The 112,446-nt window shown below is 68.1% G+C and carries 121 protein-coding genes and 1 pseudogene (2 of these 122 cut by a window edge); 23 read left to right on the forward strand and 99 right to left on the reverse strand.

Annotated elements, in window-relative coordinates:
- A protein-coding gene (locus BJ980_RS04975; RefSeq protein ID WP_179501270.1) for a hypothetical protein crosses the window boundary here: on the forward strand, positions 1–158 show its 3' end. It extends 676 nt beyond the left edge of the window; only the last 158 of its 834 coding nucleotides appear in the window; its start codon lies beyond the left edge, outside the window; its stop codon occupies positions 156–158.
- On the opposite strand, the gene paaE is transcribed toward BJ980_RS04975, so the two are convergent.
- From paaE to paaA, 5 genes are read right to left on the reverse strand one after another with little or no spacing between them, the layout of a single operon-like run.
- Complete coding sequence (gene paaE / locus BJ980_RS04980; RefSeq protein WP_179501271.1) at positions 155–1,213, reverse strand: 1,2-phenylacetyl-CoA epoxidase subunit PaaE; 1,059 nt, start codon at positions 1,211–1,213, stop codon at positions 155–157. The two genes, BJ980_RS04975 and paaE, sit on opposite strands and share 4 nt — an antisense overlap.
- 13 nt (positions 1,214–1,226) lie before the next feature.
- Complete coding sequence (gene paaD, locus BJ980_RS04985) at positions 1,227–1,748, reverse strand: 1,2-phenylacetyl-CoA epoxidase subunit PaaD (RefSeq protein ID WP_343047698.1); 522 nt, start codon at positions 1,746–1,748, stop codon at positions 1,227–1,229.
- Positions 1,745–2,503: a 1,2-phenylacetyl-CoA epoxidase subunit PaaC gene (paaC, locus tag BJ980_RS04990; protein ID WP_179501272.1), complete on the reverse strand. Its 759-nt coding sequence runs from the start codon at positions 2,501–2,503 to the stop codon at positions 1,745–1,747. The genes paaD and paaC overlap by 4 nt, the downstream gene beginning before the upstream one ends.
- Positions 2,500–2,781, reverse strand: coding sequence for a 1,2-phenylacetyl-CoA epoxidase subunit PaaB (gene paaB, locus BJ980_RS04995; protein WP_179501273.1), 282 nt, complete (start codon positions 2,779–2,781; stop codon positions 2,500–2,502). Before paaB ends, paaC begins: the two co-directional genes overlap by 4 nt.
- Complete coding sequence (gene paaA / locus BJ980_RS05000; protein ID WP_179501274.1) at positions 2,778–3,788, reverse strand: 1,2-phenylacetyl-CoA epoxidase subunit PaaA; 1,011 nt, start codon at positions 3,786–3,788, stop codon at positions 2,778–2,780. Before paaA ends, paaB begins: the two co-directional genes overlap by 4 nt.
- A gap of 84 nt (positions 3,789–3,872) precedes the next feature.
- Between paaA and BJ980_RS05005 the strand changes: the two genes are divergently transcribed.
- Positions 3,873–4,418, forward strand: a complete 546-nt coding sequence (locus BJ980_RS05005; RefSeq protein WP_179501275.1) for a GNAT family N-acetyltransferase — start codon at positions 3,873–3,875, stop codon at positions 4,416–4,418.
- A gap of 123 nt (positions 4,419–4,541) precedes the next feature.
- Here BJ980_RS05005 and BJ980_RS05010 read toward each other — a convergent pair whose 3' ends face one another.
- Together BJ980_RS05010 and dapB are read right to left on the reverse strand one after the other, a co-directional pair.
- Complete coding sequence (locus tag BJ980_RS05010; protein WP_179501276.1) at positions 4,542–6,131, reverse strand: M4 family metallopeptidase; 1,590 nt, start codon at positions 6,129–6,131, stop codon at positions 4,542–4,544.
- Between the two features lie 148 nt (positions 6,132–6,279).
- A complete protein-coding gene (dapB, locus tag BJ980_RS05015) occupies positions 6,280–7,026 on the reverse strand; it encodes a 4-hydroxy-tetrahydrodipicolinate reductase (protein WP_343047898.1) in 747 nt (248 codons plus the stop codon).
- A 92-nt stretch (positions 7,027–7,118) separates the two neighbouring features.
- Here dapB and BJ980_RS05020 point away from each other — a divergent pair, with 92 nt between their 5' ends.
- From BJ980_RS05020 to BJ980_RS05030, 3 genes are all read left to right on the forward strand, one after another.
- Positions 7,119–7,634, forward strand: a complete 516-nt coding sequence (locus BJ980_RS05020) for a class I SAM-dependent methyltransferase (protein ID WP_179501278.1) — start codon at positions 7,119–7,121, stop codon at positions 7,632–7,634.
- A 61-nt stretch (positions 7,635–7,695) separates the two neighbouring features.
- Positions 7,696–8,280 (forward strand): sigma factor-like helix-turn-helix DNA-binding protein, encoded by a 585-nt coding sequence (locus BJ980_RS05025; protein ID WP_179501279.1) that lies wholly within the window; start codon positions 7,696–7,698, stop codon positions 8,278–8,280.
- 18 nt (positions 8,281–8,298) lie between these two features.
- Positions 8,299–8,832, forward strand: coding sequence for a hypothetical protein (locus BJ980_RS05030; RefSeq protein ID WP_179501280.1), 534 nt, complete (start codon positions 8,299–8,301; stop codon positions 8,830–8,832).
- Between the two features lie 25 nt (positions 8,833–8,857).
- Here BJ980_RS05030 and BJ980_RS05035 read toward each other — a convergent pair whose 3' ends face one another.
- The 5 genes from BJ980_RS05035 to BJ980_RS05055 form a co-directional block, all read right to left on the reverse strand.
- Entirely contained in the window at positions 8,858–10,219 is a 1,362-nt protein-coding gene (locus BJ980_RS05035) for an insulinase family protein (protein ID WP_179501281.1), read from the reverse strand.
- 2 nt (positions 10,220–10,221) lie between these two features.
- On the reverse strand, positions 10,222–12,498 hold the full coding sequence (locus tag BJ980_RS05040) for a polyribonucleotide nucleotidyltransferase (protein ID WP_179501282.1): 2,277 nt from the start codon (positions 12,496–12,498) through the stop codon (positions 10,222–10,224).
- Between the two features lie 321 nt (positions 12,499–12,819).
- Complete coding sequence (gene rpsO / locus BJ980_RS05045; protein ID WP_056676478.1) at positions 12,820–13,095, reverse strand: 30S ribosomal protein S15; 276 nt, start codon at positions 13,093–13,095, stop codon at positions 12,820–12,822.
- 126 nt (positions 13,096–13,221) lie between these two features.
- Entirely contained in the window at positions 13,222–14,352 is a 1,131-nt protein-coding gene (locus BJ980_RS05050; RefSeq protein ID WP_179501283.1) for a hypothetical protein, read from the reverse strand.
- Positions 14,353–14,490: 138 nt separating this feature from the next.
- The gene (locus BJ980_RS05055) at positions 14,491–16,656 is read right to left on the reverse strand and encodes an MMPL family transporter (protein WP_179501284.1); all 2,166 of its coding nucleotides are present in this window, start codon (positions 16,654–16,656) and stop codon (positions 14,491–14,493) included.
- A gap of 141 nt (positions 16,657–16,797) precedes the next feature.
- Between BJ980_RS05055 and BJ980_RS05060 the strand changes: the two genes are divergently transcribed.
- Together BJ980_RS05060 and BJ980_RS05065 are read left to right on the forward strand one after the other, a co-directional pair.
- A complete protein-coding gene (locus tag BJ980_RS05060) occupies positions 16,798–17,961 on the forward strand; it encodes a sensor histidine kinase (RefSeq protein ID WP_218855413.1) in 1,164 nt (387 codons plus the stop codon).
- The gene (locus BJ980_RS05065) at positions 17,913–18,554 is read left to right on the forward strand and encodes a LuxR C-terminal-related transcriptional regulator (protein WP_179501285.1); all 642 of its coding nucleotides are present in this window, start codon (positions 17,913–17,915) and stop codon (positions 18,552–18,554) included. The genes BJ980_RS05060 and BJ980_RS05065 overlap by 49 nt, the downstream gene beginning before the upstream one ends.
- A 26-nt stretch (positions 18,555–18,580) precedes the next feature.
- Here BJ980_RS05065 and BJ980_RS05070 read toward each other — a convergent pair whose 3' ends face one another.
- From BJ980_RS05070 to rimP, 7 genes are all read right to left on the reverse strand, one after another.
- Positions 18,581–19,519 (reverse strand): bifunctional riboflavin kinase/FAD synthetase, encoded by a 939-nt coding sequence (locus tag BJ980_RS05070; protein ID WP_179501286.1) that lies wholly within the window; start codon positions 19,517–19,519, stop codon positions 18,581–18,583.
- Between the two features lie 19 nt (positions 19,520–19,538).
- Positions 19,539–20,405 (reverse strand): tRNA pseudouridine(55) synthase TruB, encoded by an 867-nt coding sequence (gene truB / locus BJ980_RS05075; protein ID WP_179501287.1) that lies wholly within the window; start codon positions 20,403–20,405, stop codon positions 19,539–19,541.
- Positions 20,402–20,860: a 30S ribosome-binding factor RbfA gene (rbfA, locus tag BJ980_RS05080; protein WP_179501288.1), complete on the reverse strand. Its 459-nt coding sequence runs from the start codon at positions 20,858–20,860 to the stop codon at positions 20,402–20,404. Before rbfA ends, truB begins: the two co-directional genes overlap by 4 nt.
- A 109-nt stretch (positions 20,861–20,969) precedes the next feature.
- Positions 20,970–23,924 carry a translation initiation factor IF-2 gene (infB, locus tag BJ980_RS05085; protein ID WP_179501289.1) on the reverse strand — a complete coding sequence of 985 codons (2,955 nt, stop codon included), beginning with the start codon at positions 23,922–23,924 and terminating at the stop codon, positions 20,970–20,972.
- A gap of 130 nt (positions 23,925–24,054) precedes the next feature.
- Positions 24,055–24,384, reverse strand: coding sequence for a YlxR family protein (locus BJ980_RS05090; RefSeq protein WP_179501290.1), 330 nt, complete (start codon positions 24,382–24,384; stop codon positions 24,055–24,057).
- A 60-nt stretch (positions 24,385–24,444) separates the two neighbouring features.
- Complete coding sequence (nusA, locus tag BJ980_RS05095) at positions 24,445–25,419, reverse strand: transcription termination factor NusA (RefSeq protein WP_179501291.1); 975 nt, start codon at positions 25,417–25,419, stop codon at positions 24,445–24,447.
- Positions 25,419–25,904, reverse strand: a complete 486-nt coding sequence (gene rimP, locus BJ980_RS05100) for a ribosome maturation factor RimP (protein ID WP_179501292.1) — start codon at positions 25,902–25,904, stop codon at positions 25,419–25,421. The genes nusA and rimP overlap by 1 nt, the downstream gene beginning before the upstream one ends.
- Positions 25,905–25,986: 82 nt before the next feature.
- On the opposite strand from rimP, the gene BJ980_RS05105 reads away from it, so the two are divergent.
- Together BJ980_RS05105 and BJ980_RS05110 are read left to right on the forward strand one after the other, a co-directional pair.
- Entirely contained in the window at positions 25,987–26,490 is a 504-nt protein-coding gene (locus tag BJ980_RS05105; protein WP_179501293.1) for a hypothetical protein, read from the forward strand.
- Entirely contained in the window at positions 26,487–26,912 is a 426-nt protein-coding gene (locus tag BJ980_RS05110) for a ferritin-like domain-containing protein (RefSeq protein WP_179501294.1), read from the forward strand. Before BJ980_RS05105 ends, BJ980_RS05110 begins: the two co-directional genes overlap by 4 nt.
- Positions 26,913–27,155: 243 nt before the next feature.
- Here BJ980_RS05110 and BJ980_RS05115 read toward each other — a convergent pair whose 3' ends face one another.
- From BJ980_RS05115 to BJ980_RS05125, 3 genes are read right to left on the reverse strand one after another with little or no spacing between them, the layout of a single operon-like run.
- Positions 27,156–27,875, reverse strand: coding sequence for an HAD-IA family hydrolase (locus BJ980_RS05115; RefSeq protein WP_179501295.1), 720 nt, complete (start codon positions 27,873–27,875; stop codon positions 27,156–27,158).
- A gap of 4 nt (positions 27,876–27,879) precedes the next feature.
- Complete coding sequence (locus BJ980_RS05120) at positions 27,880–28,536, reverse strand: hypothetical protein (protein ID WP_179501296.1); 657 nt, start codon at positions 28,534–28,536, stop codon at positions 27,880–27,882.
- A gap of 3 nt (positions 28,537–28,539) precedes the next feature.
- Positions 28,540–30,366 (reverse strand): proline--tRNA ligase, encoded by a 1,827-nt coding sequence (locus BJ980_RS05125; protein ID WP_246279925.1) that lies wholly within the window; start codon positions 30,364–30,366, stop codon positions 28,540–28,542.
- Positions 30,367–30,471: 105 nt separating this feature from the next.
- Here BJ980_RS05125 and BJ980_RS05130 point away from each other — a divergent pair, with 105 nt between their 5' ends.
- Positions 30,472–30,957, forward strand: coding sequence for an ASCH domain-containing protein (locus BJ980_RS05130; protein WP_179501297.1), 486 nt, complete (start codon positions 30,472–30,474; stop codon positions 30,955–30,957).
- Between the two features lies 1 nt (position 30,958).
- Here BJ980_RS05130 and BJ980_RS05135 read toward each other — a convergent pair whose 3' ends face one another.
- The 7 genes from BJ980_RS05135 to BJ980_RS05165 are packed head-to-tail and all read right to left on the reverse strand — an operon-like array spanning position 30,959 to position 38,805.
- Entirely contained in the window at positions 30,959–31,804 is an 846-nt protein-coding gene (locus BJ980_RS05135) for a GNAT family N-acetyltransferase (RefSeq protein ID WP_179501298.1), read from the reverse strand.
- A 28-nt stretch (positions 31,805–31,832) separates the two neighbouring features.
- Entirely contained in the window at positions 31,833–32,984 is a 1,152-nt protein-coding gene (ispG, locus tag BJ980_RS05140; RefSeq protein ID WP_179501299.1) for a flavodoxin-dependent (E)-4-hydroxy-3-methylbut-2-enyl-diphosphate synthase, read from the reverse strand.
- Positions 32,985–32,994: 10 nt separating this feature from the next.
- Complete coding sequence (locus BJ980_RS05145; RefSeq protein ID WP_179501300.1) at positions 32,995–34,209, reverse strand: MFS transporter; 1,215 nt, start codon at positions 34,207–34,209, stop codon at positions 32,995–32,997.
- 7 nt (positions 34,210–34,216) lie between these two features.
- On the reverse strand, positions 34,217–35,563 hold the full coding sequence (locus tag BJ980_RS05150; protein WP_179501301.1) for a M50 family metallopeptidase: 1,347 nt from the start codon (positions 35,561–35,563) through the stop codon (positions 34,217–34,219).
- The gene (locus BJ980_RS05155) at positions 35,560–36,699 is read right to left on the reverse strand and encodes a 1-deoxy-D-xylulose-5-phosphate reductoisomerase (protein ID WP_179501302.1); all 1,140 of its coding nucleotides are present in this window, start codon (positions 36,697–36,699) and stop codon (positions 35,560–35,562) included. The genes BJ980_RS05150 and BJ980_RS05155 overlap by 4 nt, the downstream gene beginning before the upstream one ends.
- A 34-nt stretch (positions 36,700–36,733) precedes the next feature.
- Positions 36,734–38,134 carry a M1 family metallopeptidase gene (locus BJ980_RS05160; protein ID WP_179501303.1) on the reverse strand — a complete coding sequence of 467 codons (1,401 nt, stop codon included), beginning with the start codon at positions 38,132–38,134 and terminating at the stop codon, positions 36,734–36,736.
- Complete coding sequence (locus tag BJ980_RS05165) at positions 38,131–38,805, reverse strand: acyl-CoA synthetase family protein (RefSeq protein WP_179501304.1); 675 nt, start codon at positions 38,803–38,805, stop codon at positions 38,131–38,133. Before BJ980_RS05165 ends, BJ980_RS05160 begins: the two co-directional genes overlap by 4 nt.
- 145 nt (positions 38,806–38,950) lie before the next feature.
- Between BJ980_RS05165 and BJ980_RS05170 the strand changes: the two genes are divergently transcribed.
- The 3 genes from BJ980_RS05170 to BJ980_RS05180 are packed head-to-tail and all read left to right on the forward strand — an operon-like array spanning position 38,951 to position 41,607.
- Entirely contained in the window at positions 38,951–39,799 is an 849-nt protein-coding gene (locus BJ980_RS05170) for a serine protein kinase RIO (protein ID WP_179501305.1), read from the forward strand.
- Positions 39,800–39,858: 59 nt separating this feature from the next.
- Positions 39,859–40,500: a 5,6-dimethylbenzimidazole synthase gene (bluB, locus tag BJ980_RS05175; protein WP_179501306.1), complete on the forward strand. Its 642-nt coding sequence runs from the start codon at positions 39,859–39,861 to the stop codon at positions 40,498–40,500.
- A 21-nt stretch (positions 40,501–40,521) separates the two neighbouring features.
- Entirely contained in the window at positions 40,522–41,607 is a 1,086-nt protein-coding gene (locus BJ980_RS05180; RefSeq protein WP_179501307.1) for an LOG family protein, read from the forward strand.
- On the opposite strand, the gene BJ980_RS05185 is transcribed toward BJ980_RS05180, so the two are convergent.
- The 8 genes from BJ980_RS05185 to rlmN all read right to left on the reverse strand — a co-directional run bounded on the left by BJ980_RS05185 (position 41,598) and on the right by rlmN (position 49,113).
- Positions 41,598–42,284 carry a tetratricopeptide repeat protein gene (locus tag BJ980_RS05185; protein WP_179501308.1) on the reverse strand — a complete coding sequence of 229 codons (687 nt, stop codon included), beginning with the start codon at positions 42,282–42,284 and terminating at the stop codon, positions 41,598–41,600. The two genes, BJ980_RS05180 and BJ980_RS05185, sit on opposite strands and share 10 nt — an antisense overlap.
- On the reverse strand, positions 42,281–43,282 hold the full coding sequence (locus tag BJ980_RS05190; protein ID WP_179501309.1) for a vWA domain-containing protein: 1,002 nt from the start codon (positions 43,280–43,282) through the stop codon (positions 42,281–42,283). The genes BJ980_RS05185 and BJ980_RS05190 overlap by 4 nt, the downstream gene beginning before the upstream one ends.
- Positions 43,279–44,256 (reverse strand): VWA domain-containing protein, encoded by a 978-nt coding sequence (locus BJ980_RS05195; protein ID WP_179501310.1) that lies wholly within the window; start codon positions 44,254–44,256, stop codon positions 43,279–43,281. Before BJ980_RS05195 ends, BJ980_RS05190 begins: the two co-directional genes overlap by 4 nt.
- On the reverse strand, positions 44,247–44,711 hold the full coding sequence (locus BJ980_RS05200) for a hypothetical protein (RefSeq protein ID WP_179501311.1): 465 nt from the start codon (positions 44,709–44,711) through the stop codon (positions 44,247–44,249). The genes BJ980_RS05195 and BJ980_RS05200 overlap by 10 nt, the downstream gene beginning before the upstream one ends.
- Positions 44,695–45,582, reverse strand: coding sequence for a DUF58 domain-containing protein (locus tag BJ980_RS05205; protein WP_179501312.1), 888 nt, complete (start codon positions 45,580–45,582; stop codon positions 44,695–44,697). The genes BJ980_RS05200 and BJ980_RS05205 overlap by 17 nt, the downstream gene beginning before the upstream one ends.
- A gap of 12 nt (positions 45,583–45,594) precedes the next feature.
- Positions 45,595–46,596 (reverse strand): AAA family ATPase, encoded by a 1,002-nt coding sequence (locus tag BJ980_RS05210; protein WP_179501313.1) that lies wholly within the window; start codon positions 46,594–46,596, stop codon positions 45,595–45,597.
- Between the two features lie 69 nt (positions 46,597–46,665).
- Complete coding sequence (locus BJ980_RS05215; RefSeq protein ID WP_179501314.1) at positions 46,666–47,829, reverse strand: glycosyltransferase family 4 protein; 1,164 nt, start codon at positions 47,827–47,829, stop codon at positions 46,666–46,668.
- A gap of 129 nt (positions 47,830–47,958) precedes the next feature.
- On the reverse strand, positions 47,959–49,113 hold the full coding sequence (rlmN, locus tag BJ980_RS05220) for a dual-specificity RNA methyltransferase RlmN (RefSeq protein WP_179501315.1): 1,155 nt from the start codon (positions 49,111–49,113) through the stop codon (positions 47,959–47,961).
- A gap of 103 nt (positions 49,114–49,216) precedes the next feature.
- On the opposite strand from rlmN, the gene BJ980_RS05225 reads away from it, so the two are divergent.
- The gene (locus BJ980_RS05225; RefSeq protein ID WP_179501316.1) at positions 49,217–49,870 is read left to right on the forward strand and encodes a hypothetical protein; all 654 of its coding nucleotides are present in this window, start codon (positions 49,217–49,219) and stop codon (positions 49,868–49,870) included.
- 3 nt (positions 49,871–49,873) lie between these two features.
- Here BJ980_RS05225 and BJ980_RS05230 read toward each other — a convergent pair whose 3' ends face one another.
- From BJ980_RS05230 to rpsB, 10 genes are all read right to left on the reverse strand, one after another.
- Positions 49,874–50,383, reverse strand: coding sequence for a histidine phosphatase family protein (locus tag BJ980_RS05230; protein ID WP_179501317.1), 510 nt, complete (start codon positions 50,381–50,383; stop codon positions 49,874–49,876).
- Positions 50,380–50,745: a hypothetical protein gene (locus BJ980_RS05235; RefSeq protein WP_179501318.1), complete on the reverse strand. Its 366-nt coding sequence runs from the start codon at positions 50,743–50,745 to the stop codon at positions 50,380–50,382. The genes BJ980_RS05230 and BJ980_RS05235 overlap by 4 nt, the downstream gene beginning before the upstream one ends.
- Positions 50,742–51,044 carry a hypothetical protein gene (locus BJ980_RS05240; RefSeq protein ID WP_218855414.1) on the reverse strand — a complete coding sequence of 101 codons (303 nt, stop codon included), beginning with the start codon at positions 51,042–51,044 and terminating at the stop codon, positions 50,742–50,744. Before BJ980_RS05240 ends, BJ980_RS05235 begins: the two co-directional genes overlap by 4 nt.
- On the reverse strand, positions 51,034–52,644 hold the full coding sequence (locus tag BJ980_RS05245) for a radical SAM protein (protein ID WP_218855415.1): 1,611 nt from the start codon (positions 52,642–52,644) through the stop codon (positions 51,034–51,036). The genes BJ980_RS05240 and BJ980_RS05245 overlap by 11 nt, the downstream gene beginning before the upstream one ends.
- Positions 52,641–53,414: a prolipoprotein diacylglyceryl transferase gene (locus BJ980_RS05250; RefSeq protein WP_179501319.1), complete on the reverse strand. Its 774-nt coding sequence runs from the start codon at positions 53,412–53,414 to the stop codon at positions 52,641–52,643. Before BJ980_RS05250 ends, BJ980_RS05245 begins: the two co-directional genes overlap by 4 nt.
- 7 nt (positions 53,415–53,421) lie before the next feature.
- Positions 53,422–54,309, reverse strand: a complete 888-nt coding sequence (locus tag BJ980_RS05255) for a phosphatidate cytidylyltransferase (RefSeq protein ID WP_179501320.1) — start codon at positions 54,307–54,309, stop codon at positions 53,422–53,424.
- Between the two features lie 21 nt (positions 54,310–54,330).
- Positions 54,331–54,885, reverse strand: a complete 555-nt coding sequence (gene frr, locus BJ980_RS05260; protein ID WP_343047899.1) for a ribosome recycling factor — start codon at positions 54,883–54,885, stop codon at positions 54,331–54,333.
- Positions 54,886–54,969: 84 nt separating this feature from the next.
- Positions 54,970–55,683: a UMP kinase gene (gene pyrH, locus BJ980_RS05265; RefSeq protein ID WP_179501322.1), complete on the reverse strand. Its 714-nt coding sequence runs from the start codon at positions 55,681–55,683 to the stop codon at positions 54,970–54,972.
- A gap of 130 nt (positions 55,684–55,813) precedes the next feature.
- On the reverse strand, positions 55,814–56,626 hold the full coding sequence (gene tsf, locus BJ980_RS05270; RefSeq protein WP_179501323.1) for a translation elongation factor Ts: 813 nt from the start codon (positions 56,624–56,626) through the stop codon (positions 55,814–55,816).
- A 168-nt stretch (positions 56,627–56,794) separates the two neighbouring features.
- Positions 56,795–57,934 carry a 30S ribosomal protein S2, sunset domain variant gene (gene rpsB / locus BJ980_RS05275; protein WP_218855416.1) on the reverse strand — a complete coding sequence of 380 codons (1,140 nt, stop codon included), beginning with the start codon at positions 57,932–57,934 and terminating at the stop codon, positions 56,795–56,797.
- 455 nt (positions 57,935–58,389) lie between these two features.
- On the opposite strand from rpsB, the gene BJ980_RS05280 reads away from it, so the two are divergent.
- A complete protein-coding gene (locus BJ980_RS05280) occupies positions 58,390–59,010 on the forward strand; it encodes a M23 family metallopeptidase (protein WP_179501324.1) in 621 nt (206 codons plus the stop codon).
- 50 nt (positions 59,011–59,060) lie between these two features.
- Here the strand turns inward: BJ980_RS05280 and BJ980_RS05285 are convergent, their stop codons facing one another.
- The 21 genes and pseudogenes from BJ980_RS05285 to rpsP all read right to left on the reverse strand — a co-directional run bounded on the left by BJ980_RS05285 (position 59,061) and on the right by rpsP (position 76,055).
- Positions 59,061–59,960 carry a tyrosine recombinase XerC gene (locus BJ980_RS05285; RefSeq protein ID WP_179501325.1) on the reverse strand — a complete coding sequence of 300 codons (900 nt, stop codon included), beginning with the start codon at positions 59,958–59,960 and terminating at the stop codon, positions 59,061–59,063.
- Between the two features lie 94 nt (positions 59,961–60,054).
- Complete coding sequence (locus BJ980_RS05290) at positions 60,055–61,695, reverse strand: HNH endonuclease signature motif containing protein (protein WP_179501326.1); 1,641 nt, start codon at positions 61,693–61,695, stop codon at positions 60,055–60,057.
- A gap of 128 nt (positions 61,696–61,823) precedes the next feature.
- Complete coding sequence (locus tag BJ980_RS05295; RefSeq protein ID WP_179501327.1) at positions 61,824–62,423, reverse strand: DUF6318 family protein; 600 nt, start codon at positions 62,421–62,423, stop codon at positions 61,824–61,826.
- A gap of 275 nt (positions 62,424–62,698) precedes the next feature.
- Entirely contained in the window at positions 62,699–63,244 is a 546-nt protein-coding gene (locus tag BJ980_RS05300; RefSeq protein WP_179501328.1) for a DUF6318 family protein, read from the reverse strand.
- Between the two features lie 173 nt (positions 63,245–63,417).
- Entirely contained in the window at positions 63,418–63,780 is a 363-nt protein-coding gene (locus BJ980_RS05305; RefSeq protein ID WP_179501329.1) for a hypothetical protein, read from the reverse strand.
- Positions 63,781–64,196: 416 nt separating this feature from the next.
- Positions 64,197–64,583 carry a DUF6318 family protein gene (locus BJ980_RS05310; RefSeq protein ID WP_179501330.1) on the reverse strand — a complete coding sequence of 129 codons (387 nt, stop codon included), beginning with the start codon at positions 64,581–64,583 and terminating at the stop codon, positions 64,197–64,199.
- 285 nt (positions 64,584–64,868) lie between these two features.
- Positions 64,869–66,005 carry a DNA-processing protein DprA gene (gene dprA, locus BJ980_RS05315; protein WP_179501331.1) on the reverse strand — a complete coding sequence of 379 codons (1,137 nt, stop codon included), beginning with the start codon at positions 66,003–66,005 and terminating at the stop codon, positions 64,869–64,871.
- Positions 66,002–67,600, reverse strand: a complete 1,599-nt coding sequence (locus tag BJ980_RS05320; protein WP_179501332.1) for a YifB family Mg chelatase-like AAA ATPase — start codon at positions 67,598–67,600, stop codon at positions 66,002–66,004. The genes dprA and BJ980_RS05320 overlap by 4 nt, the downstream gene beginning before the upstream one ends.
- Positions 67,600–67,968: a YraN family protein gene (locus BJ980_RS05325; RefSeq protein WP_179501333.1), complete on the reverse strand. Its 369-nt coding sequence runs from the start codon at positions 67,966–67,968 to the stop codon at positions 67,600–67,602. The genes BJ980_RS05320 and BJ980_RS05325 overlap by 1 nt, the downstream gene beginning before the upstream one ends.
- 113 nt (positions 67,969–68,081) lie before the next feature.
- Positions 68,082–69,902 (reverse strand): Tad domain-containing protein, encoded by a 1,821-nt coding sequence (locus BJ980_RS05330; protein ID WP_179501334.1) that lies wholly within the window; start codon positions 69,900–69,902, stop codon positions 68,082–68,084.
- Positions 69,903–69,919: 17 nt separating this feature from the next.
- Positions 69,920–70,366 carry a TadE/TadG family type IV pilus assembly protein gene (locus tag BJ980_RS05335; RefSeq protein WP_179501335.1) on the reverse strand — a complete coding sequence of 149 codons (447 nt, stop codon included), beginning with the start codon at positions 70,364–70,366 and terminating at the stop codon, positions 69,920–69,922.
- A 139-nt stretch (positions 70,367–70,505) separates the two neighbouring features.
- Positions 70,506–70,814, reverse strand: a complete 309-nt coding sequence (locus BJ980_RS05340; protein ID WP_179501336.1) for a DUF2469 domain-containing protein — start codon at positions 70,812–70,814, stop codon at positions 70,506–70,508.
- Positions 70,811–71,539: a ribonuclease HII gene (locus tag BJ980_RS05345; protein ID WP_343047699.1), complete on the reverse strand. Its 729-nt coding sequence runs from the start codon at positions 71,537–71,539 to the stop codon at positions 70,811–70,813. Before BJ980_RS05345 ends, BJ980_RS05340 begins: the two co-directional genes overlap by 4 nt.
- Positions 71,536–72,390 (reverse strand): signal peptidase I, encoded by an 855-nt coding sequence (gene lepB / locus BJ980_RS05350; protein WP_343047700.1) that lies wholly within the window; start codon positions 72,388–72,390, stop codon positions 71,536–71,538. Before lepB ends, BJ980_RS05345 begins: the two co-directional genes overlap by 4 nt.
- Positions 72,391–72,439: 49 nt before the next feature.
- A complete protein-coding gene (rplS, locus tag BJ980_RS05355; RefSeq protein WP_179501337.1) occupies positions 72,440–72,790 on the reverse strand; it encodes a 50S ribosomal protein L19 in 351 nt (116 codons plus the stop codon).
- Between the two features lie 209 nt (positions 72,791–72,999).
- A complete protein-coding gene (locus tag BJ980_RS05360; RefSeq protein WP_179501338.1) occupies positions 73,000–73,452 on the reverse strand; it encodes a GNAT family N-acetyltransferase in 453 nt (150 codons plus the stop codon).
- A gap of 2 nt (positions 73,453–73,454) precedes the next feature.
- Entirely contained in the window at positions 73,455–73,934 is a 480-nt protein-coding gene (locus BJ980_RS18840) for a GNAT family N-acetyltransferase (RefSeq protein ID WP_343047900.1), read from the reverse strand.
- A gap of 15 nt (positions 73,935–73,949) precedes the next feature.
- Positions 73,950–74,618, reverse strand: a pseudogene (trmD, locus tag BJ980_RS18845) (tRNA (guanosine(37)-N1)-methyltransferase TrmD); the annotation flags it as partial.
- Positions 74,619–75,161 (reverse strand): ribosome maturation factor RimM, encoded by a 543-nt coding sequence (gene rimM / locus BJ980_RS05370; RefSeq protein ID WP_343047702.1) that lies wholly within the window; start codon positions 75,159–75,161, stop codon positions 74,619–74,621.
- 116 nt (positions 75,162–75,277) lie between these two features.
- On the reverse strand, positions 75,278–75,520 hold the full coding sequence (locus BJ980_RS05375; RefSeq protein ID WP_179501340.1) for an RNA-binding protein: 243 nt from the start codon (positions 75,518–75,520) through the stop codon (positions 75,278–75,280).
- Between the two features lie 4 nt (positions 75,521–75,524).
- Positions 75,525–76,055 (reverse strand): 30S ribosomal protein S16, encoded by a 531-nt coding sequence (rpsP, locus tag BJ980_RS05380; RefSeq protein ID WP_179501341.1) that lies wholly within the window; start codon positions 76,053–76,055, stop codon positions 75,525–75,527.
- Positions 76,056–76,263: 208 nt separating this feature from the next.
- On the opposite strand from rpsP, the gene BJ980_RS05385 reads away from it, so the two are divergent.
- Positions 76,264–76,764 (forward strand): hypothetical protein, encoded by a 501-nt coding sequence (locus BJ980_RS05385; protein WP_179501342.1) that lies wholly within the window; start codon positions 76,264–76,266, stop codon positions 76,762–76,764.
- 13 nt (positions 76,765–76,777) lie between these two features.
- Here the strand turns inward: BJ980_RS05385 and BJ980_RS05390 are convergent, their stop codons facing one another.
- On the reverse strand, positions 76,778–77,263 hold the full coding sequence (locus tag BJ980_RS05390) for a glutathione peroxidase (RefSeq protein ID WP_179501343.1): 486 nt from the start codon (positions 77,261–77,263) through the stop codon (positions 76,778–76,780).
- Positions 77,264–77,367: 104 nt separating this feature from the next.
- Between BJ980_RS05390 and BJ980_RS05395 the strand changes: the two genes are divergently transcribed.
- Together BJ980_RS05395 and BJ980_RS05400 are read left to right on the forward strand one after the other, a co-directional pair.
- Complete coding sequence (locus BJ980_RS05395) at positions 77,368–77,964, forward strand: hypothetical protein (RefSeq protein WP_179501344.1); 597 nt, start codon at positions 77,368–77,370, stop codon at positions 77,962–77,964.
- A gap of 28 nt (positions 77,965–77,992) precedes the next feature.
- Positions 77,993–78,538, forward strand: coding sequence for a hypothetical protein (locus tag BJ980_RS05400; protein WP_179501345.1), 546 nt, complete (start codon positions 77,993–77,995; stop codon positions 78,536–78,538).
- Between the two features lie 4 nt (positions 78,539–78,542).
- Here BJ980_RS05400 and BJ980_RS05405 read toward each other — a convergent pair whose 3' ends face one another.
- From BJ980_RS05405 to BJ980_RS05510, 22 genes are all read right to left on the reverse strand, one after another.
- The gene (locus BJ980_RS05405) at positions 78,543–79,619 is read right to left on the reverse strand and encodes an amidohydrolase family protein (protein WP_179501346.1); all 1,077 of its coding nucleotides are present in this window, start codon (positions 79,617–79,619) and stop codon (positions 78,543–78,545) included.
- Positions 79,620–79,657: 38 nt separating this feature from the next.
- On the reverse strand, positions 79,658–80,026 hold the full coding sequence (locus BJ980_RS05410; RefSeq protein WP_179501347.1) for an NYN domain-containing protein: 369 nt from the start codon (positions 80,024–80,026) through the stop codon (positions 79,658–79,660).
- A 26-nt stretch (positions 80,027–80,052) separates the two neighbouring features.
- Complete coding sequence (ffh, locus tag BJ980_RS05415) at positions 80,053–81,609, reverse strand: signal recognition particle protein (RefSeq protein WP_179501348.1); 1,557 nt, start codon at positions 81,607–81,609, stop codon at positions 80,053–80,055.
- Between the two features lie 128 nt (positions 81,610–81,737).
- Positions 81,738–83,966: a [protein-PII] uridylyltransferase gene (locus tag BJ980_RS05420; RefSeq protein ID WP_179501349.1), complete on the reverse strand. Its 2,229-nt coding sequence runs from the start codon at positions 83,964–83,966 to the stop codon at positions 81,738–81,740.
- Positions 83,967–84,058: 92 nt separating this feature from the next.
- A complete protein-coding gene (locus BJ980_RS05425) occupies positions 84,059–84,397 on the reverse strand; it encodes a P-II family nitrogen regulator (protein WP_179501350.1) in 339 nt (112 codons plus the stop codon).
- On the reverse strand, positions 84,394–85,818 hold the full coding sequence (locus BJ980_RS05430; protein ID WP_179501351.1) for an ammonium transporter: 1,425 nt from the start codon (positions 85,816–85,818) through the stop codon (positions 84,394–84,396). Before BJ980_RS05430 ends, BJ980_RS05425 begins: the two co-directional genes overlap by 4 nt.
- 223 nt (positions 85,819–86,041) lie before the next feature.
- Positions 86,042–87,202, reverse strand: a complete 1,161-nt coding sequence (gene ftsY / locus BJ980_RS05435; RefSeq protein WP_179501352.1) for a signal recognition particle-docking protein FtsY — start codon at positions 87,200–87,202, stop codon at positions 86,042–86,044.
- 22 nt (positions 87,203–87,224) lie between these two features.
- Positions 87,225–87,368 carry a hypothetical protein gene (locus BJ980_RS05440; RefSeq protein ID WP_179501353.1) on the reverse strand — a complete coding sequence of 48 codons (144 nt, stop codon included), beginning with the start codon at positions 87,366–87,368 and terminating at the stop codon, positions 87,225–87,227.
- Between the two features lie 126 nt (positions 87,369–87,494).
- Positions 87,495–87,947, reverse strand: coding sequence for a thioesterase family protein (locus BJ980_RS05445; RefSeq protein ID WP_179501354.1), 453 nt, complete (start codon positions 87,945–87,947; stop codon positions 87,495–87,497).
- 67 nt (positions 87,948–88,014) lie between these two features.
- Complete coding sequence (gene smc, locus BJ980_RS05450; RefSeq protein WP_179501355.1) at positions 88,015–91,572, reverse strand: chromosome segregation protein SMC; 3,558 nt, start codon at positions 91,570–91,572, stop codon at positions 88,015–88,017.
- 110 nt (positions 91,573–91,682) lie between these two features.
- Positions 91,683–92,219, reverse strand: coding sequence for a hypothetical protein (locus BJ980_RS05455; protein WP_179501356.1), 537 nt, complete (start codon positions 92,217–92,219; stop codon positions 91,683–91,685).
- Positions 92,216–93,469 (reverse strand): MFS transporter, encoded by a 1,254-nt coding sequence (locus BJ980_RS05460; RefSeq protein ID WP_343047703.1) that lies wholly within the window; start codon positions 93,467–93,469, stop codon positions 92,216–92,218. Before BJ980_RS05460 ends, BJ980_RS05455 begins: the two co-directional genes overlap by 4 nt.
- A 77-nt stretch (positions 93,470–93,546) precedes the next feature.
- Positions 93,547–93,759, reverse strand: coding sequence for a hypothetical protein (locus tag BJ980_RS05465; RefSeq protein ID WP_179501357.1), 213 nt, complete (start codon positions 93,757–93,759; stop codon positions 93,547–93,549).
- 114 nt (positions 93,760–93,873) lie between these two features.
- On the reverse strand, positions 93,874–94,737 hold the full coding sequence (mutM, locus tag BJ980_RS05470) for a bifunctional DNA-formamidopyrimidine glycosylase/DNA-(apurinic or apyrimidinic site) lyase (protein ID WP_179501358.1): 864 nt from the start codon (positions 94,735–94,737) through the stop codon (positions 93,874–93,876).
- 15 nt (positions 94,738–94,752) lie between these two features.
- The gene (gene rnc / locus BJ980_RS05475; protein ID WP_179501359.1) at positions 94,753–95,523 is read right to left on the reverse strand and encodes a ribonuclease III; all 771 of its coding nucleotides are present in this window, start codon (positions 95,521–95,523) and stop codon (positions 94,753–94,755) included.
- Positions 95,524–95,548: 25 nt separating this feature from the next.
- Positions 95,549–95,734, reverse strand: a complete 186-nt coding sequence (rpmF, locus tag BJ980_RS05480; RefSeq protein WP_179501360.1) for a 50S ribosomal protein L32 — start codon at positions 95,732–95,734, stop codon at positions 95,549–95,551.
- A gap of 43 nt (positions 95,735–95,777) precedes the next feature.
- The gene (locus tag BJ980_RS05485; RefSeq protein WP_425490354.1) at positions 95,778–96,344 is read right to left on the reverse strand and encodes a YceD family protein; all 567 of its coding nucleotides are present in this window, start codon (positions 96,342–96,344) and stop codon (positions 95,778–95,780) included.
- A gap of 36 nt (positions 96,345–96,380) precedes the next feature.
- Entirely contained in the window at positions 96,381–96,914 is a 534-nt protein-coding gene (locus BJ980_RS05490) for a hypothetical protein (RefSeq protein ID WP_179501361.1), read from the reverse strand.
- On the reverse strand, positions 96,911–97,420 hold the full coding sequence (gene coaD / locus BJ980_RS05495) for a pantetheine-phosphate adenylyltransferase (RefSeq protein WP_425490286.1): 510 nt from the start codon (positions 97,418–97,420) through the stop codon (positions 96,911–96,913). The genes BJ980_RS05490 and coaD overlap by 4 nt, the downstream gene beginning before the upstream one ends.
- The gene (rsmD, locus tag BJ980_RS05500; RefSeq protein ID WP_179501363.1) at positions 97,417–97,998 is read right to left on the reverse strand and encodes a 16S rRNA (guanine(966)-N(2))-methyltransferase RsmD; all 582 of its coding nucleotides are present in this window, start codon (positions 97,996–97,998) and stop codon (positions 97,417–97,419) included. The genes coaD and rsmD overlap by 4 nt, the downstream gene beginning before the upstream one ends.
- Entirely contained in the window at positions 97,995–100,253 is a 2,259-nt protein-coding gene (locus BJ980_RS05505) for an ATP-dependent DNA helicase RecG (protein WP_179501364.1), read from the reverse strand. The genes rsmD and BJ980_RS05505 overlap by 4 nt, the downstream gene beginning before the upstream one ends.
- A 65-nt stretch (positions 100,254–100,318) precedes the next feature.
- Positions 100,319–101,938, reverse strand: coding sequence for a DAK2 domain-containing protein (locus tag BJ980_RS05510; RefSeq protein WP_179501365.1), 1,620 nt, complete (start codon positions 101,936–101,938; stop codon positions 100,319–100,321).
- A 147-nt stretch (positions 101,939–102,085) separates the two neighbouring features.
- Here BJ980_RS05510 and rpmB point away from each other — a divergent pair, with 147 nt between their 5' ends.
- Positions 102,086–102,271, forward strand: a complete 186-nt coding sequence (gene rpmB / locus BJ980_RS05515) for a 50S ribosomal protein L28 (RefSeq protein WP_110205992.1) — start codon at positions 102,086–102,088, stop codon at positions 102,269–102,271.
- Positions 102,272–102,349: 78 nt separating this feature from the next.
- On the opposite strand, the gene BJ980_RS05520 is transcribed toward rpmB, so the two are convergent.
- On the reverse strand, positions 102,350–103,315 hold the full coding sequence (locus BJ980_RS05520; RefSeq protein ID WP_179501366.1) for a thiamine-phosphate kinase: 966 nt from the start codon (positions 103,313–103,315) through the stop codon (positions 102,350–102,352).
- 112 nt (positions 103,316–103,427) lie between these two features.
- On the opposite strand from BJ980_RS05520, the gene BJ980_RS05525 reads away from it, so the two are divergent.
- Together BJ980_RS05525 and BJ980_RS05530 are read left to right on the forward strand one after the other, a co-directional pair.
- Entirely contained in the window at positions 103,428–103,664 is a 237-nt protein-coding gene (locus BJ980_RS05525; protein ID WP_179501367.1) for an Lrp/AsnC family transcriptional regulator, read from the forward strand.
- Between the two features lie 2 nt (positions 103,665–103,666).
- The gene (locus BJ980_RS05530; RefSeq protein WP_179501368.1) at positions 103,667–104,206 is read left to right on the forward strand and encodes a DUF3515 family protein; all 540 of its coding nucleotides are present in this window, start codon (positions 103,667–103,669) and stop codon (positions 104,204–104,206) included.
- A gap of 1 nt (position 104,207) precedes the next feature.
- On the opposite strand, the gene BJ980_RS05535 is transcribed toward BJ980_RS05530, so the two are convergent.
- Both BJ980_RS05535 and pyrE read right to left on the reverse strand, forming a co-directional pair.
- Positions 104,208–105,326, reverse strand: coding sequence for a D-alanine--D-alanine ligase family protein (locus BJ980_RS05535; RefSeq protein ID WP_179501369.1), 1,119 nt, complete (start codon positions 105,324–105,326; stop codon positions 104,208–104,210).
- A 46-nt stretch (positions 105,327–105,372) separates the two neighbouring features.
- Positions 105,373–105,924, reverse strand: coding sequence for an orotate phosphoribosyltransferase (gene pyrE / locus BJ980_RS05540; protein WP_343047704.1), 552 nt, complete (start codon positions 105,922–105,924; stop codon positions 105,373–105,375).
- Between the two features lie 44 nt (positions 105,925–105,968).
- Between pyrE and BJ980_RS05545 the strand changes: the two genes are divergently transcribed.
- Positions 105,969–107,039, forward strand: a complete 1,071-nt coding sequence (locus tag BJ980_RS05545; protein ID WP_179501371.1) for a trans-sulfuration enzyme family protein — start codon at positions 105,969–105,971, stop codon at positions 107,037–107,039.
- A gap of 3 nt (positions 107,040–107,042) precedes the next feature.
- Here the strand turns inward: BJ980_RS05545 and BJ980_RS05550 are convergent, their stop codons facing one another.
- Both BJ980_RS05550 and BJ980_RS05555 read right to left on the reverse strand, forming a co-directional pair.
- On the reverse strand, positions 107,043–108,044 hold the full coding sequence (locus BJ980_RS05550; RefSeq protein ID WP_179501372.1) for an NAD(P)H-dependent glycerol-3-phosphate dehydrogenase: 1,002 nt from the start codon (positions 108,042–108,044) through the stop codon (positions 107,043–107,045).
- A complete protein-coding gene (locus BJ980_RS05555) occupies positions 108,041–108,760 on the reverse strand; it encodes a lysophospholipid acyltransferase family protein (RefSeq protein ID WP_343047705.1) in 720 nt (239 codons plus the stop codon). Before BJ980_RS05555 ends, BJ980_RS05550 begins: the two co-directional genes overlap by 4 nt.
- 178 nt (positions 108,761–108,938) lie before the next feature.
- Between BJ980_RS05555 and cofC the strand changes: the two genes are divergently transcribed.
- Positions 108,939–109,559 (forward strand): 2-phospho-L-lactate guanylyltransferase, encoded by a 621-nt coding sequence (gene cofC / locus BJ980_RS05560; protein WP_179501374.1) that lies wholly within the window; start codon positions 108,939–108,941, stop codon positions 109,557–109,559.
- A 108-nt stretch (positions 109,560–109,667) separates the two neighbouring features.
- On the opposite strand, the gene BJ980_RS05565 is transcribed toward cofC, so the two are convergent.
- From BJ980_RS05565 to leuC, 3 genes are all read right to left on the reverse strand, one after another.
- Complete coding sequence (locus tag BJ980_RS05565; protein ID WP_179501375.1) at positions 109,668–110,471, reverse strand: HU family DNA-binding protein; 804 nt, start codon at positions 110,469–110,471, stop codon at positions 109,668–109,670.
- Between the two features lie 242 nt (positions 110,472–110,713).
- Positions 110,714–111,313: a 3-isopropylmalate dehydratase small subunit gene (gene leuD / locus BJ980_RS05570; protein WP_179501376.1), complete on the reverse strand. Its 600-nt coding sequence runs from the start codon at positions 111,311–111,313 to the stop codon at positions 110,714–110,716.
- Positions 111,314–111,335: 22 nt separating this feature from the next.
- A protein-coding gene (leuC, locus tag BJ980_RS05575) for a 3-isopropylmalate dehydratase large subunit (protein WP_179501377.1) crosses the window boundary here: on the reverse strand, positions 111,336–112,446 show its 3' portion. 311 nt of this gene lie beyond the right edge of the window; the window shows 1,111 of its 1,422 coding nt (coding positions 312–1,422); the start codon falls outside the window, past its right edge; the stop codon is at positions 111,336–111,338.

The raw sequence follows: 112,446 nt of genomic DNA on the forward strand, positions 1-112,446 counted from the left end.
TCGCGCCGGCACTGTTCGGGATCCTCGTCCTGGGCGACGAGGTGCGCGACGGCTTCGGGTGGCTGGTCGTCGTCGGTCTGGGCGTCACGTTGCTGGGCGCCGTCTCCCTATCCAGCAGGGCCACCCCGGTCGCGGATGCCCGCATGGGCACCGCCTAGCCGTCGTAGTCGAGCACGACCCGTTTCGAGGTCGGATGGCTCTGGCAGGTGAGCACATAGCCCGCCTCGACCTCATCGGCCTCCAGCGCCCAGTTGGTGTCCATCGCGACGCTGCCCTCGACCACGCGCGCCCTGCAGGTGCCGCAGACGCCGCCGCGACAGGCGAACGGCAGTTCGGGGCGCAGCTGCAGCGCCGCTTCGAGGACCGGGACCTCACCGGTGCCCAAGCGAAGGTCGGTGCTCCGCCCGTCGAGCAGGACAGTGACCTCACAGCGTTCCGAGTCGTCCTGGGTCACCGCCGGGACGGAACGGACCACCGGATCGGCGTGGAACAGCTCGCTGTGCACCTGGCGCGCTCCACGCTCGGCAAGCACCTGGCTCAGGTCGGCCACCATCTCCTGCGGCCCGCACAGGAACCAGTCATCGACCGTCCTGACGTCGATCAGTGAGTCGAGGATGGCGCCGAAGCGATCCGCGTCGAGGCGTCCGCTGAGCAGCTCCGACTCCTGCTGCTCACGCGAGAGCACGTGAAGGATGCGGAACCGCTCGAGATGACGGTCCTTGAGGTCGTGCAGCTCGTCGAGGAACATCACCGAGCGCTGTGTCCGGTTGGCGTAGACCAGGGTGAATCGCGACCTCGGCTCCCGGTCCAGGACGGAGCCGATGATCGAGAGCAGCGGGGTGATGCCCGAGCCGGCCGCGACCGCGACGTACTGCTTGGCCCTCTCGGGCGAGGGGTCGACGGTGAACCGCCCCTCCGGGGTCATCACGTCGAGGGTGTCGCCCGGCTCGAGGGTGGGCAGGACGCCCCGGGAGAACCAGCCGTCGGGCAGCTGACGGATGCCGATCCGCAGCTCACCCGACCCCGGGGTGCTGCAGATCGAATAGCTGCGCCGTACGCCGTCCGCGCAGCGCAGGGTCAGGTGCTGGCCCGGGGTGAACCGATAGGCGTCGCGCAGGTCGTCGGGGACCTCGAAGGACAACGCGAGCGAGTCGTCGGTCAATCGATCGACCCGGCCCACCCGCAGCGGGTGGAAGGTCGCGCGTCGAGCCATCAACTGGGCGCCATCAGATGGCCTTGAACTGCTCGAACGGCTCCAGGCAGTCGTTGCACACCCACAACGACTTGCACGAGGTGGATCCGAACCTGCTGCTCTCCCGGGTGCGCAGGCTGCTGCAGCGGGGGCAGCGGGTGGCCAACGGGACAACCACCGGTGCGTCGTGGGCGCGGCGCGGACCCGGCGGGGCGACGCCGTACGCCGTCAGCTTGGCGTGTCCCTCGGGGGTCACCCAGTCGCTGGTCCAGGCGGGCGCGAGCACGAACTCGACCGCGACGTGCAGGAAGCCGGCCTCGGTGAGCACCCGCTCGATGTCCTCGCGGATCGTCTCCATGGCCGGGCACCCGGAGTAGGTCGGGGTGATGGTCACGTGGACGGAGCCCTGGTCATATTCGACGACGTCGCGCAGGATGCCCAGGTCCTGGATGGTCAGCGCGGGGAGCTCCGGGTCGGGGACATCGCGAACCACCCGCCACGCCCGGCTCGGGGCCGTCGTGGGGTGCAGGGTCGGCGCCATGCTGGGGGCGCTCACCAGGCGGCTCCCTGGTGCGAGCGGGTCAGGTGCTGCATCTCGGCGAGCAGGTAGCCCATTGCCTCGGTGTGCAGTCCTTGTCGGCCCCGAGATGTTGCTGGCGGTGTGTCGGGGGTCTCGAGCGTTGCTTGGTTCACGACCTGGTTCACGCATTCCTCCACGGACGTCCGCAGGGTGGCCGGGTCAACGGCCACGCCTGACTCGATCAGGGCCGGGGCGATCGATGAGCTGTCGTAGAGCTCTTCGCGCCACGGCCATTCCTGGTTGAGCGCGAGCTGCATGCGCTCGTGGGACTCGGGGGTCCCGTCCCCCAGACGCAGCACCCAGGTGCGGGCGTGGTCCAGGTGGTAGGTGGTTTCCTTGACCGCCTTTGCGGCGACGGCGGCCAGGGTCGGGTCGGTGCTGTTCGTCAGGGCTGCATAGAGGTGGTTCTGCCAGGCGGCGAAGACCAGCAGGCGGGCCATCGTCACACCGAAGTCGTGCTGCTCGCGCTCGACGAGGCACACGTTGCGGAAGTCGCGCTCATCGCGGAAGTAGGCCAGGTCGTCCTCGGTGCGCCCGGTCAGCTCGCCCACGTGGCTGAGCAGTGCGCGGGCCTGGCCCAGCTGGTCGAGGCCGATGTTGGCCAGGGCCACGTCCTCCTCGAGCTGGGGTGCCCTGCTGATCCACCAGCCCATCCGCTGGGCGGAGATGAGGGCGTCGTCGGCGAGGCCGAGGAGGTAGTCGACGTGGGCGTCGTCGGCGTGCGCGGTCACAGGTGCTCGACCCCCTCAGGGACGTCATAGAACGTCGGGTGGCGATAGACCTTGTCCGCGGCGGGTTCGAAGAAGGAGCCCTTCTCGTCGGGACTGCTCGCGGTGATCCGGTTCGCCGGGACCACCCAGATCGAGACGCCTTCCTGGCGCCGGGTGTAGACGTCGCGGGCGTTGCGCAGGGCCAGCTCCGCGTCGGCGGCGTGCAGCGAACCCGCGTGCACATGGGCCATTCCCCGGCGGGAACGGATGAAGACCTCCCACAGCGGTTCGCTGCTCACGCGGCGCCCTCCCCTGCGGTTGCCCGGGGTGCGTGCTTGGCGGCGTACGCCTCAGCGGCATCGCGGACCCAGGCACCGTCACGGTGTGCGCCGACCCGGTGTGCCATCCGCTGCTCGTTGCAAGGGCCGCGGCCGGCGATCACCTCGAAGAGCTCGGTGAAGTCGACCGGGGTGTGGTCGAAGTGTCCGCGTTCCTCGTTCCAGGTGAGAGCGGGATCGGGGAGGGTGAGTCCGAGCGCGTCGGCCTGCGGGACGGTCATGTCGATGAACTTCTGTCGCAGCTCGTCGTTGGAGAACCGCTTGATCCCCCATGCCATCGACTGCGCGGTGTGCCCGCCCGAGTCTGCTCCGCTGTCGGCGGGCCCGAACATCATCAGGCTCGGCCACCAGTAACGGTCCACCGCATCCTGTGCCATCGCCTTCTGCGCGGGAGTGCCTTGGGCCAGTGTGTGCAGGATGTCGAAGCCCTGGCGCTGGTGGAACGACTCCTCCTTGCAGACCCGGACCATGGCGCGCGCATAGGGACCGTAGGAGCAGCGGCACAACGGGACCTGGTTGACGATCGCGGCACCGTCGACCAGCCAGCCGATCGCGCCGACGTCGGCCCAGGTGAGCGTCGGGTAGTTGAAGATGGACGAGTACTTCTGACGGCCGTCATGGAGCTGGTCGAGCAGGTCGGCCCGGTCGACACCCAAGGTCTCGGCCGCGGCATAGAGGTAGAGCCCGTGTCCTGCCTCGTCCTGCACCTTGGCCATCAGGATGGCCTTGCGGCGCAGGCTCGGCGCCCGGCTGATCCAGTTGCCCTCCGGCTGCATGCCGATGATCTCGGAGTGCGCGTGCTGGGCCATCTGGCGGATGAGAGTACGGCGGTAGCCTTCGGGCATCTCGTCGCGTGGCTCGATCCGACCGCCACTGTCGAGCACGTCTCGGAACGAGGCCGACTCCTCGGCCACGACTGCCGCGGTCCGCTCGCCCGCGGCGGGGGGCGCGAAGTCATTGCCGTACATGTGACGAGGGTAACAGCGAGTGTTACGCAAATGTCCAGTCGACGCGTTGAGGTGTAACAGACGGCTCACTGGCAGGATGCGCACATGAGCCGTCCCACAGCAGATGTGTCCGTTCGAGTCGCATGGGCAGACGACGCCCGAGGGATCGCCGAGGTCCAGGTCCGCGCCTGGCGCACCACCCACGCGGGCCTCCTCCCCGACGATGTCCTCGCCGAGCTGGACGCCGATGCACTTGCCGCCTCGTGGGCTCAGGCTCTGACCAAGCCCAAGGACGCCCGCAACCGGGTGCTGGTGGCCCTGGAACGGAACCGGATCGTCGGCTTCGCGGTCACCTCCCCCGCCGGCGACCCCGATGCCGATCCGGTCGCCGACGGCGAGGTCGGTGAGTTCTGCGTCGACCCCGGCGAGCACCGGCTCGGCCACGGATCGCGGCTGGTGCAGGCCTGCGCGGACACCCTGTCGGCCGACAGGTTCACCCGCGCCGTGACCTGGGTGAACAGCACCGATGACGTGCTGCGTGGATTCTTCGAGAGCTCCGGCTGGGCCCCCGACACCGCCCACCGCGAGCTCGACCTGCGCGGGGACGGCGCGGTAAGGGTCAAGCAGGTGCGGTTGCACACCGCGCTCTGAGCGCTTGGCACTTCGGTGGCGAAGTCACCGGGTACCGGGTGACTCCGATGCTTCCCGGGCAAGATCTTGCCCGGGAAGCACCAGACTTGCCCGGGAAGTAAGCCCTACCCGGGCGATGTCGGATCAGTTGACGCTGACCGCACTCCAGGCTGCGGCGACGGCGGCGTACTCGGTGCTGCCGGTGCCGTAGAGGTCCTTTGCGGCGCTGAGCGTGCCGACTCGGGCCTGGGCATAGGTGGTGCCCGAGGTGAAGTAGGTCGTCAGTGCCCGGAACCAGATCTTGGCGGCCTTGTCCCGGCCGATGCCGGCGATCGTGGAGTTGTTGCAGGTCGGCGAACTGTGCGACTTGCCGCCGATCGTCTTCGCGCCCGAGCCCTCGGCGAGCAGGTAGAAGAAGTGGTTGCCCACACCCGAGGAGTAGTGCACGTCGAGGTTCTTGGTGCCGCTCGTCCAGCAGTCCTGCGAGGCACCGTCTGCGCTGGGCTTGTCCATCCGCCGGAAGCCCTCGTGGTTCTTGAGGTCGAACTGCTCTCCGATGTAGTAGTCGCCCTGGTCCACGGAGTTGCCCGCGTGGAACTCGACCATGGTGCCGAAGATGTCCGAGGTCGCCTCGTTGAGGCCGCCCGACTCCCCGGAGTAGGTGAGTCCGGCGGTGTTCTCGGTGACACCGTGCGACATCTCGTGGCCCGAAACGTCGAGCGAGACCAGCGGCCCGAAATCGACACCGTCGCCGTCGCCGTAGGTCATCTTCTCGCCGTCCCAGAAGGCGTTGACGTACTTGTTGCCGTAGTGCACCCGACTCGGAGCAGCGGTGCCGTTGCCGAAGATGCCGTTGCGGCCGTGGACGTTCTTGAAGTAGTCGAAGGTCTCGGCGTGGCCGTAGAGCGCGTCAGCAGCAGCGGTCTGGCGGTCCGAGTTCGAACCGTTGCCGAAGACGGTGTCCGCGCTGGTGATCGTGGATCCGTTGGAGCAGCCGATGCTGAGCAGCGTGCAGAGGAACGAGTCCTCCTTGTTGCCCATGTCGGTCACCTTGGCATTGCCGTGGACCGGGTCGGTCAGCGTGTAGGAACCGTTGGAGCCACTCACGTTGATCGGGACCGAACCGCTGTAGAGCGTCTTCCCGGTGCCCTCGACGTTGACGATCTGCTGCTCCTGGCGGATCACCGAGCCGGTCTTCGCATCGACGTACGTCGCCAGGCGACTCGGGGTGCCGTTGGCCTGGAGACCGCCGGCCAAGGTGCGCCACGCGAGCCTGGGGGTGGCCCCGGCGGCGTCGATCACCAGTTCGGCGGCATCGAGGAGCTTGAGGTCGGTGATCGCCTTGCTGGCCTGGGCACTCAGCGACTTGCGCTCGGCCGAGCTGCTGCTGACCCCCGGCTTCACGCCGAGGTTGAGCTTGGTGAGCAGCGACTGGCTCACGCCCTCGAGGGTTCCCGAGGCGTCCTGGTGGACCACGAGGTCACCACCGACGACCTCGAGGCCGCGGTAGGTCCGGTCGATGCGGGCGTGCGTGGTGCCGTCGGCGTCCTTGGTGGTCGAACGGACCGTGAAGGCCTGTCCGTCGCTCGCGCGTGCTGCCGAGGGGTTGTCGGCCAGCGCTTCGAGGGCATCGGCGCGATCGGCGCCGGGGTCAGCCGTGGCAGGTGAGCCGACCATCAGGCCGGTCGCCAGCGTCGCCAGGCCGAGAGCCGCCCAAGTGGGGGTGATTCGCATTGGTGTGAGCCTCCGTTGACTGCTGCAGGGTCTCCCTCCCCACTCGCGAGACTTTCACTACCCAGCGGTAACGGGAAGACCTGCGGCGTTGCAGGTTCTTGCAATGCGACAACATGCAAGTCCGAACGCTCGACGCCACCCGAAGCGATCAGTCCAGGTCGAGGAAGTTCTCCAGGCCCACGGTGAGCCCCGGGTGGTCGGCGATGTTGCGCAGCCCGGTGAGCACCCCGGGGGCGAACGAGGCCCGGTCCATGGAGTCGTGTCGGATGGTCAGGGTCTCCCCCGGGCCGCCCAGGATGACCTCCTGGTGGGCGACCATGCCGCGGATTCGCAACCCGTGCACGCGTACGCCGTCCACGTCGGCGCCCCGGGCGCCGTCCAGGCTCGTGGAGGTGGCGTCGGGCATCGGGGCCGACCCGGCCTCACGGCGTGCCGCCGCGATCAGCTCGGCCGTACGCCGGGCCGTTCCGGACGGGGCATCGGCCTTGTCCGGGTGGTGCAGCTCGATCACCTCGACCGAGTCGTAGAAGGGTGCGGCGATCGCCGAGAAGCGCATCATCAGGATCGCGCCGATGGAGAAGTTGGGTGCGATCAGTACGCCGGTCCCCGGCGAGGCCTCGAGCTGCCGACGCAGCTGGTCGAGCCGGGCCTCGTCGAAGCCCGTGGTGCCCACGACCGCGTGGATCCCGTTCTCGATGCAGAAAGCCAGGTTCGCCATCACCACGTCGGGGTGGGTGAAGTCCACGACGGCCTGCGCACCGGAGTCCACCAGGGCGCTGATGTCGTCACCTGCATCGAGCGCGGCCACGAGGGTGAACTCATCGGCCGCGTCGACCGCCTTGCACATTTCTGCGCCGACCTTGCCCTGCGCGCCGAGCACGCCGATCTTCGAAATCTCACCAGTCACGTGGCCAAACCTACGTGACACGCGGCGCCTTACGGGGAGGGCGCCTGACGGATGAACAGGGATAGTGGCAGTCTTGTGCCATGGCATTGCAGACGATTCCGGCGCGCATACGTTGGGCCGTGGAGGTCCTTGACGTCCAGCCGGCCGATCAAGTGCTTGAGATCGGGTGCGGTCAGGGGCAGGCAGCAGAGCTGATCTGCAGCCGACTCAAGACCGGCAAGCTTCTGGCCATCGACCGTTCCGAGTCCGGTGTGGACCGCACCAAGCGGCGTTGCGCGGAGTTCATCAGCGCGGGGCGACTGGCCGTGCGACACATCGATCTCGCCACGCTGCGGATCCCGGTCAAGCGCCTGGACAAGGTCTTCGCCTTCAACGTCAACCTGTTCTGGGTGCGCGACTGCCAGGACGAGCTGGCCCTGTTGCACGAACGCCTCTCCCCCGGTGGCGCGATCTTCCTGTTCTACGACGCATCCCGACCTGACCAGTTGCCGACCGCACTGGAGAAGGCCTCGGCCGCACTCGTCCAGGCCGGCTTCCGGGTCTCGGTCGTGGAGAGCAAGAGCCCCGCAGCGATCGGCCTCATTGGTCGTCGCTGACCTTGCTGAAGGTTATTTCCTGAAGTAGTCTCTTATCAGGTTATTTCCTGATGGAGGAAGAATGAAGGCCTGCGTCCTCACAGTCGACCAGCGGTCCAGTCGCACCACCAGCGACCTGGTCCCCGCTGCGGTCGACGAGTACGCCGCCGGCGCGCTGCTCCCCTTCGAGCGCACCGCGGGTGACGAGATCCAGGCCGTCTACACCGACCCCGGTGCCGCGGCAGCGGTGATCGAGAGGCTCCTGCGCAGCGATGCCTGGAACATCGGAATCGGCATCGGGGACGTCGAGGAGCCACTGCCGGCCACTGCCCGCGCCGGACGAGGCACGGCATACCTCCATGCCCGCGACGCCGTCACGCGGGCCAAGAACTCACCGGGCAAGATCGCCGTTGTCGGTCCCGACGACTACGTTTCGGGACAGCTGGAGACCGTGGCCTGGCTGTGGGCCGGACTGCTCAGCCGCCGTACGACGCGCGGGTGGGAGGTGGTCGACCTGGTCGCCGAGGGGTTGACCCACGTCGAGATCGCCGACCGACTCGGCATCAGCCAGTCCGCAGTCAGCCAGCGCGGTCGGGCCGCCGGCTTGATCGAGGGTGAGCGTGCCCACGAGCTGGTCGCCCAGATGCTGACAGACGACCTCGCCTGAGGTCCGCAGAGGAGAGCCATGGAAATCGTCGTCGTCGCCATCCTGGTGCTCACCGCTGCCGTCTCCATGGCTGGCTGGCGAACTCCCGGGCGCGGCCAGGTGGTGCTCGCCGTCGCACTCTTCGCGGGGCTCGGCGCCGCTGCCGCCCTGCTGGGCTTCGATGACCGCACGATCCCCGCTGGATCCGCCACGGTGGTCGACGTGGCGCTCCTGGGAATCCTGGCCGTCGGCGGCGGTGGAGTGATCACCACGAGCATCTTCCGACTCATCGACGGCACCCGTGACGCCGAGGAAGGCTCCATGCGCCAAGCCGGCGAGGTGCTGCGCGGCGGCGCCTGGATCGGTGGCCTCGAGCGGACGGCGGTCTTCGCCTCCGTCGTCGCCGCCTGGCCGAGCGGCCTGGCGATCATCCTGGCCCTCAAGGGGCTGGGCCGCTATGCCGAGCTGCGCAGCTCCACGCCGGGTGCCGCGGAACGATTCATCATCGGCACCTTCGCCAGCGTGCTCTGGGCGATCGCCTGCGCCGGCACGGCACTGCTCGCGATCGCCTGACGGCGAGCCCGCACGCGGGCCCCGGTCAGGGACCGACGACCGCGAGCACCTGCGGCTGGGCGAACAGCTCCGCGGCCAGCGTCTGGACGTCCTCGAGGGTCACGGCGTTGATCCGCGAGAGCACCTCGTCGATGCTGAGCAGCTCGTCGTGCACGAGCTCGGCCCTGCCGATCCGCGACATCCTGGATCCGGAGTCCTCGAGCCCGAGCACCAGCCCGCCGCACAGCTGCCCCTTGCCCCGCTGCAGCTCCTCGGCAGTGATGCCCTCGGCAGCCACCGAGGCGAGCTCGGCGCGGACCACCTCGAGCACCTCGTCGAGCTTCTCCGGCAGGCACCCCACGGAGACTCCGACCATCCCGGCGTCGCTGTAGTGACTGGCGAACGAGAAGACGGAGTAGGCCAGGCCGCGCCGTTCGCGGATCTCCTGGAAGAGCCGTGAGGATGTGCCACCACCGAGCGCGGTGTTGAGCACGCCGAGTGCGAACCGCCGCGTGTCGCTGCGGGTCATCCCGTTGACGCCGAGGACGACGTTGGCCTGCTCGAAGGGTCGCGAGATCGCGATCGATCCGGCGGACACCTTGCGGGACCTGTCGGTGATCTTGGGTGAGCGCGGCAGATCGTCGCCGGCGAGGAACTTGTTGCGCCCGAAGGCGGTCCGCACCTCACGGACCACGGAGGCGTGGTCCACGTTGCCGGCAACCGCGACGACCATGTTCGCTGCGCGGTAGTGGTGGCGGTAGAACCGGACGACCTGGGCCCGGGTGATCGAGCGGATCGACTCCTCGGTGCCCGCGATCGGCCGGCCCAGACGCGTGTCGCCGTAGGCCTGGGCGGCCCACAGGTTGTGGACCACGTCGTCGGGGTCGTCGTCGTGCATGGCGATCTCGTCGAGGATCACCTCGCGCTCGGCCTCCACGTCACCGTCGATGATCAGCGAGTTGGTGATCATGTCGCCGATGACGTCAACGGCGAGCGGCAGGTCGTGATCGAGAACCCGTGCGTGGAAGCAGGTGTACTCCTTGGCGGTGAAGGCGTTGAACTCACCGCCCACCTCGTCCAGGGCCACCGAGATGTCCATCGCGGACCGCTCCCGGGTGCCCTTGAAGAGCAGGTGCTCGAGGAAGTGCGAGGCGCCGTGCAGGGCAGGGGTCTCGTCGCGCGAACCGACGCCGACCCATACACCGATCGATGCGGAGCGCACTCCCGCCATCTGCTCGGTCACGACGCGCAGCCCGCCGGGCAGGACGGTACGGCGTACCCGTGAGGTCACCTGGCCGTCGTCGTCCTTGACGGTCAGCAGGGTCCGGGTGGAGCCGATCTTCTGGGGAACCGAAGACCGGCCAGCAGTTGCCTGCTGGCCGGTCCCGGTGTTGTTCGGTCGAGTCACACTCAGCCTTCGTCGACGCCCTCGGCCGGAGCCTCGGTCGCGTCCTCGGCGGAGTCCGCGGACTCGTCGACGACGGGGATCAGCGAGAGCTTGCCGCGGTCGTCGATCTCGGCGATCTGGACCTGGACCTTCTGGCCCACCGACAGGACGTCCTCGACGGCGTCGACGCGCTTGCCGCCGGCCAGCGAACGGAGCTTGCTGATGTGCAGCAGTCCGTCCTTGCCCGGGAGCAGCGAGACGAAGGCACCGAAGTTGGTCGTCTTCACGACCGTGCCGAGGTAGCGCTCGCCGACCTCGGGCATGGTCGGGTTGGCGATCGCGTTGACCATCGCACGAGCGGCCTCGGCCGCCTCGCCGTTGGTGGCACCGATGTAGACGGTGCCGTCGTCCTCGATCGACAGCGACGCGCCGGTGTCGTCCTGGATCTGGTTGATCACCTTGCCCTTCGGCCCGATGACCTCGCCGATCTTGTCGACCGGCACGCGCACGCTGATGATCCGCGGTGCGTGGATGGACATCTCCTCGGGGGTGTCGATGGCCTCGGCCATCACCTCGAGGATGGCCAGGCGAGCCTCACGGGCCTGGGTCAGCGCACCGGCCAGGACCTCGGCCGGGATGCCGTCGAGCTTGGTGTCGAGCTGGAGCGCGGTGACGAACTCCTTCGTTCCGGCGACCTTGAAGTCCATGTCACCGAAGGCGTCCTCGGCACCGAGGATGTCGGTCAGCGCGACATAGCGGGTCTCGCCGTCGACCTCGTCGGAGATGAGGCCCATGGCGATGCCGGCGACGGCAGCGCGCAGCGGGACACCGGCCTGGAGCAGCGACAGGGTCGAGGCGCAGACCGAGCCCATCGAGGTGGAGCCGTTGGAGCCCATGGCCTCGGAGAGCTGACGAATCGCGTAGGGGAACTCCTCGCGGCTCGGGAGGACGGGCAGCAGCGCACGACGTGCGAGTGCACCGTGGCCGACCTCGCGGCGCTTCGGGGAGCCGACGCGACCGGTCTCACCGGTGGAGAACGGCGGGAAGACGTACTTGTGCATGTAGCGGCGCGACTTCTCCGGGGAGAGCGTGTCGAGCTTCTGCTCAAGGGTCAGCATGTTCAGCGTGGTGACACCCAGGATCTGGGTCTCGCCGCGCTCGAAGAGCGCCGAGCCGTGGACCCGCGGGATGACGCCGGTCTCGGCGTGCAGCGGGCGGATGTCGGCCAGGCCGCGACCGTCGATGCGGATCTTGTCGCGCAGGACCTGCTGACGGATCAGCGACTTGGTCAGCGAGCGGAACGCCGCGCCGATCTCCTTCTCGCGACCCTCGAACTGGCCGCCGATCTTCTCGACCAGGTCAGCCTTGAGCAGGTCGAGCTGCTCGTCGCGCTCCTGCTTGCCGAGCACGCGCTCGCGCTTGCCGGAGATGCCGAACAGCTCGGCAGCGGCCTCGCCGACCTCAGCCTCGACGGCTGCGTAGACGTCGTCCTCGTAGTCGAGGAAGATCGGGAACTCCTGGACCGGCTTGGCGGCTTCCTTGGCAAGCTCGGCCTGTGCTGCGCAGAGCTGCTTGATGAACGGCTTCGACGCGTCGAGGCCCTGGGCCACGATCTCTTCGGTCGGTGCCTGTACGCCGTCCTGGATCAGGGTCCAGGCGCCCTCGGGCGCCTCGGCCTCGACCATCATGATGGCGACGTCACCGGAGTCGGTGACACGACCGGCGACAACCATGTCGAAGACCGCGGTCTCGAGCTGGCTGTGCGACGGGAAGGCAACCCACTGGCCCTCGATCAGGGCCACACGGACACCACCGACGGGGCCGGAGAACGGCAGGCCCGACAGCTGGGTGGAGAGCGACGCGGCGTTGATCGCGAGCACGTCGTAGGGCGCGTCCGGGTTGAGCGCCATCACGGTGATGACGACCTGGACCTCGTTGCGCAGACCCTTCTTGAAGGTCGGGCGCAGCGGGCGGTCGATCAGACGGCAGGTCAGGATCGCGTCCTCGCCGGGACGGCCTTCGCTGCGGAAGAACGAGCCGGGGATCTGGCCCGCGGCGTACATCCGCTCCTCGACGTCGATCGTCAGGGGGAAGAAGTCGAAGTGGTCCTTGGGGTGCTTGCCGGCCGTGGTGGCCGAGAGCAGCATCGTGTCGTCGTCGAGGTAGGCGGTCACCGATCCGGCGGCCTGCCGGGCGAGGAGCCCGGTCTCGAACTTGACGGTGCGGGTGCCGAACTTTCCGTTGTCGAGAACGGTTTCGACTGCGGAGATGACGGGTCCGTCCGCGTTGTTTTCGGTCAAGGGTTCAATCCCTGTTCTGTTCGCGGAGCGATCCGCGCACCAGCCTCGACTGAGCCCAAGGCCCACCGAGTGCGGTGCATCGAAGTGCTTCCCGCCTGTCTCGGTGTGATGTCACGGTGAGACTGGGGCCGGTCTTCGATCGAGGCCCGCAGAACAGATGTTCTGAAGGCCACTACCGAGGACCGGGCCGGACGTGGTGCGGGTCGCTCCTGGTGATGTTTCTTCGTATTCAGTTTGTGCTTGCGTGACCGACTCTAACGCCCGGGCACGACAAATGCGAAGGAGCGGCCACCCGTGGCGGGTGACCGCTCCTTCAACGGTTCAGCGACGCAGGCCGAGGCGCTCGACGATCGACCGGTAACGGTCGATCTCGGTCTTCTGCAGGTAGTTCAGCAGACGACGGCGCTGGCCGACGAGCAGCAGCAGACCACGACGACTGTGGTGGTCGTGCTTGTGCGTCTTGAGGTGCTCGGTCAGGTGCGAGATGCGGTGCGACAGAAGCGCGATCTGGACCTCGGGCGAACCGGTGTCGCCCTCCGACTTGCCGTATTCAGCGATGATCTTCTTCTTGGTCTCCGCGTCGGTACCGATAGACATCAGCGGGCTCCTTCCGTGTTCTCCGTTGCGCGGCGCTCCGGGGCGGTTCCCCGGGGCTCTCTCGATCCGCGGCCGTTGGACGGCATTCAGAGTCGTGCCCCTTTTCGGGGCAACCGAAGGAGATTATCAGCGGGGCTCGCGGTTCTCCCAATCCTGTGTTCCCGGCGGCCCGGACGCGGAGCCCGATGGCGACCGGGACCGGGACCGGGCGGCGACCAGGATCATGGACAGCAGCCCGAGACCGAGTCCGAGATAGACCCCCCAGTAGTAGCCGCCATCCAGGCTGGCTCGAAGGCTGTAGGCCCACCCGAAGACGGGACGATCGTCGACGAACTTTGCCTGGAGCGTCGCAGCGGAAGCCGTGACCACGGCGCCGACCCCCGTCCCCACGGCGATCGCCAGCCAGACCTGGAGCAGGACTCCCACGCCGGTGATGCCATGGCGCAAGCCGCGCCAGGTCAGCGCGAAGACGACCAGGGCGACGGCGACGAGGCCGAGCAGGAAGCCCGGGAGCCATCCCCAACTGCTCCGCACGTTGTCATTGATCAGTCCGGTCTGCCCCAGCGGCACGAGTCCTTGGAACACGAAGACGAACAGCGGGTTCTCGTGCTCGGAACCGAAGCGGGTTGATTCGCTGTCGAGGAACTCGCCCACGAGTGTGGACAGCACCAGCACCAAGACGCAGGCCATGGCAACCCCGCCCGCCAGCATCAGGGCGCCGGGTGCCTGCCGGGACCCCGCGCCCGGCCTCGAACCTGGGTGCGGCCTCCACAACGCCATCACGGCGAGCCCCACGAGCAACCCCACGAGGAAGCCCCAGTAGTAACCCTCGGCGAGCCCCCGGCGCATCCACAGCGCCAGGGTCTCGGAGCCCGAGCTCGGCACACCCGGCGCCGAGACCGCGAACGAGACCATCCCGGCAAGGCCTGCGCCGACACCGATCGCCAGCCAGGTCGAGACCAGCACGGCGAAGCGCGATCTGGCGGCAGCGATGCCCAGCGTTGCCACCCCGAGTGCCACCACCGCGAAGACCACCAGCCCGGCCAGGAACCCCAACATGGGACGCGCTCCCCCGAAGCTGTTGCCGAGGATCAGCCCGGTGTAGCCGAACGGGCCTGGGCCATGGAGGAACCAGGCGTAGAGGGGGTTCTCGAACTCCATGCTCACAAGCTCCCCATTCTTGCTGAGCAGCTCGATGGCCAAGGCCCGAACGACCAGGAGCACCATCGCCGCCCCCACGCCGATCGCCGCGAGCACGACGGCGGGCCTCGGGCCCGACTGCGCGCCACCAGGTTGACCAGCAGGTTGACCAGCGGGTGGGCCAGACGGTGGGAACGGCTGACTGGACATGGCTCCTCGATTCGCGCGATGGGGCCCGGTGGAGCATGGGCAGGCTCACCCTACGGCCACGACTGCTCTCTCCTCGATGACCTCGCCGACGGGGCGGTCAGGCCGGTTCGGCCACCAGGCGCGCTCACCGAGCAGGATCAGGATGGCCGGCAAGGCCACCAGCCGGATCAGCGTCGCGTCGACCAGGATCGCCACGGCCAGCCCGACACCCATCGTCTTCATCTCGATGAGCGACAGGACCGCGAAGATCGAGAACACCGAGACCATCACGGCGGCGGCACTCGTGACCACGCCCGCGGTGTCCGAGATCCCGCGGGCCACGGCAAGCCTGGTGGGCAGGCCCGAGGCGACCAGCTCGCGGACCCGACCGAGCACGAACACGTGATAGTCCATCGAGAGCCCGACCAGGATCACCATCACCAGCATCGGCAACCACTCCACGACATAGCCCGAGCTCTCGAAGCCGAGCAGCGACTCCCCCACTCCGCGTTGGAAGACCAGTGCCATCACCCCGAAGGCCACCCCGACCGAGGCCAAGTTGAGTGCGGTCGAGACCAGCGCGATCGGCACGCTGCGGAACGAGATCCCCATCATCACCGTGGTGAGCAGCAGGACTGCGCCCACCACGATCGGCAGGTAGGTCTCCATCCGGTTCAGCGTGTCCTCGTCGCTGGCGGCCAAGCCACCGACGGCGTGCTCGTCGACACCGTCGAGGTGGGCGGGGACCAGGTCCTCACGCAGCGTGTGCACGGCGTCGCGCACCTCGTCGGCGGTCTCCTCGAACGGGATGGCAAGGGTCAGGATCGCGGTGCGCCCGTCCGGCGAGGTGCGGATCGAGTCACCGTCCACCACGGCGAAGTCCGGACGACCCGCGGCTGCCCGCTCAAGTGCGGCGAGCCCGGCCCGGACCTCCTCGGGATCGCCGGTGGCGACCACCTCGGCAACCGGCCCCTCTCCGGGGAACTCGTCCTGCACGGCGAGCATGGTCCTCACTGCCGGGATCGAGTCAGGCAGGGTGTCGAGACCCGAGACGTGCATCTTCAGGCCGAAGGCGGGTGCGGCCAGCGCACACACGACCAGGCCGGAGGCCACCAGGGCCGCCACGGGGCGGCGTACGACGGGTGCCAGCACGCGGCGACTGATCCCGCCCTGGCCGAGGCGGGCGTTGAGCCGCCACAGCAGCGGGACCCGCGGACGGTCCACCCAGCGTCCGAGCGTGACCAGGAGTGCCGGAAGAACAGTGATCGAGCCGAGCACGGCGATCGCCACGACCAGGATCGAGCTCGCGGCGAGCGAGTTGAAGGTGGCACCGCCGATGATGAACAGCCCCGCCATCGATGCGATCACCGCTCCCCCGGACACGATGATCGAGTGCCCGGAGGTCTGCGCGGCGATCTGCACGGCGTCGCGGGTGCTGTGCCCCTTGGCCCGTTCCTCGCGCTCACGCTTGAGGTAGAACAGCGAGTAGTCGACGCCGACTGCCATGCCGATCAGCACGATCATGCTGCTCACGGTGTCCTCGGCGTGGATCAGGTGCGAGAGCGGTGCAGTGATCCCGATCGTCGCGGCGACGCTGCACAGGGCGAGCAGGACAGGGATCCCGGCCGCGATCAGGGCACCGAAGGCGACCAGCATCAGGACCAGGGTGACGGGGATCGAGATGCCCTCGGCCGTACGCAGGTCGTCACTGATGACCTCGCCGATGCCCTCCTGGAGGCTGGCATCACCGGTCTGCGCGATGTCCAGGCCCGGGTGGTCCTCGGCCACTCCCCGGGTGACGGCCCGCAGCGGCCCCACGTCGGCACTCTCACCGTCCTGGTCACGGGCCAGCTGGACCGCGACGAGAAGTGTCGTGCGGTCCTCGTTCCACTGCGGCTCGGCGACCGCCTCCACCTCGTTCAATCCCGCCATCGCCATGCGTACGTCGTCTGCCGCGGCGAGTCCGGCCTGGGCGTCCAGGTCGTCGGCGGTGATCAGCACGACCTCGGTTGCCGGCTCGTCGAGCCCGGCGTCCTCGACCATCTCCGCTGCGCGGCCGGACTCGCCGACCCGGTAGTCGGCATCCTGGGTGGTCTGCGTGGGGACCGCGAAGGCCAGGCCGACGGCGAAGGCGACCATCGCCAGCCAGCTGGCGATCGCCTTTGCGGGATGGGTGGCACTCCATCGGGCGGCGCGGATGGCGACGCCCGGGATCGGGTTGCGAGCTGGCATTGTCCTGGCTCCTCGTGGGTCGTGTGGTTGACGACCACGAGCCTTGTCCCTCGACACCGCCGGCGTCAGGGTGGGCAGACCCCTGGTGATGGTGGGCCCAGCACCACTGCCAGCGGCTGCGGAATCGGCAAGGATGGGGGCATGAGCGACTCCACCGGCCTGCCCACCGCGCCCGGTCCGTTGCGCCTGACCGGGTATGCCGCCCTGCAGGTGCTCCTCTTCCTGCCCGGGGTCCTGCTGCTGGTGCTCACCCTGGTCGGCGGTCTGCTCACCGTGGCCACCATCGGCATACCCCTGCTGTTGGCCGCGATGACGGGGGTCCGCTGGATCGCTGACCGGCACCGGACTCTGGCGGCGGCCACGCTGGGCCACCCGGTGCCGTCCGACCGCCTGCCCACCGAGGGGATGAAGCTGTTCCGGCGACTCGAGACCTGGGCCCGCGACCCGATGACCTGGCGAGAGCTGGGGTGGCTGCTGGTCTCCCCCATCCTCTTCCTCTTCTCGCTGCTCACCTGCCTGCTCCTCGTGCTGCTGGTGACGGGTGCGTTCTGGTGGTACGGCACCCCGCACATCATGAAGCTGCGGGCCAGCCTCGACCGGGCCTTCCTGAGCACCGGGCACACCGAGCGTCTCGAGCACCGGGTCGAGGTGCTGACCGAGTCGCGGGCGGCGAGCGTCGACCACTCCGCGACCGAGCTGCGCCGGATCGAGCGCGACCTGCACGATGGCGCCCAGGCCCGGCTGGTGGCGCTGGGGATGACCCTGGGCATGGCCGAGGAGCTCTTCACCACGGATCCGGACACGGCGTTGCGGATGATCGCGGAGGCCCGTGACACCACCGGGGCGGTGCTGGGTGACATCCGCGACGTGGTCCGGGGAATCCATCCGCCGGTACTCGCCGATCGTGGCCTGACCGGTGCCGTCGAGGCGCTGGCACTCGACATGGCCGTCCCGGTCCAGGTCACCACCACCCTCGCGGCACGGCCGCCGGCACCGGTCGAGTCCGCGGCCTACTTCGCCATCGCCGAGTGCTTGGCCAACATCGGCAAGCACGCGGACGCCGACCACGGGTGGGTCACCCTGACCTGGCGCGAGGGCACACTCGTCGCGGAGATCGGTGACGACGGCCGCGGCGGCGCAGATCCCGATTCCGGAACCGGCATCCGGGGCGTCATGCGGCGTCTGGCCGCGTTTGACGGCACGATGAGGGTGTCCAGTCCCCTGAGGGGCCCCACGATCATCACCCTGGAGATCCCGTGCGCCTTGTCGTCGCCGAGGACAACGCCCTCCTCCGAGACGGCCTGATCAGACTGCTCGAGGCCCACGACTTCACCGTCGTCGCCGCAGTCGACAATGCGGTCGCCCTGGGCACTGCGCTGGCCGAGCAGGACGCCGACGGTGCCGTGCTCGACGTACGCATGCCACCGACGTTCACCGACGAGGGCCTGAAGGCCGCGATCGACGCACGTGCCCAGCGACCCGGATTCCCGGTGATGGTGCTGTCGCAGTACGTCGAACAGCTCTATGCCCGCGAGCTGCTGGCCAGCGGGGAGGGTGCGGTCGGCTATCTGCTCAAGGACCGGGTCGCGCGGGTCTCGGAGTTCGTCGAGGGAGTACGCCGGGTGCTCGCCGGCGGCACCGTCATCGACCCGGAGGTGATCGCGACGATCATGGCCGGACGCAACCAGGAGCCGGTCGACCGACTCACCCCTCGAGAGCGGGACGTGCTCGCCCTGATGGCCGAGGGCCGTTCCAACACCGCGATCGCAGCCGCGCTGTTCGTCACCGAGAAGGCCGTCGCCAAGCACACCAACAGCATCTTCACCAAGCTCGACCTGCCCGTCGCACCCGACGACAACCGCCGAGTGCGCGCAGTGCTCGCCTGGTTGCGGATCTGACCCACGAGGTCAGTCCTCGCTGGCGCTCAGATCTCGAGGACCTCGCGCGTCCGTACGACGTCCTGGGTCATCGTCTCGATCAGCTTCTCGATGCCCTCGAAGCGAACCATGCCACGAAGCCGCTCGATGAAGGTCACCTCGACCTCGACTCCATAGAGCTCGAGGTCGGTGCGGTCCAGGACGTAGGACTCGACACGACGCTCGCGCTCACCGTCGAAGGTGGGGTTGGTGCCGACCGAGATCGCTGCGGGGAACACCTCGTCGCTGTCCAGGCGCCGGAGCCAGCCGGCATAGACGCCGTCGGCCGGAACCGAGCCACCCTCCAGCGTGGGCAGGTTGGCAGTCGGGAAGCCCAGCTCGCGGCCACGCTGGTCGCCGGTGACGACCGGTCCCCTGGCCGTGACCGGACGGCCCAGGGCCTCGGCGGCGCCGGTCACGTCGCCGGCGGCCAGGCAGGTGCGCACATAGGTGGAGGACCAGACCTGCGGTCCCCCGTCGAGCTCGATGCCCTCGGCGGTGAAGCCGCGCGAGGCACCCTCGGCCGACAGGGTGGCGACGTCACCGCGGGCGCGGTTGCCGAAGCGGAAGTTGGCACCGACCACGACGGCCTGGGCGTGCAGGGCGTCGACGAGGATCCGGTCGATGAACTCCAGCGGAGTCCACTCGGCGATCTCCCGGTCGAACGGGACCACCAGGACGTGGTCGACACCGTGCTCGGCCAGCAGCTCTGCGCGCTGCTCGACCGTGGTCAACATGCTCGGTGCGTGGTCGGGCCGCAGCACGGCCATCGGGTGCGGGTCGAAGGTGACCGCCACGACGGTGCTGCAGGAGACCTCGTCGGCGACCTCACGGGCACGACGTACGACGTGCTGGTGGCCCAGGTGGACCCCGTCGAAGTTGCCGATGGTCACCACGGTGCGACCGAGGTCGTCGGGCACCTCGGTCAGTGAACGCCAGATCTGCACGTCGGAAACTCTCCCACACTCAACCCACGAAGACCGCGACAGGCTTGGCCACCTGGCCGTCGACGGGTTCGTAGAGCGCCAGGAACTCGCCGTCGGGAGCGAACACCGCCGTGGTGTCGCTGATCGAGAGGGCCAGCTTGCGTCCCACCCGGACGTCGAGGGCCTGCTCCTCGTCGAGGTCCACCGAGGCAAAGCTGCGTCGGGCGGCCTCGGCGATCGGGAGCAGCGCGACATGCTCGAGATCGGTGGTGGCGCCGAGCAGGCCGAAGTCGCCGACCGAGTGCCGGCGCAACGCCGTCAGGTGACCACCGACGCCGAGGTCGGCACCGATGTCACGGGCCAGGGCACGGATGTAGGTGCCGCTGGAGCACCTCACCCGCAGCTCGAAGTCCAGGAAGTCACCCTCGCGACGGAACTCGCCCGCAGCGATCTCGTGGACGGTGACCGGGCGGGCCTTGAGCTCGACCTGCTCACCGTCACGCACGCGTTGGTAGGCACGCTTCCCGTCGACCTTGATCGCTGAGACGGCGGTGGGCACCTGCTCGATGGCCCCGGAGTAGTTCTCGACGACCGCCAGCACCATCTCCTCGGTGATGGCTGTGGTCGAGGCCGTGCTCGTCGTCTCACCCTCGGCGTCATCGGTGCTGGTGGCCTGGCCCAGACGGACCGTGGCAGCGTAGGTCTTCTCGGTCAGCATCAGGTGTCCGAGCAGGCGAGTGGCCCGGTTGACGCCCAGGACGAGCACGCCGGTCGCCATCGGGTCCAGCGTGCCGGCGTGCCCGACCTTGCGGGTGCCGACGGCACGCCGGACTCGCGAGACCACGTCGTGCGAGGTCATCCCTCCGGGCTTGTCGACGACGACGAGCCCGGACTGCTGCGAGCTCATTCCTCGTCGGGCTCGGCCTCGTCGAGAGCCTCGGCGGCCTCACGCGGCTTCTTGTACGGGTCCTCACCGGCGGCGTAGCGGGCGTTGGCACGGGTGGCCGCAACCTGCTCGTCGATCTGCCGGGCACGAGCGAGTACGTCGTCGAGCTGACGCGCGTTCTCCGGCAGTGCGTCGTGGAAGAACTCCAGCGTCGGGACGTGGCGGATGCCGAGCTGCTTGCCGACCTCGGAGCGGATGATCCCCTTGGCCGACTCCAGCGCGGCGGCGGTGTCGGCGAGCGAGTCCTCCTCACCGAGCACCGTGTAGAAGATGCTGGCGTGCTGGCTGTCGCCGGTGACGCGGACGTCGGTGACGGTCACGAATCCCAGGCGCGGATCCTTGATCCGGCGCTCGAGCATCTCCGCGACGATGATCTTGATGCGGTCCGCGATCTTGCGGACTCGTGGGCTGGCCATGTTCCTACTCTCTCAAAACTGCGCCGAGTCGGCAGTTGTTGACGCTTCTGCTTGTCAACAACTGCCGACTCGGCGACCTGTGCGGTCTAGAACTGCCGACTCGGTGGAGTCAGCCCCGCGGAATCTCACGCATCTCGAAGGACTCCACGACATCGCCGATCTTGATGTCCTGGAAGTTCTTGAGCACCAGACCACACTCGAAGCCCTCGCGGACCTCGGAGGCGTCGTCCTTCTCCCGCTTGAGCGAGGCCAGGTCGAGGTTGTCCGCGACAACGTTGCCGTCGCGCAGCACGCGCGCCTTGGCGTTGCGGCGAACGGTGCCGTCGATGACCATGCAGCCTGCGATGTTGCCGGCCTTGGACGAGCGGAAGATCTCGCGGATCTCCGCCTTGCCCAGGACAGCCTCTTCGTACTCCGGCTTGAGCATGCCCTTGAGCGCTGCCTCGATCTCCTCGATCGCCTGGTAGATGACCGAGTAGTAACGAATCTCGACACCTTCCTTGTCGGCCATCTGGCCCGCCTTGCCCTGGGGCCTGACGTTGAAGCCGATGATGATGGCGTCGGAGGCGGCGGCCAGGTCGACGTTGGTCTCGGTGATCGCACCGACACCGCGGTCGATAACGCGCAGCGAGACTTCCTCGCCGACGTCGATCTGGGCCAGCGAGTCCTCGAGCGCCTCGACCGAACCGGACACATCGCCCTTGAGGATGAGGTTGAGCTCCTGGGTCTCGCCCTTCTCCATCGAGGCCATGAAGTCCTCGAGGGTACGACGCACGCGTCGCTTGGCCTGCATGGCCGCACGCTCGCGCGCCTCACGCTTCTCCGCGATCTGGCGTGCCATCCGGTCGTCGTCGACGACGATGAACGTCTGACCGGCACCGGGGGCGGCGTTCAGGCCGAGCACCATCGCGGGACGGCCCGGGTCGGCCTCCTCGATGTTGTTGCCGTGCTCGTCGAGCATCGCGCGGACACGACCGTGGCCGGCTCCGGCAACGATCGAGTCGCCCACGCGCAGGGTTCCGCGCTGGACCAGGATCGTGGCCACCGGACCGCGACCGCGGTCGAGGTGGGCCTCGATGACCAGGCCCTGTGCGTCCTGGTCCGGGTTGGCCCGGAGGTCGAGGGACGCGTCAGCGGTCAGGACGACGGCTTCGAGCAGCTTGTCCAGGTTGAGCTCGGACTTCGCCGAGACGTCGACGAACATGGTGTCGCCGCCGTACTCCTCGGGCACGAGGCCATATTCGGTGAGCTGGCCACGGACCTTGGTCGGGTCGGCCTCGGGCTTGTCGATCTTGTTGACCGCAACCACGATCGGCACTCCGGCCGCCTTGGCGTGGTTGAGCGCCTCGATCGTCTGCGGCATCACACCGTCGTCAGCAGCCACCACGAGGATCGCGATGTCCGTTGCCTGAGCTCCACGTGCACGCATGGCGGTGAACGCCTCGTGACCGGGGGTGTCGATGAAGGTGATCCGACGCTCGTCGCCGTCGACCTCGGTCGCGACCTGGTAGGCACCGATGTGCTGGGTGATGCCACCGGCCTCCTTGTCGACCACATTCGCACTGCGAAGGGCGTCGAGGAGCTTGGTCTTTCCGTGGTCGACGTGACCCATGACGGTGACGATCGGCGGGCGGAAGGCGAGATCGTCCTCGTCACCCTCGTCGGCACCGAACTCGAGGTCGAAGCCCTCGAGCAGCTCGCGGTCCTCGTCCTCGGGGGACACGATCTGGACGGTGTAGTTCAGCTCTTCACCGAGCAGCTCGAACGTGGCTTCGTCGACCGACTCGGTCGCCGTGACCATCTCGCCGAGCGAGAAGAGCATCTGGACCAGTGCGGCAGCATCGACGTTGATCTTCTCGGCGAAGTCGGTCAGCGAGGCACCACGGGCCAGGCGAACGGTCTCGCCGTCGCCCTTGCGGACGCGCACGCCACCGATCGTCGGGGCCTGCATGGCCTCGAATTCCTGACGACGTGCCCGCTTCGACTTGCGACCACGACGCGACGGACCGCCCGGGCGACCGAAGGCACCCTGGGTCTGGCCACGCTGACCGGGACGGCCACCGCCACCGGGGCGACCGGCGAAACCGCCGGGACGGCCCGGAGCACCGGCGCCAGCACCGGGAGCGCCACCGCGACCCGGAGCACCGCCACGACCGGGCGCGCCACCACGACCGCCGGGACCACCAGGTCCACGACCGCCGCCACGGGGAGCGCCGGGCCCGGAGCCGAAGGCTGCCGGGGACTTCGGCATCATCGCCGGGTTCGGGCGAGGCATGCCCGGACGACCCTGGCCGCCACCCTCGCGGGAAGCGGGGGGACGCGGAGGACGGTTCGGGTCGCCACCACGGTCTGCACCGCGATCTGCCGGACCACGGTCGGCCGGGGCGCCTGCGGGGCCACGGTCGGCCGGAGCCGGACGACGGCCCATGCCCTGGGAAGACGAGAACGGGTTGTTGCCCGGGCGGGGCGTGCCACCGGGCTTGCCAACCGGACGGGGGGCCGGAGCCTTGGGTGCCGGAGCCTTCGGCCCGGGGGCCTTGGGCGTGGGTGCGGAAGCCTTGGCCGCGGGGGCCTCGGCAGCAGGTGCCTCGGCCGGCGTCTCGGCAGCAGGCGCCTCAGCGGCCGGTGCCTCGACCGGCTTCTCAGCCGACTTCTGGGCCGGCTTCTTGGCGGCAGGCGCCTCGGCGACCGGTGCCGGAGCGGCAGGCTCCTCGGCGGCCTTGCGGGGACCCGGACGCGGGCCACCCGGCTTGGGGGCGGCCTTGGCCGGTGCTTCGGCAGCGGGTGCCTCGGCGGGGGCTGCAGCCGGCTTGGCGGCAGCCTTCTTGGCAGCCGGCTTGGGAGCTGCCGACTTGGCGGGTGCGGGTGCGTCGGCTGCGGGAGCGTCTGAGGCGGATGCCTTGAGCTGCTCGCCGTACTCCTTCTTCAGCCGGTTCGCGACCGGGGGTTCCACGGTCGACGATGCGGACTTGACGAACTCGCCCATCTCCTTCAGCTTCTCGAGAACAATCTTGCTCTCGACGCCGAATTCCTTGGCGAGTTCGTGTACTCGGGGCTTGGCCACGTTTCTCCTTCTGGCCACGCCCCGTCCTGCAGGTAGCAGGGAAGGTGATGCGCGGCCGTTAGTGGTTGTGCAAACTCATCGGGAAGTACTCATCGAGTGCTCATGAGCTGCTGCTCCAGTTCCTGGTCGGTCATTCACGGTGTTGGTCTGTGGTCTTGTCGATCCAGTCCCGAACTGCTTGCACATCTGCGCCTCCGGTGAGCCTGAGGGCTCGCGGGAAAGCACGTCTGCGCTGTGCCAGTTCGAAGCATTCGACCGTGGGGTGCAGGTGCGCTCCCCGGCCGGGGGCTGTGCCGTCAGGGTCGGGCACCACGGTCAACCCGTGGTCCTCCGAGCCGGCGACAACCCGCATCAACTCAGCCTTGGTGGCTCTCACCCGACAACCAATGCAGGTCCGGACAGGGCCCGGGCGCGTCGATGTGTCGATTGTGAAAACCACCAGAGGAGAGTCTAGCCCCATCCGGGCGCAGGACCGAACCGGGTTGTGACCCGTGTGACGATCCTGCGCCGCGAGGACGGTTCAGGCGATCGGTGCCTCATCGGAGCGGATGTCGATGCGCCAGCCGGTGAGGCGGGCGGCCAGACGAGCATTCTGCCCTTCCTTGCCGATCGCCAGGGAGAGCTGGAAGTCGGGCACGATCACCCGAGCAGAGCGCTCGGCGAGCGAGACGATCTCGACCGAGCTCACCCGCGCCGGGGAGAGCGCGGCGGCAACGAGCTCGGCCGGGTCCTCGGACCAGTCGACGATGTCGATCTTCTCGCCGTGGAGCTCGGACATGATGTTGCGCACGCGCTGGCCCATCGGACCGATGCAGGCACCCTTGGCGTTCACGCCGGCGACCTTGGAGTGGACGGCGATCTTGGTGCGGTGACCGGCTTCACGGGCGATCGCGGCGATCTCGACCGTCCCGTCCGCGATCTCGGGGACCTCGAGGGCGAAGAGCTTGCGGACCAGGTTCGGGTGCGTGCGCGACAGCGTGATCTGCGGGCCGCGCATGCCCTTGCGGACCGAGACCACCATGCACTTGATGCGGGCACCGTGCTGGTAGTTCTCCCCGGGAACCCGCTCGCCGAGCGGCAGGATCGCCTCGAGCTTTCCGAGGTCGACCATCACGTCGTCGGGGTTGCGGCCCTGCTGGATGATGCCGGAGATGATGTCGCCCTCCTTGCCGGCGAACTCACCGAACCTCACCTCGTCCTCGGCGTCGCGCAGGCGCTGGAGCATGATCTGCTTCGCCGTGGTGGCCGCGATCCGTCCGAAGCCGGCCGGGGTGTCGTCGTACTCCGCGAGCAGGTTGCCCTCCTCGTCCACCTCGGCGGCGAGCACCGAGACGTGACCGGTCTTCTGGTTCAGCTCGACCCGCGCGCGCGGCTGGGCGCCCGGGCTCTTGTGGTACGCCGTCAGGAGCGCCTGCTCGATGGCGTCGACGAGGACGGAGAACTTGATCTCCTTCTCCTTCTCCAGCATGCGGAGAATGTTCATGTCGATGTCCATCAGGCGTCCTTGTTCTTTCGGTTGAACTCGATTTGTACCTTTGCCTTGGCCACGTCGGCGTAGGCAACTTCGCGCGTTTCTCCATCGACGAGCAGCTCGGCCGAGGCCTCGCCGGCGCCGGTGATGCGCCCTTCGACCTCGCCACCCTCGACCAGGCTGATCTTGACCAGCCGATCGGTGTTGCGCCTCCAGTGCCGGGGCAGGGTGAGCGGACGGTCCACGCCGCGCGAGGTGACCTCGAGCGTGTAGGGGTGCTCACCCATCACGTCGGAGTCCTCATCGAGCACGCGCTCGATCTCGCGCGTCGCCTCGGCGACGTCGTCGAGGTTGACGCCACCGTCCTTGTCGACCGCGACGCGCAGCACGCGCCGCTTCCCGGCAGGAGTTATCTCGACTGCCTCGACATCCAGACCCAGTGCGGCCAGGGGGTCGGTGAGTTCCGCTTCGATGCGATCCCTGGTGGCGTCAGACTTGGCGCTGCTCATGGGCGACCTCCTTTGTGCTGTTGTGGGGCTCAACCATAGCGGCAGAAACCTCGCGGCCACCCATGGGCGTTAGAGTCTGCGCGTGCCGCACCGTTCCCTGCCCGTGCTTCGTCGTACGACGTTGGCTGCCGCGCCCCTGCTGGTGCTGGCCGGATGCGAGTGGGGCCCTGGTCGCGGGAGCACCGATCTGCCCGGTGCCGCGCCGTCGACACCTCCCGATGCCGAGCAGGTGAGGGCCGCCGTGGCGGCCATCCGGGCGGCAGATGCGCTGCTCACTGCCGTGACCGGCACGCACATCGGCCTCTCCGATGCGTTCACTCCCCTGACCCGGATGCACGGGTCCCACCTCGAGCTCCTCGATGCCGGGGAAGACGACCCCGAGGACACCGCGGCGCCTCGGGTCTCGTCGAAGGCAGCGCTCGCCTGGAAGCAGGTGGTGACCAGCGAGCAGAAGCTCTCCACCGAGCTGGCCCGTCTGGCCGGCGAGGTCTCGAGTGGCCAGCTCGCGCGCGTCCTGGCGGCGATGGCTGCCGGTGGCGTCCAACGGGTCGCCGAGCTCCCTGCGCCCCCGAGGGGCCAGGCATGAGCGCCGCGGTCGAGGGACTCCAGTCCACGCTGGCCGCCGAGCACGCGGCGGTGTGGCTCTACGGCGTGCTCGGTGGCCAGACCTCGTCGAGCGCCCAGCCGTCCCTGAGCAAGCGGGTCGGTGAGACCTATGTCATCCACCGCAGCCGTCGCGACCAGCTGACCCGCTGGCTCCGCGATGCCGGTGAGGTCCCGGTCGCGTCCGAGGTCGCCTACGAACTCCTCAACGAGGCCAGCACGCCGGCCGAGGTGAGCGCCATCGCCGTCGATGTCGAGCACGCCTGCACCGAGACCTACGCCGACCTGGTCGCTCGCGCCGTGGGCTCCCAGCGCCGGTGGGCCATCGCTGCCCTGATCGATGCGGCGCGCCGCGAGGTGCGCTTCGGCGGGACCGCCGAGGACCTTCCCGGCATCGGAACCTGAGGCTGCCGAAATGGTCGAAGGCCCCCATCCACTGGATGAGAGCCTTCGGCCGCCGAGATCGTTGGGCGGTGAACCGGCGCCGGGGAAGCCCCGAGATCTGCCCCGACGCCGGTGTGTCCACCAGGATGTGAACACCGCCAGGACGATCCTCCCCTACAACCTTTGCAATTCCCACCTCTTGGTGACTGCAGGTTCTTGCACTGCACAAACCTGCAAAAGTTCCACGCGGGAAGGGCGACAGGATCAGGCGTTCCAACCGGCCACGATGTCGCCGACCTCGGCCAGCTCGCTGGCCACCGCGTCGGGTGTCCCCTCGGTGTGCCCGATCTGCTGCGCCGGGATCAGGCTGTGTGGGATGTGGATCGCCCGCATCCCCGCGTTCTGCGCCCCCCAGACGTCATCGAAGAGGCGATCGCCGACATAGACGCACGCGGCGGGATCCTCGATCCCCACCGCCGCACGAGCCGCAGCGAACGCGTCCGGGGACGGCTTGGTCCACGGGATCTCGCTCGTGTAGACGTCCCCGTCGATCAGCTGGTCGACCCCGTCGCGCCGGAAGAACTCCTCGTGCCAGGCACGCGGCCAGATCGTGTTGGACAGCACGCCGACCCTGATCCCGGCCTCGTGCAGCCGCTCGAACAGCGGCACCACCTGGGGATCGGTGAGCGTGTGCGGCTCCCAGAACTCGCGGTAGGCCTGCAGCAGGTCGGGGTCGTGGTCCAGGCCCGCCTCGGTGAACAGGTCCGCCACGGTCGCGCTGCGCTGGTGGTCGCGCGACCAGCCCCACACCGTGTCGCCGGCAGCGTGCAGGCGATCGGCACGAGCGTGGTGGTCATCGTCGGGCGTCGGCGTGGCGATCACGGCCTGGGCCAGGGCGAGCGACTCGGCGTGGAAGTCGATATCGTGCCACTGGGTGAGGGTGCCGCCCCAGTCGAAGATGACGGCCTTGATCGCTGGATTCACCAGGTCAACCTAGCGCCTCGGTGATCGCGCGACCCAGGGCGAGGCGCTGCTGGAAATGCACCGCATCGACCTCGCGGGTGGACATCAGGACCAGTTCGTCCTCGAGCCCGATCACCCAGAGTCGACTGGCATGGATCGCCTCGACGAACGGCGCGATCCGATCCTGTACGGCGGCGAACTCGCCGCCGACCAACATCTGGGTGTGGAAGTTCACGAACCCCGAGCGTCCCTTGAACCGCGCCGGGAAGTAGCGCAGCTCGTGCCGGCTCGGCAGCGAACGGACGATGAACTCCGGCGTCCCGGCGCAGGGGAACCTGATCACCTGTTGATGGGTGCGAAACGTCAGCGGCGAGCCGAGGGTGCGCGCGTGAGTGACCCACGACTCCGCGACGAACTCGTCTGCCCGGCCCTGCAGGACGAGCTCGCACTCCCCCGCCACGACCCGCTCGGCACCCAGCCGCTCGTCATACGTGCGACCTGACGCCTCCTCACCTTCGGCGAGCGACCAGCCCTGCTCCGCACCGAGGCGGCGCAGTCCGTCGCGCCGGGCGGCACGGGTGCGCGGCGAGCCGCCCGCAAGTCCCGGCGACCTCATCACCAGGACGACCCCGATGCACACGCCGACCAGGACGACCGCCACGGCGAACTGGGCGGCGTCCACGAATCAGCCGCGGACCAGGTCAGTCAGGTGCCGGACGATGTCGCCCAGGGCGACGCTCTCGCGCTCCCCGGTGCGGCGGTCCTTGACCTCGATGGTGCCGTCCTCGGCCAGCCCGCGGCCGACGACCACGATCGTCGGCACACCGATCAGCTCGGCGTCCTTGAACTTCACGCCGGGGCTGACCTTCGTGGGACGGTCGTCGAAGATGACCTCCACGCCGGCCCGGCCCAGCTCGGCGGCGATCCGCTCGGCGGCGGCGTAGATGTCGGGGTCCTTGCCGGTGGCGACCAGATGGATGTCGGCCGGGGCCACCTCGCGGGGCCAGATCAGGCCGGCGTCGTCGTGGTTGTCCTCGGCGATCACCGGGACGGCGCGCGAGACGCCGATGCCGTAGGAGCCCATCGTGACGGTGACCAGCTTGCCGTTCTCGTCGAGCACCTTGAGGTCGAGCGCCTCGGCATACTTTCGGCCGAGCTGGAAGATGTGCCCCATCTCGATCCCGCGAGCCGTCTCGAGCGTGCCGTGGCCGTCCCCGGCCGCACAGTTGGGGCAGGCGTCGCCGTCGCGGACCTCGGCGGCCTCGATCGTGCCGTCGCCGACGAAGTCACGTCCGGCGACCAGGTCGATCACGTGCTGGCCGGCCACGTCGGCGCCGGTCACCCAACGGGTGCCCTCGCTGACCCGGGGGTCGAGAAGGTAGCGGATCTGGCTGGCGGACTCCTCACCGAGCACGCCGGGGCCGATGTAGCCCTTGACCAGTGCCGGGTGCTTGCGGAACTCGGTCTCGTCCATGGGCTCGACCTCGATCGGCTCCAGCTGACCCTCGAGGCGCTTCTGGTCGACCTCCCGATCGCCCGGTATGCCGATGGCGAGCGGTTCGCGGGTGCCGTCGGGGTGCTTGAGCATCACCATGACGTTCTTCAGGGTGTCGCCCGCCGTCCAGGCGCGGTCCTCGCGGGGGAAGGCCTGGTTCAGGTGCGCGACCAGGCTCTCGATGGTGGGGGTGTCGGGCGTCTGCTCCGCGTGGGCGGCCGGGACACCGTCGTACGCCACTGCAGCAGGGCTCGGCACCGCCACGGCCTCGACGTTCGCGGCGTAGTCGCAGGTGGTGCACTGCACGAAGGTGTCCTCGCCGACTGCGGAGCGGGCCAGGAACTCCTCGCTGCGTGAGCCGCCCATCGCGCCACTGGTCGCCTTGACGATCACGTAGTCGAAGCCGAGCCGGTCGAAGGTCTTGACGTAGGCCTCGCGGTGGGCGGCATAGGACCTGTCGAGACCCTCGTCGCTGGTGTCGAAGGAGTAGGAGTCCTTCATCGTGAACTCGCGTCCGCGCATCAGGCCCGCGCGGGGCCGCGCCTCGTCGCGGTACTTGGTCTGGATCTGGTAGAGCCAGACCGGCAGGTCCTTGTAGGACGAGTAGAGGTCCTTCACCACCAGGGTGAACATCTCCTCGTGCGTGGGGCCGAGCAGGTAGTCGGCTCCCTTGCGGTCCTTGAGGCGGAACAGTCCGTCGCCGTATTCGGTCCAGCGGTTGGTCGCCTCGTAGGGCTCACGGGGCAGCAGCGCAGGGAACTGGAGCTCCTGGGCGCCCATCGCGTCCATCTCGTCCCGGATGATCGCCTCCACCTTGCGGAAGACCCGCAGGCCCAGCGGCAGCCAGGTGTAGATGCCCGGCGCCGCGCGGCGGATGTAGCCGGCGCGGACCAGGAGCCGGTGGCTGGGGACCTCGGCGTCGCTCGGGTCATCGCGCAGCGTGCGGGCGAACAGGTTGGACATGCGCAGGACGCGAGCGGTGCCGCTGGTGCGAGCGTTCCCGGTGGACTCAGTCATGCGCGCAAGGTTATCCGTCGCGACCGCCAATCCTCATTCGGGTTTCCTCCGACCTCGCCCGCCCACCCCGGCTGCGTCGTGGGGACCAGGCCCTAGTGTTCAGCCATGACCGAAGACGATGCGATCGAACGCTTCTGGGCCGATGCCAAGGTGCGCGCCAACCTGAACCGGCTGCGCGCCTACACGGGTCCGAACGCGAGCGAATCGCTCCGGCCTCCCGCCTGGGCCTTCGGCGACAGCCCGGAGCTGGCCGACGAGTTGCTGCAACTCGTGCTCTCGGGCACCAAGACCGCCACCGCCGGCGCGCTCGCCGACTACCAGGCCGAGGACGAGCCGCTGCCCACCGTGGGCAGCCTCTCGATCGTCACCGACGGAGCCGGACGGCCTCGGGTGCTGATCCAGACCACCGTCGTCGAGACCGTGCCGTTCGGCGAGGTCGACGCCGAGCACGCCCGTCTCGAAGGAGAGGGCGATCTGTCCCTGGCGTCCTGGCGCGAGGCACACCTCGACTTCTTCACTCGTGGCGGCCACCAGGTCACCGACGATTTCCCGGTGGTCACCGAGCGGTTCCAGATCGTCTGGCAGCCCTGAGTCAGAACATGATCGTGGTGAACTCGGCCGTGGTCTCGAAGCCTGCCCTGAGGTAGGCCTTCTGGGCCGACACGTTGTGCTCGTTGACATAGAGCGAGACCACCGGCGCGATCTCCGCGAGCACGATCTCGACGACCGCAGCCATCCCGGACGTGGCCAGGCCCTCACCCCGCCGATCGGGTACTACGTACACGCCCTGGATCTGCGCGGCGTGCGGTGAGGCGCACGCGACCTCGGCCTTGAAGATCGTCCGGTCACCCTCGAAGATCGCGAACTGCCAACCACGGGCGATCAGCTGGCGCACCCTGGTCCGGTAGAGCGCTGCGCCACCGCCGTACTCGGGTGAGAGGCCGACCTCCTCGGTGTACATCGCCACGCAGGCCGGATAGACCGAGTCGAAGTCGGAGCCCTCGGTGCGTCGTACGCCCGGATGGCCCGGCACCGCTGGCGGGCCCGCGATCTCCATGTGCCACTGCCCGCGGCGGAGCTCGCGTGCCGGGGACCACTGCGGGGCGACCTCGTCCCAGATCGCCTCGACTTGGGGCGAGGGTCCGACGAACGTCGAGACCGTGTGCCGAGCACGCAGGGCCGGCTCCACGAAGAGCCCGATGTCCTCGAGCCGAATCCCGATCGGCACCAGGTTGGCACCGATGTGCATCGCGCCGTCGAGCTGGCCGTCCCGGAAGATCCCGACCACCTGACCGCCGAGCCAGCGCGGCTCCAGTCGCGTGGTCCGGGCGCGGTAGTCGACGAAGCAGTTCACCACGGGCTCGCGGGAGACGAACTCGCAGAACGCCTCCAGGTCCTTCGACCCCAGGACGCGGACCGGGTTCGCGAAGATCGCCATGGCAGGCGACTCTACTGGTGAGATCGGCTCAGGAGATGCTCACCGCTGCCGTGGCGCCCTCGACCGGCTCCATGTCCTCGGCGAGGCGCATGGCCTCCTCGATCAGGGTCTCCACGATCTGCGACTCGGGCACGGTCTTGATGACCTCGCCCTTGACGAAGATCTGTCCCTTGCCATTGCCGGAGGCGACCCCGAGGTCGGCCTCACGGGCCTCACCAGGACCGTTGACGACGCAGCCCATGACGGCCACCCGCAGCGGCACCTCCATGCCCTCGAGACCGGCGGTGACCTCCTCTGCGAGCTTGTAGACGTCGACCTGGGCGCGTCCGCACGAGGGACACGAGACGATCTCCAGCTTGCGCGGGCGCAGGTTGAGCGACTGCAGGATCTGCAGGCCGACCTTGACCTCCTCGACGGGAGGAGCACTCAGCGAGACCCGGATCGTGTCGCCGATGCCGTTGCCCAACAGGTGACCGAAGGCGACCGCGGACTTGATCGTGCCCTGGAAGGCGGGGCCGGCCTCGGTGACGCCCAGGTGGAGCGGCCAGTCGCCCTTCTCGGCGAGCATCTCGTAGGCGCGCACCATGACCACCGGGTCGTTGTGCTTGACCGAGATCTTGAAGTCGTGGAAACCGTGCTCCTCGAAAAGGCTGGCCTCCCAGACCGCGCTCTCGACGAGGGCCTCGGGGGTTGCCTTGCCATATTTCTCGAGCAGGCGCTTGTCAAGCGAGCCGGCGTTGACGCCGATCCGGATCGAGGTGCCGGCGTCCTTCGCGGCCGCGGCGATCTGCTTGACCTGGTCGTCGAACTGGCGAATGTTGCCGGGGTTCACCCGGACCGCGGCACAGCCGGCGTCGATCGCGGCGTAGACGTACTTCGGCTGGAAGTGGATGTCGGCGATCACCGGGATCTGGGACTTCGCAGCGATGGCCGGCAGCGCCTCGGCGTCATCCTGGCTCGGGCAGGCGACCCGCACGATGTCGCAGCCCGCGGCGGTGAGCTCGGCGATCTGCTGCAGGGTGGCATTGACGTCGGAGGTGAGCGTCGTGGTCATCGACTGCACCGAGATCGGCGCGTCTCCCCCGACCTCGACCTTGCCGACCTTGATCTTGCGGCTCTTGCGGCGCGGACTGAGCACGGGCGGAGGCGCTTCGGGCATGCCCAGACTGATCGCGGTCATGACTGCGAGTCTACGTGGGCGTGGTCAACGCCGTCGGCGGGGCGGTCTCGCTCGCACGCAGCCACGGGAGCACCGCGATCAGCGCGATCGCCCCTGTCGCCACGAAGGCCCATTCATATCCGGCCTGGTCGGCGATGACGCCGATCAGGATCGGCCCGAGGATCGCTCCCGCGTCCTGGGCCATCTGGAAGGTGGCCAGCACCTTGCCGCCCGAGCGCTCCTGTCCGACGACGTCTGCCACGGCTGCCTGCTGGGCGGGGTTGAGGAGCCCTGCCCCGACCCCGGAGAAGGCCGAGAGGAACAGCAGGCCGGCCAGTCCGGTGACCAGCCCGATGGCACCGAGGCCGAGGGCGGTGACCACCAGTCCGGCCAGCACCATCGGACGCCGACCGACCTGGTCGGCCAGGCGGCCACTGAACTGCAGGGTGAGCGCCGTGCCGACTGCAGCGCACGCCAGGGCCACGCCGGCCACCCAGGTGTCATCGTGGATGGCGACCGCCAGCTGCGGCAGGATCGCAACCCGGACCCCGAAGTTGCACCAGCCGTTCGCGAACGCCGAGACCAGGCTGGCCCGGTAGGTGCTCGAGGCGAGGGCCTCGCTGAGCTGCATCGGTGGCTGGACGGGGGCACCGGGGTCGGGCCGCAGCCGTGCTCCGGAGAGGCGTACGCCGACCACGCTCGCCGCGATCACCAACGCGACCGCATAGACCACGAACGGGACGCGTAGACCGAAGCCGGCCAGTGCACCGCCGGCCAGCGGACCGACCATGCCGCCGACCAGGAACGAGGAGGCATAGGCGGAGCTGACCCGACCGCGGATCCCCGGTGGTGCCAGCCGGACGATCAACGCCATCGCGGAGACCGTGAACATCGTCGAGCCGACGCCGCCGAGGCCGCGCACCAGGAGCAGCTGCCAGTAGGACTGGGCGAAGGCGGTCGCCAACGAGGACGCTGCCACGATCAGCAACCCGACCAGATACACCGGACGCTCCCCCAGCTTGGCCACGAGCGCACCGCCGGCGGGTGCGAAGACCAGCCGGAAGAACGCGAACGCGGAGACCACGACCGACGCCCCGGCCACGCCGACGTCGAAGCTGCGGGCATAGGCGGGCAGGACCGGTGCGACCAGCCCGTAACCAAGAGCGATCAGGAAGGCCGCTGCGACCAGGACCCAGATCTCGGAGGGGATCGGGATCCGCGCTCCGGGTGCGTTCTTTTTCCTCACGAACGCATCAGGTGATGCTGATCGGCACCACGAGGTCGCCGACGATGAGCACCAGGCTCATCACCAGGAAGGCCCCGGCCACCACGTAGGCGATCGGCAGCAACCGGGCGACGTCCACATAGCCCGGGTCGGGCTTGCGACGGAGCTTGGCGATCCCGCGCCGCAGGCCCTCCCACAGTGCGCCGGCGATGTGTCCACCGTCGAGCGGGAGGAGCGGGACGAAGTTGAACATCCCGATGAAGAAGTTGAAGCCGGCGATCAGCATGAGCAGCATCACCGCCTTCTCCTTGACCGGGAACTCCTCGTGAGCCGCGGTCTCGCCGGCGATCCGACCACCGCCGACCAGGCTCATCGGCCCCTCGGGGTCACGCTTCTCGAGGCCGACGATGGCCTGTCCCACGTCCCACACCTTGGCGGGCAGGGTGGTCAGCGCCTGGGCGGTCTGCACCGTCATGGTGCCCATCTGGTCGAGGGTGTAGAAGACCCCGCCGGTGGCGATGTAGGCGTTCGGCTCCACGCCGAGGAACCCGACGGCCGTGAGGCTCTGATCGCTCAGTGACGTCGGCCGGTCGCTGACCACGGTCTCGGTCTCGAGATCGGTGCGCTTGCCGTCGCGGACCACGGTGATCACGGCGGCGTTGTCGGCGTTGGACCGGATCAGCTCGGAGAGCTTGTCCCAGTCCCCGTTGATCTCGGTGCCGTTGAACGCGACGATGCGGTCGCCCTCCTCGAGCCCTGCGTCTGCTGCCGGGCTGGTCGGGTCAGCTGGAGTGCACTGACGGCCCGACTCCTCGAACGGCACGATGCACGGCTGGACCCCGGCCACGACCGGCTCGGAGCGCTGGTCGCCGATGTTGCCGTAGGTGGCGAAGAGCCCGGCGAAGATGAAGAAGGCGATCAGGATGTTCACCGTCGGGCCGGCGGCCATCACTATGACCTTCTTCCACCAGGCCATCCGGTAGAAGAGGCGGTCGTGGTCCTCGGGCTGGACCAGCTCCCACTCCGCGGCACGGGCGTCGCTGATCAGCTGGGTGAACATGCCGGTGTTTGACTGGCGGATCCGGATGCTCTGGTTGCCGTGCTCGTCGACGACGGTCTCCTCGACGGAGTCCTTCTCCGGGGGCAGCATCCCGACGATCTTGACGAAACCGCCGAGCGGGATCGCCTTGATGCCATATTCGGTCTCACCGATCTTCTTCGACCAGACGGTGTTGCCGAAGCCGACGAAGAACTGCGTCACCTTGCCGCCGAACCGCTTGGCCCAGACCATGTGACCGAGCTCGTGCAGGGCGATCGAGACCAGGATGGCGACCACGAAGATCACCACGCCGAGCGTGTAGTAGAGCACGGTCATGCCGGGCTGGTCCCTTCAGAACTTGTCACGGGGGCGTTGCCGTTCTCGGCAATCACCCGGGCCGCCGCCTCGCGCGCACCCGCGTCCGCGGCCAGTACGTCCTCGACGGTGAGGTCTGCCGACAACGGTACGTCGTAACCCGAAAGAACGCGCGCCACGACGTCGACGATCCCCGTGAACGGGAGGCGCCCGTCCATGAAGGCCGCCACGCAGACCTCGTTGGCGGCGTTGTAGACGGCAGGAGCGATGCCCCCGCGCTCGCCTGCCTCGCGGGCCAATCGGACCGCCGGGAACGCCTCGTCGTCGAGGGGGAAGAACTGCCAGGTCTCGGCGACGCTCCAGTCCACTGCGGGGGCGACCTCGGGGATCCGGTCGGGCCAGTTCAGGCCGAGCGCGATCGGGATCATCATCGTCGGCGGGCTGGCCTGCAGGATCGTGGAACCGTCGTTGAACTCCACCATCGAGTGGACCACCGACGTGGGATGGACCACCACCTCGATCCGGTCGAACGGGATGCCGAACAGTAGGTGCGCCTCGATCACCTCGAGGCCCTTGTTGACCAGGGTCGCGGAGTTGATCGTGACCACCGGACCCATCGACCAGGTGGGGTGGTTCAGTGCCTCGGCAGGTGTCACGCCGGCCAGCTCGTCGCGGGTCCGGCCACGGAAGGGGCCACCGGACGCGGTGAGCACAAGGCGGCGTACCTCCTGCGGCGTTCCGCCGCGCAGGCACTGGGCCACGGCCGAGTGCTCGCTGTCGACCGGGACGATCTGGCCAGGCTTCGCTCGTTCGGTGACCACCGATCCCCCGATGATCAGCGACTCCTTGTTGGCCAGGGCGAGGGTGTTGCCGGCGTCGAGGGCGGCCAGCGTCGGGCGGAGTCCCACCGCGCCGGTGATCCCATTGAGGACCACGTCGCACTCCATCCCCGCTGCGACGACCGAGGCGTCCTCGCCCAGGCCCGAGTAGGCCGGAGCGAACTCGGCGACCTGGGAGTCGAAGAGCTCCTGGTTGGACCCGCCGGCGGTGAGGCCGACGACCCGGAACCTGCCCGGGTGCGCCCGGACGAGCTCGAGCGCCTGCGTGCCGATCGAGCCCGTGGAGCCGAGGATGACGAGATCGCGAGTGGGAGTCACCGCCACATCATCGCAGCCCCACAGGCCACTTCTGCTAGTTGAGCCCGTTGGCCGCGGTGCGCGCCGGTCGCGTCGTCGAACGGACCCAGGCGTCGAAGAACGAGGTGAGGTCCTCGCCGGAGATCTCCTCGGCGAGGGCGATGAAGTCCTCGGTGCTGCCGTGGTCGCGGCCCTTGACCCAGGCGCGCAGCAGCTTCTTGAAGTCGGTCGTGCCGATCCGGTGCCGCAGCGCCTGGATCGTCATCGCGCCGCGCTCGTAGACGGCTTCGTGGAACATGTTGCGCGGGCCGGGGTCGGCCAGACGCACGCGCCAGAACGAGTCGTCGCTGTCGTAGGACTCCCAGGAGAACCGGAGCCACTGCTGCGGGCTGGTGAAGCCGTAGTTGTCCGACCACAGCGTCTCGAAATAGGTGGCCAGGCCCTCGTTGAGCCACACGTCACGCCAGTTGTTCACGCTCACCTTGTCGCCGAACCACTGGTGCGCGATCTCGTGGGCGACCAGCCAGTCCCCCTCGGCACCGCCGGCATAGGGATAGGTGGGCCGGGTCTGGTTCTCCAACGCGAAGCCGGTCCGGATCGCGGTGGTCACTCCGCCGATGGCCGTGAACGGATAGGGACCGAGCCAGGTCTCCAGCCAGGAGATCACCCGGGGGGTGCGACGGAGCAGGGCCAGGGATCGCATCTGCTGCGTCTTGCTGAGCTTCTTCGAGACCGCGTTGAAGGTGGGGATCTTGTTGTGAGTCCCGCGCTCGAAGGCGAAGTCACCGGCCGCGAAGAAGGCCAGGTAGGGCGCCATCGGCTCCGCCGAGCGCCACTGCCATGCCGTCCACTTCTTGCCCTTGACGACCTGGGTGAGACGACCGTTGGAGATGCCCTCGTAGCCGTTGCCGACGGTGATCCTCACGTCGATCGTGGCCTTGTCACGCGGGTGGTCGTTGGCCGCGAACCACCAGGGCGCGATCTGTGGCTCGTTCATCGCCATCATCTCGCCCTTGGTGCGCAGGAACGGGCGCTCGCCCTTCCAGCTGAGCGTCGAGGGCTTGCCGGAATATCTCACCTCGACGGTGAAGTCGGTGTCGTCGGGGATCGGCGTGGCAGGGGTGATGACGAGCTCGTGGGCACTGTCCTTGGTGAACACCGCAGGCACGCCGTTGACCTTCACGGAGCTGACCTTGAGCATGAGGTCGACGTTGAAGCGGTTCAGCGCCTGCAGGGAATGTGCCTGGAACGTGGTGCGGCCGGTCAGGCTGCCACCGCCTACGCCCACCCGGTGTGCGACGTCGTAGTGCTGCACGTCGTAGCCACCGTTGCCGTCCGAGGGGAAGTAGGGGTCGCCCATCCCGCTGGATCCGGCGCTCGGGTCGTCGGCCTGGGCCGAGGTGATCCCGAAGCCCAGCAGGCACAGGGTGAGCAGGGAGGCGGTCAGCCGCTTCATGGGGTCGTCCCGGGGGTCAGGTCCACGGGCTTGCCCGCAGACAGGGTGCTGATGATGCGGCCGAGGCGGTCGTCCGCCGGCGTGATGGCCACGGGAACCGCCGTGTCCAAGACGTATGCCGTGGTGCCCGGCGCGACCGGCTCGCAGCCGGCCGGGTCCGTTCGGCCCGCTCGCACCGCCAGGTCCCAGGTCAGTTCGCGGGTCTCGTCACTCGGCTCGCGGCCGACCAGGACGACGTTGACCGGGACGTGGTCACTGAAGACGGGTTCGCGGTCGGTGACGACCATGTGCGGTCCGGGCAGATCCAGTGCAGGCCAGTCAGTCGGCGCTGCGATCGAGGCAGAGAACACCGCCCCCAACCGAGCGGTGGCAAGGAACGTGACCAGCTCGATGTGTGGATCGGAGACGTCGACACCGACCACGCGCCCGGGCTCCACCCCCAGGCTGCGGAACGCACCGGCGACCGCACCGACCAGCTCGAGCAGACCCGCGAAGTCGAGTGGTCGCAGGCCGAGGACGGCCGGGTCGGTTGCGTGCCCGCGAATGACCGGGAGGTCCACGGCGTTGTAGGTGAGATTGAGCGTTCCCGGGTCGTCGCCACTCGGTGTCCTGAACCAGGCCAACGCCACTCGGTGCTCCTCGGAGAAAAAACGGTTGCGGTGCGGGGCCACCGACTCGAAACTGATCCAACCACCCTAGTGCGTGATCGGGTCGCCCTGCGACCCGAGCCCGTGCCCGATGAGAGGAGCCGTGACATGTCAACCACTGTCCCCGGCCTGTCCGCAGACCGAACCTCACTCATCTGGAGCACATGCAATGACGCACGACCCGTCCGAAACGCTCGACCCTGACTTCGTCTTCGGCTTCAAGGCCCTCGACGAACCTGACGACGCGAACCAGCGCTGGTCCACGTGGCTCTCCGTGGAGCCCCTGTCCCGCGGCCCCGAGCCTCGCCCCGACTGGGTGGTGACCAGCCAGGGCGCCCTGGACACCGAGCTCGGCATCCTCAAGACCGGCAAGGAGGCCGAGGTCCACCTGCTCGAACGCGCCGAGCCCGGTCAGCCCGGCGTGGTGATGGCCGCCAAGCGCTACAAGTCCCGCGAGCACACCTCGTTCCACCGCAGCGCCTCCTACACCGAGGGCTGGTCCACCCGGCGCTCGCGCGACGCCCGGGCGGTGAAGGCGAAGAGCGGCTTCGGCCGCGAGGTCGCCGCGGGCCAGTGGGCGAATGCGGAGTGGCAGGCCCTGCAACGGTTCTGGTTGGCCGGGGTCCCGGTCCCCTACCCGGTGCAGATCGACGGCACGGAGATCCTGATGGAGTTCATCAGCGTCGACGGCCAACCCGCCCCACGACTGGCCCGGGCCCGCCCCGGGCCGGAGCTGCTCCGTGAATGGTTCGAGCAGCTGCGCAACGCCATGACGATGATGGCCCGACACGGGATCGCGCACGGCGACCTGTCGGCGTACAACATCCTCGCCCAGGGTGAGCGGGTCGTGATCATCGATCTTCCCCAGGCAGTCGACCTCGTCGGCAACGCCCAGGGCTTGGAGTTCCTGATGCGCGACTGCCGCAACGTGTGCACGTGGTTCGTCAGGGCGGGTCTCGATGCCGAGGTCGCCGACGCGGAGGCGCTCTTCGGCGACCTGGCCGCCTCGGCGTTCTGAGCCGTTCCCCGGCCTCCTAGGGTGTGGGCTCCCGGCCGACCGAGACGAGGAGCCCACACATGGAGCTGTACGACGCGATGCAGCGTCGGCGCGACACCCGCGCCGAGTTCACCGGCGCAGCTGTCGACGACGAGGTGCTGAGACGGGTCCTGGCTGCTGCGCACTCGGCACCCAGCGTCGGGATGAGCCAACCCTGGGACTTCGTCCTGGTCCGCGACGCACAGGCACTGGCCGCGTTCGCGGGGCACGTGGCGAGCGAACGTGACGAGTTCGCCAGCTCGCTGGACGGAGAGCGGGCCGAGACGTTCTCCCGGATCAAGATAGAGGGGATCCGCGAGTCGGGCCTGGGCGTGGTGGTCGGCTATGACCCGACCCGAGGGGGCCCGAACGTCCTCGGTCGTCATGCGATCGCGGACGCGGGGCTCTACTCGGTGTGCCTGGCCATCCAGAACCTCTGGTTGGCGGCAACCGCCGAGGGACTCGGCGTCGGCTGGGTCAGCTTCTATCGCGAGGAGTTCCTGCGCGAGCTGGTCTCCATGCCCGAGCACGTGCGGCCGGTGGCCTGGCTCTGCCTGGGCGAGGTGGCGAACGTGCCGACGGTGCCGGACCTGGAGCGCTTCGGCTGGCGGCATCGCTCACCGCTGGAGTCCGTGCTGCACGCGGAGCGCTGGGGCGAGCAGGTCGAGCCCGTTCAAAGCTGAGGTCACAGCTAGGTTGGCCTGATGCGACGTACGACCGGACCCGTGATCGAGGTCGAGACCCTGGCCGACTTCGACCATCGGGTGGCGCTCGGGACGCGCTCCCTGGCCGGTTGGCACCTCCAGTCGATCGACCTGTCCGGGCGCTCGGGTGTGCTGCGCAGCCTTCCGGTCGCCGGTGCGCTGTTCCTCGGCTGCCGGTTCGCCGCGGGCGACGAGGACTCGGTCCGCCACCGTGGCGGCATCGTCTTCCCGGCCGTGCCCGATGCACCGCTGGACACCTACCGCGGCAGTCTCTACACGCCGCGCGACCTCTACGACTCCCCCAGCTATCCCGACAGCCTCGACGCCCGCGCCTATGCCTGGTCACGCCAGCCGCGCGACCTGGACCTCACCTTGGCCCAGGCCCTGCACGACCACGCCATCGACGACGCGCTCTCGGCGTGGATCGAGTCACGACGCCTGGTCGGCGTGATGGGTGGCCACGCCCTGGCCAGGGGGGCCACGGAATATGCCGACGCCGCCAGGCTGGGCCGGTTGCTCTCGGCCACGGCGACGGTGGCGACCGGTGGTGGCCCCGGGGCGATGGAGGCCGCGAACCTGGGCGCCTGGCTCTCGAGGCGTTCCAGCGAGGAGCTCGACCAGGCGCTGGCCATGGTGGCTGCCGAGCCGAGCTTTCGTCCTGACATCGGCGCCTGGGCAAAGGCCGCCTTCGACGTGATCGAGGCCTTCCCGGACGGCGCCGAGTCCCTGGGGGTGCCGACCTGGCACTACGGGCACGAGCCGCCGAACCCGTTCGCCTCGCAGATCGCGAAATATTTCCACAACGCCACCCGGGAGGCGATCCTGCTGGAGATCTGTCGGGCCGGGATCGTCTTCCTGCCCGGGGCCGGCGGCACCGTTCAGGAGATCTTCCAGGACGCCTGCGAGAACTACTACGGTGACGAGGCCTCGGTCGCGCCGATGGTCCTGGTCGGGATCGAGCACTGGACCAGGACCTTGCCGGCCTGGCCGCTGCTCACCGCACTGGCGAAGGGGCGTCCGATGGAGTCACACGTGCACCTGGTCGCAACAGTCGAGGAGGCAGCGGAGCTCGTGGCTCACCACTGATAGCCCGGCTCGCGCTCGGAATAGGGATAGTCCTCGAAGTCCCGGTTCTCCTTGCGCTCCTCACGGCCCTTGTCGTTGCGCTCCTCGAGCTCCTTCTTCTTCTGTTCCTGCTCCTTCTTGTCCTTGTCGTCCTCGGGGTCCTGCTTCTGGTCCTTGTCCTGTTGTTCCTTCTGCTGCTCGATCTTCTTCTTCAGCCGCTCGTCGATCGTCTTCGAGTCCTCGTTGTCGTCGGGGCAGTCACCCTCGGCCAACACGTCGCGACCGGCCTGCCACGAGTCGATGGCGGCCTGGGGGTCGTCCTCGACGAGCCCGTCCCCGATGACCTCGTGTGCGAGTGCGATGTTGTTGCGCACGGTGCACCGCTCGTCCTTTGGCGCCTTCTTGAGTGCGGCCTCGAACTCCTTGATCGCGCCCTCGTAGTCGGCGTCCTGAAAGAGCGTCGTGCCGTAGTTGAACGGTGCCAGCCAGGGCTCGAGGAGGTTCAGCGACTTGTTGCCCTCGAACTTCTCACCCGCCTTGGGATGGTCACCTTCGTCGTACGCCGACTCCCCGGCAGCCTGGGCGGAGAGCATCAGGCCGACCTTGGCCACGAACAGGAAGGTCAGGATCACCGGGATGATCCCGACGAGGAAGAGGATGTTGCGCATCTTGACGCGGGCGCGGTTGGTCATGCTCACAGCGACTTCAGCTCCTTGTTCGCCGAGACGAGGCCACGCCAGCTGATCCGGAGCTCGACCAGGGCCAGGCCGAAGAGCAGCAGGGCGAAGATCCAGTAGAGTTCGTGCTTGGCCTGGCTGCCCTCGTCGGCGGCCTCGAACGACTGCTTGACGTCGTCGGCCCAACCGCCGAGGTCGCCGGGTTCTTCTCGGTGCAGATAGGCCAGGCCCATCTCGTCGGCGATCTGCTTGAGGTTCTTCTCGTCCAGCTTGGACAGGGCGTCACCCTGGCTGGCGGTGTCGGTGATGAACCCGGCGTCAGGACGTTCGGGATCGACCGGCATCTTGCCGCCCTTCTGGGTTCCATAACCCAGGACGACACCTCCGGCGAGGTATTCCTCGAGGTCGGCGAAGGATTCCTGCGGAGACTCGGAGGTGTTCTCCCCGTCGCTGACGAAGATCACCATCCGTTGACGGTCCTCCCGCTTCTCAGCGGAACGCTTCAGGCTCTCCAGCATCTCGTCGTGGGCGATCGAGACCGACGATCCGGCTCCGTCGAAGGCACCCTCGGTGCTCATCGTGTCGACGACCGCGAGGAAGGCCCCGCTGTCGCTCGAGTAGGGCAGCTCGGTGCGGGTGAAGCGGCCGAACGTGATCAGGGAGAAGCGAGCTCCGGGGAACTGCTCGGTCAGCTCGGCCAGGTCGCGCTTGACGCCCTCGAGACGTGCCTCGGACCCGTTCCAGTCCTGGGCCGACATGCTGGTGGTGCGGTCGACCACGACCAGGATCTCCATGTCCGTGACCACCGAGCCCGTGCCGGACTCACCGATTCCGGGCCGCAACAGGATTCCGGCGACGGCCACGATCATCAGGGCGCGCACCGTCCAGTCGAGACGCTCGCGGGGTCGCTTGAGCAGGAACCACGCCGCCAGACCGAGCAGCGCCAGGGCGAGGATGACGACCAGCCACGCCGGGATGATCGGCCGGAGCGCGAGCGGGTGCAGGAGGGTGGATGTCATGAGTTCCTCCTGATCGCTGCCCCGACGACGAGGAGCAGTCCGATTCCGACCAGTCCAGCGCCCCAGTAGGGCTTGTCGAGGACCGTCACGGTCGCGGGCTCCTTGCTGCGAGCGGCCTCGAGACGGTTGATGTCATCGGCGATCGCGGAGGTGGATCCGTCGGCACCGAAGACGCTCCACGACCCCTTGGTCTTCTTCACCGCCGCTTCGAACTCCTCTGCCGATCCCGGGATCAGCTCCATCTCCGGGGTGCCGAGCCCGTGCACGACCACGCCCTTCTCGACGGCGTAGTCGGCCGCTTCGTCGAAGGTGAACACCGGCTCGCCCTGGGGGTCGTTGTCGGAGGCGAGGACGATCGCTCGGCCGCGTTCCTCGTCGGGACGGTCGAATCGGTCGACGCAGGAGACCAGCCCGTCGCTGACCAGCGAGGCACGCTCGTCGCCGATGTAGGTGCCGGCCACGAAGTTGTAGTCGTAGTTGGCCAGCTTCTGCTCGGCCTCGTCGAGCTGCTCGACGACGAACTCGTAGTCATCGGTCAGCGGGAAGACGGTGACCGCCACACCGCTCCAGATGGTCAGCCCGATGCGCTCCCCCTCGAGTCCTTCGGCGATCCGCTTGAACTCCGCGATGAGCTGGGCGTCGTACGTCGTCATCGAGCCCGAGACGTCCAGGCACAGCATGATGTCCCGATTGCTGTTCTCGGCCTGGTGCGTGCGGGTCTCCACCAGTCGGCCGGCGAGCAGGATGCTGCCGACGATGAGGAACAGCACCGCGGCCGTGCGCAGGCCCATCTCGATCCGGCGGCGTCCGGCGAGCACGCGATAGCGCGGCAGGCGCCGCAGTCGTGCCGCGTGGGCCACGAGCAGGGCGTTGCGCGGGGCTCGATTCAGCGGCGACGGGAAGGACCACAACACGATCCAGCCGATGGTGACGAGGGTCAGGACGATGACCAGCCAGGTCCACTTCAGTTCCATGTGGCCACCACGTTCCGGGCACGGTCCAGGGTCCTGGGCAACGGCTCCTGGGCGACGTCGTCCTCGGGCGAGAACTCGGGTGGATACATCAGTGCGACGACGTCGGCCACGTGCGGGATGCCGATGGCCCTCAGGTCGGCCAGGGCCATCGTGTGGGTGGGCAGACCGGTGACCTCGCTGACGAAGCCACGGACCACCACGCTCATCTGCTGATAGCCCTCACGCTCGGGCAGGTCACCGCTGGCCACCTGCGCACCGATCCGGTCGAGCTCACCGAACGCCTTCGTGCGCGCGGTCGCGGGGTCACCCTTCGCAACGGGCTTGGGGTGACCGCTGACCGACCATGCCCAGACGGCGAGGTAGTAGAGCGAGACGAGGATGAACGCGCCGACTGCCAGCCACACCCACAGTGAGGAATAGCCGATCGGTCCGTTGAACTCATCGCCGGCGGGCATGGCGGTGCCTTTCGAGCATGGTGAGGACGGCGTGGATGGCGCTGTCGTGGTCGTGGACCATCTGGTGGACGATGCCCAGAGCGTCGAGCTCACGACGCATCCCGTCGGCCTCGCCGGTGACGAGCGAGGCGAACTCACGTCGCAGCTGTTCGTCGTGACGGGCCCAGTCCGGGACCAGTCCACCAGAGTCGATGTCGACCAGAGAGCTCGATTCGGCTGCCGTGGTCGGGTCGAGGTCGCCGATGGAGACATAGAGCAGCTCGTGCTGGACCACCAGCCGGCGCAGGATCTGCGCCAGCTCCTCGTCCACGGCGTACTCGTCGGAGATGATGCACATGATCGTGCGGCGGCGGACCGTGCGGGTGACGTAGCGGAGCACCTGCTTGAGGTCGGCCGGAGCCGCCGTGGGGGTGATCGCATCGTGGATCGCCGCGAGTCGGTGCTCCAGGTTCAGCTCGCCGCCCGCCGGGGGCATCTGGTGGCTTCCCGACGCGTCGCCGCGGACCATCCCGACCTGGTCGCCGTGCTTGACCGCGAGATAGCCGACGACACCGGCCACGGTGATCGCCATGTCGCGCTTGGGCACGTTGAGATCGTTCATCGCCGCCATCGAGCGCCCGGTCGAGGCGACCAGCATGATGTTGTGCTTGCGGGCAGCGGCATAGCGCTTGACCAGCAGGGCTCGGCTGCGCGCGGAGGCCTTCCAGTCGATGTCCTTCACGTCGTCCCCGCGGACATATTCGCGCAGGTCGTTGAAGTCCATGCTGCGCCCGGTCTGGAGGGAGGCGTACTCACCCTCCAGCAGGCCACGCACCTTGCGGTGTGCGTGGATGGTCATCCGGGCCTTGACCCGCGTGAGGTGCGGTGACACGAGGATCCCCGATCAGGGGGCCGGGACGGCGGCGAAGACGGCGTCGACGATGGTCTCCGGCTTCACCCGCTCGGCGAGGGCCTCGAAGGTCAGGTGGATCCGGTGGCGCAGGATGCTGTGCCGCAGGTGCCGGACGTCCTCGGGGATCACGTGGTTGCGTCCGGCGATGATCGCCAGCGAACGAGCCACCTGGTAGAACGCGATCGTCCCGCGCGGGCTGGCGCCGATCTCGACGAAGCGTCCCAGCTCCGGTCCGAGCACCCGCTCGGTCTCACGGGTCGCGTGGACCAGGGCGACGATGTATTGCTTGATGACGGGATCGACGTAGACCCGGTCGACGAGGCGCTGGAGCCAGCCGACCTGCTCGGGGGTGACCACCGAGGCGACCGTGCTGCCGGTGCCGAGGGCGCCCGAGTCGAAGCGGTTGAGGACTTCGAGCTCCTCGTGGTCGCGCGGATATTCCACGACCTCCTTGAGCAGGAAACGGTCCATCTGCGCCTGCGGGAGGAGATAGGTGCCTTCCTCCTCGATCGGGTTCTGGGTGGCCAGCACCATGAACGGCGTGGGCAGCGGGTGAATCACTCCCGCGATCGACGTCTGCCGCTCCTGCATCGCCTCGAGCATCGCCGACTGGGTCTTGGCGCTGGCGCGGTTGATCTCGTCGAGCAGCACGAAGTTGGCGTGCACCGGGCCGAGCTGGGTCTCGAACTCGTGGTTGCGGGGGTCGTAGACCTGGGTCCCGATGATGTCGGAGGGCAGCAGGTCGGGGGTGCACTGGATCCGGGCGAAGTCGGCCCGCACCGCCTTGGCCAGCGTGGAGGCGGCCAGCGTCTTGGCCAGACCGGGAACGCTCTCCAGGAGGATGTGGCCCTCGGCCATCATCGCGACGAGCAGGGAGGTGCGCAGTTGCTCCTGGCCGACGACCTTCTTGGAGAACGCACCCGAGATCTCATCGATAATCCCTTTGGCCTTGGTCAGCTCAACAGGCTCGATGGTCCTGGGCGTTGCCGACATGCGATGTCCTCCTGCGGTTGGGTTGGTGCCGGAGGTGAGCATGCCACGAGCCTGGTGACCTCAAACCCATCACGCGGCCGTGAACTCCTCCAGGCAGCGACCGGCGACCACGTCGCGGAAGTGACTGACCAGGACCTCGCACACCTGCGGCCACGAACGCTGCTCGACACTGCGGCGCGCGGTGATCGCCATCCGCTGGCGCAGCAGCGGGTCCGAGGCGAGTCGCTCGACGTGGGCGCGCAGGTCGGCACCGTCGCCGGGCCGGTAGAGGAACCCGGCACCCTCGGCGACCACGTCGATCGGTCCACCGGCGCGGGGGGCGACCACCGGGACCCCGGCAGCCAGGGCCTCCTGGGCTGACTGGCAGTAGGTCTCGTGGCGACCCGTGTGCGCGAAGATGTCGAGCGAGGCGTACGCCGCTCCCAGCTCATCGCCGTGGAGCACCCCCAGGAAGGCAGCACCGGGGAGCAGCCTCTCGAGGTTGGCCCGCTCCGGTCCCCCACCGACCAGCACCAGGCGGATGCCCTCAATGTCGTTGAGATGGGCGAGCAGGTGCAGCTCCTTCTCCGGCGCGAGCCTGCCGACGTAGCCGACGAGGACCTCGCCGTGGGGGGCGAGCTCGGCGCGCAGCGCGTCGTCGCGGCGGTTGTGCGCGAACTGGTCCAGGTTCACGCCCCGGGGCCAGATCGACACGTCGGGGATCTCCATCCGCGCCAGCTGTTCCAGGCTCGCGCTCGAGGGGGCCAGGGTGCGGGTGACGCTGCGGTGGATGCGCCTGGTCAGGGCCGCCATCGCCCGGGGGCCGCCGGGGACGTCGTACTGCTCGGCGAACCCGACCAGGTCGGTCTGGTAGATGGCAACGGTGGGGATGCCCAGCTCCTCCGCGGCACGCGCAGCCTGGTAGCCGAGGGTCGCCGGCGACGCGATGTGTACGACGTCGGGGCGGAAGCGGATCATCTCGGCACGCAGGCGGCGGCGTGACTCGAGGCCGATCCGGAACTCACGATAGAACGGCAGGCTGGCGCCCCGGGCGATCGTGACCGGGAATCCCGCATAGGCGGTCGGACCCGTCGGGGCGATCAGCTCCGCCGCGTGCCCCTGCGCCGCGAGATGCTCCAGGACACGACGTACGGAGTTGGTCACGCCGTTGACCTGCGGGAGGAACGACTCCGCCACGACCAGGACGCGGAGCCGGTCGGTGGAGCGACGCGGGAGGATCGTGGTGCGGCGCATGGCTTCCCCTTCGAATTGGAGACTTCGTCCAATTCGGAAGGTAGGAAGCAGTTGCCAACAGATCGCCGTGCCGACGTGGCCGACACGTGAACGTCCCGCCAACCGCTTCCCGTCAGCCGGCCGGCGGTGTTACTCCGTCGCGGCGAGCTGCCCGCAGGCGGCGTCGATCTCGTCCCCGCGGGTGTCACGCATGGTGGTCGCGATGCCCTTGGCCTCGAGGCGACGCAGGAACTCGTCCATGTCCTCCTCGCGTGAGCGGGTGAACTGGGATCCGGGCACCTCGTTGAGCGGGATCAGGTTGACGTGCACCCAACCCCAGTCCCCGTAGGAGTTGAGGACGTCGGCGAGCAGGTCGGCGCGCCATGCCTGGTCGTTGATGTCGCGCATCATCGCGTATTCGATGGAGACGCGGCGCTTGGTGACGTTCGCGTAGTTCCACGCCGCCTCGACGGTCTCGGCCACGGAGAAGCGAGTGTTGATCGGGACCAGCTCGTTGCGCAGCTCGTCATCGGGCGCGTGCAGCGAGAGCGCCAGCGTGACCGGGATGCCCTCCTCGGCAAGCTGCCTCATACGCGGGACGAGACCGACGGTGGAGACGGTGATGTGCCGCGCCGACATGCCGAGACCGGCCGGAGCCGGCTCCACGAAACGGCGTACGGCGGCGATCATCGCCTTGTAGTTGGCCATCGGCTCGCCCATGCCCATGAACACCACGTTGGAGACGCGTCCCGGTCCCCCGGCGACCTCACCGCGTTGGAGCGCGCGAGCCCCGGCGACGACCTGCTCGACGATCTCGGCGGTGGACATGTTTCGCTGCAGCCCACCCGCACCGGTGGCGCAGAACGGGCAGGCCATGCCGCAGCCGGCCTGGCTGGAGACACACATGGTGACCCGGCCCGGGTAGCGCATCAGGACGGACTCGACCAAGGCGCCGTCGAAGAGCTTCCACAGCGTCTTGACGGTCTTGCCCTTGTCGGCCTGGAGCGTGCGCAGAGGCGTCATCAGGTTGGGCAGCAGCGCCGAGACGAGCTCGTCGCGCTGTCCGGCCGGGAGGTCGGTCATCTCGGCAGGGTCGTCGACGAGCCGTGCGAAGTAGTGGTTGGAGAGCTGCTTGGCCCGGAAGCCGGGCAGGCCCGCCTGGGTGAGGAGTTCCTTGCGCCCGGCCTCGTCGAGGTCGGCAAGGTGGCGCGGGGGCTTCTTGCGTCCGCGCGGTTCGTCGAAGACGAGGGGCAGGGTCTTGATCGGCTCAGTCTTGGCGTGATTGGCCTGGGTCTCTTCACTCATCGCCCGACCAGTGTCCCATCTGGGACCAACCGCGACGCAATCATGGTTCGACCGCGGGTTCCCGCGAGGTTTGCTGGGACTCCCACCGGGCCAGACTCCCCTCATGAAGCCGAAGACGTCGACAGTGCGCATCACCACCTCCGCCCTGGCGCTCAGCGTCCTGCTGCTCGGCGGCGCGTGTGGCGGCGAGGACGACGAGAAGTCGCCGGTGACCTCGAAGTCCGCGGCCTCGCAGTCGCCCTCGTCGGGTGGGACGACCGATGCCCCCTCAGGTGCCCGGGTGCTGCTGAGCACCAACTTCGAGACCGGCGCGACGCCCCCGATCTGGCAGTTCCCGGTCAACGTGACCGGCTGGGAGATCAAGGTCCTCGACCAGAACGGCCTCAACCAGTTGACCAAGGGCGGTGGGCTCTTCACCAGCTCGCAGCTGGCGCAGGGCACTGCGGGCGGCGATGACGAAGCGAACTCCCGGGCCTATCTCGACCTCTATGCCTCCGAGTTCACCAAGCAGGTCCAGGACTTCGAAGCCCAGGAGCCCACGACCACGGCTCTGCCCTCGGACCAGGGTGATCTGGAGTTCCTGCAGCAGGAGGCGACGTACGTCGGGCAGGACGGAACGGCGTACAAGTCGCGGATGCTTGCCCGCTCGCTCGACACCAACGTGCTCGTCCTGCAATATGCCGCTCCCGAGTCGGAGTGGAGCGAGGACGAGTGGACCGCGCTGACCAAGGACATCCGGGTCCAGCTCGGTTCCTGATCCTCAGATCGTGATCACGTCGGGCATCGCCAGGCTCGCCCACCGATCCAGATCGGGATCTTCGCCGGTCAGCGCGGCAGCCACGAGCGTCCACGCGGTGCCGTGACCGATCAGGACGACGTCCTCGCCGTCGTGCACCTCGACGATGCGCCGGGCCGCGGTGACCACCCGGTCGCGGCAGTCCGCCAACGGCTCCCAACCCTGGTGGGCCGGTTCTTCGGGAGCCGCGAACGCCCTCCGCACGGTGGCGGCGAAGTCGGTGATGTGATCGGTGGTCTCGCGGCGTTGTTCGGCGAGCTCGTCGACGATGCCCACTTGGCCGTCGGTGAGCAGCTGCGCGGTCTCGGTCGCCTTGGGCTCGGGTGAGCTGAACCAGGCCGCGCGAGCCGGAAGCCGGCCGGACTCACGCAGCGCCCAGATCGCATCGAAGCCAGCGGGATCCAGGGACCACTCGGCGGGTGTCTTGTCCGGCTCCTTGAGCGGTAGGCCGTGGCGGACCAGAAAGACGGTCAATGCGCCGATTCCAGCTCGCCGATGAACCACACGCAGGAGCCAGCGAGTATGACGCTTCCCAGCGCCACGCCCATCAGCAGGCCGAAGGCCCAGGGGCGGGTGTTCTTGAAGAAGAGCAACGGGATCGGCACCAGGAACGGCACCAGGATCGACAACGGGACGGCGACGGTCTGCAGCGACTCCAACGAGGCGAAGAAGATGGTCAGGGTGAGGATGCCGCCCAGGACGGTGCCGATGATCGTCCCGAGGACGAGTCCGAGGACCAGGTTGGTGGAGTCCCGGGGCGCGGGGACGGGATGGTTCTGGCCGGGAAAGTGTGGTTGGTGCGGCGGCCATGGTTGCTGCCCGGGCGGTTGGCTCATCGCAGCCAGCCTAGTGCGCCGGTGCCGATCCCCACAGCACCCACGACGACGAGAATGGCGAGATAGACCAGCACCACTCGGGTGTCGCCGAGCACGCAGCGCGACTTCAGCAGCCCCGCGCGCCGAGCCCTCCAGTAGCCCACGAAGCCGAGTGTTGCGAACCCCACCAACGCGATGGGCCCCAGGATCCACCCGAGTAGGGCGACCGTGGCGAAGATGCAGAGCCGGAGCGGGTCCTGGGCCTCGGGCGCCGCGGCCTGCACGCGCGCGGGTTCGGCCTGACGCGGATCACGTTCCATCGGAGGCCCTTGCGACAGCCGGCCTGCCGGTCGCCGTGGAGAGCCGGGTCCGGCTCAGCGGCAGCCACGCCTGGACGGCACAGAACGGCGCACACTGGTGGGCGTCGCTGATCTCGTTGACCGTTGCCACGTGCACGCAGCACTGGGTCAGTCGCTCCTCGATCATCGTGTTCATGTCCATGAACGGCTTGACCGTCACCCGCAGCACCCGCTCCCCCAGCATCGCCCGCAGCCGCTTGTGCTGACCGGGCAGCCTGCTGGCCGCCAGCGTCGAGAGGGTGCCGATGCCGATGTCGCAGTTCTGGCAGATGTCACGCCAGATGTCGGACATCGACGGGTGCGAGAGCGAGGACTGCTCGGAGAGGAGGTCGAGCAGGGAGTCCTTGACGACCTTGCGCAACGAGACCGGGATCGAGTCGTCGGCGATCCGGTTGGCCAGCGTGTCCGGCTCGAGGTCGAGCCATTGCTTGAGCCGGTCGTGACCGATCAGGGAGGTGAGCGAGCGCCACTCCCCTGCGTCGTCGCGGACCAGGTAGCCCACCGAGCAGCAGTGCGGATGCGAGCACGGCAGTGCGGTCAGGTCGCGCCAGGTCACCGCCCCTGCGGTCTGTTCCTCGAGGCGGGCCAGCACTCCGGTGTGGGTCAGTCGATCCAAGGGGTCCACGCCGCTGGAGCGTCCGCTGCCGAAAACCGGCTGGATGGTGACGCCACCGACGTACGGCGTGTCCAGGGCACGCATGAGGACTGCCCCGATCTCGTCGTCGTTGACGCCCAGTGCCGCGGTCATGGTGAGCGTGGTGAAGATGCCGGCCGCGGAGAGCCGTTCGATCGCGCGGTCCTTGAACCGGCGTAGGTCGGCGCCACGGTGGAAGGTGGAGGCCTGCGCCGACTCGCCGTCGTACTGCAGGTAGACCTCGACCCGCTCGCGGTGCTTGGTGAGCAGCGCCAGCAGCTCATCGTCCTGGGCGACGAGCAGCCCGTTGGTGTTCAGCAGGATCCGCACGATCGGGCGGGCCACCAGCTCGTCGAGCAGGCGCGCGAGATCGGGATAGAGGGTCGGCTCGCCACCGGAGAGCATCAGTACGTCGATGCGACCGTTCTCGCGGGACAGGCGGGTGTCCACGCTGGCGAGCACGGCCTCGAGCGGTGCCACGCTGGCCAGCGCCGGTGAGGACTCGGCGAAGCACGTCGGGCACTTGAGGTTGCAGTGGTCGAGCAGGTCCTCGAGCAGGATGCAGGTGTGCTGGGTCTGCATCTCCGGGAGGCCGTCGGCATAGCCGGCCGGGATCGGCGCGAAGTTGCCGCGCAGGTCCGGCTCGTGAACCTTGGTGGGGGCGGTCCATTCCTCCAGGTAGCTGAGGATCTCCGGGGACTCGTCATAGAGCGTTCGCACGAGTCCGTGGGTGGCGCAACCGCGCTCGAGCCAGATCCGGTTGTTGCGCTCGACCAGCCATCCGCTGAGGCGCTGCACCTCGGCCAGGGGGCGATCCGGGCGTTCTTCGTGGCACAGCGGGCAGAACGCGTTGACGTACTTGTGGATCCGGTCACCGCGCAGCGGCATGCCCTGGCCCCGGGGTTGGCCGCGGAAGGATGCTGTCATGCGGTGACCTCCGAGGTCTTCGGCGTGCGATAGGCGCCCGTGCGGATCTGCCAGGCGATGCGCCCGAGCACGATCGGAACGGTGCAGAGCAGGAACAGCTGCGGACGGGTGAGACCCAGCCAGGCCACCTCGTTGCCGCGGACGAACTCGACCAGGAAGCGGAAGACGCCGTACGCCGCGACGTACCAGACGAACGTCTCACCCGGGGGCAGGTCCTTGTGCCGCAGCCAGGCCCACAGCAGCACGAAGGCGATCAGGTGGAAGGCGATCTCGTAGACGAACGAGGGGTGCAGCGCCACGCCCACCGGCGCGTGGGTGTGTGCGGCTGCTTCGGCGTCGAGGGTGATCCCCCAGGGCATGGATGTGGGGGTGCCGGGCAGCTCGGTGAGCAGGCACCCGATCCGGCCCACGGCCATCCCGATCGCGACGGCCGGGGCGAACAGGTCGCCGGTGCGCGATCGATAGCCCGTGGCCCGCTTGGCGATGTGTACGCCGGCCCACGCGCCCACCAGTCCGCCGAGTATGGAGCGGTTGCCATAGAGCCAGTGCTCCACGAAGCTGGCGTTCTCGCGCAGGTCGACGTGCTGCATCCAGGTGCCCAGGCGCATCATCACCGCGCCGCCAATCAGCGCCGACCCGACGATGTAGAGCAGCCGTGGGTCTCGGTGTCCGCGGCGGCGCGCCTCGAGGGCGAAGACGATCGCGGATGCGACCACGCCGAGTGCGACGAAGAGCTCGTGGGTGGGCACCACTCCGAGTCGCGGGAACATCGCGTGCTCAGAAGACCAGGTAGTGGAGCAGCAACCAGATCGGGGCGATGGTGGCCAGGAGGGAGTCGAGTCGATCCATCAGACCGCCGTGTCCCGGGATGATCTGGGACATGTCCTTGATGCCCAGGTCACGCTTCATCACCGACTCGGTCAGGTCGCCGAGGGTGGCCATCACGACCGCGATCAGACCGAGCAGGACGCCGACCCACCAATCGCCGTCGAGCAGGTAGACGACCAGGGCCGTGCCGGCGGCCACGCAGGCGACCGCCGAGCCTGCGAATCCTTCCCAGGACTTCTTGGGAGAGATGACCGGGGCCATCGGGTGCTTGCCGAAGAGGACACCTGCGGCATAGCCGCCGGTGTCGGAGGCGACGGTGACCAGGATGAAGACGACGATGCCCTTGGCTCCCTCGTCCCAGCGGTCGAACCCGGTGGCGCCGCCCTCGGCGAGCATGAGCGCCACGAAGGAGCCGAGGAACGGCACGTAGACGAGGGTGAAGACCGAGGCCGTCGCCGTCTTCACATAGCCGTCGATCCCGCGGCGCAGCAGCCAGAGCATGGTCACCAGCGCGGAGACCGCGGTGGCGGTGACCAGGGCGTTGGCGCCCCAGAAGTAGGCCACCAGGACCATGACCACCCCGCCGAGCATCAGCGGCTGCTCGGGGAGGTCGACGTCCTTGGCCAGCAGGCCTTGGCGCAGCTCCCACACGGCCACGACCACGGCAATCGCGACGATGACCAGGAACGCGGTCTTCCAGAAGGCCAGCGACAGGGCGATGGCCGAGAGCAGCACCACCGCCGAGGCGACCGCTGCTGGAAGGTTGCGTCCGGCCCGGCCGTGGTCCTTGGCCGGGGTGTCGTTGCCCGGTTGCGTGGGCGATGTGGGAGTCGTCATGGATGTCGTCGCGTCGAGGTCTCAGACCTCGAGCAGTTCGGCTTCCTTGTTCTTCAGCATCTCGTCGATGGCGTCGGTGTGCTTCTTGGTCGAGGCGTCCAGCTTCTTCTCGGCGCCGGTGACGTCGTCCTTGCCGACCTCGCCGTCCTTCTCGAGCTTCTCGAGGGCCTGCTTGGCGGTACGGCGGATGTTGCGCACGGAGACGCGACCGTCCTCCGCCTTGCCCTTGGCGATCTTGATGTATTCCTTGCGGCGCTCCTCGGTCAGCTCGGGGAAGACGCAACGGAGCACCTTGCCGTCGTTGGCCGGGTTCACGCCGAGGTCGGAGTCGCGGATCGACCGCTCGATGCCCGCGATCGCGCTCATGTCGAACGGCGCGATCAGGATGGTGCGCGCGTCCTGGGAGGTGAAGGAGGCGAGCTGCTGGATCGGGGTCGGCGTGCCGTAGTAGTCGGCGACGAGCTTGGAGAACATGCTCGGGTTCGCCCGGCCGGCGCGGATGGCCGCGAACTCCTCGCGGGTCGCCTCGACCGACTTGCCCATCTTCGTGTCGGCATCTGACAGGACCTGGTTGATCACGGTTTCTCCTTGGTTCGCTCTTGCTCGGCGGCGCGCTGCTCGTTCAGGCGTGCGGGTTCAGGGGTGCTTCGGCGTGCTCGATCAGGCGTCGGCACTGACGAGCGTGCCAATCTTCTCACCCTGCACGACCCGGAGGATGTTCCCCTCGGGCTCCATGCCGAAGACGACCATCGGGAGCTTGTTCTCGCCGCACAGTGCGAAGGCGGTCTGGTCCATGATCCGCAGGCCCTGGGAGATGGCTTCCTTGTAGGTCACGTTGTCGAGCTTGACCGCGGTGGGGTCCTCGTGCGGATCGGCGGTGTAGACCCCGTCGACCCCGCTCTTGGCGACCAGGACGACGTCGCAGCGGCTCTCCAGGGCGCGCTGCACGGCGACGGTGTCGGTGGAGAAGAAGGGCATGCCCATGCCGGCGCCGAAGATGACGACGCGGCCCTTCTCCATGTGCCGGATGGCGCGGCGCGGGATGTAGGGCTCGGCGACCTGGCCCATCGTGATGGCCGTCTGGACCCGGGTGTCGATGCCTTCCTTCTCCAGGAAGTCCTGGAGCGCCAGGCAGTTCATCACGATGCCCAGCATGCCCATGTAGTCGGCCCGGACACGGTCCATGCCGCGCTGCTGCAGCTCGGCTCCGCGGAAGAAGTTGCCGCCGCCGGTGACGATCGCGATCTGGGTGCCGGCGCGGACGACGGTGGCGATCTCGCGCGCGACCTTCTGGACCACGTCGGGGTCGACCCCGACCTTCCCGCCGCCGAAAACCTCGCCCGAGAGCTTGAGGAGAACACGCTCGTATGTCACCGGATATCCCTTCGTTGCATGCGAAGAGGCCGGCCCGGCGATGATGTGGTGATCATGCTGGACCGGCCTCCTCATGGTCGTGCGGCTGTCAATGTGAAGCCGCGAGAAACCCTACAGGTTCCCGTGAGGCTCAGGCGCCGACCTCGAAGCGGGCGAACCGCGTCACGGTGGTGTTGGCGGCGTCGAGGACGTTCTTGACGCTCTTCTTCGACTCGGTGACCGACTCCTGCTCGAGCAGGACGATCTCCTTGAAGAAGCCACCCAGGCGACCTTCGACGATCTTGGCGACGGCAGCCTCGGGCTTGCCCTCCTCGAGGGTCTTCTTCTCGAGGACGTCCTTCTCGGCGGCGACGATGTCGGCCGGGACCTCGTCGCGGGTGAGGTACTGCGCCTTGAGCGCGGCAACCTGCATGGCGGCACCCTTGGCGGCGGCCTCGTCACCCTCGAACTCGACGAGCACGCCGACGGCGGGCGGCAGGTCGGCTGCGCGACGGTGCAGGTAGACGGTGGTGTTGCCGTCGAAGTAGGCGACCTCGCCCAGCTCGATCTTCTCGCCGATGGTGATGGCGAGTTGCTCGACGACCTCGCCGACGGTCTTGCCGTCGAGCGGAACGGCCTTGAGCGCCTCGATGTCGGCAGCCTTGGCCTCGTTGGCGGCGTCGGCGATGCGCTGCGCGGTGTTGATGAAGTCCGCGTTCTTCGCGACGAAGTCGGTCTCGCTCTTGAGGGAGACGATGGCGTTGCCCGAGCTGGCCACCAGGCCGGCGGAGGTCTCGCGCTCGGCGCCACGCGCGGCTGCCTTGGCAGCACCCTTCACGCGGAGCAGTTCGACTGCCTTGTCGAAGTCGCCGTCGGCCTCGTCGAGAGCCTTCTTGCAGTCCATCATGCCGGCGCTGGTGAGCTCGCGGAGCTTCTTGACGTCGGCGGCGGAGAAGTTAGCCATGGTCCTTCTTCCTCGAAGTTCGGTGTGGGTGTTCGGAATGTTCTGGAGGTGTCGCGTTGGTGCGATCTCGCGGGTCGTCCGGTGAACGACTCGGCGGCCGCGCCCGGTGGGCGCGGCCGCCGGTGAAGCGTTGCGAAGCTCGATCCGGACCTGGGCCCGGTTGGAGCCTCAGGCCTTGTCGTCGGCCTTGGTCTCGGCGTTCACGAAGCCAGCGGCCTCGGCGGCCTCGGCCGTCTTGAACCAGACCTCGGCGTTGGTACGGCCGTACCAGGGGCTGCTCGGGGCGTGGAACTTCATCGAGCCCTTGTTGCCCTTGATCTCGAAGCCCTCGGGAGCCGAGCCGTCCTCGTTGGCGGGAGCCGAGTCGGCAGGGGCCTCGTCGGCCTTCGCCTCGGTGGTCTCAGCCTTGGCCTCGGTGGCCTCCTCGGCGACAGCCTTGGCCTCGGTGGCCTCGGCAGCAGCGCCGGTGCCCTCGGTGGCCGGGGTGTCGGTGGCCTTGGCGTCGCCGCCGGTGGCCTCGACGGCAGCCTTGTCGGCGTCGCCCTGGAGCAGCTCGCGCTCCCAGTCGGCCAGCGGCTCGTCGGCGCCGGGGGTGGCGTCGCCGCCGGTCTTGGCGCCGGAGCGGGCGATGAGGCCCTCGGCCACGGCGTCAGCGACCACGCGGGTCAGCAGGCCGACCGCGCGGATGGCGTCGTCGTTGCCCGGGATCGGGAAGTCGACGAGGTCCGGGTCGCAGTTGGAGTCGAGGATGCCGATGATCGGGATCCGCAGCTTGCGGGCTTCCTCGACAGCCAGGTGCTCCTTGTTGGTGTCGACGATCCACACGGCCGAAGGCGTGCGGGTCATCTCGCGGATGCCACCAAGGGTCTTGTCCAGCTTGGTGCGCTCCCGCTTCATCTGGAGCAGTTCCTTCTTGGTGCGGTTGGAGCCCGCGACGTCGTCGAAGTCGATCTCGTCGAGCTCCTTGAGGCGGTTGATCCGCTGCGCGACCGTCTGGAAGTTGGTGAGCATGCCGCCGAGCCAACGCTGGTTGACGTAGGGCATGCCGACGCGGGTCGCCTGCTCGGCGATGGCCTCCTGCGCCTGCTTCTTGGTGCCGACGAACATGATGACGCCGCCCTTGGCGACGGTCTCCTTGACGAAGGCGTACGAGCGGTCGATGTAGGCCAGCGACTGCTGCAGGTCGATGATGTAGATGCCGTTGCGCTCGGTCATGATGAAGCGCTTCATCTTCGGGTTCCAGCGACGGGTCTGGTGTCCGAAGTGGACGCCGCTCTCGAGGAGCTGGCGCATGGTCACGACTGCCATGTGGTTCTACTTTCCTGTTGTGTGGCTCCACACCGATGCCGCCTGCCTTGTGCCCCGGTTCGCTCCGGAGAGGCAGGCCAGTGTTCGGCCAGCATTGTTTTCAGTTCGTTGCTCCCGACGGGTGCCGGTCGCCCTGACGCCGCGCGCGTTCCGACTCGGTCTTCGACCGACACTGAGGAACGTCGCCCACGGGCGCTCCCGCTCCCCTGATCGAGTCCTGGGGAGTGGGTCGTGGTCTGCGAGCGTGCGAAGTCAATCCACGGATGGATTGCGGTGATCAGAGTAGTCGAATCGGGAGGCTCCCGGCCAATCGAGCGGGGCCCTCTCCCTCGGTCTTCGGTGTGCCCGACCAGGGGCGGCCCGGATTTCGTCCACAGGGGCCGTTCTTGGAGGCGCTTTCCACAGGGTACGTCGGTCCTCCTCCCCCGACTCCCGGCGCCCGGCAAGGTGCTCCCATGCGGATCGTTGCCCTTCTCGGACTCCTTGTCGGAATGCTGCTGACGTGTGCCGTCGGCGGCGGGTCGGGCGCATTCGCCGACCCCGGTGGCGAGCAGCCCACACGAGGGGTGTGGCCGCTTGATCCACGTCCCGCTGTCGTCGGTGGATTCGCCCCTCCGACGGAGAAGTGGGGCGCCGGTCACCGAGGTGTGGATCTGAACGGCTCGGCAGGGCAGCCCGTGCGTGCGTCCCTGCCTGGCACGATCAGCTTTGCGGGGTCGATCGCGGGCCGTGGGGTGGTGAGCGTCGAGCACGGCGACACGCGCACGACGTACGAGCCGGTGGTGGCGAGTGTCGACGTCGGGGACCCGGTCAGCGCGGGTGAGGTGATCGGAAGGCTGGAGCTGCGCGGCTCTCACTGCCTGCCGGCGGCGTGCCTGCACTGGGGTTGGCTGCGCGGATCGGCATATCTCGATCCCCTTGACTTGGTCGGGGCGGCGCGCGTGCGCCTACTCCCCCCGGGTGGGCTGCCCGCCCCGACCTTGCCCAGTGAGATGAACGGCGAGTCTCCTGGTGGGGCTGCGTCGGTGGTCCCCGGCCTCGGAACGTTGTTGTGGCCGTCGAAGGCGGGTCAGTGACGAAGTTGCTGGTCCGACTCGCCTGCTGGTCCCGGCACGCGACTGACGCCTCAGGCGCGTGGGTGCGCCTGGCGGTAGGCCGAGCGGAGCCTCTCGGTCGTCACGTGGGTGTAGATCTGCGTGGTGGCCATGGAGGCGTGACCGAGGAGCTCCTGGACGGTCCGTAGGTCTGCGCCACCTTCGAGTAGATGCGTGGCGGCGGTGTGCCGAAGTCCGTGGGGCCCGATGTCGGGCGCACCGTCGACGTCGGCGATGCGCTTGTGCACCAGGGTGCGGACGGCACGCTGGTCGATCCGCTTCCCGCGCGTCCCGAGGAAGAGTGCCGGCCCGGCACCCTCCTGCTCGATGGCCGGCCTCGCTCGATCGATCCAGCGTTTGAGCGCAGCAGCCGCCGGCTGACCGAACGGCACCGTGCGCTCCTTGCGCCCCTTGCCGAGCACCCGGATGACGTTGCGGTCGAAGTCGACGTCGTCGATGTCGAGCCCGGTGAGCTCGCCGACCCGGATGCCGGTCGCATACATCAGCTCGAGAATGGCGACGTCGCGGACGCCGACGGGGCTGTCGTCGTCGGCCAGCGCGGCGGCCTGCTCGACGAGATCCTTGGCCTCGTCCGCGCGCAGCACGTCAGGGAGAGTCTTGTGCGCCTTGGGACTCGCCAGCAGCTTGCCCGCATCGCTGGCGGACCGCTCGGTGCGGGCCAGCCAAGCGGTGAAGACACGTACGGCTGTGGCCCGCCGGGCAATCGTCGTTCGCGACTTGCCCATGCTCTGTTGCTTGGCGAGCCAACTACGCAGGGTCCGCAGGTCGACTCCGGTCACGTCCTGGTGTCCGAGCTTCGCCGCGTGGGCGAGCATCGAGGCGATGTCGCCGGTGTAGGCGCGGACGGTGTGGCTGGTCAGGTCGCGCTCGGAGACCAGGTGGCGCTCGTAGTCGCCAAGGGTTCTCGCCATCGGCTCCGGAAGATGCTCCGGAACCTCATCTACTGACGCGCGTGACTCCACACCCGAAGACTAAGGGTGTGGAGTGCGCGGGTGGTGCCGGTCATCAGAAGGGTGGGGGCGTGTCGTCGAACTGTTCGACGATCGGTCTGCGCTGCCAGTCACGCTCCCCCGGTGGGACCGGCTCACCGGGCCGACGCGGAGCAGTGGCTGGGTCATCATCGTCGGTAATGTCCCAGGGCAGGAAATCGGTGGGTTGGAAGTCCGGGACCACCCGGGAACAGCCGCGTACGTCGTGGACGCGCGCCATCCGCTCGCGCATCCGCGCGACTCGTTGTCGAAGACGTTCCGGATCGATCCCCGGCGGGCCAGTGCCTGCCGTGTCCGGGCCGGTTCCGGCCAGATCGGGATCGCGGGTATCGAAACAACCGTTGTGGTCGTCGACCTCGCCGGGGAGCGTGACGTCCGCCGTACCGAGGTTGTCGCGGAAGTAGGTGCGACCGAAGGGCGAGTGCCACAGATAGGCACCCGGCTCCAGCACGTCATAGGACCAGGCGGTGTGGGTCTTGAGCCGATGGTGGCGACGACACAGCGGTGCGATGTTGCACGAGCAGGTCATGCCTCCGGCGCCGAACGGCACACCATGGTCGTGATCGCAGGCCACTGATGAGCGGTGGCACCACGGAAAGACGCAGCACGGACTGCGGCGATCGGCTTGGTCCGTGAGCCGATCGGGAATCTCGTAGCGTTCCACGTCGACGTGGTCACGGTCGTCGACGATCGGGAGCACCGTCACGGCAGTGTCCGTGCGCCCACACCAGTCGCGAATCATCTCGACGGAGATCGGCTTGGCACCACGCTCGATCCGGCCCACGTGTCCGCCGCCGAGACCGCTCAGCGCCGCATCGGCCAGGTGCAGCACGATCGTCATCTTCTTGCGACGCTCTCGTGGCGTCTTCCCCTCCGACTCACCGCTCCCCTCGAGAAGGTCGAGCGCGCGGCCCGGATCGGCCAAGATGCCGATCGCCAGCGCACGGCGTACGTCCAGCGGCTCCTCGCAGCCGGCCTCCTTCAGCAGGTGCGCCAACTTCGAGACGGTGTCATTGAAGTCCAAGGCGTCCTTCAGGTCGGCCTCGATGATCATCGTGGCGACGCCGTTGGCGGAGATGTCCTTGAGCAGTCTCACCTGCCGCCTGTCGAGCGCGTCGAGGCGCTCGCGCTCACGCTCCTCCGGATAGAGCGCCAGCATCGCCTCGTCGAGCAATTTCGCCAGGGTGATCAGCCCGACCTTGTGGGCGATGGCCCATACGTGCTCGTCCACGTAAGTGGCCACGTCGACGGGATGGTTCAGCGTGACGTCTGCGATGCGCCGGGCCCGCCATGCCGTCAGCTCTCCGCTCAGCACGCGCGACCAGGTCCTCGGCAGGCGGTGGCGCAGCTCCAGGCACTGGTCGAAGAAGTGATCGGAGAACGAGGGCGGGATGCCGACACTCAGCGCGAACTCGGCCGTGCTGTCCCATGCCACCGCCGGACGCGCCGAGTGCGCATCAGACTCGCGACCACTCGCCTCATCGCGGGCACCCGGAGCAGGGTCGTCCCCCTCCGGCGCTGGGTGCAGGTCTGCCCATTGCACGGCGCGCATGAGGATGCCGCGCTCGGCATCGTCGGCCACCCTGCGCAGTCGCGCCGCGTCCCCGAGAACCGCGTCAGCGGTCTCACATGTGGGGAGTTCAGAGGCCGGGTTCATGACCCGATTTTAGGTCGAACGTTTGTTCGTCGACAAGGCCTTCTGGCAATCTGTGGAGAACTATTTTCGCAGGTCAGAGGGAGGTTTGGACCTCCCGGCCACTATCACGAGCCACCGACAGGATCGGCCTACAACCGCAACCCCAGGTCAGGCTCCGCGCCGTCCGGGTAGCCAATCTCGGCGATCTTCCAATCGCCGTTGGTGATCGTCACATCCACCAACCAGCGTTGCTGCTCTCCCTCGAATTCGAAGAGTTCGTCGTCTGCGGACTTGCGGGCCCGCCCAGCGCTGACCTGGATCGTCACGTCATATCGAATCCCAGCGGACTCCGTCGTGCCGAGCATCTCGATCGAGGTCACGGTGTGTGCTTGTCCGTCAGTTTTCTGGGTGCCGCCGGCGGCATGGAACTCCTCGATAGCGCCCACCGTCGCGGCGCAGGCGAGGCACCCGGGATCTGCCATCAATTTCAGCTTTGTGGTGTCTCCTGTATGGCCGGCCACCCCGCTCTCGATGAAATAGGCGGTGACGAAGGCGGCGCCGCTTACCTCGCTGGCTCGATGAGTGCCCGGAGAAATGCCCGGCATGCGCGAGTCATCGTGATTCGACGGCAGCGCATCGGTCCCCAACAACCGCCACTTCGAATCCTCGTCGTCTGCGCAGCCAGTCATTGACACCGCCATCATCGTTGCGACGATGGGGGCGGCACACCACCGGCGCACCTTCCCCATCGACACACACTGAATGACAGTCGCAGCGAGCCCAACGAAACCTTGTCCGACTGAAGTCATCTGATCGTCCTCTTCCCGAGATGACGCCGGAACGTCGGCGTCTCGCAGCAGCGTAGGAGGATCCGCACTCCCCCGGGACGCCTCAGCGGCTTCCTGTGGATAACTCGGGAGACGACCTCCAAGCTCCCCGCTCACTCATTTCCACTCCGCTGCCTCGGACGGAGAAGGCGCACATACCCAAGAGCCGACAAGCATTAAGACTACGGCGGCCCCTTTCACTGGGCCGTCACCTGACTTATCCGCCACTTGCCCTGATCCTTGACCAAGACAAACTCCCAATGCCGATTGACGGCCTCGAAATTCTTGAGTGGGGCCCCAGCTTTCAAAGTCATCTTCGCAGCGGAACTGCGAACTGTGCACTCGACGCGCGTTTTGCCATCTGGTCCTTCGACTGCCGGCTGCATGCCGACGATCTTGTGTGCGTCCCCCTCGGGGACGATCTCCCCGCCGCTTTTGTAGATGTCCTCAAGGTCCTTGGCAAAGAACTCGCAAAACTCACAGTCCTTCAGGCTTAGCCGTCGCAGTCTGGCTGTGTCACCGGACGTCGTGGCGTCCGAGTACAGGGAGATCCACAGCCTGCTGAAGGTAGCGGGGGTGATCTCGTCCGCCGGTCGATCTTCCGGTAGTGCGGCCGCGTTCGGGGATGACGCCGACGCCGACGGACTCGGCGAGCCGGGCTCGTCGGTCTTCGAGTCCTTGTCCCCGCACGCCGCAAGCACCAACAAGGACAGGCATGCGAGTCCGACAAGTCCGTGTCGCACTGATTTAATCTGACCGTCCTCTTCCCGAGATGGCGCCGGAACGTCGGCGCCTCGAACCAGCGTAGGAGGATCTGCACTCCCCCGGGACGCCTCGGCGGCTTCCTGTGGATAGCTCGGAGACAGCCTCAAAGCTCTCCGATTGCTCACGCTCGGAACGGGCTACGGGCGTCGAGTCAGCCGCCAGAGGTGAGCACCGGGACCGCTTCGCGGACACGAAGTGGCGCGCCCGGGCCAGTCGTTGTGACAGTGCCATCGACTGTCTGCCAGGGACCGCCGTCGACGCTGTACTGGGCGCCCCAGACCACATTCACGCTCGGACTCAATTTCTTGACCGGCTTGAGGTACTTGTAGGACACGTAGTCCGACTTCGAACGGCTCCTGTCGTAGGTAACACCCGGAGTGGTCGTCGTGAACGACTCCCCGTCACCCGTGTTCCAGATGAACTGAGTCGGGCTGATCTTGAGTGTCACATCGCGACCGATCAACGTGATCGATTCTTCGTATGGCGCGGCGTCAGTCCGGAACAAGGTGTCCATGTTTACCAACGTCACTCCGCCCGGCGGCTGAATAACGATCTGCGACTTCGGGATCGTCAGAGTTTGGAAAGCTCGGCGAACCAGGACCGAAGTACTGGGACCGCTCGCAGATTCACACTCCCCGAAGTATTCGATTCGACTCGGGTCACTCAGTGACGCGTATGGGTGGAGGCAGATCGCTTCGAGTAACCCTAGTTCGTACCCGGTCCCTTGCTTTTCTGCGGCTGTGAGAGGTCTCCATTTGGCCGCGGGTTCCTCACGGCAATCTTCGACCTGTTCCACACCGATTTTGAGACCTTTGTGAACAACAGCGGACGTAGTCCAACTCGACCGGGGGCAACCTTCCAACGCTCCTGCCGAGGTGTTCAAGGAGGTGGTCCAGGAGCAGATAGCCAACATCAGAACGACAAAGATCCTCATGGCGTGAAACCTGCTTCCTGAACACGCCACTTTCCATTGACTACCTTAAGCTCGAAGTCCCACCAGGTATCTACCGCCTCAAAGGGAATTTTTTTGGCGCCCCGTTTAGGCAACGTCACGCCCGCAGCCGACTTCACTCGCAGCTGGAGGAGCAGATGATTGTCCGAATACTCTTCAGATCGCCTGTAATCGGTGACTTCATTAGTCACCCCGTTTGCGGTGATGCTCCCACCAGCCCCGTATACGTCCTCCGCCTGCTCGGCGAGTGCCTGACAGGTTTTGCACTGGGGCGAGCTCATGGCACGCATTTGACGCGTGTCCCCTGTATCGGTCGCCACGCTGTAGGCGTCGATCCAAAGAGCAGCGAAGGCTTCGGGCTTCACCTCATCTGCTGGAAGATCAGCAGGTTCTTGACTCGGGGACGAGCTTTCCGACCCCGAAGTTGAAGCACTGGGCGTCGGCTCATCCGACTTCGAGTCGCCATCCCCGCAGGCAGCCAGCAACACCAGCGGTACGCACGCGAGTCCGACAAGTCCGTGTCGCACTGATTTCATCTGACCGTCCTCTTCCCCGAGATGACGCCGGAACGGTGACGCCGGGCAACACAATAGGCCGATCATTGCTACCCCGAACAGCCCTGAGAGTCGGCTTGTGGACAACTCCGACGGTCAGCATCGTGCGAGCTCAGTCAGTCGCCAACCGTCCCGACCGGTGCTCACGAACCCCAGGTCGAGGAGAATCCTCAGCGTCTCTTCCACCGTCTTCACGCTGAGGCCGGCGACGCGCGCAATCGACTCGGGACCGACTTCCTGGGCGGCCGGAACTGCGTCCAGCACCTGCGCCTCTCGTTGGCTCAACCGATCTCGCGGCTGCTCGGGGGCCCGCGGCTCGAGGAGCAGATGGTCGCCCGAGATGCCGATGAGCTCGAGCACGTCCTCTCCCCTGGTGACCAGGGTGGCCGCCCCAGTGCGGATCAGCTGGTGCACACCTGCCGATGTCTCACTCGTCACCGGCCCGGGAACTCCCATCAACGGCCTGCTCAACCGAGTCGTCCAGTTCGCTGTGCTCAGCGCACCTGACCTGATCGCCGCCTCCACGACCACGGTGCCCATCGACAACCCGGCGATGATCCGGTTCCTCGACAGGAACCGGTGGCGCATCGGCGAACACCCCAACGCAAGTTCGGAGACCACAGCCCCGTGCTCGCCGATCCAACGAATCATGTTCTGGTGTGCGGCTGGATAGACGCGGTCGAGACCGCACGCCAACACGGCAACGGTCTGTCCCTCGACCGCAAGCGCGCCGCGATGCGCACCCTGATCAATGCCATAGGCCGCCCCGGACACCACACAGTTGCCGTTGCTGGCCAACGTCGCGCTGATCTCCCCCGCCACGTCGACGCCGTACAACGTGGATGAGCGAGACCCGACCACCGCTACGGAGCGTCTGAGCTCATTGAGCCGCAGCGGCCCCTTGACCCACAGTCCGAGGGGCGCCCCCGAGCTCTCCATCCCGGGCTCGCACTCGTCCAACTGATCAAGCCAGACAGGCCATTCGTCGTCACCGGGGATCACGAAGCGAATGCCCCTGCGTTCCGACCGGTCCAGCTCAGCCTCGGCGTCGAGCCCGTTCAGTCGCTCGGCGATGTTGTCCTTCAGCCCGTCCAACTGACCCTGGCCCAACAAGGCATCGCGAAACCTGACCGCTCCCATCGTCTTGACGAAGTCGAACATCTTCCGATCCCCTGGCTCGAACAGTCGGCCGAGCGCCACGCGCGCGATCCGCTCGTCATCTCGTCCGCTCATGAGGCCCTCCGCTGCACACAGTCGGCAGGCAGGGCCTCCCCCGTGCGCAATCTCAACGCCACATCGAACTCGACTAGGCCGGGTTGGTCCGAACCAAACAGGTCCGCCACCGTCCACGCGAGTCGATGCACACTCGTCGCCCCGCGACGCGTCAGCTTCCCGCCATAGATCGCCTCGTCGAGCGCATCCAAGGCGGCATCAGTCAGCGGCCATTCCTCGCGCAGCCGCGAACCCGGAGCCTGACCGTTGACCCGCCACTGCTGGCCGGCGTACCGATTGAGCTGAATCCTTCTCGCGGCTCCCACGCGTTCGCGGACGGTCGTGGACGACTCCGGCCGATTGAACCTGTCGTTGGCCTCGTGCTTCGCGACCGGCTTCACGTGGCGGGTGATGTCGATGCGATCCATCACCGGACCATCGAGCTTGCGTCGATAGTCACGACGGCGCACCTCACCGCAGGTGCAGAACTGTCCCGAGGTCGGATCTGCGGTGTAGTTGCCGCACGGGCAGGGATTCGCCGCGAGCACGAACATCGCCCGTGCGGGATAGGTCGCGGTCTCCTCGCCGCGAGCGATCGTCACTTCCCCAGACTCAAGAGGCTGCCGCAGCGACTCCACGATGTCGTTGTTGAACAGCGGGAACTCATCCAGGAACAGGACCCCGTGGTGAGCCCTACTCAACTCCCCCGGTCGGACCTTGCCGGTGCCGCCACCGAGCAGGCTGACCCGGGTCGAGCTGTGGTGCGGCGCGAAGAACGGTCGGGAGGTGACCAGCTCATCACCGATGTCCAGCACCCCTGAGAGCGAGCAGATCGCCGTGAGCTCCAGCGCTTCATCCACGTCGAGATCCGGAAGGATCCCGGGAATGCGCTCGGCCAGCGACGTCTTGCCAGCACCCTTGGGCCCGCTCAGCATCAGGTGATGACCGCCGGCCGCCGCAACCTCTAACGCGAAGCGCGCGTCTGCCATCCCGACCAGGTCACTCATGTCGACCTCCGCCAACCGGGACTCGCCCCGCCAGGTCAGCAGGTTGCCAGACGTACTGGTGTCCACCGGCGGCGCCTCGGGCACCTCGACTCCCCGTAGCTCGGCGATCACCTGAGCCAGCGACCGGAACCCGAAGACACTCATCCCCGGAACCATCGCGGCCTCACGTGCTTGTGGCTCTGGCACGAACACCCGGCTGAACCCTCGCGCCGAGGCAGCCAGGGTCATGGCCAGCACGCCCGGGACGGTCCGGAGCCGACCGTCGAGGGTGAGCTCGCCGAGCATGACCGTCCCCTCGAGCGACTCGCGCAGGATCTTCTTCTTGTCGGCGGCAGCGAGCACCGCCGCGGCGATGGCCAGGTCGAAGTGAGTGCCGCGCTTGGGCAGGTCAGCCGGTGAGAGCAGGATCGTGACGCGTCGGGTGGCCGGCCATTCGAAGCCGCTGTTCGTGATGGCCGTGCGGATCCGGTCCTTGGCCTCGTTGACCGAGGCGTCCGGCCGACCGACGAGGCTGGTGACGACCACACCGGGCGACACATCCACCTGTACGTCGATCATGTGGCCGATAGCTCCTTGCAGCGCAACACAGTGGGAGGTTGCGACGGGCATCAGCCCACCCCCGCGACGTGTTCGATGTGCGGTGTGCCGACCGAGGGCGCGATCACGCCCACCATGTCGAGACGGATGTCCTGAACCCGCACGCCGTTCGTGCTCAGCCACTGAGCAGCGAGGCGCTTGAGCCGTCCGATCTTGGTCAGGCTGATCGCTTCGAACGGAGTCCCGTACGTCGTGGTGCGACGCGTCTTCACCTCGCAGATGACCAGGGTGCGGCCATCCCGAAGGATCAGATCGATCTCTCCATCACGACAGCGCCAGTTGTGATCGAGCAGCACCATGCCCTTCTGGACCAGGTAGCGCGCTGCCAGTGCTTCGCCGTAGGCACCGAGTGCCTGCTTCTGTTGTGCCGTGGATCCCATGTCCTTGACCTCCTGGAGGCAAGGATCGTCGGGATCGACGACGGGTCAGGCGAGCTCGACGGGTGCCTGTGGAGAACCCGGATCGTGCAAGGTGCTGTGGACGAAAAGTGGGCTCAGCCGCGCAGCGCGGGGTAGCCGCACGAGGGAACCCGAAGGGCAGAGACCCGCGCACCCGAGACATCGATGCCGAGGGTGGACAAGATCGTGTTGAGGAGTCCTGTGCTCAACCCACTGAGCAACGGGTTCAGAACCCCCGTCAGCACGTTGAGTAGGGGCTGGACGAACCCACCCAAGTTGATGGTCCCGTAGTCGTCCGAACTGCCGATCTTGATGCTGAAGTCACTCGTGTTGAGTTGCCGGATCGTGGGAAGCCCAATCGAGCCGGCACCGAAGAGGGCAGCCGTGTCGTAATCACCATCGTCTTCGATTTCCAGAGTGTGCTCGGTCCAGTCTGGTTGCTGACCCTGCGTAGAGAGCGTGATCGGACCACCGATGGAGAAGACATTCTCGTCGGGCCCCCAATCGACACTGCTCCATGGCGTGAGAATCGATGATCTCGTCTTGACTCTCTGGACGATGGCTGCCTTGACCCGCGCAACCAAGGTCAGCGAGACCAACTGTCCTCCGGCTGCCCGAAAGTGAATGGTCCGCCTGTCTCCGTCGCACTCTGCCCCCGTGAACTGTGCACGTGCGGGCGCAACCTTCAGCTCCAGATCAAAGCCGACGTCGGTAACGAGGCGGGGTTCGACCCTCCGGTAGGACAATCCACTGAACAGGTCGCCCAGACCGCTGATGAGTCCATTGACCAAGTCAGTCAAGGCGTTGCTCGGTGGCAGCAGATTCGCCGACAGTTTGATTCCGACCTGCGAGGTTTCAATGACGGGATTCGATGCGGACCGGCGCTGGCCGCAACCGACTTGGGGCTTTTGGATCACGTGTGCAGACGCGTTGATCGACGCCAGGTTCCCCGGGAGATTGATTGGAACGTTCAGCGCCAAGCCGTTCTCACCGTTGGCAGCGACGATCGATGCGCCCACAATGTCGAAGAGATTGACCTTGGTGTCCAGTCCGGAGCCGCTGCCGGTGCCCAGGGCCACCAGATCGCTCAGCGCGATCTGCATGCCGCCGACCTTGGGCTCGAGGAACTCGAGGACCTGGATCGCGGCAGTCTGCGACTGCGTCAGAACGTCCGTGCCGATGACATCGAAGAGCCCGGCCAGGCTCACCTTGGTGTCCGCCGCCTGTCCCAGGGTCACACCGTCGACCTCGGCGTTGATCAGGCTCAGCAACGAGATGTCGACGTCGGCCAGGCTCGCCCCCTGCGCCGCTGACAGGCCGACCTTCGTCCCGAGGAGGTTCAGCAAGGGTCCGAGGGCACCGTCATTGAGGTTCGCGTCCGCGACGTAGGAACTGACTCGCAGGCACGTCTGGTCCGAGGCTTCGGAGTACGCCGTCGCCTGCGAAGCGCCCCCGTCAGCGAAGACCGGGAAGAAATAGTCGATGGTCGTGCGCGCAATGACTCGCACGTGCGTGGCCGGCTTGGACCCGCTGTTGGAGAAGACACCGTCGGCATAGATGCCGGGCGTCGCGCAGATCTGGTTCCCGGAGACCGCGTGGTCGTCGGCCGTGCACGGGATCACCGTCAACGGCTCACCGACGGATGAGTTGTCGTTGCGGTTCAGGCTGTCGGCCAAGGCGTCGTTCCACGTCGAGCCGCCCAACTGGCCGGTCGTCTTGCCGTCGAGCTTCCGCGCCATGTCCATCGAGACGATGTCCGCGATTGCCTGCATGTCGCGCTTCGCGACCCGCTGATAGCCGATGTCGACGGCCAGGCTGCAGACACCGACCAGGACCACCGTCAGCAAGCCGACCATGACCGCAACTGCGCCGGACTCGTCCCGGTCACGACCCCGAGGAACAAGAAGGTTGCGCACCGCTCGGCGCCACCGCATCAGTTGACCTCAGCCTGGGAGGTGAATTCCAGGGAGTCGGGCATCGGAACGAGCGGGATCTCGAACGGATCGAACACGTTGTAGTCCAACCGCAACGTGACCTTGACGCATTCAGCGCCGGTCGACGTGGTGCACGCATCGTCGTAGTCACAGACCAGTCCGTTGGTGCCGCACCTCAGGCTGGTGCCCGCAAGTGCCGCAGCCACGCCGTCGGCTGCCTTGGCCTGGGGGTCCGAGGCAGCCACGGCTCCGGCGCGAGCGCCCTCGGCCGCGGCCTGGGTCATCGTCTGCCGAATGGTGAACATGTAGCCGTAGCTGATGATCCCGAACAGCATGAGCGCCAGGATCGGGAAGACGAGTGCGAACTCGACAGCGGACGCACCGCTCTCGTTCCGCTCCTTGCGTCGCCCAATCCGTCGCTTCGCCGCAACCACCACGTCGTACACCCCGGCACAGTCAAAGGCACGGACCCCACTGATCCACGCCGCTCAAGACTAGGCGGCAATGACCGTTCTGTCCCCGGTTCTCGAAGACAGACCGAGCCAACCGGTCTAGACCAGCAGGCCTGGAACCACCAGGGCGGAGTCAGGGCTTCGGCGGCTCGAAGTCGGACGCCGCGAGCTCCTCGACGTTCACGTCCTTGAAGGTCAGCACCTTCACGTTCTTCGCGAAGCGCGCCGGGCGATACATGTCCCACACCCAGGCATCACTCATCGAGACCTCGAAGAACACGTCCCCCGACTCGGTCCGGGCCTTCACGTCCACCGCGTTGCAGAGATAGAACCGGCGGTCCGTCTCGACGACGTACTTGAAGATGGCCACCACGTCGCGATATTCGCGATAGAGGTTGAGCTCCATCTCGGTCTCGTACTTCTCGAGATCCTCGGCACTCATGACAGCTCCTCGATGATCGGTGACTGCGGCGAGTCTAGAACTGTGTCGATCACGACGCCCGGCAGGCTCCACGAACGACGATGTACGTCGCAGGGCCCGAGCCGGCGCAGCGCGTCGATGTGCTCGGGGGCTGAATATCCCTTGTTCTGGTGCCAGCCGTAGTCCGGGTAGTCCCCGGCCAGCTCCATCATGATCGCGTCGCGCGAGGTCTTGGCCAGGATGCTGGCGGCCGCCACCGCGGCGCAGCGCATGTCGGCCTTGATCGCGGTCACCACCGGCGGGACCGTGTCCATCAGACCGGACGGACCACCGAAGAGCATCGCGTCCTCGGGGTGCGAGAGATAGTCGTGGTTGCCGTCCAGCAGCACCAGGTCCGGGACGACGCTCAGCTGCGCCAGCGCGCGGTGCCCGGCCAACCGCAGCGCCGCGGTCATCCCGAACTCGTCGATCTCGGCGGGGCTGGCATGGCCCACCCCGTGATGGGGAGCCCATCGCTTCACCCTCGGCACCAGCGCCTCACGCGCTGCCTGGGTGAGCAGCTTGGAGTCGCGGACACCTTGGGGCGCCGTACGCGTCTGCTCCGAGATCACCACCACGCCGATCGTCACCGGACCGCACAGCGCCCCGCGGCCGACCTCGTCGACGCAGGCAAGCAGCTCTCGACCCTCGCGCAACAGGCTGCGCTCGAAGCGCAGGGTCGGTCGGTTCTTCAGCCGGGTGCTCACGGTGAGTCGGGCACGTCCTTGAACACGTCCGGACGGTGCGAGCGCTCGAAGCGGTCATAGGGCCAGACCAGCGCCCACACCTTGCCGACCACGAGGTCCTCCTTGACCAGACCACGCGTCGGGGAGCACTGCTCGAGCTTGGGATCCTGGCACATGTGCGCCGTCGAGTCCTGCGAGTTGCCGCGGTTGTCGCCCATCACCAGCAGATAACCCTCGGGGATCTTCACGTCCAGGTCACAGCTGATCATCGGCGCCGCGCACTCGGTGCCGTCCTGCTTGACGTAGGCCTTCTCGTCCATCGCGTGGCCGTTGATCGAGAGCTGGCCCTTCTTGTCACAACAGACCACGTGGTCGCCGCCGGTGCCGATCACCCGCTTCACCAGGTGGCCACCGGTCGGATAGAGCCCGATCTTGGCCATCGTCTTGGTGAAGAGCCCCTCGGGGCCCTTGGAGTCCTCGGGACCGAGCCACTCGCCCGGGTCCTTGAAGACCACGACGTCACCGCGCTCGGGCCCGCCGTCGCCCCAGTAGGACACCTTCTGCACGACGATCCGGTCGTTGACGATCAACCCCGGCTCCATCGACTGGCTGGGGATGTAGAAGGCCTGCAGGAAGAACGCCTTGATCCCGATTGCGAGCAGCAGCGCCACCCCGATCAGCAGGATCGTCTCCTGCCAGATCGGCAGTTGCTTCTTCTTGTCCTTGTCAGAACGATCCCGGATCACCCGGTTCAGCGCCGCGTCCCGGTCGTCGCCACCAAAGAGCGAAGACCGCGACCCGTTCTCCTCGTTGGTGTCGGAACTCTTGGTTCCGTCCTCGGCGGGGAGGGGGTCGCGGTCTTCTGAAGTCACGCGGCAGAGCCTAACCAGTGATTGGTCGGACTGCTGATTCTGGACTCTCTCAGATGTCGCGGCGCTCCTTGATCTTTGCGGCCTTGCCGCGCAGGTTGCGCAGGTAGTAGAGCTTCGCGCGACGCACGTCACCGCGGGTGATGACCTCGATCTTCTCGAAGATCGGGGAGTGCAGCGGGAAGGTGCGCTCGACGCCGACGCCGAAGGAGACCTTGCGGACGGTGAAGGTGCGGCCGATGCCGGAGCCCTGCACGCGGAGCACGACGCCCTGGAAGACCTGGACACGCGAGCGGCTGCCCTCGATGACCTTCACGTCGACCTTGATGGTGTCTCCGGCACGGAAGTCCGGGAGGTCGGTGCGCTTGTTGGCGTTGGCCAGTTCGGTGATGACGTTGGTCATTGCTTCTCCTCGCGAGTGCCACAGGTCAACCGCGGAATCATAGTGATCTCGGTGTGGTCCAGACGTGCATGGCCGGCGGCGCCCGCTCCCCCTGTGGCAGGAGGCCTGACGCAGATCCTCCGCATCCTGGCGAGCAGGAGCGGGAGCGATCCTTCTTCGGCCGACTGGGCCAAGGAAGAAGTTTGCCACATCTGCCGGGCCGCCCGAAATCAGCGATCCTTGCCCATCCGCACGACTGAGGACAGCGTCTCGCGCTCCCCCTCGGCGACATAGCCCAGCCCGGCATAGAACGCGACGTTCCCGGCCGCAGTGAAGAGCTGGTACGCCGTGACCTGCGGCGGTGCCATCTCCTCCGCGTGGCCCACCAACCACCGGCCCACGCCGCGGCCCTGCAGGTCCGGCTCGACCATGACCAGGGACAGGTGGGCGAACTCGCCGTGCACCTCGCACCGCACCGAACCGACCAGGCGTCCGGAGTCCCGGACCAGCCAGGTGGTCGCGCCGAGCACGTCCTGGGTCAGCACCTCGAGCGGCTCGTGCAGGGCAGGCTCGAAGGCCCGCCACTGGAGCCGCGCGAACTCCTCCATGTCGCCTGCCCCGGCCAGGGACGCCACCGCGTCGGGGAAGCCGGGGATCCCAGCGGGGTTCCCAGCAGTTCCCACGGTCATCGCCGGCGCTTGGACAGGTGTACGGCGCCGCGCGGCGCCTCTGCGTTGTCGAGGCGGTAGCCCGCCTTGCGATACATCCGCAGGTTGTCGGTGCTGTTGGCCCCTGTGAAGAGCTCGAACCGGGTGGCCTGTGCCGGCGCCAGGGACTCGGCGTACTCCAGGATCCACCGGCCCAGGCCCCGACCCTGCAGGTCCGGGACCACCATCAGCCGACCGATGTCCCAGCTGTCGTCGTGCACCAGTCGGCCGCGGCAGCTGGCGATCAGGCGTCCCTGCGCGCGCACGACGTGGGTGGTCCACTCCGCGATCCCGGCGATGACGTCGTCGAGCGATTCGACCAGGGGCGGGATCACCGCCTCGGGGTTGGCCTGGAGCTCCTGAAGCCAGCAGGCCCGCTGGAGCGTGAAGATCTCTGCGGCATCGGCGCGGGTCGCGGGGCGGATCTCGAGGTCGGACAGGTCACCGATGCCGACCACGGCCGAACCGTGCAGCAGGTCGGGTCGCCGGTCGGCGGTGCGGCGTACGGCCTGGTCGTGGCGCCACTGGGCGATCGCCTTGTGGTTGCCGGACAGGAGCACCGGTGGCACGTCGAGGCCACGCCACTCGGCGGGCTTGGTGAAGACCGGATATTCGAGCAGCCCGTCCTCGTGGGACTCCTCGACCAGGGAGTCGGGGTTGCCCATGAACCCGGGCAGCAGTCGCACCACCGCCTCGGTGATCGCCAGAGCGGCGACCTCTCCCCCGTTCAGGACATAGTCACCGATCGAGATCTCGCGTACGTCGGCCCGCGACGCAGCGTGGTCGATCACCCGCTGGTCGATGCCCTCATAGCGGCCGCAGGCGAAGACCAACCGGTCGTGGGTGGCCAGCTCCCGGGCCATCTCCTGGTTGAACGGTGCGCCACTGGGGGTGGTGAAGATGACCGTCGCGCCATCGATGCCGAGATCGTCGAAGGCTGCGCCGAACGGCTCCGGCTTCATCACCATCCCCGCGCCCCCGCCGTAGGGGGTGTCGTCGGTGGTGTGGTGCTTGTCGGTGGTCCACTGCCGCAGGTCGTGGACGGCGAGCTCGAGCAGCCCCTTGGCCCGCGCCTTGCCGGGCAGCGAGAGCTCGAGCGGAGCGAGATAGTCGGGGAAGATGCTGAGGACGTCGATCCTCATTCAGTCCTCCAGCGGGGTGACCAGCCCGGGGCGGTCGGCGACGACCACGCGGCCGGCGGCAACGTCGACCTCGGGCACCAGCTGCTTCACGAACGGAACCAGTCCGTCGTGGCCGGCGGGCGTGCGGACCTCGAGCAGGTCCTGCGCACCGCCGTGAATGACGCGCGAGACGGTGCCCAGTGGCTGGCCCTCGAGATTCTCGACCTTCAGCCCGATCAGCTGGTGGTCATAGAACTCATCGGGGTCGTCGGGGGTCTCGTCGGCCTGGATGTCTGCGTGGAGCACGATGCCGCGCACGGTCTCGGCAGCGTTGCGGTCGTTGATCTCCTCGAGGCCCAGCAGCAGGACGCCCTGGTGCCACCGGTGGGACGTCACGGTGACCGAGCGCAGGGTGCTCGCCGATCCCTTGGGGGGTTGGGCCCGCAGGGTCTGTCCGACGGCGAAGCGTCGCTCAGGTTCGTCCGTGCGCACGTCGACGGTCACCTCACCGCGGATGCCGTGCGGCTTCCCGATCCTGCCGACGACGAGCTCGATCTTCTCCACGGGGTGGAGCCTAGTTCCTCGCCGCGGACAGTCATATTTCGCTGCGACGTACGCCCGTCAAATGGCGACCGGGCGCCTCCCTCGATGAGGGAGACGCCCGGTGCGGTCGAACTTGTTCAGCGGCGGCGGTCGACGTCCACGAAGTCGATCCGAGCGCCACCACGGCCCGCGAGGGCCGAGATGACGGTGCGGAACGCGGACGCGGTGCGGCCGCCACGACCGATGACCTTGCCCAGGTCGTCGGGGTGCACGCGCACCTCGAGGACCGAGCCGCGGCGCAGCTGCTTGTCCCGGACCTCGACGTCGTCGGGGTTGTCGACGACACCGCGGACCAGGTGCTCGAGAGCGTCAGCCAGCATCCGCTCAGGCCTCGGTGGTCTCGGCGGCCTCGGCCTCGTCGGCGGCGACCGCAGGGGTCTCCGACGCGGGAACCTCGGCAGGAGCCTCGGTGGACTCCTCAGCCTTCTCAGCCTTGTCGGCCTTGGCCTCGGTCTTGTCCTCGGCCTTGTCGGCCTTCTTCTTGGACGTGACCGCGGCGGACTTGGGCTCGTTCTGAGCTTCCTTGAGCGCCTCGTTGAAGACCTCGAGCTTGTCGCGCTTCGGCTCGGCGACCTTGAGTGTGCCCTCGGTGCCCGGAAGGCCCTTGAACTTCTGCCAGTCGCCGGTGATCTTGAGGATCGCGGCAACAGCCTCGGACGGCTGTGCGCCGACACCGAGCCAGTACTGCGCCCGGTCGGAGGTCACGGCGATGAACGACGGCTCCTCCTTGGGACGGTAGGACCCGATCTCTTCGATGACCTTGCCGTCGCGCTTCTTGCGCGAGTCGACAACGACGATGCGGTATTGCGGCACACGGATCTTGCCCATGCGCTTCAGACGAATCTTGACGGCCACGTTTGTGGTGTCTCCTCGGAAATTGTGGTGTGGGTGAGGCGTCGAGAACCGGGTGGGGACCAGGCCTGACGACTCGGCGGATCCCATGCGCCCGGATGAGAGGGTCCGGGTGCGCAGGACTCAGCGGGAGATTCTGCCAGACACTGGGCCGTGGGTCGAAATCCGGTCGGTGTGATCGCTCCGGCAGCCATCGGGGCAGGATGGTGGGATGGATCCCGTCCTGCTCGCCCCTCTCATCATGGTCGCTGCGGTGGCCTTCATCGCCCTGGTCTTCGGCATCATCTTCCATGCAGGTCGTTCCCGTCCTGAGGAGGGCTTGGGACCGCAGTACGACCAGAACGGCTTCCATCCCCCGATCGGCACCTGGAACGCTCAGATCCTTGCCGGACACCTGATCGGCGTGCTGGGCGGCACGGCCGGATCGCAGAATGGCCGGTTCGAGGTCGCACAGGGACTGCTGCACTTCCGTCCCACAGGTGCCACGAAGCCCGCGTGGACGCTTCCCTGCGGCCAGCTCCGGGCGCGGGCACACGGGATGCTGTCGACGGCGGGGGTGACGCTGTGGACGGCACAGGGCGAGATCCGTTGCAACGTGAGCCGCGAGAAGATCAACATCTGGGTCGACAACGACATCAAGGAGATGCGGCAGCCCGCCTATGCGCGCGAGTTCGTCGAGGTGCTCCACGCCAATGGTGCCGGCTGGGGATGAGCGTCCCGACGACTCAAGCCTTCGTCAGTGCCTTCTCGATGTCACCGGCGATCTTCTCCGGCTTCGTGGTCGGCGCATAGCGCTCGATCACCGTGCCGTCGGGGGCAATCAAGAACTTGGTGAAGTTCCACTTGATGCGATTGCCGAGCAGGCCGCCCTTCTGCGAGCGCAACCACGCATAGAGCGGGTGCGCGTCAGCACCGTTCACGTCGACCTTCTCGAACATCTCGAAGGTGACGCCGTAGTTCCGCTGGCAGAAGTCACCGATCTGTTCCGAGTCCCCCGGCTCCTGCCCTGCGAACTGGTTGCAGGGGAACCCGAGCACGGCGAGCCCGCGGTCGGCGTACTGCTGGTGGAGCTTCTCCAGGCCCTCGAACTGCGGGGTCAGGCCGCACTGGGACGCGGTGTTCACCACCAACACCACCTTGCCGCGCCAGGCGTCGAGCGACTGTTCCTCGCCGGTGAGCGTGGTGGCGGTGAAGTCATGGAGCGTGGGCATGTCGGGCCTTCCGGTTGGGCGGATGCTGCCGGTGGTTCGTCGCCACCGCCCCAATGGATGGGAAACCGCTGCGCGACGAGGGGTAACCGTCCACAATTGTGCCGGTGTCCGCACCCGTCCCCCCAGCCCATCCGCCGTACGGCTACGTCCACCCACCTCCGCCCCGGCCCACCGGCAGGCGTCGAGCCAGCGGGTGGTGGTGCCTGGTGCCGGCGAGCTTCTTCCTCGCCGCTCTAGGTGTCTTCGGGTGGGCCTTCGCCGTTCCGTTGATGAACTTCATGGAGTACTACGAGATCCCGGCTGATGACGACACCTACGTGCTCACCGTCGAGGAGGACTCCCTCCAGCTCATCAGCCAGGCCGAGGATGGACGGCTCGAGGGCTGTGAGGTGCTCGACGCGACGACCGGTGACGTGCTCGAGCAACGACCCGTCGAACCCTGGATGGCACAGGTCAATGAGGACTTCGCCTTCTCCAAGGCCCGGTGGACCTTCGAGGCCGGCAGCGGCGACCTGGAGGTCACCTGCTGGGGCAGTGGCGATGTCGAGATCGCGGACGCGCCGGAGCGAGGAGAGGACATCAGGATCCTGATGCTGGTGTTCGGCGTCCCGGCGATCCTGGTCGGACTCGGCGTGATCGCGATGTGCATCTGGCTGATCTTCTTCACCCAGCGGCGACCCGAGCCGAACCCGCGGGTGTGAGAAGCAGCCGACTGGGCACCATGGCCGCATGAGTCAACCGCTGCCCACACATTCTTCTCCCGGCCGCCCGAAGAGCATCAAGGGCCGAGTGATCGCCGGCATCATCTGCATCGTGCTGGCCGTTCTCGGCGTGGTCGCGAGCCTTGTCTTCCTGATCGCCGGGCTCTTCTCGGTCGACGGCGACGTTCCCGTCGACGGGCAGCCGCACACGGTCTCGCTCGACTCCGAGGCCGAACGGATGGTCTTCGTGCAGGACGGCGCCACGATCCGGTGCAGCGTCCTCGATGAGGACGGCACTCCGGTCGAGCTCGACGAGGTGCGCGGTGAGTTCACCAAGAGCGTGAACGGGGAGGACCGGGTCGGCGTCTGGAGCTTCACTCCCCCGGGCGACTCGGTCGAGGTCACCTGCACGGGCGACGACCAGCTCGACGTCGAGGTCGGCCCCTCCGCGATCAGCGGCTCACGGATGGCCATCATGGGCATCGGGTTCGGCCTCTCCTCGCTCCTCGGCGTGATCGGACTGATCCTGCTGATCACTGCCCTGGTGAGGTGGAGCCGACGCTCACGGTCCTGACTGCTCAGGCCTTGACCACGACGCCTCGCAGGACGATCGCGCTCGGCTCGAAGAGCACCGACAGGTCCGCGATCGGATCGCGCGGATAGACCACGAAGTCCGCAGGCGCACCCTCGGCGAGGTCGGCGTTCCAACCGAGCCACTCGCGTGCCCGCCAGGACGCGGCCCCGAGCGCCTCCTGGGCGGTGAAGCCGAGGTCGCGCATGGCGATGACCTCTCCGGCGAGGTTGCCGTGGCGGGACACCCCGCCACCGTCGGAGCCGGCATACATCGCCACCCCTGCGTCGTGCGCCGCCATCAGCGTGCGTCGCCGCCGGGCGAAGAGGTCGTCCATTGTCTCGGCATAGCGCGGGAACTTCGCCCGGCCGGCCTCGGCGTGCTCGGGGAACTTCTCCAGCTGCATCACGGTCGGCACCAGCGCAGTGCCGCGGGCGACCATCTGCTCGATCAGGTCCTCACTCAGCCCGGTGCCGTGCTCGATGCAGTCGATGCCGGCCTCGATCAGCCCCGGCAGCACGGCGTTCCCGAAGCAGTGCGCGGTCACCTTCGCGCCGTGCTCGTGCGCGACCCGGATGGCCTCGGCAAACACCTCGGGCGGGAAGCTCGGGGTCAGGTCACCGTCCTCACGCGAGATCCAGTCCCCCACCAGCTTCACCCAGCCCTCACCGCGCTGCGCCTGGACGGCGACCTCGGCAGCAAGGTCGGCGGGCTCCACCTCGGCTGCGTAGTTGCGGATGTAGCGCTTTGTGCGGGCGATGTGCCGGCCGGCGCGGATCAGCCGCGGCAGGTCCTCGCGCTCGTGGATCCAGCGGGTGTCGGAGGCCGAGCCGCAGTCCCGGATAAGCAGCGCTCCCCCGTCGCGGTCGTCGATCGCCTGCTGCTCGGTCTCCTGATCGGTCGTCGCTCCGTTGTCGTCGAGGCCGAGGTGGCAGTGGGCGTCCACCAGTCCCGGCACGATCCAGCCCTCGACGGCCGAGTCGGCACCCGCCTGCTTCTCATAGGTGACGGTCCCGTCCACGACGTACAGCTCGCGTGCCTCGCCATCGGGAAGCACCGGACCGGAGAACTTCAGCGCAGTCATGTGCCGACCGTAACCGACCGTGCCCGCCTGCGGACGCCTCAGAGCTGGTCGAGCAGCCAGGACGGAGACATCGCCATCGCCCCGGCGCCCTGCACCAGCGCGCGCAGCAGTTGGTCGGCGGTGACCACCGTGACCCGGTGACCAGCGGCGACCGCGTCGCGGGTCTCGGCGACGATGGTGTCGTCGCCGGCACCCTTCGCGTGCACGGTGCGCACGTGTCCGTCGCGACCCGCCTTCACGCCGCCCTTGGCAGCGCCCTCGAGCACCAGCACGATCCGGTCGTACGTCGTGTCGGCCACCATCACCTGCTCGTGCAGGCGTCGCGCCGCACCGGAGCGGTCCTTCCACCAACCGTCAGGACGGGACCCGACGACGTTGGCGGCATCGATGACCAGGACGGTCGCCATGGATCAGCCCCTGCCTCAGCCCTGACTCACTTGAGGAACTTGGAGAAGTCCTTGGGCAGGTCGAGGTTGGCCGCAGCGGTCTCGTAGTCGACGCCGTCCGCGCCGCCGAACGGGTTCGCGCCCGAGGAAGCGGCCTTCTCCTTCGCCGCGGCCTGCTGGGCAGCAGCCTTGGCCGGGTTGCCCGAGACGCGCTTCTTCTTGCCCTGCTGCTGCTTCTTCTGCTTGCCCTTGCCGACGCCGCCGCCCATCCCGGGCATCCCGGGCATCCCGGGCATGCCGCCGCCGCGCGCCATCTGCTGCATCATCTTGCGGGCCTCGAAGAAGCGGTCGACCAGCGTGTTCACGTCGGAGACCTGGGTGCCCGAGCCCTTGGAGATGCGCAGCCGGCGCGAACCGTCGATCATCTTCGGGTTCTCGCGCTCGCCGGGCGTCATCGACTGGATGATCGCCTGGATCCGGTCGATCTCCTTCTCGTCGAAGTTCTCCAGCTGATCGCGGAACTGGCCCATCCCGGGCAGCATGCCCATGATCTTGGTCAGTGAGCCCATCTTGCGGATCTGCTGCATCTGGGCGAGGAAGTCGGTCAGCGTGAAGTCACCGCCACCGGCGAGCTTCTCGGCCGCCTTCTGCGCCTCCGCGGCGTCGAAGGTCTTCTCCGCCTGCTCGATCAGGGTGAGCATGTCGCCCATGTCGAGGATGCGCGAGGCCATCCGGTCGGGGTGGAAGAGGTCGAAGTCGGTCATCTTCTCGCCGTTGGAGGCGAACATGACCGGCTTGCCGGTGATCGAGGCGATCGAGAGCGCCGCGCCACCACGGGCGTCACCGTCGAGCTTGGTCAGCACGACGGCGTCGTAGCCGACGCCCTCCTGGAAGGCGAGCGCGGTGTTGACCGCGTCCTGGCCGATCATGGCGTCCACGACGAAGAGCACCTCGTCGGGCTGGACGGCGTCACGGATGTCGGAGGCCTGCTGCATCAGCTCGGCGTCGATGCCCAGGCGACCGGCGGTGTCGACGATCACCACGTCGTGGAGCTTGCGCTTGGCCTCCTCGATCGCCTCGCGCGCCACTGCCACCGGGTCGCCGACGCCGTTGCCGGGCTGGGGAGCGAAGACCGGGACACCGACCCGCTCACCGTTGACCTGGAGCTGGTTGACGGCGTTGGGTCGCTGCAGGTCGGCGGCGACCAGGATCGGGGACTTGCTCTGGTCCTTGAGCCACAGCGCGAGCTTGGCGGCCAGGGTCGTCTTGCCGGCACCCTGGAGGCCGGCGAGCATGATCACCGTGGGGCCGGTCTTGGCATAGCGCAGGCGGCGGGTCTCGCCACCGAGGATGTTGACGAGCTCCTCGTTGACGATCTTGATGATCTGCTGCGCCGGGTTCAGCGCCTGGCTGACCTCGGCGCCGCGGGCCCGCTCCTTGACCGCGCCCACGAACTCCTTGACCACGGGGAGGGCGACGTCGGCCTCGAGCAGCGCGATGCGGATCTCGCGCGCGGTGGCGTCGATGTCGGCTTCGGAGAGCTTGCCCTTGCCGCGGAGGTTCTTGAAGGTGTCGGCAAGACGGTCAGAAAGAGTCGCGAACAAGTTTCGGGTTCCCTGGTCTCGAAGGATGCGGTATCGAAGGACGGGGTGCGGCGTTTCCGCACGTCACTCAGTGTCCCAGCCTAACCGCCGCAAGTGTCCGAGCGGGAAACCACTGACGCCGTGGGCGGTCAGGACCCGGGCTGCTCGTGGTGCGTCAACCGCTTGCGTACGGCGTGCGCGGCCTCGGCGGACCTCTCGTCGCTGAGCGCACCCGCCCCGGGCTCCTGGAGATAGAACACGTCCATCGCCTGCGGCCCGAGGGTGTCGACGTGGGCGGACCGGACCGAGATCCGCAAGCCCGCCAGTGCCGAGCACACCTCGTGCACCACTCCCGGCCGGTCGTCGGTGCGCACTTCCAGGACGGTGGCACTCTGCGAGGCTTCCGGCCGTACGACGACACTCGGCGCCAGCCGGGTCGTGCCGGCCCGCTTCAGCCTGGCCGCCGCGTCGATCCGGCCGTCCGCGATCGCCGCGATCCGTTGGCGAAGCACCCTGGCATCCAGGTGCTGGTCGGCGACCTGCCACTCGGAGACGCCGTACTCCTCCTGCGTCCACGCCCGCGCCGCCAGCACCGAGGTGCGCTGCAGCGCCAGCATCGCGGCGGCATCCGCGAGCAGGCCGATCCGGTCGCCGGAGACCACCATCACCCGGGCCCCGTCACCGGTGAGCGCCACGTCCACGACGATCCCGGACGGATCCGAGCGCACACTCGCCGGGATCGTCACCTGGGGCTGGATGAGCCGTGGTGCGCCCGTGCGGTCCCCGCTGTCAGCCAGCGCAGCCTCGCAGCGCCGGGCCAACCGCTCCACCAGCCCGGCCCGCCAGGACGACCAGGCCTTTGTCGAGGTGGCTCGGGCGTCGGCCTCGGTGAGTGCCAGCAGCAACGACAGCGCTTCGGTCGAGGTGACCCGGGCGGTGATCGCAGCGACCGTTGCCGGGTCGTCCGGGTCGCGCGTGGTGGCTGTCTCGGCCAGCAGCAGGTGCCAGCGCACGAGCGTGCCGATCAGGCCGATCTCGCCGTCGTCGAAGCCCAGCCGGGCGGCCACCTCGCGGGCGATCGGCTCGCCAGCCGTCGAGTGGTCCCCCAACTCTCCCTTGCCGATGTCGTGCAGGAGCGCGGCCACGAGCAGCACGTCGGGTCGCGCGACCCGGCGGATCAGGGCACTGGCCTCGATGCAGGTCTCGACGACGTGGCGATCGACGGTGAAGCGGTGGATGGCTGAGGCGTGCGGGAGGGTCCGGATCGGTTCCCACTCGGGGAGGAGTCGCTGCAGTCCCCCGGTCTGCTCCAGGGTCTCCCACACCGCCAGCAGGCCGCGGCCTGAGGCGAGCAGCCGGACCAGCAGCTGACGTGCCTCGACCGGCCAGGGCGTGCGCATCGGCGGGCATTCGGCGACCACCCGGGCCGCCGTCGCCGGCGCCAGCACCAGGTCCCGCTCGGCTGCCTCGGCACACACCCGGAGCAGGAGCAGCGGGTCCCGGTCGGGTCGTGCCCTTCTCTCCAGCACCACTTCGCCCTTGGAGATCGCAACCCCGTGCCCGATCGGGTCGAGATCCGGCCGGCGGGCACCGACCGCGCGCGGTCGTTCGAGCACGTCCTCGACGCGGCGCCAGGTGAGGCGGGAGATGTGGGTGATCCTCCGGCCGGCACGACGGATCCGGACCTGCGCCGCGAGCGGGTCATCGTCGAGCAGGGCCCAGGTCTCCGGAGTGATCCGGTCGTTCGGTCGTCCGTGCAGGGCCTGGACCAGGTCACGCACGTCGAGCAGCTCGCGACGACACGACTCAAGCTCGACGTGTGGTGCATCGACCAACCAGGTCGCCACCAGCGCCTTGATCACGGTCGCGTCGCGCAGCCCGCCCAGCGCCTCCTTGAGATCGGGCACCGAGGCATGGGCCAGCTCCCCCATCAGCACGTGCCGCTGGGTGACCAGCTCACGCAGCTCGGGCAACCGCCGGCGAGCCTCGCGCCGCCACTGCGCGAGCATCGTGGTCCGCACCCGCAGGGCGAGGTTGGGGTCCCCGGCCAGGAACCGCACGTCCTGCATGCCGAGCGCCACCTTGAGGTCGTCGCCGGCCGCAGCGATCGTCTCCGAGACCGTGCGGACCGAGTGGTCCAGGCGGACCCCCGCGTCCCAGATCGGGTACCAGACCTGTTCGGCCAGCTCCCCCACCCGCACGGCGTCGTCGTGGAGCAGCACCACGTCGAGGTCCGAGTGCGGCGCCAACTCGGCGCGGCCGTATCCGCCGACTGCCACCAGCGCAACACCGGTCCGCGGCCCGTCGAGGTCGTCGTACGCCGTGGCGCAGAGTGTGTCGGCCCGTGCGGTGCGGGCGGCGCGTTCAGCGGCAGTCATGGAGTCTCCTGGCAGGCGAATGACACACGCCGGCACCCGACCCTGCGTGAGGATCGGGCACCGGCGTCAGTGTGAACTCGAGAACGGTTCGCTCAGATCGCGGCTTCGTCGCGATCTCCGGTGCGGACCCGGACCACCGTCTCGACGGGGCTGATCCAGACCTTGCCGTCCCCGATCCGGCCGGTGGCGGCGGTCTTGACGATGATCCCGACCACGTCGTCGGCGTCGGCGTCGTCGACCACGATCTCGATCCGGATCTTGGGGACCAGAGCGATGTCGTACTCCGCCCCGCGGTAGACCTCCGTGTGGCCCTTCTGCCGGCCGTAGCCGCTGACCTCGCTCACGGTCATGCCCGTGACGCCGAAGGTCTCGAGGGCTTCGCGGACGTCCTCCCACTTGTGCGGCTTGATGACCGCGGTGACCAGCTTCATGCTTCTGCTCCTTCGGAGACGGGGGCCTTGGTGGACAGCGTGGATCCTCCCAGGAGGCTGCGTCGACCCGCAGTGCCGACGAAGTCGTAGGCGGACTCGCCGTGCTCGGCGAAGTCGATGCCCTCGACCTCCTCGTCCTCGGTGATCCTCCAGCCGATGGTGTACTTGATGGCCAGGGCGATCACCAGGGTGGCGACGGCCGACCAGACGATCGCGAACAGGGCCACCACGGTCTGGATGACGAGCTGCTTTGCGCCGTCGCCGTAGAACAGGCCGCCGCTGGTGGCCAGGAAACCGATGCCGATGGTGCCGATGAGTCCGGCAACCAGGTGCACGCCGACGACGTCGAGCGAGTCGTCATAGCCGAGCTTGTACTTGAGCCCGACCGCCAGGGCCGCAGCGGCACCGGCGACGACACCGAGGATCAGCGAGCCGACCGGGGACAGTGCGCCACAGGCCGGGGTGATGGCGACCAGACCGGCGACGACACCCGAGGCGGCACCGAGGCTGGTGCCCTTCCCGTCGCGGATCTTCTCGACCAGCAGCCAGCCGATCATGGCAGCGGCGGTGGCGGCGGTGGTGTTGACCCAGACCAGGCCAGTCTCGCCGACGAAGTTGGCGGCGAAGGCTGCACTGTTGGTGTAGAACTCGCCCTCCTCGCCGCCGACACCGGCAGTGGCGCCCGGGACGAAGGAGCCGACGTTGAAGCCGAACCATCCGAACCACAGCAGGCCGGCGCCGATCATCGTGAGCGGCAGGTTGTGCGGCTTCATCGACTCCTTGCCGAAGCCCTTGCGGGCACCGATGACAAGGGCCAGGACCAGGCCTGCGACACCGGCGTTGATGTGCACCACGGTGCCGCCGGCGTAGTCGAGCGGGACGATCTCCGCGACGGCCTCGGCGCCCTCGCCGACGGTCCCGAAGATCATCGCGGCCAGGCCGTCCGGGTTGCCGGACAGGAACCCGCCGCCCCACACCTGGTGGGCCAGGGGGAAGTAGGACAGCGTGACCCAGATCGGGATGAAGAGCATCCAGGTGGAGAACTTCACCCGGTCGGCGATCGCGCCGCTGATCAGGGCCGCGGTGATCACGGCGAAGGTCAGCTGGAAGGCGACGGTGAGGTAGGCCGACGGGTCGATGTCGGTCAGGCCGAAGAGTGCGAACGGATCGGCGAAGAAGGTGCCGACCGCGCCTCCGGCGATCTCTCCGTCCGTGCTTGCGGTGATCGAGCTGTAGGACATCGAGAAGCCCCACAGGATGTAGACGATGCTGATCGCGCCCATCGCCCCGAACGACATCATCATCATGTTCAGGATCGACTTGGACCGCGTCATGCCGCCGTAGAACAACGCCAGACCAGGCGTCATCAGCAGGACGAGGGACGCGGAAGTGAGAACCCAGGCTGCGTGGCCGGTGTCCATGGAACCTCCAGTTGTGCGTTCACGGTTGGAGCCGGAGTTCCTCGTCCGACCTCGGTGTCGGCAGGCTCCTGCTCGGTGGTGAAACCTTCACCCCTGGAGATTTCGGCGTACGCGCTCGCATGTTGCGTTCACGAAACGAGTGCGCGCCGGGTGTTACTTCCATGTTTCGTCGATCTCACCGCGCGGGTCACCCGGGTTGGGCCGCCCGGGTGTCAGGGCGGTGTCAGCCCAGCAGTGCGTCGACGAACGCCTCGGGCTGGAAGGGAGCCAGGTCGTCGGCGCCCTCACCCAGGCCGACGAGCTTGACCGGTACGCCGAGCTCGCGCTGCACGGCGACCACGATGCCGCCCTTGGCCGAGCCGTCGAGCTTGGTGAGCACGATCCCGGTGACGTTGACGATCTCGGAGAAGACGCGGGCCTGGATCATCCCGTTCTGGCCGGTGGTTGCGTCCAGGACCAGCAGCACCTCGGTAACCGGGGCCTGCTTCTCGATGACTCGCTTGACCTTGCCGAGCTCGTCCATCAGGCCGGCCTTGTTCTGCAGGCGACCGGCGGTGTCGACCAGGACGACGTCGGTGCCCTGCTCCACGCCCTGCTTGACCGCCTCGAAGGCGACGCTGGCGGGATCCGAGCCCTCGGGGCCCTTCACGACGGGTACGCCGACCCGCTCACCCCACGTCGCCAGCTGCTCGACGGCAGCTGCGCGGAAGGTGTCGGCCGCACCGAGCACGACCGAGCGCTCGTCGGCGACCAGGATCCGCGAGATCTTGCCGACTGTGGTGGTCTTGCCGGCGCCGTTCACACCGACGACGAGCACGACACCGGGCTTGCCGTCCTGACCGGTGACCTGGAGTCCGCGGTCCATGGACGGGTCGACCAGGTTGATCAGCTCCTCGCGGAGCACCTCTCGCGGGGTGCCGGCGTCATTGCCCTCGACGCGGAGGCGGGTGCGCAGCTTCTCGACGAGCTCCTGGGTCGGCTTGACCCCGATGTCCGCGGTGAGCAGGACGTCCTCGATGTCCTCCCAGGTGTCCTCGTCGAGACGGTCCCTGGAGAGCAGGGCGAGCAGACCCCGGCCCAGGCTTCCCTGGGATCGGGAGAGTCGCTGGCGCAGCCGCACCAGCCTGCTGGCAGTGCCTTCCGGCTTCTCCAGCGTGGGGGCCGACGGCTCCACCTCGACCGGAGCGGGCTCGAGGCCCGGCTCAACACCCGGCTCGACCTGGGTCGGCGGGGCGGAGGTCTCCTCGCGCGGTGGCGCGATGACATCGGTGCCCTCGGACGGCTTCTTCCGCCGACCGAGTCCGCTGACCAGGCCAGCGATGGCGAGCACGCCGACAACGGCGATCGCGATGATCAGATAGAGCCAGTCACCCAGGAAATCCATGGACCGAATCCAACCAGAGAGCTCAGCGCTGGTCGATGGTGGGGACCGCGTCGACCGTCTTCTTCATGGCCGCGCCCACCCAGGGCAGCGCGGGCACGTCCTGGCCGCGGTGGGGGAAGGCGACATAGAGCATGACCACTCCGGCGACGAGCACGATTGCGAACATCACCACGATGATGGGGAGCAAGGACAGCCCTTCTCAAGACAACTCGGACAACGGCTTCCAGACTCGCACAACGGTGGTGAGCCCCAAACCGGCTCGCGAGGCGACAGTGAGGTGGATCACACCAGGTCAGGCACGCAAGAGCGGTTCCACCGCCGCGCGGATCTCCTGCGGCATCGGCACGACCGGGCGATTCCCGGCGCCGTGCTCGTTGTCGACATAGACGTGCACGAAGCGACCCTCGGCCGCGGCCTCGTCCGAGTCGCCCTGGAAGAGCCCGATCCGATAGACGATCGAGGACGTACCGACCTTGTCCACGACCAGGCCCATCTCGATCGGCTCGGGGAACCCGATCTCGCGGAAGTAGCGGCACGAGGTCTCCGCGACGACGCCGATCTGCGGCAGCAGCCGGACGTTGACCCCGGTCGCCTCGAAGAGGTGCGCGTTCACCGCGGTGTCGAAGAGCTCGTAGTAGGTCGCATTGTTGAGGTGACCGTAGGCGTCGTCGTCGCGCCAGCGCGTGGTCACGGTCCGCCAGGCGACATAGTCGGCACGGGTGGGCAGCGGGGGGCGTTCACTCACCCGAGCAGCCTAGCCTCGCCCCGCGTCTCGGGACGCACCGGCAACCCGCTGCGGACGCGCTCCTCGCTCAGCCCTCGTTGCGCAGCCGCTGGCTGATCACCGCTGAGACGCCGTCGCCGCGCATGGTCACGCCGTAGAGGGCGTCGCCGACCTCCATCGTCCGTTTCTGGTGGGTGATCACCAGGAGCTGGGAGTTCTCGCGGAGCTCCTCATAGATCTCCAGCAGGCGGCCGAGGTTGGTGTCGTCCAGGGCGGCCTCGACCTCGTCGAGGATGTAGAACGGCGAGGGGCGGGCCTTGAACAGCGAGACCAGGAAGGCGACGGCGACCAGGGAGCGCTCGCCACCGGAGAGCAGGGAGAGGCGCTTGACCTTCTTGCCGGCCGGACGGGCCTCGACCTCGATGCCGGTGTTGAGCATGTCCCCCGGGTCGGTGAGCACGAGCTTGCCCTCACCACCGGGGAAGAGCCGCTTGAAGACGTGGTCGAAGGCGACCCGGACGTCCTCCCAGGCCTCGGTGAAGACCTGCTCGACGCGCTGGTCCACCTCACGCACGATGTCGAGCAGGTCCTTGCGGGTCTTCTTCAGGTCCTCCAGCTGCTCGGTGAGGAACTTGTGCCGCTCCTCCATCGCCGAGAACTCCTCCAGGGCGAGCGGGTTCACCCTGCCGAGCATCGAGAGCGCACGCTCGGCCGCACGCAACCGCTTGGTCTGCTCGTCGCGGTCGTAGGCAGTGGGCTCGGGAGTCTCCTCGCCCTCGGGCACCTCACCGGCGAAGGGGATCGGGTTCTGTGGGCCGTAGTCCGTGACCAGCCCATCCGGGTCGAGACCGAGCTCCTCGAGCGCGCGTTCCTCCAGCTGCTCGATCCGCATCCGCTGCTGGGTCCGTGCCATCTCGTCGCGGTGGACGGAGTTCACCAGCTCGTCGTGCTCGCGAGCCAGGTCGCGCAGGCGGGCGCGGATCTCGAGCAGCTGCTGCTCGCGTGCGGTCCGCGACTGCTCCACCTCGGCGCGCGCCTTGGCGGCGGTGTCTATCGAGACATCGAGGTGCTCCAGGACGGCAGCGACCCCGAGGCCCACGGCCTCGGCCGCCTTGCCCTCGCGGACCAGGCGTTCGTGACGCTCGCGTGCCTTGGCACGGGCCTCACGCTCCTGGCGCGCCGCACGGAGAAGTCCGTCGGCACGGCCGTGCAGGGCCCGGGCGCGCTCCTCGGAGGTACGCAGGGCCAGACGCGAATCCATCTCTGCCTGGCGGGCATCACGCGCAGCCTGGGCGAACTGCTCGCGGACGCTGGTGTCCGGCTCCTCCTCGGGAGCCTCCTCGGCAGCGGTGAGCCGCGCCTCCAGGTCGGCCAGGCCGGCAAGGTCCTTCTCGCGCGCCTGACGGGCGTTCTCGATCGACTTGATCAGTCGCTCGGCCTCACCACGGGCTGAGCGGGCGGTGGAGCCGTACTGGCCGAGCTCCTCGGCCACTGCGGCCAGGGTCGCGTCGGACTCGTGCAACTTGGCAAGAGCGACGTCGACACGCTTTTGCGCCTCGAGTCGCTCTGCTTCCATCCGTGAGGTCTCGAAGGCCAGCCGCTCCGCGTCGGCGGCCGCCTCCCCCAAGGCGCGCGCGGCCTCGTCGACCGCGGCCTGGATCTCGATCAGGGACTGCTGCTTGGCCGAGCCGCCGGAGGCGAAGTGTGTGCCGATCTGGTCGCCGTCGCGGGTCACCGCGGTGACGTCGGGCAGCTCGGCAACCAGGCTGCGTGCCGCGGAGAGATCGTCCACGACGGCCACCTTGAACAGCAGACGGGTGAGCGCGGCGCGCAGCTCGGCGGGGCTCTCCACCACGTCGATCGCGTACGTCGCCGTACCCGGCAGTCCGGGCCAGTCACCATCGGCGCCGGAGAGCTCGGCGGCGCCACCGAGGAGCAGCCCTGCTCGGCCGAGGTCATCGGTCTTGAGGCGATCGATGGCCCCCAGGGCCGCCTCGGAGCTCGCCACGGCGACGGCGTCCGCTGCCTGGCCCAGCGCGACGGCAACGGCCGTCTCGTAGCCACCGCGCACGGACAGCAGCGCCGCGACCGAACCCAGCAGGCCAGAGACGGAGTCGGTGGCCGCCAGCAGTGCACCCGCGCCGTCCTTGCGGTCCAGGCCCATCTCGAGGGCCTCCTTGCGCGCGATCAGGGCCGACCGGGTGCGGTCCGCCTGGGTCGCCTCGTCGCGGGCCTTGGCCAGCCGCTCCTCGAGGTCGTCCAGCTGTGCGGAGGCGGCCTCGTGCTCCGCGTCGAGCCCCTCCTCCCCCGCGTCGAGGCCGGCCACCCGGGTCTCCAGCGCGGTGTAGTCGCGCTGCGCCCGATCGGCGCGGGCCTCGGCCTCCTCACGCGCCTGGGTGAGGCGGCCGATCTCCTCGTCGGCGGCGGCAGCACGGGACTTGAGCGCGTTGACCTGGCCGTGCAGACGGGCCAGCCCCTCACGGCGGTCGGCCGCTGCGCGCTGGAGCCCGGCAACGCGGCGTTCCTCCTCGGCAGCCGCGTCCTCGGCCGCCTTGCGTGCGGTGACGGCGTCGCTCATCGCCGAGCGCTGGCTCTCCAGCTCGGCGTCGATCTGCTTCTCCTGCTCCCCCACTCGCGCGGCTTCCGCCTCGAGCTGCTCGGGATCGCGACCGTTCTGCTGGCCCGGAGCCTCTGCCGTCGACGTGGCGTTGCGGACCCGCTCGGCCGCTAGCGACTGGGTGCCGCGCAGACGCTCACGCAGGCCGGACAGGGCGAACCAGGTCTCCTGGGCGCGGGACAGGGCGGGCAGGTCCTCACGCAGGGCCGCCTCGACCTTCGCCTCGTGCTGGCGGGTCTCCTCGAGACTGGACTCCACCTGCGCCCGTCGTTGGAGCAGGACGGACTCGTCGGCCATGTCCTGTTCCAGCGAGGTGCGTGCGGTGACCAGGTCGTCGGCAAGCAGTCGGGCCCGCGCATCACGGACATCCGCCTGCACCGTGGCTGCCTTGCGGGCGACCTCGGCCTGGCGACCCAACGGCTTGAGCTGGCGGCGGATCTCGCTGAGCAGGTCGGCGAGACGGTTCAGGTTGCCGTCGGTCGAGTCCAGCTTGCGAAGCGCCTTCTCCTTGCGCTTGCGGTGCTTGAGCACACCCGCGGCCTCCTCGATGAACCCGCGGCGGTCCTCGGGGGTGGCATGCAGGATCTGGTCGAGCTGACCCTGACCGACGATGACGTGCATCTCTCGTCCGATGCCGGAGTCGGAGAGCAGCTCCTGCACGTCCAGGAGGCGACAGTTGTTGCCGTTGATCGCATAGTCGGAGCCACCGTTGCGGAACATCGTCCGGCTGATGGTGACCTCGGCGTAGTCGATCGGGAGCGCGCCGTCGGAGTTGTCGATGGTCAGCTGCACCTCGGCCCGTCCCAGCGGGGGGCGCCCCGAGGTGCCGGCGAAGATGACGTCCTCCATCTTGCCGCCGCGCAGCGACTTGGCACCCTGTTCGCCCATCACCCAGGCCAGGGCGTCGACGACGTTGGACTTGCCCGAGCCGTTGGGCCCGACGATGCAGGTGATGCCGGGCTCGAGCTGGAGTGTGGTGGACGACGCGAAGGACTTGAAGCCCTTGAGCGTGAGGCTCTTGAGGTACAACGTGTGGCTCCTCGCGGCGGCAGTCGGGCAGCGTCCAGTGTCGGCATCCATCTGTCGCTGAACGACGAATCTTTGCAGCAGCGCCGTGGGGAAGATCAGCACCGCCGAGATTACACGTCGCGGCCGTCCAGCAGCCGTTGCCACAGGCCACGTGCGTCGTCCGTGTCGGGCAGCAGGCCGGGGCGCGCCCGCACGTGCGGAGCCAGTACGGCGACCGCGGGTGCCAGGTCGCTGACCAGCTGCCGGTTCAGTGCGACTCCCACGCGCCGCCCTTGGTGTTCACCGAAGACCTGGAGGGTCGTGAAGCGCTTGGCGATGCCGGTCGCGACGGTTTCCCCGGGGACAACGCGGGTCATCTCGTCGAGTCGCACCTCGCGCCACACCTTGCCACCGCGCAGGGCGGTGATCGCCTGCGGTCCGACGTAGAAGCGCAGGGAGCGGATGATCAACCCGATCCAGATCGGCAGCGCGACCAGCACCACTGCCATCACCACCAGGACAGCGACTGCGCCCGGGCGCGGGTCCGCGATCACCTTGGGTGCGAAGGAGAGCGTGGGGAGCAGCATCACGGCACCACAGACCAGCGCGGCGGTGTCGAAGAAGTGGGTGCGCTCGAGCTCGACCGTGCCATCCGGTCCGGGTGTCATCGTGCCTCCTGTGTCGCGCCTGGATCATCGTCACTGTCGGCGTGCGCGATGTGTGGCATCTGTCGCCAGATCAGCGCGACCAGCATTCCCGAGCCGACGAACCCGAACCAGAACGGCGCCGTGATTCCCCACAGACCGGCGATCACGCCGCCCACCGCCGTACCGATCACCATGGATCCGAAGACCCCGACCAGGTAGACACTGCCCACCCGGCCCTGGAACTCGGTGGGGACTGCCCGCATCCGGACGGTCCGCGACGTGGTGCCCCAGACGAAGGCATGGGCACCGAAGACGAACAGGATGACCAGTGCGAGGCTCCCGGAGCGGTTCAGCGCGAGCGCCAGGTGGGTGAAGGTCTCGATGAGCAGCCCGACCCGCATGATGTTGCCCAGGCTGTAGCGACGCTCGAGCCAGCCGTACATGCCCAGTCCCAGCAGCCCACCGACGGCCGCAGCGGTGGTGAGCAGGCCGAAGCCGACCTCGCCCATGTCCAGGGTCTTCACCGCATAGAGGACCAGCACCGACCAGGCCGCGCCGTAGGTGATGTTGAAGGTGACAATGGTCAGGGTCAGGGTGCGGACGGCGCGATGGTGCCAGGTCCACCGCAGCCCCTCCATGATGTCGTCGCGGACGCGGCGCTGCTCACGCACCGGAGGCGGCGGGATCTGCATCCGCCCGATCAGCAGCGCCGAGAGCAGGACGAAGACGGCCTGGGTGACGAACGGCCAGACCAGACCGGCGGTGAACAGGGCCGCGCCCAGGGGCGGCCCGAGCATCTGGTTGACAGTGACGAAACCGGCCATCAGCCGAGCGTTGGCCACGCCGAGGTCCCGTTTGTCGACCACCATCGGCAGCAACGTGGACGAGGTCGTGTCGGCGAACACCTCCGAGGTGCCGAAACAGAAGAGCGCGACCAGCACCACGCCGACGGAGAGCACGTCGCCGGCGATCGCGGCGACCAGCACGGCGAGGGCCAGGACACGGAGCAGGTCGACGGTGATCACCAACCGGCGCCGGTCGAGACGGTCGGCCACCGCCCCGGCGTACAGGCCGAAGAGCAACCAGGGCAGTCGCTGGACCAGCACGCCCATCGCGACCAGGAACGGGTCGTGCGTCTGGGAGGCGATCAGCAGCGGGCCAGCGGCCAGCGCCACGCCGTCACCGATCTGGGAGGTCCACGAGGATCCGATGAGCCACCGGAAGTTCGTCCCCATCCGCTTGGGCGCGACGATTTCGAGGATGCGGCTCACAAGCAGGGCACGCTATCCGGAGTCGTTCGATCGAGCCCAACCCACGACGCGTCGCTGGCTGGGCACTGACAGCCGGGTCAGGCCGGCTGCATCTCCTCGACGGGCTCGAGGAGATCGGCGGAGCGGGCTGCGAGGAGGGCGTCGTTCTCCTCGCTGAGGCGGGTCACCAGTGCCTCGAGGTCCGCGACCCGCTCACGCAGGTTGCGGTTCTCGCGGGCGAGGCGATCGACCGGGAGTCGAGAGGTGTTCCGCGGGTCGCTGCTCATGTAGCCGAGAAGCGCCTTGGCCATTCAATGCCTCCGAAGGATGGGTGGTGATGGGCGCGTTTGGCCCGTCTTCAAGAGTCCCACCGGCTCCAGTTCTGGTCAACTCGCGAGGGAGCCCCGCCCTATCGTGACCGCTGGTCAGGTACGACGGCGGCGCGGGGCCGGCTGGCAACTCGGGCAGAAGTACGACGAGCGGTTCATGAACGCCACTCGACGGATCGCAGTGCCGCACTCGTGGCAGGCCTCCCCCTCGCGGCCATAGGCGTTCAGCGAGCGGTCGAAGTAGCCGCTCTCGCCGTTGACGTTGACATAGAGCGCGTCGAACGAGGTTCCGCCCTGCTCCAGGGCGAGGCGCATCACGTCGGTGGCGTGCCCGGCCAGCTCGCGGACCTGCTTCGCGCTCAGTCGCTCACCGGGTCGCTCGCCGTGGATGCGGGCGCGCCACAGCGCCTCATCGGCATAGATGTTGCCGACTCCGCTGACCAGCGTCTGGTCCAGCAGGAGCCGCTTGATCGCCGAACTCCGTCTGCGCACGCGGGCCACGAAGTCGTCCAGGTCGAACTGGTCGTCGAGCAGGTCGCGCGCGATGTGCGCGATCTCCGGTGGCAGGTCGGCGCCGCCGAGCGAGGTGGCCAGGCCGCCGAACATCCGCTGGTCGACGAAGCGCAGCTCGCGTTCCTCGGCCGTGCCGCCGTCGAGGAGGAGCCGGACGCGCAGGTGCTTCTCGGCCGGCGCGTTGGTGGGCTGGACCAGCATCTGGCCGCTCATCCCGAGGTGGGCCAGGACCGCGTCGCCCGAGTCGAGCGGGAGCCAGAGATACTTCCCGCGGCGGTGTGCTGCGCGGATCGTGCGGCCGGTGAGGGACGCGACGAAGCCGGTCGAACCGCCGGGGTCACGGCGTACCGGACGGGTGTGCAGGACCTCGACGTCGCTGATCGTGGCGCCGACCGCGTGCGTCTCGAGTCCGCGGCGGACCACCTCGACCTCGGGCAGCTCGGGCACAGGGGCTCCGGCCGGTCAGTCCGACGAGGCCGCAGCGCCGTCGGCGGAGGTGTCCTCGCCGGCAGGGCGGTGAGCCTCGTCGATCTCGCCGTACGCCGTCTCAGCAGCCTGCTGCTCGGCTTCCTTCTTCGACCGGCCGACGCCGTGGCCGTAGAGGGCCTCCCCGACCCGGACCTGGGCGGTGAAGGACTTCATGTGGTCGGGGCCCGAGGCCTCGATGACATATTCGGGCACGCCGAGGGAGAACTCGGCGGCAAGCTCCTGCAGGGACGTCTTCCAGTCGAGGCCAGCGCCGAGTCGTGCGGCGGCTGCCATCAACGGGTCGAAGAGCAGGTGGATCACCGGGCGGGCGTTCTCGAAGCCGTCGGAGATGTAGACGGCTCCGATCAGGGCCTCGACGGTGTCGGAGAGGATGGAGGCCTTGTCGCGTCCCCCGGTCGCCTCTTCGCCACGGCCCAGCTTGATGTACTCACCCAGACCGATCGCGCGCGCCACCTCGGCCAGGGCACGCGCGTTGACCACCGCGGCGCGCAACTTGGCCAACCGGCCCTCGGAGAGGTCCGGGTGGGTGCGGTAGAGCGTCTCGGTGACCACAACGCCGAGCACCGAGTCGCCCAGGAACTCCAGGCGCTCGTTGGTCGGCAACCCACCGTTCTCGTACGCGTACGAGCGGTGGGTCAGGGCAAGCTCGAGGAGCTCGGCGTCCAGGACCGGACTGCCGAGCGCCTCGCGCAGCTCGTCATGACTCTCGGCAGGGTCCGGGGTCGAACCTTCAGCTGGCGTCATGGACGGGGCTTGTGAGCTCAGGGGTTCAGAGCACCTGGCGGCGGTCAGCCTTGGCGCCGTACTGGCCGCACTCGCCGCACGCACGGTGCGGGAGGTGCTTGGCACCGCAGGCGGGGTTGACGCAGGTCACCAGGGACGGCGCAACGGCCTTCCACTGCGAGCGACGGTGACGCGTGTTGCTGCGCGACATCTTCCGCTTCGGGACTGCCACTGTTTTCTCCTCTTGCTTCCGGCTGGCCGGTTGGCCTGCCGCATCAGTCTGTCGGGTGGTCTTCGTTCTTCAGTGCTGCCAGACCGGCCCATCGGGGGTCGATCGGTTCCTCATGGGAATGCTCCGGATCCTCGGCCAGGCGAGCACCGCACTCGATGCACAACCCGGGACAATCCTCTTCACACAAGGGTTGGAACGGTAGTGCAAGCACCACCGCATCCCGCAACACGGACTCCAGGTCGAGCAGGTCTCCCTGGAGTCTCCTGACATCGCTTTCCTCGTCATCGCCCTCATCGTGCCGGGCGTCGTCGTAGACGTAGAGCTCCTGGAAGTCCACCTCGATCTCCTCGGAGATCGGCTCCAGACACCTCACGCACTCGCCGCCCAGCTCAGCCGAGGCCTTGCCGGTGACCAGGACGCCCTCCATGACCGATTCGAGGCGCAGGTCGAGTTCGACCGGCGCACCCTCACGGACACCGAGGACCTCGATGCCAAGATCTGCTGGCGCAGGGACTGTTCGGGTGAACTCTCGCTGGGACCCCGGGCGGCGGCCGAGCTCGCGTGTATCGAGCACGAGCGGCGCTCTCGGGTCCAGATGCGAGGTGTTCACTTCTCCCAATTCCTTGCACAACAAATCGGGCCAAGGCTACCTGTCGTCATGCCCGCTCAGCAAAACGTCATCCGCAACCGCCGCCCGCTTGCCGTTGGCCGGTTCGGACTCCGGATCGAACGCGCTGCGTCCGGACAGGTTGGCGATCCCGCGCCGCACCTCGACAAGGGTGCGCTCGAGGGAGTGCTCGAAGTTCGCGAAGCGCTGCTCGATGTAGTCATCGGCGTCGCGGCGCAGCTGCACCGCCTCGGTCGCAGCCTCGTCGCGCAACCGCTCGGCCTCGCGGCTGGCAAGCCGGAAGACCTCCGTGTCGGAGACCAGCCGGTCGCGCTCCAGCTCGGCGAGGCGGACAGTCTCGCGCGCGTCGGCCTCGCCCTGGGCGATGACCTCCTCGCGGGTGGCGACCAGAGCGTGGGACTCGCTCGTCGCCTCGACCAGGCCGGCACTCACGCGATCGATCGCCTGCAGCACCTCGGCCCGGTTGATCACGGCTGAGGCCGACATCGGCATGGCGCGTGCGTGCTCGATCAGGTCGCGCAGCGACTGGATCTCGGCCTGGACGTCTCTCACTGGTCCCCCTTGCGGCGGTTCTCGTCGATCCGCGCGGCGAGGCGCTCGCGCACGAAGTCAGGAACCAGGCCGGACACGTCACCACCGAACGTGGCGACCTCCTTGACCAGGCTGGAGGCCAGGAAGGAGTATTCCGGGGTGGTCGGCACGAACACGGTCTCAATGTCGGCCAGGCTGGAGTTCATCTGGGCCATCTGGAGCTCGTAGTCGAAGTCGCTGACCGCCCTCAGGCCCTTCACGATGGCGTGGATGTCACGCTCCTGGCAGTAGGTCGTGAGCAGGCCGGTGAAGCCGTCGACCTTGACGTTCGGGAACTCCCGGACCGCCTCCGTGAGCATGTCGATGCGCTCCTCGGGCGAGAAGAGCCGATTCTTGGACTTGTTGACTCCCACGGCCACGACAACCTCGTCGAAGAGGTATGACGCCCTCGACACGATGTCGATGTGACCGTTGGTCACGGGGTCGAATGAGCCGGGGCATACCGCTCGTCGCACTTGGATCTTCACTCCTCTGTCGCTGCGGGTGACGCCGCGTGACCATATCTCAGCACCGTCTCGCCATACTTCTTCTCGCGCCACCCGATGAGGCCCTCAGGCCAGGTGAAGCCGGCCCCGCGGGCTCCCCGTTCGACCACGATCAGCGCGTCCTTGGCAAGCCAGTCGTTGCGGAGCAGAAGTGCCAGATCCCCTTCCACTGCGTGGTTCTCGAGCGGATAGGGCGGATCGAGGAAGGCCACGTCATAGGGGGCGACCGGGGTCCGCTGCAGGGTGGCTGCGACCGTGGTCGAAATCACCTCGACATGGTTGAAGTTGAGACTACGAATGTTGGTGTTCACCAGCTGGGCCGTACGGCGGTCGCTCTCGACCATCGTGACCACGCCGGCACCCCGAGACCGGGCCTCGAGCCCGATCGCGCCCGAGCCGGCGTAGAGATCGAGGAAGCGCAGTCCGTCGAGCGATCCGCACCACGACTCGATCGCCGAGAAGAGCGCCTCGCGAACCCGGTCGCTGGTGGGCCGGGTGTTCTGGCCGCGTGGTGTCGTGAGTCGCCGGCCGCCCGCGGACCCTCCGATGATCCGGGTCATGAACGCTCCATGAAGTCACTCTGGCTGGCTCGGTCGAGTTCGTCCACCTCGACCGCCAGGTGGGGGGCGTCGGCGAGGGTCGGGTCGTCGGCCAGCATCCGCTCGGCAGCGTCACGCGCCGCGACGATGACCTTGGCGTCACGGACCACCCGCAGGTGTCGCAGGCTGGACCTGAATCCGGACTGTCCGGCACCGAGCACATCTCCCTCGTGGCGCTGCTCGAGATCGATCTCGGACAGCTCGAAGCCGTCCGTGGTCGCGGCCACCGCATCGAGGCGTTCGCGCGCGGGCGTGCCCAGGTCGCAGTGGCTGACCAGCAGGCACAGCCCCGGAAGCCCGCCACGTCCCACCCGGCCACGGAGCTGGTGCAGCTGCGAGACACCGAAGCGGTCCGCCTCCATCAGCACCATCGCGGTGGCGTTTGCGACGTCCACACCGACCTCGATCACCGTCGTGGACACGAGCACGTCGATCGAACCCGCAGCAAAGGCGCGCATCACCCGGTCCTTGTCCTCGGGCGCCATCCGCCCGTGGAGGACCTCGACCCGGAGTCCGGCCAGCGGGCCCGCGGCGAGCTGTGGGGCGAGCTCCTCGACCGCTGCCAGCTGACCCTCTGGGGTCGCCTGGATCTCGGCACCCTCGGAGTCCACGTCGAACTGGTCGACCTGGCCCTCCTCCTCGTCGTTGCCACTGATCCGCGGGCAGACGACATACGCCTGGTGGCCCTTCGCCACCTCCTCGCGCACTCGCTCCCAGACCCGGCTGATCCAGGCCGGGTGGTCCTTGAGCGCGACCACGTTGGTCTGGATCGGTGCCCGGCCGGCCGGGAGCTCGCGGAGCGTGGAGACCTCCAGGTCACCGAAGACCGTCATCGCCACCGTGCGTGGGATCGGGGTCGCGGTCATCACCAGCACGTGGGGCGGCTTCTCGGCCTTGTCGACCAGTGCTGCCCGCTGCTCGACCCCGAAGCGGTGCTGTTCGTCGACGACCACCAGACCGAGGTCGGCGAACGACACGTGCTCCTCGAGGAGGGCATGGGTGCCGATCACCAGGCCCGACTCGCCGCTCGCCATCCGCAGCAGGACCTCCCTGCGCTGCCCCTTGGTCATCGACCCGGTGAGCACGTCCACCACCGTGGCGTGCTCACTGCCTCCGAGCAGGCCGCCCTCGGCCAGTGGACCGAGCATTGCGGTGATCGACCGGTGGTGCTGCTGGGCCAGGACCTCGGTCGGCGCGAGCAGCACAGCCTGTCCCCCCGAATCGACCACCCGGAGCATCGCCCGCAGCGCAACCAGGGTCTTGCCGGAGCCGACCTCGCCCTGGAGCAGTCGGTTCATCGGGTGGGTGCCGGCCAGCTCCTCCTCGAGGACTTCGCCGATCTCCTGCTGCCCCTGGGTGAGGGTGAAGGGCAGGGACGCGTCGAACGCCTGCAGCAGCCCTCCCCCACCTGCACGCGGAACGGTGCCCAGGGCGCGGTGGACCGCACGGCGCCGGGCCAGCACGAGCTGGGTGATGAGCGCCTCCTCGAACCGGAACCGCTTGCGGGCGGCGCCGAGCTGGGCCTGGTCATCGGGCGAGTGGATCCATCGCAGCGCTGTGTGCACGTCGACCAACCGGTGCTCGGCACGGACCGGCTCCGGCAGGACCTCGGGGATCTCGTCGACGACGGTGAGGGCGAAGGAGATGACTCGCTGGATGTCCCAGGTCTCCACTGGGCCGGTCACCGAATAGATCGGGAACAGCGACTTGAGGCCCTCGGCCATGGCCAGTGCGGACTCCGTGCGGGCGTCGCCCGGCTCGTCGGTCAGCATGATCATCTGCGGATGGGCCAGCTGCCAGTTGTTGTTGAACTTGTTCACCTTGCCGGTGAAGACGCCCTTGGCCCCGGGCACGAGGCGCTCGGCCTGCCAGTCGGCGACGTGCTTGCTCTTCGCGAAGGTGGTCAGGCGCAGGGCCGGCCCGTCGGTCTTGATGACCGCCTCGACCCGGTATGCCGTGCGCTGCGTGCGCCGGTCCTGGTAGGGCGCGATCCGCGAGCTCAGCACGTCCGCGACCACGGTCAGCATCTGTCCCTCCACCAGTGTCTCGACATTGGTCGGTTCACCGGTGGGCAGGTAGCGCCGGGGAAAGTGCCAGAGCAGGTCGCCGACGGTGCGCATGCCCAGTCGCTCCTGCAGCGCCTTGGCCTTGCTGGTGTCCTTCTTGGAGCCGCCCAGGACCGTTGCGATCGGTGAGTCGAGGTTGATGCCGGTCATGGGTGTGGGTGGGCTCCAGTGCGGTGGTCGGCCGGTGCAGTCATTGTGCAGTCATCGTGGGGGGATCATTCAACGGCGAGCAGCAACGGATAACGCTGCTGGCCACCGTCGTACACCACGGCCTCCACGATCGGGTGCTCGGTTTCGATGTAGCGCTCACAGTCTCGCGCAAGCTCGTCTCCGCCCTCCCCCGAGACCAGGGTGATCAGCTCTCCACCGCCGCCGACCATCCGGTCGATGATGCCGATGGCCACGGCGAGCAGCTCCGTGCCGACGATGACGAAGTCGCCCTCGATCACCCCGAGCACGTCACCCGGCTCACAGGGCCCGGCCATCGTCATCGCCTGCTTGGCCGCGACGGTGACCGCGCCGTGGCGGGCATGGCGTGCGGTCGCGGTCATGTGCAGGACGTCCTGGTCGAAGGTGCGCCCCGGCTCGTGGACCGCGACCGCGGCCAGGCCCTGGACCTGCGCCTGGCTGGGGATCACGGCGACCCGGACCTCACCGGACTCCTCGGCGGTGCGGGCAGCGACCTCCGCGACCCGGACCGAGTCGGGGTCGTTGGGGAGCACGATGACCTCGGCCGCGCCGGAGTCCTGGATGGCCTCGAGCAGCATGCCCGTGCTGGGCCGCTGTCCGGGACCACCGGGTACGACGAGCGCGCCGGCCTCGGCGAACAGGTCCTTGAGCCCGGGTCCAGCGGTGACCGCGACGATCTTGCGTCCCTTGCGTCGCGACGTCCTGGCACGCGCCTGGTCGATCTGCTCGGCGAAGTGGGTGACCCGCACCCGGTGCGGGCGCCCGGCGATGATCCCGGCCTCGATGGCGGCCCCGACGTCATCGACGTGCACGTGGACGTTCCACAACCCCTCCCCGCCGACCACGACGAGTGAGTCCCCGAGCACGGCCAGGGTCTGCCTGAGGGGACCGATGCGGTCGTCGGTCGCATCGAGGAGGTACATCACCTCATATGAGGGTCCGCCGGCCGTGAGGTCGTTGGTGGGCAGCGGCACCGGGATCGCCTGGCGCTTGGCGCTCGGCATCGGGCGACGGCCCGTCATCGCCGTCTCGGCGGCGTCGAGGATCACGCAGATCCCGCGGCCGCCGGCGTCGACGACACCTGCGTCCCTGAGCGCCTTGAGCTGCTCCGGTGTGCGATCGAGTGCCTCACGAGCAGCCCGGGCAGCGGCCGTCACCACGTGCACGGTGCGGACGTCGGGGTCCGCCACCGCCGCCACCGCGGCGTCGGAGGCCGCCCGGATGACGGTGAGCATGGTGCCCTCGACGGGAGTGCCGACGGCGGCATAGCTGGCATCGCTGGCCTCGTTGAGCGCCGTGGCCAGCTGCTCGGCATGACGGTCCTCGATGCGCACCTTCGCCAACCGTGCGCCCACCGCCCCGAGCATCTGGGAAAGGATCACGCCGGAGTTGCCCCGCGCCCCCAGCAGGGCGCCGCGGGCGAAGGCGGCCAGTGCCTCGCCGAGGTCCGCGTCGTCGTCTCCGGGCACTGCGGCCAGCGCCTCGCGAGCCGCATTCATGGTGAGGAACATGTTGGTGCCGGTGTCGCCGTCGGGCACCGGATAGACGTTGAGGGCGTCGATCTCCTCGCGGGCGGCACCCAGTGAGTCCGTGGCGAAGCCGACGAACTTGCGAATCGTGGCAAGATCGAACCCGTCGTTGCGCATCGCCACCTCCTCTGGATCGTTGGGGGCAACCGTAGTGGTTCGCACGATTTCCGTCTTGGCCGACCTGTCGGATACTCTTGTTCGGTTGCCCGCGGCCGTTCCGGCCCGGGCCCTTGTTCACAACATCGATCTTTCCAGGAGTTCACGGTGGCTGCCGTCTGTGACATCTGCGCCAAGAAGCCGGGCTTCGGTAACAACCGGCCCTGGTCGCGCAAGATTACGAAGCGTCGCTTCAACCCGAACATTCAGCGCGTGCGCGCCACCATCAATGGTGCCCCGAAGCGCGTCAACGTCTGCACCGGTTGCCTCAAGGCCGGCAAGGTCTCCCGCTGAGCTGATCAGCAACACGAAGCCCCCGACCCGCAAGGGTTCGGGGGCTTTCTGTCGTCCCGTTGAGGCGGGCCGCCCCTCTCAGAAGTGGGTCCACCCGGTGGATCCTTCGTATTCCGCTCCGTCCACGGTGACCGCGTGCTCTCCGGCCTCCCCCACCGTTCCGATCCGGATGAAGCCCTCGGGCAGTGCGTCGTCGGGCGAGAAGCAGGCCAGCAGCGGGTGGTCGTCGCCACCACCGAGGATGAAGCCGATCGGGTCGGCACCGAGCGCAGCACTGACGGCGTGCAGCGGCTCGGGGATCTCGAAGGCCTCGGTGCTGATGTCGATCGAGACGCCCGAGGCGACCGCGACGTGGCCGGCGTCGGCGACAAGTCCGTCGGAGATGTCGATCATCGCGCTCGCTCCGGCCTCCGCGGCGAGACGGCCGGCGGCGTACGGCGGCTCGGGGCGTCGGTAGGCCTCGACCAGCACGCGAGGCGAGCGGAACCCGCGAGCCAGGACGGCCAAGCCCCCGGCCGCCCAACCCTGACGACCGCAGAGCGCGACGATCTCGCCGACCTCGGCGCCGGAGCGGACCACCGGCGCGACCGTGCAGCCGCCGAGGACGGTGACCGCGATGACGAGGACCTCGGAGCGGGTGACGTCCCCGCCGACGACGCTGGCTCCCACCTTGGCGCACTCGGCGGCAAAGCCGCGGGCGAAGTCCAGGGCCCACTCGACCGGGAGGTCGGCCGGGGCGGCGAGGCCGAGCGTCAGCGAAGTGGCGGTGCCGCCCATCGCGTTGATGTCCGAGATGTTCTGGGCCGCGGCCCGGGCGCCCACGTCGGCGGCCCCGACCCAGTCGCGGCGGAAGTGCCGGCCCTCGACCATCAGGTCGGAGGAGACGACCACGTGTCCGTTCTTCACCCGGAGAACCGCGGCATCGTCGCCGGGGCCGATCAGCACGTGCTCGCCCTGCTCGAAGATCTCGGTGAGGGCAGCGATCAGGCCGAACTCGCCAGCATCGGCCAGGGTCGCGTCCGGCGGGAAGTCAACGGCAGGCATGGCACCATCCCATCAGTCCACGGACCACGCCGACCTATCGACACGCGGACCCCAAGCGGTAGGTTGGGCCAGCACGTGCTCGGGCACATCTCTCAACATCAAGGAGTTCCTCATGGTGGTCCAGGCCTACATCCTGATCCAGACCGATGTCGGCAAGGCAGCGGAGGTCGCGACGGCCATTGCCCAGATCAGCGGCGTCACGCTCGCCGAGGACGTCACCGGACCCTACGACGTCATCGTCCGTGCCGAGGCGAAGAACGTCGACGAGCTCGGCAAGCTCGTGGTCTCGAAGGTGCAGAACCTCGACGGGATCACGCGCACGCTGACCTGCCCCGTCGTACACATCTGAACGTGCCCAGCGCCGTCCACGCACGCCCCGTGTCCGCCAGGATGCGGGGCGTTGTCGTGCTCGGGATCCTGGGACTGCTCGGCGCGTGCTCGTCGACGGTCGAGCTCGACCTGCCCGAGGTGAACCGGGAGACGCGGGCTGCCTGCACGTCGTTGCTCGAGGACCTGCCCACCGAGATGTTGGGCCAGGAACGGGTGGAGGTCTCCCCCTCAGACGCGCTCGGCCGGGCCTGGGGTGACCCTGCGATCGTGGTGTCCTGCGGTGTCGACGTACCGAAGGACTTCGACGAGTTCTCGTTGTGCGACGAGGTGAACGGGATCGGGTGGTTCATCCCCGACTCGGCGATCGCCGACCTCGGCGACGGACAGCCCGGGAGCCAGCAGAACATCGACGGGACCGCGGTGCTCACGGTGATCACTCATGCACCACGGGTCCGGGTGAAGATTCCCGCCGAGCACCGGCCGCCGGCCGACGTGATGGCGATCGTCAGCGACTTGGTCGTCAAGCACCGGTTCGAGCGGGTACGCCGCCCCTGCGTCTGAGTCAGCGCAGGCCGACGTCGCGGGCCAACGCGATCCGGATCAACCGCTCGACCAGATCGGGATAGTCGACCCCGCTGGCGGCCCACATCCGCGGGAACATCGACAGACTCGTGAAGCCGGGCATCGTCTCGACCTCGTTGATCACGATGCGCCCGTCGGGGAAGACGAAGAAGTCGACGCGGGCGAGGCCCTCCACGTCGAGGGCGTCGAACGCCTGCACCGCCAGGGCCTTCACCCTCCCGGCGAGCTCCGGATCGAGGTCAGCGGGAACGTCGAGCCCGGTGTTCTCCTCGGGGAGATACTTCGCCTCGAAGTCATAGAACTGGTGCAGCGGGTCGACTCGGATCTCGGCCAGCTCACTGGCCAGGTGGTCCTCGCTCCCCTCGCCCTGGAGCACGCCGCACTCGATCTCGCGCGCGCCCATGGCCGCGGCCTCGACGATCACCTTGGGGTCGAACCGGCGGGCCTCCTCGATGGCGGCGTCGAGCTCGTCGAGGGAGGTGACCCGGCTGATCCCGAAGCTGGATCCGGCCCGGGCCGGCTTCACGAAGAGCGGCAGCCCCAGCTCGACGATCTGCTCACGGAGCGCCTTCTCCTCCCGTGCCCACTCACGCGGAGTCACCACGACATAGGGCAGGACCGGAAGACCGGCGGCCTCGAAGAGACGCTTCATGAAGACCTTGTCCGTGCCCACCGCCGAGGAGAGCACACCGGCGCCGACGTAGCGCACACCGGCCATCTCCAGGAGCCCCTGCAGGGTGCCGTCCTGGCCGAACGGCCCGTGCATGACCGGGAAGACGACGTCGACCACACCGAGCATCTCCGGCACCGCACCGCTGTCGCTGACCATCAGCGCGCTGGTCTCCCCGGGCGAGATGCTCACCTCACGGTCACCGACGACGCTCGGCAGCCGGCCACCCTCGCCCAGCTCGAGCGGGTTCGTCGTCGGGTCCTCCAGCACCCAGCTCCCGGTGGTGCTGATGCCGATCGGGACCACGTCGTACTTCTCGCGGTCGATCGCGTTCAGCACGCTCCCGGCAGAGATGCACGAGATCGAGTGTTCGCTGGAGACGCCACCGAACACGACGGCGACACGGGGCTTGCGGCTCTGGGAAGTCATCAGGCGACCAAGACTAGATCAACTGCTCGCCGGCTCGACGTCCTGTTCAGCCTCGCGCGGCGTCCAGCTGAGCCTTGGTGAGCACCGGGCGCACCTCGAGGGCGACGTCGTCGAGGGGGTTCACGCCCTCAGGGCTGCGGTCGATGGCGCACACCACGACCTCGACGATCGCGCCGCGCTCGCGCAGGGCGTTGGTGGCGTCACGCACGGCACCGCCGGTGGTGATGACGTCCTCGATCAGGGTGACCCGGCGACCCTCGACATCGGGGCCCTCGGCCAGCTTGCAGGTGCCGTACTCCTTGGCCTTCTTGCGCACGAAGAGCGCGGGCAGGTGAGCGCGCATGCTGAGCGCGGTCACGATCGGGATGCCACCGAGCTCGAGGCCGCCGAGCAGCTCGGTGTCCTCGGGCAGGAGGGCGAGCATCTGGTCGGCGACGCGGCCGAGCAGGACGGGGTCCGACTCGAAGAGGTACTTGTCGAAGTACTCGCTCGCGACCTGGCCGGAGCGCAGGGTGAACTCGCCGCTCAGGCGGCAGCAGGCATCGATGTCCGCGGCGAGGGTGGAGTCAGTGCCCTTGGGGTTCGTCTCGTCAGTCACGGGCCCCATCATGTCGCACCGGGTGCCGTCCTAGTCTGGGTGGCATGTCTGACAAGCGCTTCAGCCGGCCCGCCACCGTTGCCGTGACCGCAGGTCGTCCCGACCTCGTCCCGGACGCGCCGTTCAACACCCCGATCACGATGGCCTCGACGTACGTCGGTGGAGGGGACGTGGAGTACGGCCGCTACGGCAACCCGTCATGGACTGCGTTCGAGGACGCCCTGGGCGAGCTCGAGGGTGGGCGTTGCCTCTCGTTCGCCTCCGGCCTCGCCGCGGTCGCCACGATTCTGGACCTGGTCGGGCAGGGCCAGAAGGTGGTGGCGCCGCGACACTCCTACAACGGCACCATCGGGCAGCTCTCGGACCTCGAGGCTCGTGGCCGGATCACCACTCAGCTGGTCGACATCACCAACACCGACGAGTGCATCGCCGCCTGTGAGGGCGCATCGCTGGTCTGGCTCGAGTCACCGACGAACCCGGCACTGGAGGTCGCGGACATCCCTGCCATCCGCGAGGCCGCTCACGCCGCCGGCGCCTATGTGGTGGTGGACAACACCTTCGCCACTCCCCTGCGCCAGAAGCCGCTGGAGATGGACGTCGACATCGTGGTCCACTCCGCCACCAAGTACATCTCCGGGCACTCCGACGTCCTGATGGGCGCCCTGATCACCTCCGACGACGAGCTCTTCGCAGTGCTCAAGAAGCGTCGCGACCTGCTCGGGTCGGTTCCCGGGACGCTCGAGGCGTTCCTGGCCCTGCGCGGCCTGCGCACCCTGCACGTGCGGCTGGACCGTGCCGAGGAGAACGCCAAGGAGCTGGTACGCCGTCTCGAGGGGCACCCGGCCGTGGCCGAGGTGCGCTACCCCGCGTTCGGAGCGATCATCTCGATCGTGCTCGCGCAGGGGGCGATGGCGGCCGACCTGCTGACGCACAAGACGAAGCTCTGGGTGCACGCCACCAGCCTCGGCGGGGTGGAGTCCACCTTCGAGCGCCGTCGTCGCTGGAAGGTGGAGCCGGCCACGATCCCGGACGCACTCGTACGGATGTCGGTCGGCATCGAGGACGTGGAGGACCTGTGGTCGGACCTGGAGACAGCGCTGGACGACCTGACCTGAGACTCAGTCCGTCTCGGCCTTGGTGTCGCGGGCGATGAACGCCTCCATCATCTCCTGGGGCGTGCAGCGCCCCGAGACCACCGCATCCACGTTCTCCGCGATCGGGGCATCGACACCGTTGCGCGAGGCGAGGTCGAGGATCGAGGAGCAGGACTTGGCGCCCTCGGCGACCTGGCTCGTGCTGGCATAGATCTCGTCGGTGCTCATCCCCCGGCCGAGCTTCTCCCCGAAGGTGCGGTTGCGCGAGAGCGGTGAGGAGCAGGTCGCCACCAGGTCGCCGAGACCGGCCAGGCCCATCAGGGTCAGCGGGTTGGCGCCCTGCGCCATCGCCAACCGCGCCGTCTCGGCCAGACCGCGGGTGATCACCGATGCCGTGGTGTTGTCGCCGAATCCGAGACCGACTGCCATCCCGACGGCCAGTCCGACGACGTTCTTGTAGGCGCCGCCGATCTCGCACCCGACCACGTCGACCGAGGTGTAGGGACGGAACGCCTTGGTGTGGCACAGCGCCTGGAGCTTGCGGGCAACGTCCTCGTCGGCGCACGCCACGACCGAGGCGGCCGGCTCGCGGCGGGCGATCTCCTTGGCGAGGTTGGGGCCGGAGAGCACCGCGACCCGCTCCGGGCCGGCGCCGGTGACCTCGGAGATGACCTCGCTCATCCTCTTGGTGGTGCCGAGCTCGACGCCCTTCATGAGGGAGACCAGGACCGCACTGCTCGGGATGCTCGGCGCCCAGTCCTCGAGGTTGGCGCGCAGGCTCTGCGAGGGCACCCCGAGCACGACCACGTCGGCGCCGGCGAGGGCTTCCTCGGCCTCGCTGGTGGCACGCAGGCTGGGCGGCAGCTCGATGCCCGGGAGATAGGCGGAGTTCTCCCTGCGCTCGTTGATGGTCGCCGCGACCTCTTCACGACGCGCCCACATCGCGATGTCGGCACCTGCGTCGGCCAGCACGAGCGAGAACGCAGTTCCCCAGGAACCTGCACCGAGCACCGCAATCTTCGTCATCTGCGCCGACCCTTCTTCGTGTCCTTGTGGGGATTGCCGATCAGCTTCACACCGGACTTGCGGGGGTCGAAGCGCACCGGCGGCGCCTTCTCCCCACGGATGTCCTCGAGCAGGCCGGTGATGTCATCCACGATCCGCGCGGTGGCCCGGCTGAACGTCTCGACGCTCCGGTCAGCATCAGCCAGGTCGTCGAGCCGGACGGGAGGGCCGGCCTTGAAGACCACGTGCTTGCGCGGCAGGAGCCGGGGCTTGCGTCCGTAGGGAGCGAGGATCTCCTGCACGCCCCAGTGGGCCACCGGGATGACGGGGCAGCCGGTTTCCAGCGCGATGCGCGCAGCACCGGACTTGCCCACCATCGGCCACAGGTCGGGGTCGCGGGTGATCGTCCCCTCGACGTAGACGATGACGCACTTGCCGTCCCTGACGCCCTGTACGGCGGCGTCGAAGGCGCCCACTGCGTTGGCGGAGAGGCGTTCGACGGGGATCTGCCCTGCGGACTTGAGGAAGCCGCCGAGGAACTTGTTCCTGAACAGGCCGGCCTTGGCCAGGTAGCGCGGGATCCGTCCGTGGTCATAGGTGAAGAGAGCCGCCAGGAGCGGGTCGACGTGGGAGACGTGGTTGAGGGCCACGACGCAGCCACCCTCGGCCGGGATGTGCTCCCCGTCGATCCAGGTCCGCCTCGTCGCGGCGTTCAGGGTGGGCTTCAGGATTGCCACGGCAGTCGCAATCGCCCAGTCCCGGCGCTCCCTGACCCTGCGAACTCTCACGACCTGATCATTCCTCCACTGCGGGCCACGGTGACCGCTGACAAACACTGAAGGTGAGGCTACTCGCTTCCCCGCACAGGCGACCCTCGGGCACGCGGGGCTGGTCGGGGTGGAAGGATCAGGGACCATGTCAGGGCCTTCCTCGTTCACCATGCTCGTGCCGGTCAAGCCACCGGCGTTCGGGAAGTCGCGTCTCTCCACGCTTCCCGACGAGACCAGGATCGCCCTGGCGACCGCGTTCGCGCAGGACACCATCGGTGCTGCGCTGCGCGCCTCACGCGTCGCCCAGGTGCTCGTGGTGACCGATGACTTCCGTTTCGCCACGATCGCCTCCGGGCTCGGTTGTGCCGTCATCCCCGACGGCGTGCAGGGCGACCTGAACGGTTCCCTGGTCCAGGCCGCGCACGAGGCCGCCCGACGCTGGCCGGCATCCCCGATCGCCGCGTTGTGCGCCGACCTGCCGGCCCTCGATCCTGGTGACCTGGATGCCGCGCTGGAGCAGGTGCCCACCGATCGTGCGGCGTTCGTGATGGATGCCGTCGGGACCGGGACGACGATGTATGCCGCGCCCGGCGTCGACCACTTCACCCCGCAGTTCGGTGTCGGATCGTGTGCGGCACACACTGCGGTCGGAGCCCTCCCGCTCGCCGGAGAGCTGGCCTCGCTGCGCCAGGACGTCGATGAGGCCGGTGACCTCGGGAAGGCGCTGTTGCTCGGCGTCGGCGAGCACACCGCCGGGAGCATCTGAACCGCAAGGGCACCACTGCGCAATTGAGCCGGCGCCACGTCCCTGGCGGGGACGTGGCGCCGGCTCGATGTTGCCTCGTTCGATGTTGCCTCGTTCGATTTGTCTGCGTCAGGCCTTCTTGGCAGGTGCCTTCTTCGCGGGGGCTGCAGCCTTGGTGGCGGTCTTCTTCGCCGGGGCAGCAGCCTTGGTGGTGCCCGCCTTCTTGGCCGGGGCCTTCTTCGCCGGGGCCTTCTTGGCAGCGGTGGCGGCCGGTGCCTTCTTGGCGGCTGCCTGCTTGGCAGGTGCCTGCTTGGCTGCGGACTTGGTGGCGGTCTTCTTCGCCGGGGCAGCAGCCTTCGTGGCCGCGGTCTTGGTGGCCGGGGCCTTCTTTGCCGGTGCCTTCTTGGCGGGCGCCTTCTTCGCCGGGGCCTTCTTCGCAGCAGCCTTCTTTGCAGCAGCCTTCTTGGCAGGCGCCGCAGCCTTGGTGGCGGAAGCCTTCTTGGCCGGTGCCTTCTTGGCCGGTGCCTTCTTCGCGGGGGCTGCAGCCTTGGTGGCGGAAGCCTTCTTGGCAGGTGCCTTCTTCGTCGGCGTTGCCGCCTTGGTCGCTGCCTTGGCCGTTGCCGTTGCCTTGGTGACGGTGAGCTTGGGGAGCTTCTTCGCGCCAGAGATCACGGCCTTGAGGTCAGCGCCCGCGGTGAACTTCGGGATCGCCTTCTTCTTCGCCTTGATCTGCTCACCCGTGCGGGGGTTGCGGACCAGGCGCGCGTCGCGAATCTTCTTCTCGAAGGAGCCGAAGCCAGTGATGGCGACCTTCTCCCCCTTGGCAACCTCACGGGTGATCGTGTCCAGCACGGACTCGAGCGCGTGGGCCGCGGCCTTGCGGTTTCCCTCGAAGCGCGCTGCCAGCGCGTCAATGAGCTGTGTCTTGTTCACTAGCTTCCCTTCCAATGAACCCGGTTAGGGCCGAGCCCATGCTCGACTTCTTCAAGGCACGCTAGGCATTTACGACGATTGCCACAATCACCACGGCGCGTTTTCGGCGAAGTAGTTTTCACCCGCGTCCGGCGAAACGGATTCCCAGAACCACCGAAACACGGGGGTTGTCGGAAATGCAGAACGCCGAATCCCCTTGTGCGCAAGGGGATTCGGCGTTCGCCGAGTCGAGTCTCGTCGAATCAGAGTGTTGCCGGCATGAAGGACGGTCGCGTCGCCTCGAAAGCAGAAATGTCGGCTTCGTTCGACAACGTGATGCCGATGTCGTCGAGTCCGTTGAGCAAGCGGTAGCGCGTGTAGTCGTCGATGTCGAAGGAATCCTCGATGGCGTCAGGGCCCTCCCCTGCTCGCACGGTCCGGGTCTCCAGGTCCAGCGTGACCGTGGCGCCGGGGTGCTCGTCGAGGTGGTCCCAGATCTTCTGGACGACCTTCTCGTCGACCTGGGCCGCGAGCAGACCGGCCTTGCCGGAGTTGCCCCGGAAGATGTCGGCGAAGCGCGAGGAGATGACAGCCTTGAAGCCATAGTTCTGCAGGGCCCAGACCGCGTGCTCGCGCGAGGACCCGGTGCCGAAGTCGGGACCGGCGACCAGGACGGACGCAGAGGAATATTCCGGCTTGTTGAGGACGAACTCGGGGTCGTTGCGCCAAGCGGCGAAGAGACCGTCCTCGAAGCCCGTGCGAGTCACCCGCTTGAGATAGACCGCGGGGATGATCTGGTCGGTGTCCACGTTGCTCCGCTTCAGCGGGGCGGCGACACCGGTGTGGGTGGTGAACTTGTCCATTGTCTCGTTGTCCTTCTGCGGATCAGGCGCCGGCGACGGCGAGGTCGGACAGGTCGGCCGGTGAGGAGAGGGTGCCGCGAACGGCGGTCGCTGCGGCCACCGGGATGGAGACCAGGTGGGTGCGACCACCCTTGCCCTGGCGACCTTCGAAGTTGCGGTTGGAGGTCGAGGCGCTCCGCTCACCGGGAGTGAGCTGGTCGGGGTTCATGCCCAGGCACATCGAGCATCCGGCACCACGCCACTCTGCTCCGGACGCGATGAAGATCTCGTGCAGGCCCTCGGACTCGGCCTGCATCCGCACCCGGACCGAGCCGGGCACGACGAGCAGTCGGGTGCCGTCGGCGACCTTGTGCCCCTTGATGATGTCTGCGGCAAGGCGCAGGTCCTCGATCCGACCGTTGGTGCACGAGCCGACGAAGACGGTGTCGACCTTGACCTCGCGCATCGGGGTGCCGGCCTCGAGACCCATGTACTTCAGGGCGTTCTCGGCAGCGACGCGGTCCTGCTCCTCCTCGAAGTCGCTCGGGGTGGGAACGTTGCCGCCCAGCGGCACGCCCTGGCCCGGGTTGGTCCCCCAGGTCACGAACGGCGTCATCACCGATGCGTCGAGGACGATCTCCTTGTCGAAGGTGGCGTCGGAGTCGGTGACCAGGGACTTCCAGTGCTCGACTGCGGCGTCCCAGTCAGCGCCCTTCGGCGCTTCGGGCTTGCCCTCGATGTAGTCGAAGGTGGTCTGGTCGGGCGCGATCATCCCGGCCTTGGCGCCCCACTCGATGGACATGTTGCAGACGGTCATCCGTCCCTCCATCGAGAGCTCCTCGATGGCCTGGCCGCGGTATTCCACGATGTAGCCCTGTCCACCACCGGTGCCGGTGTGGGTGATCAGGGTGAGCACCAGGTCCTTGGCGGTGACGCCCTCGGGCAGGCTGCCGTTGACGGTGACGGCCATCGTCTTCGGCTTCGCCTGCATCAGGGTCTGGGTGGCCAGCACGTGCTCCACCTCGGAGGTGCCGATGCCGAAGGCGATAGCGCCGAAGGCGCCGTGGGTGCTGGTGTGCGAGTCGCCGCAGACGATCGTCATCCCGGGCTGGGTGAGACCGAGCTGCGGGCCGACCACGTGGACGATGCCCTGC

Origin of the sequence: Nocardioides daedukensis (genome assembly GCF_013408415.1) — a bacterium.
GTDB lineage: Bacteria > Actinomycetota > Actinomycetes > Propionibacteriales > Nocardioidaceae > Nocardioides > Nocardioides daedukensis.

Coding starts and splice junctions, on each gene's coding strand:
- paaE (WP_179501271.1), bottom strand. CDS start 1,213: ATGGCTCGACGCGCGACCTTCCACCCGCTGCGGGTGGGCCGGGTCGAT.
- paaA (WP_179501274.1), bottom strand. CDS start 3,788: ATGTACGGCAATGACTTCGCGCCCCCCGCCGCGGGCGAGCGGACCGCG.
- BJ980_RS05005 (WP_179501275.1), top strand. CDS start 3,873: ATGAGCCGTCCCACAGCAGATGTGTCCGTTCGAGTCGCATGGGCAGAC.
- BJ980_RS05010 (WP_179501276.1), bottom strand. CDS start 6,131: ATGCGAATCACCCCCACTTGGGCGGCTCTCGGCCTGGCGACGCTGGCG.
- BJ980_RS05020 (WP_179501278.1), top strand. CDS start 7,119: ATGGCATTGCAGACGATTCCGGCGCGCATACGTTGGGCCGTGGAGGTC.
- BJ980_RS05025 (WP_179501279.1), top strand. CDS start 7,696: ATGAAGGCCTGCGTCCTCACAGTCGACCAGCGGTCCAGTCGCACCACC.
- BJ980_RS05030 (WP_179501280.1), top strand. CDS start 8,299: ATGGAAATCGTCGTCGTCGCCATCCTGGTGCTCACCGCTGCCGTCTCC.
- rpsO (WP_056676478.1), bottom strand. CDS start 13,095: ATGTCTATCGGTACCGACGCGGAGACCAAGAAGAAGATCATCGCTGAA.
- BJ980_RS05055 (WP_179501284.1), bottom strand. CDS start 16,656: ATGCCAGCTCGCAACCCGATCCCGGGCGTCGCCATCCGCGCCGCCCGA.
- BJ980_RS05060 (WP_218855413.1), top strand. CDS start 16,798: ATGAGCGACTCCACCGGCCTGCCCACCGCGCCCGGTCCGTTGCGCCTG.
- truB (WP_179501287.1), bottom strand. CDS start 20,405: ATGAGCTCGCAGCAGTCCGGGCTCGTCGTCGTCGACAAGCCCGGAGGG.
- rbfA (WP_179501288.1), bottom strand. CDS start 20,860: ATGGCCAGCCCACGAGTCCGCAAGATCGCGGACCGCATCAAGATCATC.
- BJ980_RS05090 (WP_179501290.1), bottom strand. CDS start 24,384: ATGGGGCTAGACTCTCCTCTGGTGGTTTTCACAATCGACACATCGACG.
- nusA (WP_179501291.1), bottom strand. CDS start 25,419: ATGGACATCGACATGAACATTCTCCGCATGCTGGAGAAGGAGAAGGAG.
- rimP (WP_179501292.1), bottom strand. CDS start 25,904: ATGAGCAGCGCCAAGTCTGACGCCACCAGGGATCGCATCGAAGCGGAA.
- BJ980_RS05110 (WP_179501294.1), top strand. CDS start 26,487: ATGAGCGCCGCGGTCGAGGGACTCCAGTCCACGCTGGCCGCCGAGCAC.
- BJ980_RS05125 (WP_246279925.1), bottom strand. CDS start 30,366: ATGACTGAGTCCACCGGGAACGCTCGCACCAGCGGCACCGCTCGCGTC.
- BJ980_RS05130 (WP_179501297.1), top strand. CDS start 30,472: ATGACCGAAGACGATGCGATCGAACGCTTCTGGGCCGATGCCAAGGTG.
- BJ980_RS05135 (WP_179501298.1), bottom strand. CDS start 31,804: ATGGCGATCTTCGCGAACCCGGTCCGCGTCCTGGGGTCGAAGGACCTG.
- ispG (WP_179501299.1), bottom strand. CDS start 32,984: ATGACCGCGATCAGTCTGGGCATGCCCGAAGCGCCTCCGCCCGTGCTC.
- BJ980_RS05150 (WP_179501301.1), bottom strand. CDS start 35,563: ATGACCGTGCTCTACTACACGCTCGGCGTGGTGATCTTCGTGGTCGCC.
- BJ980_RS05160 (WP_179501303.1), bottom strand. CDS start 38,134: ATGAAGCGGCTGACCGCCTCCCTGCTCACCCTGTGCCTGCTGGGCTTC.
- BJ980_RS05170 (WP_179501305.1), top strand. CDS start 38,951: ATGACGCACGACCCGTCCGAAACGCTCGACCCTGACTTCGTCTTCGGC.
- bluB (WP_179501306.1), top strand. CDS start 39,859: ATGGAGCTGTACGACGCGATGCAGCGTCGGCGCGACACCCGCGCCGAG.
- BJ980_RS05180 (WP_179501307.1), top strand. CDS start 40,522: ATGCGACGTACGACCGGACCCGTGATCGAGGTCGAGACCCTGGCCGAC.
- BJ980_RS05190 (WP_179501309.1), bottom strand. CDS start 43,282: ATGACATCCACCCTCCTGCACCCGCTCGCGCTCCGGCCGATCATCCCG.
- BJ980_RS05195 (WP_179501310.1), bottom strand. CDS start 44,256: ATGGAACTGAAGTGGACCTGGCTGGTCATCGTCCTGACCCTCGTCACC.
- BJ980_RS05200 (WP_179501311.1), bottom strand. CDS start 44,711: ATGCCCGCCGGCGATGAGTTCAACGGACCGATCGGCTATTCCTCACTG.
- BJ980_RS05210 (WP_179501313.1), bottom strand. CDS start 46,596: ATGTCGGCAACGCCCAGGACCATCGAGCCTGTTGAGCTGACCAAGGCC.
- BJ980_RS05215 (WP_179501314.1), bottom strand. CDS start 47,829: ATGCGCCGCACCACGATCCTCCCGCGTCGCTCCACCGACCGGCTCCGC.
- rlmN (WP_179501315.1), bottom strand. CDS start 49,113: ATGAGTGAAGAGACCCAGGCCAATCACGCCAAGACTGAGCCGATCAAG.
- BJ980_RS05225 (WP_179501316.1), top strand. CDS start 49,217: ATGAAGCCGAAGACGTCGACAGTGCGCATCACCACCTCCGCCCTGGCG.
- BJ980_RS05235 (WP_179501318.1), bottom strand. CDS start 50,745: ATGAGCCAACCGCCCGGGCAGCAACCATGGCCGCCGCACCAACCACAC.
- BJ980_RS05240 (WP_218855414.1), bottom strand. CDS start 51,044: ATGGAACGTGATCCGCGTCAGGCCGAACCCGCGCGCGTGCAGGCCGCG.
- BJ980_RS05245 (WP_218855415.1), bottom strand. CDS start 52,644: ATGACAGCATCCTTCCGCGGCCAACCCCGGGGCCAGGGCATGCCGCTG.
- BJ980_RS05250 (WP_179501319.1), bottom strand. CDS start 53,414: ATGTTCCCGCGACTCGGAGTGGTGCCCACCCACGAGCTCTTCGTCGCA.
- BJ980_RS05255 (WP_179501320.1), bottom strand. CDS start 54,309: ATGACGACTCCCACATCGCCCACGCAACCGGGCAACGACACCCCGGCC.
- tsf (WP_179501323.1), bottom strand. CDS start 56,626: ATGGCTAACTTCTCCGCCGCCGACGTCAAGAAGCTCCGCGAGCTCACC.
- rpsB (WP_218855416.1), bottom strand. CDS start 57,934: ATGGCAGTCGTGACCATGCGCCAGCTCCTCGAGAGCGGCGTCCACTTC.
- BJ980_RS05280 (WP_179501324.1), top strand. CDS start 58,390: ATGCGGATCGTTGCCCTTCTCGGACTCCTTGTCGGAATGCTGCTGACG.
- BJ980_RS05285 (WP_179501325.1), bottom strand. CDS start 59,960: ATGGCGAGAACCCTTGGCGACTACGAGCGCCACCTGGTCTCCGAGCGC.
- BJ980_RS05290 (WP_179501326.1), bottom strand. CDS start 61,695: ATGAACCCGGCCTCTGAACTCCCCACATGTGAGACCGCTGACGCGGTT.
- BJ980_RS05295 (WP_179501327.1), bottom strand. CDS start 62,423: ATGGGGAAGGTGCGCCGGTGGTGTGCCGCCCCCATCGTCGCAACGATG.
- BJ980_RS05305 (WP_179501329.1), bottom strand. CDS start 63,780: ATGGACACCTTGTTCCGGACTGACGCCGCGCCATACGAAGAATCGATC.
- dprA (WP_179501331.1), bottom strand. CDS start 66,005: ATGAGCGGACGAGATGACGAGCGGATCGCGCGCGTGGCGCTCGGCCGA.
- BJ980_RS05320 (WP_179501332.1), bottom strand. CDS start 67,600: ATGCCCGTCGCAACCTCCCACTGTGTTGCGCTGCAAGGAGCTATCGGC.
- BJ980_RS05325 (WP_179501333.1), bottom strand. CDS start 67,968: ATGGGATCCACGGCACAACAGAAGCAGGCACTCGGTGCCTACGGCGAA.
- BJ980_RS05340 (WP_179501336.1), bottom strand. CDS start 70,814: ATGAGTGCCGAGGATCTCGAGAAGTACGAGACCGAGATGGAGCTCAAC.
- rplS (WP_179501337.1), bottom strand. CDS start 72,790: ATGACCAACGTCATCACCGAACTGGCCAACGCCAACAAGCGCACCGAC.
- BJ980_RS05375 (WP_179501340.1), bottom strand. CDS start 75,520: ATGCTGGCTGACGCTCTCGAGCACCTGGTCCGCGGTGTCGTCGACAAC.
- BJ980_RS05385 (WP_179501342.1), top strand. CDS start 76,264: ATGGATCCCGTCCTGCTCGCCCCTCTCATCATGGTCGCTGCGGTGGCC.
- BJ980_RS05390 (WP_179501343.1), bottom strand. CDS start 77,263: ATGCCCACGCTCCATGACTTCACCGCCACCACGCTCACCGGCGAGGAA.
- BJ980_RS05400 (WP_179501345.1), top strand. CDS start 77,993: ATGAGTCAACCGCTGCCCACACATTCTTCTCCCGGCCGCCCGAAGAGC.
- BJ980_RS05405 (WP_179501346.1), bottom strand. CDS start 79,619: ATGACTGCGCTGAAGTTCTCCGGTCCGGTGCTTCCCGATGGCGAGGCA.
- BJ980_RS05410 (WP_179501347.1), bottom strand. CDS start 80,026: ATGGCGACCGTCCTGGTCATCGATGCCGCCAACGTCGTCGGGTCCCGT.
- BJ980_RS05420 (WP_179501349.1), bottom strand. CDS start 83,966: ATGACTGCCGCTGAACGCGCCGCCCGCACCGCACGGGCCGACACACTC.
- BJ980_RS05425 (WP_179501350.1), bottom strand. CDS start 84,397: ATGAAGCTGGTCACCGCGGTCATCAAGCCGCACAAGTGGGAGGACGTC.
- BJ980_RS05430 (WP_179501351.1), bottom strand. CDS start 85,818: ATGGACACCGGCCACGCAGCCTGGGTTCTCACTTCCGCGTCCCTCGTC.
- ftsY (WP_179501352.1), bottom strand. CDS start 87,202: ATGGATTTCCTGGGTGACTGGCTCTATCTGATCATCGCGATCGCCGTT.
- BJ980_RS05440 (WP_179501353.1), bottom strand. CDS start 87,368: ATGTTCGCAATCGTGCTCGTCGCCGGAGTGGTCATGCTCTATGTCGCC.
- BJ980_RS05455 (WP_179501356.1), bottom strand. CDS start 92,219: ATGACACCCGGACCGGATGGCACGGTCGAGCTCGAGCGCACCCACTTC.
- BJ980_RS05465 (WP_179501357.1), bottom strand. CDS start 93,759: ATGGCCAAGGCGCTTCTCGGCTACATGAGCAGCGACCCGCGGAACACC.
- rnc (WP_179501359.1), bottom strand. CDS start 95,523: ATGACGCCAGCTGAAGGTTCGACCCCGGACCCTGCCGAGAGTCATGAC.
- rsmD (WP_179501363.1), bottom strand. CDS start 97,998: ATGACCCGGATCATCGGAGGGTCCGCGGGCGGCCGGCGACTCACGACA.
- BJ980_RS05505 (WP_179501364.1), bottom strand. CDS start 100,253: ATGACCGGCATCAACCTCGACTCACCGATCGCAACGGTCCTGGGCGGC.
- BJ980_RS05510 (WP_179501365.1), bottom strand. CDS start 101,938: ATGCGCAACGACGGGTTCGATCTTGCCACGATTCGCAAGTTCGTCGGC.
- BJ980_RS05520 (WP_179501366.1), bottom strand. CDS start 103,315: ATGCCTGCCGTTGACTTCCCGCCGGACGCGACCCTGGCCGATGCTGGC.
- BJ980_RS05525 (WP_179501367.1), top strand. CDS start 103,428: ATGGTGGTCCAGGCCTACATCCTGATCCAGACCGATGTCGGCAAGGCA.
- BJ980_RS05535 (WP_179501369.1), bottom strand. CDS start 105,326: ATGACTTCCCAGAGCCGCAAGCCCCGTGTCGCCGTCGTGTTCGGTGGC.
- BJ980_RS05545 (WP_179501371.1), top strand. CDS start 105,969: ATGTCTGACAAGCGCTTCAGCCGGCCCGCCACCGTTGCCGTGACCGCA.
- BJ980_RS05550 (WP_179501372.1), bottom strand. CDS start 108,044: ATGACGAAGATTGCGGTGCTCGGTGCAGGTTCCTGGGGAACTGCGTTC.
- cofC (WP_179501374.1), top strand. CDS start 108,939: ATGTCAGGGCCTTCCTCGTTCACCATGCTCGTGCCGGTCAAGCCACCG.
- leuD (WP_179501376.1), bottom strand. CDS start 111,313: ATGGACAAGTTCACCACCCACACCGGTGTCGCCGCCCCGCTGAAGCGG.